The sequence below is a fragment of the Microcoleus sp. B3-A4 genome, from assembly GCF_036705385.1.
In the GTDB taxonomy this organism is placed as follows: Bacteria; Cyanobacteriota; Cyanobacteriia; order Cyanobacteriales; family Microcoleaceae; genus Microcoleus.
Genome location: NZ_JAUBUI010000021.1, coordinates 1 through 84,376 on the forward strand (window position 1 = coordinate 1; position 84,376 = coordinate 84,376).

Annotated in this window: 57 protein-coding genes; 28 read left to right on the top strand and 29 right to left on the bottom strand. The window is 44.5% G+C overall.

All coding sequences use genetic code 11. From position 1 onward, the window contains the following. A partial coding sequence (locus tag QUB33_RS11325) for a hypothetical protein (protein ID WP_445299520.1) occupies window positions 1-276 on the top strand: 276 nt, incomplete at its 5' end. Here QUB33_RS11325 and tsaE read toward each other — a convergent pair. Beyond that, window positions 250-699 carry a tRNA (adenosine(37)-N6)-threonylcarbamoyltransferase complex ATPase subunit type 1 TsaE gene (tsaE, locus tag QUB33_RS11330; RefSeq protein WP_333350395.1) on the bottom strand — a complete coding sequence of 150 codons (450 nt, stop codon included), beginning with the start codon at window positions 697-699 and terminating at the stop codon, window positions 250-252. The two genes, QUB33_RS11325 and tsaE, sit on opposite strands and share 27 nt — an antisense overlap. Window positions 700-840: 141 nt before the next feature. After that, window positions 841-2,241 (bottom strand): gluconeogenesis factor YvcK family protein, encoded by a 1,401-nt coding sequence (locus tag QUB33_RS11335; RefSeq protein WP_333350397.1) that lies wholly within the window; start codon window positions 2,239-2,241, stop codon window positions 841-843. A gap of 164 nt (window positions 2,242-2,405) precedes the next feature. Here QUB33_RS11335 and QUB33_RS11340 point away from each other — a divergent pair, with 164 nt between their 5' ends. The 4 genes from QUB33_RS11340 to QUB33_RS11355 all read left to right on the top strand — a co-directional run bounded on the left by QUB33_RS11340 (window position 2,406) and on the right by QUB33_RS11355 (window position 5,975). Beyond that, the gene (locus QUB33_RS11340) at window positions 2,406-3,188 is read left to right on the top strand and encodes an ATP-binding cassette domain-containing protein (protein ID WP_190736470.1); all 783 of its coding nucleotides are present in this window, start codon (window positions 2,406-2,408) and stop codon (window positions 3,186-3,188) included. 69 nt (window positions 3,189-3,257) lie between these two features. Next, window positions 3,258-4,772, top strand: coding sequence for an MlaD family protein (locus QUB33_RS11345; RefSeq protein ID WP_333350400.1), 1,515 nt, complete (start codon window positions 3,258-3,260; stop codon window positions 4,770-4,772). A 179-nt stretch (window positions 4,773-4,951) separates the two neighbouring features. Then, window positions 4,952-5,707: a Uma2 family endonuclease gene (locus tag QUB33_RS11350; RefSeq protein ID WP_333350402.1), complete on the top strand. Its 756-nt coding sequence runs from the start codon at window positions 4,952-4,954 to the stop codon at window positions 5,705-5,707. 115 nt (window positions 5,708-5,822) lie between these two features. Beyond that, window positions 5,823-5,975, top strand: a complete 153-nt coding sequence (locus QUB33_RS11355) for a hypothetical protein (RefSeq protein WP_333218377.1) — start codon at window positions 5,823-5,825, stop codon at window positions 5,973-5,975. Here the strand turns inward: QUB33_RS11355 and QUB33_RS11360 are convergent. Beyond that, entirely contained in the window at window positions 5,972-6,127 is a 156-nt protein-coding gene (locus QUB33_RS11360; RefSeq protein ID WP_333350404.1) for a hypothetical protein, read from the bottom strand. The genes QUB33_RS11355 and QUB33_RS11360 overlap by 4 nt on opposite strands. Window positions 6,128-6,150: 23 nt before the next feature. Here QUB33_RS11360 and QUB33_RS11365 point away from each other — a divergent pair, with 23 nt between their 5' ends. From QUB33_RS11365 to QUB33_RS11380, 4 genes are all read left to right on the top strand, one after another. Next, window positions 6,151-6,591 carry a tetratricopeptide repeat protein gene (locus QUB33_RS11365; protein ID WP_333350406.1) on the top strand — a complete coding sequence of 147 codons (441 nt, stop codon included), beginning with the start codon at window positions 6,151-6,153 and terminating at the stop codon, window positions 6,589-6,591. Between the two features lie 39 nt (window positions 6,592-6,630). Next, a complete protein-coding gene (locus QUB33_RS11370) occupies window positions 6,631-10,521 on the top strand; it encodes an O-linked N-acetylglucosamine transferase family protein (protein ID WP_333350408.1) in 3,891 nt (1,296 codons plus the stop codon). 644 nt (window positions 10,522-11,165) lie between these two features. Continuing rightward, window positions 11,166-12,158 carry a hypothetical protein gene (locus QUB33_RS11375; protein ID WP_333350410.1) on the top strand — a complete coding sequence of 331 codons (993 nt, stop codon included), beginning with the start codon at window positions 11,166-11,168 and terminating at the stop codon, window positions 12,156-12,158. Between the two features lie 39 nt (window positions 12,159-12,197). Continuing rightward, window positions 12,198-15,896, top strand: a complete 3,699-nt coding sequence (locus QUB33_RS11380; RefSeq protein ID WP_333350412.1) for a tetratricopeptide repeat protein — start codon at window positions 12,198-12,200, stop codon at window positions 15,894-15,896. Here the strand turns inward: QUB33_RS11380 and QUB33_RS11385 are convergent. From QUB33_RS11385 to QUB33_RS11400, 4 genes are all read right to left on the bottom strand, one after another. Further along, a complete protein-coding gene (locus tag QUB33_RS11385) occupies window positions 15,893-18,127 on the bottom strand; it encodes an O-linked N-acetylglucosamine transferase family protein (RefSeq protein ID WP_333350414.1) in 2,235 nt (744 codons plus the stop codon). The two genes, QUB33_RS11380 and QUB33_RS11385, sit on opposite strands and share 4 nt — an antisense overlap. Before the next feature lie 149 nt (window positions 18,128-18,276). After that, window positions 18,277-18,798 (bottom strand): type IV pilin-like G/H family protein, encoded by a 522-nt coding sequence (locus QUB33_RS11390; RefSeq protein WP_333350416.1) that lies wholly within the window; start codon window positions 18,796-18,798, stop codon window positions 18,277-18,279. Window positions 18,799-18,912: 114 nt separating this feature from the next. Further along, complete coding sequence (locus QUB33_RS11395) at window positions 18,913-20,232, bottom strand: class I SAM-dependent methyltransferase (RefSeq protein ID WP_333350418.1); 1,320 nt, start codon at window positions 20,230-20,232, stop codon at window positions 18,913-18,915. A gap of 26 nt (window positions 20,233-20,258) precedes the next feature. Beyond that, the gene (locus QUB33_RS11400; RefSeq protein WP_333350419.1) at window positions 20,259-20,450 is read right to left on the bottom strand and encodes a hypothetical protein; all 192 of its coding nucleotides are present in this window, start codon (window positions 20,448-20,450) and stop codon (window positions 20,259-20,261) included. Window positions 20,451-20,651: 201 nt separating this feature from the next. Here QUB33_RS11400 and QUB33_RS11405 point away from each other — a divergent pair, with 201 nt between their 5' ends. From QUB33_RS11405 to hflX, 3 genes are all read left to right on the top strand, one after another. Further along, window positions 20,652-21,173 (top strand): Uma2 family endonuclease, encoded by a 522-nt coding sequence (locus QUB33_RS11405; RefSeq protein ID WP_333350421.1) that lies wholly within the window; start codon window positions 20,652-20,654, stop codon window positions 21,171-21,173. A gap of 58 nt (window positions 21,174-21,231) precedes the next feature. Then, on the top strand, window positions 21,232-22,344 hold the full coding sequence (locus QUB33_RS11410) for an IS630 family transposase (protein ID WP_333350424.1): 1,113 nt from the start codon (window positions 21,232-21,234) through the stop codon (window positions 22,342-22,344). Between the two features lie 295 nt (window positions 22,345-22,639). Continuing rightward, a complete protein-coding gene (gene hflX, locus QUB33_RS11415) occupies window positions 22,640-24,358 on the top strand; it encodes a GTPase HflX (protein WP_333350426.1) in 1,719 nt (572 codons plus the stop codon). Between the two features lie 1,195 nt (window positions 24,359-25,553). Here the strand turns inward: hflX and QUB33_RS11420 are convergent. Beyond that, entirely contained in the window at window positions 25,554-26,177 is a 624-nt protein-coding gene (locus QUB33_RS11420) for a GNAT family N-acetyltransferase (protein ID WP_190663392.1), read from the bottom strand. 1,713 nt (window positions 26,178-27,890) lie between these two features. Here QUB33_RS11420 and QUB33_RS11425 point away from each other — a divergent pair. Beyond that, window positions 27,891-31,412: a response regulator gene (locus tag QUB33_RS11425; protein WP_333350430.1), complete on the top strand. Its 3,522-nt coding sequence runs from the start codon at window positions 27,891-27,893 to the stop codon at window positions 31,410-31,412. A 587-nt stretch (window positions 31,413-31,999) separates the two neighbouring features. After that, the gene (locus QUB33_RS11430; RefSeq protein WP_333350432.1) at window positions 32,000-32,449 is read left to right on the top strand and encodes a hypothetical protein; all 450 of its coding nucleotides are present in this window, start codon (window positions 32,000-32,002) and stop codon (window positions 32,447-32,449) included. A 219-nt stretch (window positions 32,450-32,668) separates the two neighbouring features. On the opposite strand, the gene pheS is transcribed toward QUB33_RS11430, so the two are convergent. Beyond that, window positions 32,669-33,673, bottom strand: coding sequence for a phenylalanine--tRNA ligase subunit alpha (gene pheS / locus QUB33_RS11435; protein ID WP_333350434.1), 1,005 nt, complete (start codon window positions 33,671-33,673; stop codon window positions 32,669-32,671). Between the two features lie 222 nt (window positions 33,674-33,895). Between pheS and surE the strand changes: the two genes are divergently transcribed. Together surE and QUB33_RS11445 are read left to right on the top strand one after the other, a co-directional pair. After that, entirely contained in the window at window positions 33,896-34,702 is an 807-nt protein-coding gene (gene surE, locus QUB33_RS11440; RefSeq protein WP_333350436.1) for a 5'/3'-nucleotidase SurE, read from the top strand. 125 nt (window positions 34,703-34,827) lie between these two features. After that, complete coding sequence (locus QUB33_RS11445) at window positions 34,828-35,226, top strand: hypothetical protein (protein ID WP_190738972.1); 399 nt, start codon at window positions 34,828-34,830, stop codon at window positions 35,224-35,226. A gap of 243 nt (window positions 35,227-35,469) precedes the next feature. Here QUB33_RS11445 and QUB33_RS11450 read toward each other — a convergent pair whose 3' ends face one another. After that, the gene (locus QUB33_RS11450) at window positions 35,470-36,702 is read right to left on the bottom strand and encodes an LL-diaminopimelate aminotransferase (RefSeq protein ID WP_333350439.1); all 1,233 of its coding nucleotides are present in this window, start codon (window positions 36,700-36,702) and stop codon (window positions 35,470-35,472) included. A gap of 246 nt (window positions 36,703-36,948) precedes the next feature. Continuing rightward, window positions 36,949-37,275 (bottom strand): thioredoxin domain-containing protein, encoded by a 327-nt coding sequence (locus tag QUB33_RS11455; RefSeq protein ID WP_333052940.1) that lies wholly within the window; start codon window positions 37,273-37,275, stop codon window positions 36,949-36,951. 144 nt (window positions 37,276-37,419) lie between these two features. Here QUB33_RS11455 and QUB33_RS11460 point away from each other — a divergent pair, with 144 nt between their 5' ends. Beyond that, window positions 37,420-38,172, top strand: coding sequence for a biotin/lipoate A/B protein ligase family protein (locus tag QUB33_RS11460; RefSeq protein ID WP_333350441.1), 753 nt, complete (start codon window positions 37,420-37,422; stop codon window positions 38,170-38,172). Between the two features lie 275 nt (window positions 38,173-38,447). On the opposite strand, the gene QUB33_RS11465 is transcribed toward QUB33_RS11460, so the two are convergent. The 4 genes from QUB33_RS11465 to psaK all read right to left on the bottom strand — a co-directional run bounded on the left by QUB33_RS11465 (window position 38,448) and on the right by psaK (window position 42,862). After that, complete coding sequence (locus tag QUB33_RS11465) at window positions 38,448-39,242, bottom strand: DUF928 domain-containing protein (protein ID WP_333350443.1); 795 nt, start codon at window positions 39,240-39,242, stop codon at window positions 38,448-38,450. A 27-nt stretch (window positions 39,243-39,269) separates the two neighbouring features. Beyond that, the gene (locus QUB33_RS11470) at window positions 39,270-41,219 is read right to left on the bottom strand and encodes an adenylate/guanylate cyclase domain-containing protein (RefSeq protein ID WP_333350445.1); all 1,950 of its coding nucleotides are present in this window, start codon (window positions 41,217-41,219) and stop codon (window positions 39,270-39,272) included. Between the two features lie 81 nt (window positions 41,220-41,300). After that, complete coding sequence (locus QUB33_RS11475; protein WP_333350447.1) at window positions 41,301-42,497, bottom strand: site-2 protease family protein; 1,197 nt, start codon at window positions 42,495-42,497, stop codon at window positions 41,301-41,303. A gap of 80 nt (window positions 42,498-42,577) precedes the next feature. After that, a complete protein-coding gene (psaK, locus tag QUB33_RS11480; RefSeq protein ID WP_333350449.1) occupies window positions 42,578-42,862 on the bottom strand; it encodes a photosystem I reaction center subunit PsaK in 285 nt (94 codons plus the stop codon). A 133-nt stretch (window positions 42,863-42,995) separates the two neighbouring features. Here psaK and QUB33_RS11485 point away from each other — a divergent pair, with 133 nt between their 5' ends. Then, window positions 42,996-43,643: a phosphoribosylanthranilate isomerase gene (locus QUB33_RS11485; RefSeq protein ID WP_333350451.1), complete on the top strand. Its 648-nt coding sequence runs from the start codon at window positions 42,996-42,998 to the stop codon at window positions 43,641-43,643. A 133-nt stretch (window positions 43,644-43,776) separates the two neighbouring features. Here the strand turns inward: QUB33_RS11485 and QUB33_RS11490 are convergent, their stop codons facing one another. Further along, window positions 43,777-44,067, bottom strand: coding sequence for an acylphosphatase (locus QUB33_RS11490; protein ID WP_333070478.1), 291 nt, complete (start codon window positions 44,065-44,067; stop codon window positions 43,777-43,779). A gap of 59 nt (window positions 44,068-44,126) precedes the next feature. Between QUB33_RS11490 and QUB33_RS11495 the strand changes: the two genes are divergently transcribed. From QUB33_RS11495 to QUB33_RS11505, 3 genes are all read left to right on the top strand, one after another. Continuing rightward, window positions 44,127-44,705 carry a CPBP family glutamic-type intramembrane protease gene (locus tag QUB33_RS11495; RefSeq protein WP_333350453.1) on the top strand — a complete coding sequence of 193 codons (579 nt, stop codon included), beginning with the start codon at window positions 44,127-44,129 and terminating at the stop codon, window positions 44,703-44,705. A gap of 45 nt (window positions 44,706-44,750) precedes the next feature. Further along, a complete protein-coding gene (locus QUB33_RS11500) occupies window positions 44,751-46,052 on the top strand; it encodes a HEAT repeat domain-containing protein (protein ID WP_333350455.1) in 1,302 nt (433 codons plus the stop codon). A 184-nt stretch (window positions 46,053-46,236) separates the two neighbouring features. After that, the gene (locus QUB33_RS11505; protein ID WP_333350492.1) at window positions 46,237-47,085 is read left to right on the top strand and encodes an IS630 family transposase; all 849 of its coding nucleotides are present in this window, start codon (window positions 46,237-46,239) and stop codon (window positions 47,083-47,085) included. 380 nt (window positions 47,086-47,465) lie between these two features. On the opposite strand, the gene QUB33_RS11510 is transcribed toward QUB33_RS11505, so the two are convergent. Together QUB33_RS11510 and QUB33_RS11515 are read right to left on the bottom strand one after the other, a co-directional pair. Next, window positions 47,466-49,391, bottom strand: coding sequence for a BamA/TamA family outer membrane protein (locus QUB33_RS11510; protein ID WP_333350457.1), 1,926 nt, complete (start codon window positions 49,389-49,391; stop codon window positions 47,466-47,468). Between the two features lie 146 nt (window positions 49,392-49,537). Next, window positions 49,538-49,738 carry a hypothetical protein gene (locus QUB33_RS11515; protein ID WP_006634481.1) on the bottom strand — a complete coding sequence of 67 codons (201 nt, stop codon included), beginning with the start codon at window positions 49,736-49,738 and terminating at the stop codon, window positions 49,538-49,540. Window positions 49,739-49,866: 128 nt separating this feature from the next. On the opposite strand from QUB33_RS11515, the gene QUB33_RS11520 reads away from it, so the two are divergent. Together QUB33_RS11520 and QUB33_RS11525 are read left to right on the top strand one after the other, a co-directional pair. Next, the gene (locus tag QUB33_RS11520) at window positions 49,867-50,727 is read left to right on the top strand and encodes an alpha/beta hydrolase (RefSeq protein WP_333350459.1); all 861 of its coding nucleotides are present in this window, start codon (window positions 49,867-49,869) and stop codon (window positions 50,725-50,727) included. Window positions 50,728-50,856: 129 nt separating this feature from the next. Further along, window positions 50,857-52,338: an ATP-binding protein gene (locus QUB33_RS11525; RefSeq protein WP_333350461.1), complete on the top strand. Its 1,482-nt coding sequence runs from the start codon at window positions 50,857-50,859 to the stop codon at window positions 52,336-52,338. 88 nt (window positions 52,339-52,426) lie between these two features. Here QUB33_RS11525 and QUB33_RS11530 read toward each other — a convergent pair whose 3' ends face one another. From QUB33_RS11530 to QUB33_RS11560, 7 genes are all read right to left on the bottom strand, one after another. After that, on the bottom strand, window positions 52,427-52,780 hold the full coding sequence (locus QUB33_RS11530; RefSeq protein ID WP_333350463.1) for a slr1659 superfamily regulator: 354 nt from the start codon (window positions 52,778-52,780) through the stop codon (window positions 52,427-52,429). A 66-nt stretch (window positions 52,781-52,846) separates the two neighbouring features. Continuing rightward, on the bottom strand, window positions 52,847-53,455 hold the full coding sequence (locus QUB33_RS11535; protein ID WP_333350465.1) for a DUF6272 family protein: 609 nt from the start codon (window positions 53,453-53,455) through the stop codon (window positions 52,847-52,849). Window positions 53,456-53,486: 31 nt separating this feature from the next. Further along, window positions 53,487-54,722 (bottom strand): adenylate/guanylate cyclase domain-containing protein, encoded by a 1,236-nt coding sequence (locus QUB33_RS11540; RefSeq protein ID WP_333350467.1) that lies wholly within the window; start codon window positions 54,720-54,722, stop codon window positions 53,487-53,489. A 156-nt stretch (window positions 54,723-54,878) separates the two neighbouring features. Then, on the bottom strand, window positions 54,879-60,329 hold the full coding sequence (locus QUB33_RS11545; protein WP_333350469.1) for an AAA family ATPase: 5,451 nt from the start codon (window positions 60,327-60,329) through the stop codon (window positions 54,879-54,881). Window positions 60,330-60,582: 253 nt separating this feature from the next. Next, window positions 60,583-62,115: a hypothetical protein gene (locus tag QUB33_RS11550; RefSeq protein ID WP_333350471.1), complete on the bottom strand. Its 1,533-nt coding sequence runs from the start codon at window positions 62,113-62,115 to the stop codon at window positions 60,583-60,585. 166 nt (window positions 62,116-62,281) lie between these two features. After that, window positions 62,282-64,408, bottom strand: a complete 2,127-nt coding sequence (locus QUB33_RS11555; RefSeq protein WP_333350473.1) for a SpoIIE family protein phosphatase — start codon at window positions 64,406-64,408, stop codon at window positions 62,282-62,284. 150 nt (window positions 64,409-64,558) lie between these two features. Further along, window positions 64,559-64,759, bottom strand: a complete 201-nt coding sequence (locus QUB33_RS11560) for an SDR family NAD(P)-dependent oxidoreductase (RefSeq protein WP_333350474.1) — start codon at window positions 64,757-64,759, stop codon at window positions 64,559-64,561. 313 nt (window positions 64,760-65,072) lie between these two features. On the opposite strand from QUB33_RS11560, the gene QUB33_RS11565 reads away from it, so the two are divergent. Beyond that, entirely contained in the window at window positions 65,073-65,432 is a 360-nt protein-coding gene (locus QUB33_RS11565; protein ID WP_333350476.1) for a VOC family protein, read from the top strand. Window positions 65,433-65,435: 3 nt separating this feature from the next. Continuing rightward, window positions 65,436-66,716, top strand: coding sequence for a recombinase family protein (locus QUB33_RS11570; protein WP_333350478.1), 1,281 nt, complete (start codon window positions 65,436-65,438; stop codon window positions 66,714-66,716). 49 nt (window positions 66,717-66,765) lie between these two features. Here QUB33_RS11570 and QUB33_RS11575 read toward each other — a convergent pair whose 3' ends face one another. The 3 genes from QUB33_RS11575 to QUB33_RS11585 form a co-directional block, all read right to left on the bottom strand. Continuing rightward, a complete protein-coding gene (locus QUB33_RS11575) occupies window positions 66,766-67,983 on the bottom strand; it encodes an adenylate/guanylate cyclase domain-containing protein (protein WP_333350494.1) in 1,218 nt (405 codons plus the stop codon). 173 nt (window positions 67,984-68,156) lie between these two features. Then, on the bottom strand, window positions 68,157-71,855 hold the full coding sequence (locus QUB33_RS11580; RefSeq protein ID WP_333350480.1) for a GAF domain-containing protein: 3,699 nt from the start codon (window positions 71,853-71,855) through the stop codon (window positions 68,157-68,159). 90 nt (window positions 71,856-71,945) lie between these two features. Beyond that, window positions 71,946-73,508 (bottom strand): ATP-binding protein, encoded by a 1,563-nt coding sequence (locus QUB33_RS11585; RefSeq protein WP_333350482.1) that lies wholly within the window; start codon window positions 73,506-73,508, stop codon window positions 71,946-71,948. Between the two features lie 577 nt (window positions 73,509-74,085). Between QUB33_RS11585 and QUB33_RS11590 the strand changes: the two genes are divergently transcribed. From QUB33_RS11590 to QUB33_RS11600, 3 genes are all read left to right on the top strand, one after another. Beyond that, the gene (locus QUB33_RS11590) at window positions 74,086-75,408 is read left to right on the top strand and encodes an AAA-like domain-containing protein (protein ID WP_333350484.1); all 1,323 of its coding nucleotides are present in this window, start codon (window positions 74,086-74,088) and stop codon (window positions 75,406-75,408) included. Between the two features lie 115 nt (window positions 75,409-75,523). After that, window positions 75,524-79,054: an AAA-like domain-containing protein gene (locus tag QUB33_RS11595; protein WP_333350486.1), complete on the top strand. Its 3,531-nt coding sequence runs from the start codon at window positions 75,524-75,526 to the stop codon at window positions 79,052-79,054. 27 nt (window positions 79,055-79,081) lie between these two features. After that, window positions 79,082-82,663 (top strand): WD40 domain-containing protein, encoded by a 3,582-nt coding sequence (locus tag QUB33_RS11600; protein WP_333350488.1) that lies wholly within the window; start codon window positions 79,082-79,084, stop codon window positions 82,661-82,663. 246 nt (window positions 82,664-82,909) lie between these two features. On the opposite strand, the gene QUB33_RS11605 is transcribed toward QUB33_RS11600, so the two are convergent. Next, window positions 82,910-84,376 (bottom strand): calcium-binding protein (locus QUB33_RS11605; protein ID WP_333350490.1); only part of this gene is annotated, 1,467 nt, incomplete at its 5' end.

Genomic DNA, 84,376 nt, shown 5'->3' on the forward strand with positions numbered 1-84,376 from the left:
TTGACTTGGGGTGATGGTAATTTATTTGCTTTCTATTCTGCCATCAACTTGCCTGCTAAGTCTTTGAGTATTTATACTGGCTGCAAAACTGGGATGCTCCCGTTCGCGCTGAGATTTACACCATTCTCTCTTAACAGGCAAGATGCCTGTTCCACAAAGAGTGAATTTTCTTCTTGTGGAACAGGCATCTTGCCTGTTCAGAAAAGGCTGAGTGAGAAGGGTGCAACATCTAAATTAAATCGCCTTTTCTCAAATTTCCAATTGCCAATCCAATAAGTCCTCATTACCAATTACTTCAAGTTGCCGCCCGTTATCTAGATAACTCAAATAAATTTGCAAATAATTTTCTGGCTTGTACTGCAATCTTTCCGCCCATTCGATCGCCACAATTCCCAAATCCATTTCTAACCCGTCCCAATAACTTTCTAAGTGCAAAGCCTCCACTTCTTCGGGTTCCAGTCGATACAAATCTAGATGATACAGCGGAATTCGCCCTCCAAAATACTCGTTAATCAGTGTAAAAGTAGGACTTTCAATCGAGTCCGAGATTTCTAAACCTTCAGCGATGCCTTGAACCAAGGTAGTTTTGCCTGCACCTAAATCTCCTTGTAATAAGATTACAGTGCCGGCGGGGAGCGATCGACCTAACGCAACACCAAACTTGCGCGTAGCCTCAGAATCGGGAAGCAAAGTTTTCATCTCAATAATTAGTCATTAGTCATTTGTTATTTGTTATTTGTTATTTGTTATTTGTTACTCGCTGGCGGCGGCCAATAACCAATAACCAATAATATTAGTCAACAGTCAACAGTCAACAGTCAACAGTTAACACTCAGCAGCTTAAATGTTCTGCGCGCGGCCGTACCAACGCAGCAACATCCCCGCCAACCTTTGAGAATTGTGGCGAATTAAGCCCGTATTTTCATCTTCATCCATGACATTGGCGATGACAACTCGCCGCCCCAATTGCGTTACGGCTTCTCGATCGAGCACAACCGGATAAGAATTCTCCTGAGAATAGCGGATCAAAGCCTTTGCAGAAGGGACTTTTCCTTGAACTACTACAGCATCGAACAGCGGCCGGCCGCAAGCACGGTCGATCGCCCGAATGTGGTCTGCAACACTGTATCCGTCAGTTTCCCCCGGCTGAGTCATAATATTGCACACATAAATGCGCGGAACTTCGCTGTGGGCGATCGCATCAGCAATTTCCGGCACCAACAAATTCGGAATGACACTCGTATAAAGACTCCCCGGCCCAATAATAATAAAATCCGCTTCCCGAAGACCTTCCACAGCCCTAGGTAATGCCGGAGGTTTAGCAGGATTACAGCCTATTTTGAGGATTTGCCCGTTAGCTTTTGTAATGTTGGACTCCCCCTCAATCCTGCGGCCGTCAGCGAGTTCTGCCCACAAAGAAACATCGCTCAGAGTAGCCGGTAGCACCTCTCCCCTTACTGCTAAAACTTTAGAACTCGCCGCGATCGCCTGTTCCAAATCTCCAGCAATATCGCTCATTGCCGTCAAAAACAAATTCCCAAAACTGTGACCCACCAAACCGTCACCAGCCCGGAAACGATATTGAAATAACTCAGTCAATAACTTTTCCTCATCTGCCAAAGCAGCCAAACAATTGCGAATGTCTCCCGGCGGCAATACCCCAATTTCCCGCCGCAGCCGCCCGGAAGACCCGCCATCATCCGCCACCGTGACAATAGCAGTGATTTTGGCGCTGTAATCCTTCAATCCCCTGAGCAAATTAGAAAGGCCCGTACCGCCCCCAAGTGCCACAATTTTCGGGCCGCGGTGCAAGCGGCGGTGGTTGAGGAGTCGATCGACCAGTTCCTCGTTGCCTTCGGGCATCAGCACTTGGGTAATAGAATTCAAACTGCGAGTTTGTCCCCACAGAATTAACAAAATCCCGCCAGCAATGATGATCGGCCCCGACACGTAATTGGGAATAACTTCCGCAATCCACGCCAAAAAATTTCTCAACAATTGCAATAAGAAGAAAATGGGAGTCATCCCAGTCCAAATCGCTAAACCCAAAGTGGCAAGTACCACGCCGCTAGCACTAATCAGCAGCCACCGTTTCACTAACAGTCCGGGGGCTAACCACTTAAACCACTGGTGAACTCGCCCGTTCCGCAAAGAAGGGGGGTAAGGATTTCTGGATTGGGCAAAAACCTGCTTGGCTTTAGCCAAGACGCGGAGGGCTTTAGGAAGTGAACTAATTGACATGGTTAATTAGTCTTAAGGGTATTGGAACAGCTCGACCTGACAAATTTACAATACAAGAGTGTTTTGATTCTGGCAGTCAATTTAAGTAATTAGTGATTAGTCATGAGTCATGAGTCATTAGGTAGACTGATGACTGAGGACTGACAACTTATTGATAACATCCTATGGCAGAGCCACTAATCGAACTCAAAGGGGTAAGTAAGTCCTTCGGCCAGAACCCGATCCTCGATCGAGTCGATCTGAGGATTTATCGGGGAGAGGCCCTGGCAATTATTGGCCCTTCCGGGACGGGGAAATCTACGATTCTGCGGATAATTGCGGGTTTGTTGGCCCCGGATGCCGGTGAGGTTTTTGTTCAGGGACAGCGCAGGGTCGGATGGGTGGACGACGTGGCAGATCCGATCGGAATTGGGATGGTTTTTCAGCAAGCGGCTTTGTTTGATTCGCTGACGGTGGAGGAGAATGTCGGTTTTTTACTTTACCAGCATTCTAAGCTGCCGCGCCGCCGCATTCGGGAATTGGTGGAGGAAAAGTTGGAGATGGTGGGTTTGCCGCAAATTGGCGAACGCTATCCGGCGCAGTTGTCTGGGGGAATGAGGAAGCGGGTAAGTTTTGCCCGCGCTATCATGGCGAATCCTGATAATGACAGGGATAATCCAGAGGTTTTGCTGTACGACGAACCGACTGCGGGTTTAGATCCGATCGCTTCGACGGTAATTGAAGATTTAATCCGTGAGTTGCAGGCTGCCCAAGGTGTTTGCAGCACTTATGCGATCGTCACTCACCAAGACAGTACCATCCGCCGCACTGCCGATCGCATCGTGTTTCTCTATCGAGGCAAAGTGCAGTGGGAGGGAACTGTCAATGACATTACATCGACAGATAATTTACTGATCAGACAATTTTTTAGCGGCAGTGTTACTGGGCCAATTCAAGCGCTTGGATAGTCAGCCAATTTTAGATTTTAGATTTTAGATTTTAGATTGAAATGACAGATGATGAATGACTAATAACCAATGACCAATGACTTAGGAGAAAATATGCAATCGCGAACTGTAAGAGAAGGTTCTGTCGGGATCTTAATTTTAGTAGGAATCGGTTTATTTGGCGGCTTAGTGCTGTGGCTGCGGGGGGTGCAGCTAGGGAACCGCAGCTACAAATTCGCCGTAGAATTTGGTAGCGCCCAAGGAATGCAAATAGGCACGCCCATCAGGTATCGTGGGGTTGCAGTCGGTAAAATTACCGCCCTCCAACCGGGTTCCAACGGCGTAGACGTGACGCTGGAGATTGCCCCCGGTACTTTAGTGATTCCCCGGGATGTTACGATCGAAGCGAATAAATCCGGTTTAATTGGCGAATCGTCGATCGACATTACCCCCAACTCGATTTTGCCAGAATCGTTACTTACCGCCAATCCCGTTAGTGCCGACTGTCCCCCGGAGATTATCTGCAACAATTCGCGCTTAAAAGGTCAAGCTGGAGTCACTATCGACGAACTTATTCGATCCACAGTCCGCCTAGCTAATTTCTACACTGACCCCGCGCTGTTTAACAATATTAAATCTCTAGCCGAGAATACGGCCACCACCGCTAAAGGTGCAGCTAAACTCACTCAAGATTTATCGACTTTAACTAAAACTGCCCAAGCGGAAATAAAAACTTTAAATCAATCTGTAAGGGGAGACATTGGCAGCTTAAATCAATCAGTAAAAACAGAAATAGCCAGTTTAAATCAATCATTAAAAGGGGAAGCACGAAGTTTAAATCAATCATTGAAGGGAGAAGCAAGCACCTTAAATCAATCGCTAAAGACGGAAATATCAGCAGTCGCCGCTGATGTTTCTAAAGTAGCATCTACGGCGGACACTTCCACAAAAGCCGTATCTGCCGCTGCGATAAATTCTGCTAATTCAGTAACTCAAGCAGCCAATCAAATTACATTAACAGCCAACCAAGTTAATTCTTTAGTAACAACCAACCGCGCCAGTTTAGTCTCAACTCTGAATAACATCAATCAAAGCAGTCAGGAACTTCAGGTAGCTGTCAGCAGTTTGAGTCCGACAATTAATCGAATCAACCAAGGACAATTGCTGAACAATTTAGAAGTTTTATCAGCGAATGCTGCCCAAGCTTCTGGTAGTTTGCGAGATTTATCCAACCAGGTAAACAATCCCGCCACTTTGCTATTATTGCAGCAAACTCTAGATTCTGCACGAGCTACATTTCAGAACGTGCAGAAAATTACTTCCGACGTGGATGATTTGACAGGAGATCCGGCTTTCCGCAACAACATTCGCAGGTTGTTCAACGGATTGGGAGGCTTATTGGGTTCGACAGAACAACTACGACACCAAGTTAAAGTGACTCAAACATTAGCTCCTCTTTCTGAGAAAGTAAATGCGAGTACCCCTGCCAGAAATCAATCACTAGAGCATGGATTTCCCAGCTTGAACAAACAGCAAAAATTGCCTGTTATACATTCTAAAACTGCCAGGTCAGGAGAACCAGTGGCTCCCGAAAATACCCCTTAAAACAGGGTATCATTGAATAACGGCCATTGCAAGATTCGCGACTTCCTCTAGTTAGTAAGGGCGCAATTCACACCCCGATTACAGCTAGTTAGTAAGGTGCGCCCTGCACCCTCCGCCATTAAAATTATTGTGCAAATCCTATTAACAAGAAACTATTTCAATCTCAACAAGGAAAACAAATGACGCAAACATTATCGAAATCGGCTGAAACCAAAAACCAGTATACTGTAACTTGGGAAAAATTGCCAGATGACTTTAAATTACCCGACGCTCCCGTGGAAAACATCGACCAACCACTTTTAGCGGCAGCTCTGCGAGAAGCCTTGGATCTCGCAGGATTTATCCTAGCTCCAATGCTAATAGCTTCCAATTTTGGACTATGTGCCAAAGTTAACGACAAAACAGTAGTAAAAGCACCAGATTGGGTGTTCGTTCCCTCGGTATTGCCAGCAGAACCAGGAGACGTTCGCCCCAGTTATACGCCCAATGGTGAGGGAGAAGTTCCCGCAGTAGTGATGGACTTTTTATCGGATACTGACGGCAGTGAATATTCAAAGAAACACACAGATCCTTACGGAAAATGGCGGTTTTATGAGCGAATTTTGCAAGTACCGATTTATGTAATTTTTGAACCTAAATCGAGAGTATTGGAAGTGTACCGACTCTGGAACTCGGCAGAATACGAATTGCAAAAACCGGATGCTAATCAGCGATTATGGATAGAATCAATGGGTTTATTTCTAGGGGTTTGGGAAGGTGAAAAATCTCAGAGAACGGGTTATTGGTTGCGCTGGTGGGATGAGAAGGGCAATTTGCTGCTGTGGGGTGCCGAACGGGTGGAACAGGAACGCCAGAGGACCGAAGAGGAACGCGAGAGGGCCGATCGACTAATGGCATATTTGAGAAGTCAGGGTATCGATCCTGATGGCATTTGAAGGTGTGAGAGGTCGATCGACCTTTCGGCCCTTAATCCAATCCCATTTTGATTGCACAATCGAGTCAGCAAGGGCGTTTAAGATTAAAAATAACCACAATTAAGGAGCGATCGGCATGACTGCAACAACATTAGAAGAAAAATTAGATCGGCTTTCTGATGAATTAGCCTCAGCACTAGAAGCGGAACGCCAGCGTGATCCTGAACTCACATCTTTGCTAGCGCGTTACCGATCTCGGTTTGGCGAATTGCCTGAGAGTAACGGCTAAAAAGTAAGGGTGCGATCGCCATTCACCGATCTCGCCCGCGTGTTATTGTCACCTAAATGCCCTTGACAAATCTTATATTTTGTGTGAGGGCTAGAATTGGTTTCAAATTTTAAATGGCGAAGGGCGATCGTTTTGCGCTCGAACTTGGGCATTCTAGATATTAGGTGCTTTGCAAGTGCCTGGAAAACAGCGAGGCCAAGAGTTAGCAATGGAAAGTACACAGAAAAAATCTAGTGCTCGTCCGGTTCATCGGAGCGATCGAATTAAGCAGATTTTTGCGTTAGTATCAATGGTTTCGTTTGGTGGTTCGGCAATTTTTGGTATTGTGAGTCTGTTCAGCAGCGGTTTGAGCAGCCAGCACCAACAAAAGCCGACGCCTGCTGCTGTTTCTCAGGAGTCTTTGCTGGCGGCGCAGGAACGGGGATATGAAACGGTTTTGCAGCGAGAACCGCAGAACCATACGGCTCTGGAGGGGTTGGCAAATGTGCGGTTGCAGATGAATAATGGGAAAGGGGCGATCGAGCCTTTGGAGAAGTTGGTGAAGTTGTATCCTGACAGAGCTGATTATAAGGAGCTTTTAGGGCGGGCGCGACATACAAGAGAAGAAAAAAAATAGAGCTAAGAGTTACAATAAGTTATAAATTTACTATATTATATGTCACTTAAATGCAAAGTTTGCCAATCCGATTCCCATCTTTTTGCCCAGGGTAAAGTTATGGGAAAATATGATGTAGATTATTTTCAATGTTCAAACTGCGGATTTGTTCAAACTGAGGAACCATACTGGTTAGAAGAAGCTTATTCTCAGCCAATAGCCAGCAGTGATGTTGGCTTAGCGTTCAGAAATTTGTCATTTTCACAAATAACACAAAAATTATTATTTAACTTCTTCAATCATCAGTCAAAATTTCTCGACTACGGTGGAGGCTACGGTCTATTTGTCAGGCTGATGAGAGATGCGGGATTTGACTTTTACTGGCTAGACAAATTTTGTCAAAATATATTTGCTCAAGGATTTGAGAGTGATGCAACCGCAAATAACCAATTTGAATTAGTGACGGCTTTTGAAGTATTTGAGCATCTGGTTCACCCCATAGATGAGCTGGAAAATTTGTTAAAAAAATCCAGAAATATTTTATTGAGCACAGAATTGCTGCCAGAAAGCAATCCTAAACCTGATGAGTGGTGGTACTACGTGCTTCACGAAGGTCAGCACGTTTCTCTTTACACAGCTAAAGCTCTTTCCATAATTGCTACTAAATTTAATCTCAATTTCTACTCAAATGGTTCGTCTCTGCATTTACTGACCGAAAAAGAATTGCCGGAAGATTTATTTCAAAAATTAGGAAAAAGAGAATTAGGGGCGGTTAATAAGGTGTCGCTTTTACAAAATGACTTTTTAAAAGCTGTTAGCAAAATTACTCATATTCAAGAGGCAGGAAAGATACAAATTGCTCAAATTGAAGAGGACGGCGGCTCGCGAAGCGGCTTGACAATACTGGTTGACAGTGTATTCTTTCAAATGTATCAAACAGGAATTGCCCGTGTTTGGAGGTCGCTACTAGAAGAATGGGCAAAAAATGGTTTTGCCAAGCACATAATTGTATTGGATAGAGTGGGGAAATCGCCCAAGATTCCGGGAATTAGGTATTGCACCGTGCCTGCTTATGATTACAGTAAAACTGAGGCTGACCGGGAAATGTTACAGCAAATCTGCGATGAAGAAGGTGCAGATTTATTTATCTCCACTTACTATACAACGCCACTATCAACCCCTTCCGTATTCATGGCTTATGACATGATACCAGAAGTTTTACAGGCTAATTTGAATCAGCCAATGTGGAGGGAAAAGCATCACGGTATCCGCCATGCCTCCGCCTATATTGCTATCTCGGAAAACACAGCCCAAGATTTAGTAAAATTTTTCCCTAATATAGCTTTAGGATCAGTAAGTGTAGCTCACTGTGGAGTCAAAAGCTCTTTTTCGCCAGCTAGTAAAGAAGAGATTAGTAATTTTAAAAATAAGTATGGTATTTCAAAACCATACTTCATTTCAGTCGGGGGTGGTTCGGACTATAAAAATACTGAATTGTTTTTTCAAGCCTTTGCTCAACTTAGCAGTAAGCAAGGATTTGAGGTTATTTGTACAGGAAGTAGTGTTTTATTAGAATTAGAGTTTAGAGCTTACACGGCAGGGACGGTAGTTCATAAGCTAAACCTTAATGATGAAGAACTTATAGTGGCTTATTCTGGTGCTATTGCACTGGTTTATCCCTCACAGTATGAAGGGTTTGGATTACCAGTGCTGGAGGCGATGGCTTGCGGTTGCCCAGTCATTACCTGTCCTAATGCTTCTATCCCAGAAGTTGCTGGAGAAGCAGCTTTATATGTAAATGATAAGGATGTTGATGGATTTGCCCAGGCACTTTGCGAGGTACAAAAACCCAAGGTTCGGAACTCATTGATTAGGGGGGGTTTAGAACAAGCTAAAAAGTTTTCTTGGTCAAAGATGGCTAAAACAGTTTCTTCTGTTTTAATGAAGACTGCAATTGCTCTAACAGATGAAAATGGGAAGAAGTCTGAAGGACATAACCCGCAAGAATCTATCGAAAAGCTATTGGTTGCAATGCGAGACCAGCCTGCTTATCAGTTACCTTTGCAATTAAGTATCTCCCAAATCGCTGAGCCATTCCTTAATGAATACATCAGCTTACTATTTAAAAGCCCCCCTTTATTTCAGGAGGTTGGGGAAGTAGAGAAATACTACCAACATATACAGACATGGGTAGATGAGCTACATACCAACATCTTTGGTCAACTTGATGTTGAAGTGTGGCGAGAAGTGGCTATAACTTTCACCTATTATGCTAACTTTGTCCTTTACTTTACAAAAGCCAACTTGAAAGAAATATATGTAAAGCGAGCAACAATTATAGAACAGACTTTAAAAAGTAAAGGGCATCAGCTCGATTATAGTTTCCCTGAAAAACAGCAAGACACAAGTAAGATCAGGTTAGGAATTCTTGCTACTAATTTTAACCCCCAAGCAGAAATGTTTGCTACATTACCCGTCTACAAATCATTGAATAGGGATTTGTTTGAAATTATTATCTATTTTGTCAATGCTACGGGTCATCGGTTTGAACGCTATTGTCTAGGTTGTGCTGATACTGCTGTTCGACTTCCGCAAGATTTGGAGAGCCAAGTAGAAACTATCCGTGACGGCGATCTAGATATTCTTTTTATTGCTACTAATGTAACAGCACAAACTAATCGAATTGCTGAGCTAGCTGTTCATAGGCTGGCACGAGTGCAAGTAGTTGGCATGAATTCCCCTGTAAGCACAGGGATGCGTCATGTAGATTACTACATTTCTAGTAAACTGACTGAAGCTGAAAGTAACCCTCAGCAGCATTACAGTGAAACCCTAATTACTTTAGATGTTCCTGCTCAATGTTTTGACTTTGCGACTGAAGAACAGCTCTTAACAACTATAAATGTCAATAGAGAAATCTTAAATATTGCTCAGAGTGCTGTTATCTATATTTCAGGCGCTAATTTTTATAAAATTATCCCAGAAGTTGAAGAGACTTGGGCGAAAATACTAGCTAGGGTACCCAATTCTGTGCTGGTACTATATCCTTTTAATCCCAACTGGGCTCCTATCTATCCAGTAACAGCTTTTCAGGAACGTATATTGGCTACACTGGCAAGGCACGGTGTAGGGAAAGATAGGTTAATCCTTCTTGACGCAGTGCCTAACCGGGCTGATGTAAAGGAACGCTTAAAAATTGCAGATATATATTTAGATTCGTATCCTTATGCCGGAATGACATCGCTAATCGATCCACTAGAGGTTGGTTTGCCGACAGTGGTGATGTCAGGACATTATGCGCGTTCTAATATGGGAGCATCATTGCTGCGAGAACTGGAAATGTTTGATTTAATAGTGGATAGCGAAGAAGCTTATGTCGAGTTGGCAGTTGCTCTAGGAACTAATCCTGAATTGCGGTTCCAGAAAAGTAACCTGCTCAACCAAAAAATGCAGAATACCCCTAGATTTCTGGATAGCCGTTCTTACTCTGCCAGAATAGGGTTAGTGTTTCAAGAGATTTTTGCAAAATATCAGGGAAATATTCTTAAAGAAAACTTAACGTTGAGCGCGATCAACCTGATTATTTTCCCTGATTGGGGTCAGCCTGAAGAATTACTCTTACAAGAATTAATAAGTGTCATTAGAGCGATCGCCACTCACCCAGACAAAAGTAAGATGACTTTACTGGTAGACAGTAGCAATGTTTCTGATGAGGATGCTAATCTTATTTTGTCGAGCGTTGCCATGAACCTTTTAATGGAAGAAGATTTAGATGTTTCCGATGGACCCGAAATTTCACTTGTTGGACAGTTGAGCAAAATTCAGTGGCAAGCTTTGATGTCGCACCTTCAGGGGAAAATCGTATTGAAGCAAGAGAATACAGAGGCGATCACACCGACAGGCTTTGAAAAAATTCCATCCTATCTATTAGACAGTTTTACTAATATATAATAATTATAACAAAAAGGTTGAGTTAAAATTGCATACCTACTATGAACACTGATCTGTTAAAAGCCCAACCCTCTCTCACACCCCTTTTAGATAAACCAATATTTTTCTATTGCTGTGAAGGCGTATATTCACCTGTCAGTATATGTCTAGCGGAAGGCTTTAAAGAGCTGGGGATACCATTTTATTCAAACATCAATCATTGGAAGATTGACCCCGATACAGAAGAATATTTATTTTGTTATGACCCAACTGTGACTCATCACGATTGCTCAATAGTAATTTTGGACTTCCGATGGATGAGAAACGTGAAATCTTTTCCTGAGAATCTATTTCATTCAGAGCAGAAATACATTACTGTCTTGCTAGATGACATGGATGGCTTTACCCTCTGGAATCCACAGTTAGAAAATTTCGATTTCAGATTTAGAACTCACTGCAACAGCAAATCTATATATCCTTCAAACTGTTTAACGTGGGTTTTTGGACTTTCTAACCGCATCCTTAGAGAGACTCTAAAAATTGAGAAATTTGAGAACAGGAAAAGACGTTTACTTGTCAACTTTCGCAACGATCATCGGCAATTGAGATACAACAACGCTCTCCTGAAAATTCGCGAGGGTTATTTATGGATTGACAGTGGAGTCATGACAGTAGACAATCCTCTAAGGCTGATTGCTAGCGAACAAGTTTTGCCGTTAATCCAACATATTTTGCCGCAGGATAATACTACTGAGGATTTTGATAAATCTCCTTCTGACAGTTACCATTACTTACAGTGGAAGCAAACAGGTCAACGCCACTATCCAAGCTACTACCACAATTTGAAGGAATCTACGGCTTGTGCATGCTTTGGGGGTGCTGTTACCTCTAACCATTTTACAGGAGAACCAATCGTAGAATGGTGGGACAGTTGGCGGTTTTGGGAGTCATTGGCGGCTGGGTGTGTAACGTTTCACGTAGATTTCGATAAGTATGGAGTTCAATTGCCAGTAATGCCTGAAAACTGGCGACACTATATAGGAATCGATCTAGACAATATGCAAGATACTGTCGATCGCATTGCTGATGACCCAGGAATTTTAGAGAAAATCTCTGGGGAAGGCCGTCAGTGGGCAATTGAAAATTATGCTCCGCTTCCTACAGCTTTGCGCTTTCTCGAAATGCTCGGTTGTTACACTCCGCAAATGGAGAAATGCCAGGAAAAGGAAGGCGAGTCAGAAGCCTTGTCGCTTTCGATCAAATTGAGAGAGATTAACCTAATTGTTTTCCCTGATTGGTTGCACTCCGAAGAGTCTCTGTGTTTAGAATTGGAACGAGTAATGAGGGCGCTCACCACTCACCCATGCAAAGTTAACATAACTCTCCTTGTACACTACAGTAACGTTTCTGATGAAGATGCCAACTTTGCTTTATATAGTGTTGCCATGAACCTTTTAATGGAAGAAGATTTAGATGTTTCCGATGGGCCAGAAATTTCACTGGTTGGACAGTTGAGCGAAATTCAGTGGCAAGCTTTGATGTCGCGCCTTCAGGGGAGAATCATGTTAGATTATGAGGATACAGAGGCGATCGCATCCTTAGAAGTAGGTAACCTCTCCTCGTATACCATAGATAATCTGAGAAGCATAAAGTATTGAATTGTTGAATCAAGAAGTTTCTGTTGAAAGGTTGAAAATATGGATTATCAAAGATTTTTCGAGCAACTCCCTAGCTTATATGAAAACTGGGAAGAAGGTTTAGCATTTCCCAAATCGGCTGACCGTTTTCATAAAATTTTGGACAAAGTTACAGGTATGACAACGGCAAACGTTATGCAGTTGCTCAATTTTGCTGTAGAATGCCTGGAACCTAATGAGGTTTACTGTGAAGTGGGATGCTTCCAAGGTGCCAGTTTAATTGCAGCCCTTCTGGAGCATCCAGGCCGCATGGCTTATGCAGTGGATAACTTCTCTGAATTTGATACTTTTGGGGATAGTTTTGAAAAATTGACTGAAAATTTATCAAACTTCAATTTGTCAGAGCAAGTTTTTCTCTGCCCCCAAGAGTTTGAAGAGTTTTTCTCCGAACTGGGTGGACTTGAAACTGAAGATAAAATTGGTTTTTATTTTTATGATGGAGCGCACGATTACCGATCGCATTTAATGGGATTACTTTTGGTAAGACCCTTCTTGGCGGAGCGAGCGCTCATTCTTGTCAGCAATAGCAATTGGTCAGCTCCCCAACAAGCTAACTACGATTTCCTAGCTGCTCATCCTCAATGCCAGTTAATTTTAGATAAGGCGGACGGCTCTGATAACTATAAAATTTGGAATGGCGTGCAACTTTTTGTTTGGGATGGGACTAGGAAGCATCAAGAGGAGGGAGAAACTTTCGGAACGAGACGGAATCAAGCAGTCATTGCCTCCTTAAATAAGCTGCAAGAAGAAGAGCGCAAAAAACTTCTAGCTACTCTACATAACGAAGCCGTAGAATTGCACTGCTCTGGTGCAATAACACCGACAAGTAAGGGTAAAATTGTCAATCCACAGGATGAAGAATTATTTTTAGCTTGGTCGATCGAGAATCTAGAAAAAGCTGAAAAAAAATATCAAGAAGTTTTGCGATGGGAACCCGACAATGCAGATGCTTGGCTACATTTAGGTACGCTATATTACATGAGAGAGCAATATCAAGATGCACTATTGTTGCTGCTCAAGTCTATAGAAATTGACCCGTTCAAGGCGATCAGATATTACAATTTGGGCGTGGTGCTAGAAGCTGTTGGCGAACGGTCGCAAGCTATTCGAGCTTATCAAGAGGCGATTAAACTCGATCCTCAGAATATCCAAGCTTATAACAATTTAGGTAATATCATTGCACAAGCGGGTGAAATAGAGCAAGCTGAATCTGTTTATCGTCAGGCGATCGCAGCTAATTCAGGTCACTTCGGTGGTTATCTGAATTTGGGCAATCTTTTAATGTTACGCAAACAAACTGATGATGCTATTACTGCCTACGAAACAGCTCTCAAGCTCAAGCCCCGTGATCCTGATATCCTCAACAATTTAGGCTTAGCATTTCAAGCTAAAAACGATATAGCTCAGTCGTATTCTTACTTGGGGTACGCTTTTTATCGTCAAAGACAATACGACCAAGCCATTAGTTACTTTCAAAAGTGTCTAGAAATTCAAACAGGCGATGTAGCGTTTTATATAGCTTTTGCTGACTGCTATCAATTAATCAATCAAGACCATGAAGCTCTGACAGTCTACGAGGAGAGTACCCGTTTATATCCAAAGGAAGCTAATCTTTATTTCTTTTGGATATTAGCCTTGCAAAAGATTGGACGCACCCCGGAAGCGCTCGCAGTGGCTAGCCAAGCATCAAAACTGCTCCCCCATGCTTTACATTTGAAGCGAGAAGCAGAACTTCTTTTACCTGTTATTTATGAAAATTCAGAAGAAATTGAATTTTATAGGCAAAGATTTTCTCAGGGTTTACAAAATTTAAGTCAGCACATTTTATTAGAAACACCGGAAGCAAAACAAAACGCTTTGAAGGGGATTGGTTGCTACCAAAACTTCCTCCTTCAATATCAAGGTAAGAACGACTTAGAGCTACAAAAAGAGTATGGGCATTTAGTTCACCGAATCATGGCTGCTAACTATCCACAGTGGGTATTGCCGCGTTCAATGTCCCCCCTTAAACCCCAGGAGAAAATTCGCATTGGTTATGTCTCTCATGGGTTGCGCGGAAATGGGGTAGGAAAGCTTATTTTGGGGTGGTTACGTAACTGCGATCGCCAGCTATTTGAAATATATTGCTATCATATTAATTCAGAACAGGATGCCTTAACAGAAAAATTCATAGTCTATAGTGATTTTTTCCATCAGATTGCAGACGATCTAGAAGCTGTTTGCCAGCAAATTATATCCGATCGCTTACACATCGTGGTTTTTGTAGAAGTTGGGATGCACCCGCAGATGATACAAATGGCAGCCTTGCGACTGGCATCAGTGCAGTGTGCAACATGGTTACATCCAGTTACTTCTGGTTTGCCAACCATAGACTACTTTCTATCTAGCGAGGCAATGGAGCCAGAAAATGCAGAAGAGCATTACTTGGAACAATTAATTCGCTTGCCTAAGTTGGGAATTTCCTACACTAAGCAGATCGTTCCCGAACAGAAGAAAAGCAGATGGGATTTTCAACTTGGCGATGACAAAATTGTTTATTTATCCTGTCAATCGCTCTCTAAATATTTACCCCAGCATGACTATATTTTTCCAGAAATTGCTCGAAGATTGCCAGAGTCTCAGTTCGTCTTCATTGCCAACCAAAAACCATTAATAACAGCCAAGTTTCAGCAACGACTTAAACAGGCTTTCGCTCGGTATGGCTTGAATAGCGAAGACTATTGCGTCATTTTACCTCGGCAAACTTTGATGAGTTATTGGCAGCTCAATCTGCTTTCGGATATTTTTCTAGATACCTTTAGTTGGTCTGGAGGTGTTACTACCCTGGAAGCGATAGCTTGTAATTTGCCCATCGTCACCTGTGCGGGCGAATTGATGCGCGGTCGTCAATCCTATGGGATGCTAAAAATACTAGGTCTAACAGATACGATTGCCCAAGATGAGGCAGAGTATATTGACATCGCTGTAAAATTGGGATTAGATGCGGAATGGCGACATACTCTCTCCCAGCAGATGAGCGATCGCCATGCTACTCTCTACGAAGACGTAACTTGTGTCAAAGCGCTGGAACAGTTTTACCAACAGGTGGTGGAAGAGAAGCTAACAATTGATGCAAAAACACCGCCATTATTGTCAACAGCTAAGAAAAAAGTTCTCCATGTTGGCTGCGGGCCTGATTCCATATCAGGGTTGCATAAGACTTTCAAAACTGATGAATGGCAGGAAGTGCGACTTGATATTGACCCCAATGTTAAGCCAGATATCATCAGCTCTATTACTGATATGAGTCCTGTCCCCAGTCACTCGGTTGATGCAATCTGGTCATCCCATAATATTGAGCATATCTATCCACACGAAGTCCCGATCGCCTTAGCTGAATTTTACCGCGTACTGAAGCCAGGTGGATTTGTTTTAATCACCTTGCCAGATATCCAAAAAGTAGCAGAGTATGTAGCTCAAGGGAACTTAGAGGAGCCTATCTATCTTTCTCCGGCTGGCCCAATCGCTGCAATTGATATTCTCTATGGTTTGGGTACAGATCTCGCTAAAGGTAAATACTACATGGCACATCGCACCGGTTTCACACAGGAAAGCCTGGCTCAGAAAATGCAGCAAGTTGGTTTCCACCCAGTTGAAGTCCGTAGCGAAGATCTCAATCTTTGGGCAACAGCTTATAAGCCTAAAGAATTGAACAGTTAATTACAAGAATCTAAGTATTTTTGCCACATCTGTTCATAAGCTTTTTCCATTTCATGGGTAAAATTTTTCCCATTCCATAGAGGCGCAGTTTGCCGTGACTGTCGCAAAGTCCAAGCAATTTGCTGTCGCAAACTCGGATTTTTTCCCAAGCGAATTCCCCATTCCACATATTCTTCATCCGTCCATGCAATTCCCTCAGTTATCCCTGCATTTATCATCATGGTGTAACTATTTCGGCTAGAAAATTGCTCTCCTACACGAGTTACTATCGGAATTCCCATCCATAGGGTTTCCATAGTAGTTGTAGCTCCGTTATAGGGATAAGTATCTAGCACTACATCAGCAATTCCTAAATTAGCTCGATGCTCAGCCTCGGAAGCAACCAACGGTAAAAACCGCAGGCGCTTCTCATCAACTCCCTCGGATGTCGCTATCTGAATGAAAAAGTTTTTGAGTGCTTCTTGATCGGCTAAACCTTTGACAATGAAATAGCTATTTGGGACTGCTTGCAGAATTTGCATTTGCAGCCGTACAGTATTCGGATTGTATTTATATCCTCTCTGAGCGCTCAGATAGATAATTGCATCACTAGGAATATTTAAATTTTCGCGCCGGAGGGTTGGTACGCCTACCTCAAAACCATCTACTGCTATGTAAGTTTGTGGCAAACGCCAAATTTTTTCCGTATAGTATTCCTGAGCTGATTCTGGCAATACATAGGGGTCGGCTATGTAGTAATCAACTGCCGGCACTCCTGAAGCATCCCACCCCAGCCAAGTCGCTTGAATAGGGGCGGGTTTCATTGCCATAATCTCACAAGTATTATTCAGCGTTAGGCTATCGAGTTCGATCAAAATATCAATCTCATCTTCATAAATCCTTTCGGCAGTTCCGGCCCCATCTAGTCCTAATTTATAAGCTCGATCTACTTTGCTAATGTACCAATCTTGTAAAGGATCGCAGGTATGTTCCGCTGCCAGAAAATAAGCATTAATTTCAAAACGATCGTGGTTATGATACTGAAATAACCATCTTGCTAGTGAACCTACAGAATGGGTACGGAGGCAATAGGAAATATATCCTATTTTTAACCGCTTGTCAGAACCCTTTCTTTTTAAAATATAAGAGTGCCGCTGGCGATATTGTTCTACTTTCTCCTTGGCATAATTTTCTACATTTAATTGACAAAGCTGTGCTACTTGAGAACGAATTGTGACATTTTCTTGGGGTTCGTCCTGAAAATATGGGAAGAAAAAACTAGAACTTAATAAGCGAATCGTCGCACTTGAATCGAGGTAAGTTGGTAGCTCTTTACTTAAAGATTCAAGAAGCAACTTATGCCTTTCAATCACATAAATAAACTCATTCCAATACCCACCAGCGCTCATTAAACCCCGCATAATCAAGTGATTTGCATAAATTTTATCGGCTAACTTATCCATTAAAGAATAGCAAAGCTTAGCAGTTTCTATTCCCTTATCATACTCATGGATATCTTGATAGAGGCAAGATAAAGTTCGCAGTAATTCTGGATGTTCAGGAGCTAAACGCAGACCTAATTCAGTGAAACGGACTCCGAGAGTAAATCTTTTAGCTGAATAGGAAATCTTATAGATAAACTCTATTAAATTATCTAGAAAAAGTAGAGGTTCCTTGACATAGGGTAGACAGGCTTCCGTTAAGTCAAAAAATGAGGGATGGAAAGGAGCTCTATCTAAACTCTGCTTCCATACTTGTACCAATAAATCGGAATCTACCCCAAGCTGAGGTTCAGATTGGAAAAGCTCAATTACCCCTAAATCCCTCAGTTCGTCTCCTGTATAGCTTCCCAATAGGATAGACAACTTTATCAAATGCAGAACGTTGTTAATCTCTGTAGGGCTAATTTCTCGCAGGTGCTGTCGAATTGCCCAAGCTACTGAATAGTTAATTAGTTCTAACTCTTGTCGTTCTGCTTCAGCTTGCAGTACCTCCATCAGTTCAGCCGTCCACAGCTCGATCTCTTCTGACTCCCCTTCGGTCATTGCCAACAACCACGTTGTCTGAGCCTCTATTTCTTGCCCTTCCAACAGCAATATCAGCCCTAAATGCCAGTAGTAAGACTTTATTTGGGGTGCTGCGGCAATGGCTTGCTCGTAAAGCTGTGCTGCCTGAGTATAATTTCCGCTGAGCAAAAATTGAGCGGCTTGCTGCTGCCAATCAGGTGTTAGGGTCAAATCTTGAGAAATCATAGAACAAGCCTCTAAAAGCTGTTTTAACTAAGCTGTTTTAACTGCCAACAATTGGAAAATTCATACCGAAGCCCATAATGCAAAGCGGATAGTACGCACGGCACTACCCGCTTTTTGATTCTACAAACAAAGATGTTTCTACTCAGAAATTACTTGGTCACTTCTGTCATGCCACCTCCACAAGCAACTGTCGTTCCATCAGCAGTACCGGCTGTGGCTACTACACCACTACTTGTACTCTCACAAAGTACGGATTGCGTACCTTTCGCGTCTCCCGAAGGAACCAACCCAACAGTTCCGTTATAAGCTTTGAGCGCCCCACCTACAGTTGGATTTGCTGCGGCTTGAGCTCCAGTTGCGCCTGTGAGACTGAGGGTGTATGTATAGTTTTGGGTAGAAGTTTTCAGACCAATACCCAACGGAGTCATTTGATCGGTAAATTTGCTATTTTCTGCGTAGTAAGCTTGTTGGGCCTTAATAATTGAGCTGGCGTACTGCTTACCTTCTGTCTGCTTGGCTTTGTTAGCTTGGCTGAGGAAGGAAGGCAAAGCAATAGCAGACAAAATACCGATGATGATGATAACAACCAGCAGTTCAATCAGGGTGAAACCTTGATCCTGTCTTCTTTTGTTGATGTGTTGCAGGAACTTGGCTTTAAATTCAGTCTTCATAAGTCTTTTCTCCGTGAGGGGTGGGATGCTTGATTTCTAACTCTTATATGTAACTTACCCAGTTATCGGCGCTTTAATATCACCCCAAACTATTTTTTTTTTCAACTCCTGGCTCTAAGACTCCAAAAGCACATACAGAAAGACTTCCAGCCTAATCAACAGTTCCTTGACTTCCTCAAAGGCAGTCTCATCACTAAAAGACTCTAGGTTAACACCGATCTGCGAGCCGATTTGGAGCCACTGTTCTACTAGGGACACCACAGACTGCGGCCCATCCCAAAGAGGTAGCAAACAAGCCGCGATCGTACTCTCGATCGCCACTGGCGCTAGAGTTGGCACAATAATATAACGGCTAATCTCAAACGGCGTCTGGCTGTCAATGCAATTACTCAAGTCTTCCCTAATCTGGGAAGTCCTCAGTTGAGGGTGCAGGTGTACCCGTGCTTCCCGCCATTCGGCTTCCGTCCATTCCGCAACTGGCACAAAAGCCTGAGTTCGATCGGGATTGCCGCACCAGAAATCAAACAAACGGTGCACGGGATGTAACAAGTCAAATAAATGCAGTCGCTCTTCCACAGAAGTTTCTGGGAGACTCATCGCCAAAAACAAAGGCAAATCATCAGGATCTTTGAACAAATCCATCAACTCCCACCGACGCCAAGCCACCATACTGATAAACTCTAAATCAGCATCTCTCAACATAGCAAACACTTCAGGAATGGTACAACCTTTATCACCCACGAATAAATAGTTAACCATAATCCATCCCTCATCCTTCACGCGATCGGTATTCCAGGTAAATGCCTTAAGCGCTACTCCATCTTGTAATGCTTCCATTGTTTCCCGGACTATTTGCACCTCCAATTCTCCTGGACATCCATTCATTAATCCCATTGTTTTGAAAGCAGCTTGAGCCCGAAATACTCCGGCTCTACCATTTGAACTGTGAAGGTTTGTGCGGATGATGCCATTGGTAGCCAGAACCGATTTCATCGCTTGCAATCCAGCAATAGCATCTGGCAAGAGATACAGAACTTCGTCAGCATTAATATAGTCAAACTCTAATCCTAAACTTGGTAACTCTTCTATCTTCAAAGCATAAAACTCTGCATTACCAACCCCATGATACTGTAAACGTTGCTCAGCTAGTTTCACAGATTCTTCTGATAAATCGATGCCTACTATTTTCGCTCCCGGATTGGCGAGAGCTAAAACCAAGGATTTATAACCAGTGCCGCATCCCGCATCAAGGATAACTTTACCTTCGGTATTGATAACTTTTCTATTTCTTAAGTAGTAAGCAGTTACACAATTATGAAGGTAGAGCAATTCACTGTTGTCTTTTGGAGATTGTTCCAGCGGGATTCTGGGATAAGGAGTATTGTCAAATTGCTGGCGAATGTTTTCTATTAACTCTAAATTTTGGTGATCCATTTTTAATTACACTCAACGCTGGCAAATTATCTTAGTATCTCAGAAAATAGCCGATCGCCCGCCCACTCGCAACACATACTTGCAATAATAGTCTGAAAACCCATTGCCCAACCCACTACCACGTCCATGAACACCAACATCAGCCCCATCCTCAAAGTATTCACCCTTTCCGCCGCACTTTCCCTGGCCATCAAGTACGCAGGGCCTAGCTTATCCATACCCTCTACCGACCTCAACGCCCTCATCGCTGTCTTTACCCCCAGTATCATCTTAGCTGCCATCCTCGGCTGGCGATCGGGCCAACAGCAGCAGTAGAGACGCAATCAAAAAGTGCGATCGCTACTTGGTCTAAAGACTATGTTTTTGCCTAAATCTTAATTCCCCGTACAGCTATCAAAACTACACTTGAGGGAGTGACCATGATTCAAATCATACCTGAATTAGTAACATTTGATGAATTCATTGACTGGTATCCTGAAAATTCAGAACACCACTACGAACTACACAATGGAGAAATTGTTGAGATGCCAAAAGCAACAGGCAAACATTCTCAACTGACAGGTTTTCTCCTAGCCGATCTCAACTTTGAGATCCGAAGGCTACAACTGCCCTACTTCATCCCCAAAGAATGCGTCATCAAACCCATGCGCGAGGAATCGGGATATGAACCAGATATTATTGTACTTAACGAACAAACCATTGGCAACGAGCCGCGATGGGAGAAATCATCTATTATCACAATGGGTTCATCAGTCCCTCTAATCGTCGAGGTAACTAGCACTAATTGGGGGGATGATTATCCCCTAAAGCTTGAGGCATATGAGTCAATGGGTATTCAGGAATATTGGATTATAGACTATCTAGGATTGGGCGGCAGACGGTTCATCGGCAACCCCAAACAACCCACTTTTTCGGTTTACCAACTAATTGACGGCGAGTAAGCTGTTGTGCCTTTAAATAGGGTATAATTAAAAATTAGTTTAGTTAATCTCTAGAAAAATGCCAGCTAAAAACCATCTCAATCCCCAACAAAGAGAGAAACTACAAAAAGCCTTAAGAGAGGAAGAAAAAGCAAATATTAGAGAAAAAATTTTAATTTTATTATTGCTCAATGACGGCAAGACACAATCTAAAATTGCTGATTTTTTGGGTTGCTCAGTCAACAAAGTATCTTATTGGTGTGTCAAGGGAGACCCAGACAATCTAGAGAGTCTAATAGATGAGAGGATGAAAGGAAATCACAAAAAACCCACAGATAAATATATAGAAATATTATTAAAAACTCTCGAAAAAGAGCCTCAAGAATTAGGATATAATTTTGGACGATGGACAGCGCAGAGATTAGCAACATACTTAGAGGAATCCACAGGAATAAAATTAAGTGGAGGACAAGTTCGGAGGATATTAAAGCAAAAAAAGTATGTTTACATCTGGGCAAAGTATAGCCTGGAGTCCAAGAGAAATCCGGAAAAAAGAACAGCGTTTAAAATAAAAATAGCAGAATATTTAAAAATAGAAAAATTAACTCCAGAACGATTACAGGTATGGTTTTGGGATGAGAGTGGATTTAGTTTAAGAGTCACCAGGAGAAAGAACTGGTGTAAAAAAGGCAGCCGAAAAAAGGTCAGAGGAGACCGAAGAAAAGGCAGAGTTAATGTAATGGGAGGAGTGAGAAATTCCGCTAAAAAAAGGTGGGTAGAGTTTCTAAAAAAAGGCGATTCATATAATTTTTATCAAGTGCTAAAGCTGTTTTATGAAGAGCTAATTAATGAATGGGTATCAGCAGGTAATCAAGCCTCCGAATTTGCGGAAAAAGGAGCCCAAATAGTGATGATCCTTGATAATGCTAGTTTTCACAAGAAAGAAGAGTACCTGAAAATAATTGAAACAGAAATGCCTAACCTTCATTTAGAATTCCTCCCCGAATACAGCCCCGACTATAACTTAATTGAATTAGTATGGCATTCGGCAAAAGAATATATTGCCAATCGACTTTTTACATCTATTGAAGAGCTGGAGTATTTATTGCACCGCCTCTTAAATGAAGGGCAATTAATAATTAAATGGGGTCGCAAAATCAAAAATAAGGGTAATGCTTGTATCACAGTTTAAATGTGCAACAGATTAAAATGGCTATGTTTCTCTCCCGAGAGGGGGCTGATTGAGCCGGAAAATTTATACGTGTAAGGCGAGTGCTTTTTTAAGTGACAATTAACATTTATTAGACCTCTATTAGAAATTTCCAATTATTATTATTATTATTATTATAATCGTCGGTTCTCATCAAGAGCAAGTTGTCGCTTCATACCCTAGTTATTCCCCAGGAAAGATTGGTTCAAAAAGGAAGACGAATAACATATAGAAACATAGAGACTCAACGGATTCAGACGCAAGTTTTCTGAGGGATATGAGCGAGAATATTTACGGCAATCTTAAAGGATTACAACCGAGTCACATCAAACAATTACAGCAGCTTTCCGAGCAGCGGCAGCCAAGCGATCGCCCGATTGCCCCCGAATTTGCTCAGAAGCTAGCAGCCATTAGTACAGAAATTCATCAGCCAGTATGCAGCTACATCAATCGACGCGGGCAGGTAGTCCGAGTCGGGATAGGTACGCCGCAACAGACTCAAATTCCGCCGCAAGAGCTGCCTCAACAGGGCGCTGGGCACTTGAGTGGAATTCGTTGCGTTGCCACTCAACTCAAGGGAGAGGCACCTGATGCTGCAGCACTAATGGCAATGGCACGCCAACGCTTAGATGCTTTGGTGGTGTTAATCCCCAACAGCAATGGAACCCAAAGACGAGATGACAGCGCTACTGGCTACGTCAAAGAAACTTATCTAGCTCACCTGGTACCCGATTTAGAGACGCCTTGCCTCGTTTCTCCTCCCCTCAGTCTGGATGACCTGACTGAGCAAGACTTCGACGACTTAGTTGATGGATGGGAAAGGGAGTTTCAAGAAGCAGGCTTTGAAACATCTCAATTGCCAGCAATTGAGACTCAGGGCGATCGCGTTCTGCTGGTTGGGTTAATGACCGAGGATCTTACTGCCCAACGGTTTCAAGATGGACTAGACGAACTCGTGCGGTTAGTTGAGAGTGCGGGAGGAGAGGTACTGGAGACGGTACACCAAAAGCGATCGCATCCCCATCCTCAAACTGTCGTCGGTCAGGGAAAAGTAGAAGAAATTGCGCTGTTGGCTCATCAGCTTGGAGCCAATCTCATTGTCTTTGACCGAGATATCTCTCCCTCTCAAGCGCGAAACTTGGAAAACCAGATTGGAATCGAAGTAGTAGACCGGACTCAAGTGATTCTCGATATCTTCGCTCAACGTGCTCAATCCCAGGCCGGTAAATTGCAAGTGGAACTGGCGCAATTGGAGTATATGCTACCTCGGCTTCGGGGTCGAGGTCAGGCGATGTCAAGATTAGGGGCTGGAATTGGGACGCGAGGCCCTGGTGAAACCAAACTAGAGACTGAGCGACGAGTCATTCAGCGGCGAATCGCGCAACTCCAGGAATCCGTGAACCAACTACAGGCACATCGCGCCCGCTTGCGACAACAGCGACAGCAGCAAGAAGTCCCCTCTATTGCATTGGTAGGTTATACCAATGCGGGTAAATCCACCCTGTTAAATGTGTTGACTCATGCCGAAGTTTACACAGCCGATCGCCTGTTTGCCACCCTCGACCCGACGACGCGAAAGGTTGTCATTACAGATCCGCAAACCCAGGAACGGCGATCGGTTCTTCTGACAGACACGGTTGGATTTATTCACGAACTCCCGCCACCGCTAATCGATGCGTTCCGAGCCACACTAGAGGAAGTTACTGAGGCAGATGCGCTGCTTCATGTCGTAGATCTTTCCCATCCAGCTTGGCAAAGCCATATCCGTTCAGTGATGGACGTGTTAGAAGAAATGCCTGCCCTTCCAGGGAAAGCTATGATTGCCTTTAATAAGATCGATCGGGTCGATAGCGAAACTCTAGCTTTAGCCCAGCAAGAATATCCCGAAGCTGTATTTATTTCAGCCACTCAAAGCTTGGGTTTAGATACTTTAAGGCAGCGAGTGCTGCAATTTATGGACGACGGCGTTTTATCTCCAGCACTTGTAGAACAGTAGAAGGGAGCGATCGTGTTAACTATAAATTTGAATTTGCTAATTCGACTATTAAGCTGTTGTGCATCTAAATCGCATACTTAATCCCTTTGTTTTCAATACTGGGAGAACATACGACGCTCGCAGCGCAACCAAATCCCTAACTACTCCTTCATTAAGAAGAGTCCGAAACTCCTTCAAACAATGGATTAATTTGCACAATTTTAGTCCCAAACTTGTCAACTTAAACCCTTATAACCAGCGACGAAATTAACAATAAAAAATGTACGGTTGAATAATTAATTTAAAATTATTCATCGTACTTTTTTAGGTTTTACTATTCTACCACCAGCGATATTGCTGAAATTGGAGAATTAACTGAAATGAAGGAGTCAATCTATTGGTTGAATTTCTAGCTAACTAATCCTCGTCATTGAAATAGTTGGTGTGAATACTTACGTTGTGGCAATACTCATAGATGAATTTGAACGAGGGTGAGGCTATACGTGGTAGTGGGATCATGAGATATATCTTCAAAAAACTGAAGAGAACTCTCGCTATTTTACAACGCAAGAATTTGACGAACAATTAACACCCACTCGTCAACTGATGAAATTAAGCATAGTCGTTCCAGAAGCGATCGGCGATCGGGATAACTAGCGCTCGACCCCGGGATAACTAGCGCTCGAATCCAGGAGAATTGGCGATAGAACCAGGGATAACTGGCGAGCGTTTGTCAAAGGTCGATCGGCATCGTCAAAAATGTAGAACGCACCCAAAAATAATTATATGCCATACAAAACTTATCCCGATTTGCCCTACTTTATATTTTTAAAATAAGCGACTAAACAACCGTCACGTCTTAGATAATCTGATAACTATTCTAACATTTTAAAAATGGCTAATAAATTTTTTATAAATTATTTTATGACTGTTTTTTAGTAGCGAGCAGTTACATCTTTGGTTGCTGTCGGCGTCTTATACTGTCCCCAAAGTGATAAAAGAGCGATCGTGATAGCAAACGCGATCTCCTTTTTTCGGCCGATTATATGTAGGGTGCCTGCGTAAGTTCTGAACTAAATACTTCTTCTTTCTACGTCGCAATTCCCTATTACCAATTCCCTTGATTCACGCTCCGGAAGTCACAGATACACGGATAGCTGTTTTTTCCTTCTTTCTGCTTCGCCCCAATTCCCCACCATCAATTCAAATACTTAGCTTAGGATAGCGAAATCTGCTTGCGTAAAAACAGGCGGCGCGGCTGGCCGAACAGCCTACCAGTCAAATTCCAATCCACCTGTTGCAAGCGATAGCCCGCCTGATAGTACAACTGTCGCGCCGGGTGATTATTTTCCAGAACGTGGAGGTAAATCTCAGAAAATCCCCATTCTCTGGCTGTCTCCTCGCAGTTGCTGAGCAATTGTTGAGCAACGCCCTGTCGCCGATAGTCCGGGTGAACGGCTAAATTCGACAAATAAGGATAGTCAGAGCTCGGTATTTGCCAAGGAAAGCGAGAACGCAGAGCCATTTCTACTGTTCCTGCCATGCGCTGAGCTCGGTGCGATCTATAATTCTGCGTTCCCTCCTCGCGCGAGACTAGCTCAGCAACCAGACAAATGTAATGTTCTGCCTTAGAACGCAGTCGATTTTTTAAATCTTCGTAAATGCCCAAACGCAACACTGGATACACCCATTCTACAAACCCCTCGCGGGAGTGAAAGCTCATGGCTAAAATATCAGCTAGCTGCGTTAAGTCGTTGGGCGCAGCGACCCGGATCGAAAAACCAGAAAGTCCGGGAGTTTGTTGTTGGTGAGATGGTGAGGAAAAAAATGAAGGATTCACAATGCCAGGCCACTATATTAATTTTTTTACGCGGGTTTCTAAGCTACCATCTTAGAAAAATTACTGATGTTATACTGTTATTCTAACGTAACTTATAGGCATAGTTTATTAGCCAGGTTAAATTACATTTATTGTGCTTGACTTTAAGGAGTATGTGAGGTAAATGGAAATTGTTTAGCATTTAATACTCGAGTTATGAAAAAATAAAACTCATCCCCTAATACTAGATTTGTGGATAAGCTATTTCGCCTTTAAATTGAAGCTCGATCCCTGGCTTTCGACCGGCATCACAAGAGTTTAAGTAAACAGTAGCTTACAAATTAAATGCGCGATAGCTTAGCGGGCAAGGTATTAAAAACAATCACAAAGGTTTTAACGTCAGGTTCCCGGAATCTTACCGCTGTCTGCTTACGGAAATACCCGATCGAATATAATTTATCCGTCAAGCGGTAGTTGAAAAACTCAACGACTAGATCGGACTAACACCGGGCGCGCTGGGGCGTCGGATGTTCCCCGCCGCCCCCCGGCCTGGTACCCCAGCTTTCAGCAGTTGTGGGCAATCCATCGCCCGTCCCCGAGCGAACAGGCCTTACCTGTTGAGCTAGTGGGTACTTTTCCAACCTCCAATTTAAATTTGGATGCCTGGAAACAGTATGCAGGGGTTTTCCCCGTCGGTTCGATACTCTGCTGCGCGCGAGCGAGACCTTCAAAACCTCGATCGAGCTGATTGACCCCGCCCAACAACCGATATCCGCCACCGACACTGGTCGTGGAGAGATCAAAATTTTAGACTCTAGTTCAAGCTCCGCGATTCATCTGTGGAGTAAATCTAAAATCTAAAATCTAAAATCTAAAATCGACCGATCGGTTTCCACAGAGTACATCCCTAGCTAAGATTAACAGATGGATGATCGAGCTTGCGGTGTTTCGCCGCAGTAATTGGCTTGTCGAAGGTCTGCTGGAGGCACAAAAAATGCCGAGATCGGGGAAAAAAGTGCAAGTCTAACTAAAATGGTACAGCAATTGCGTCACTCCCACAGACACCTCTGTGGTCTGTCAGCCACCCCCGAATATGAGTCAGGGGCTCGGGGCCGGATTGTGGTCGGTATCCTTGGCTGACTGTTAAAGTTGCTGTTACTTGTGGGAAAAAACACAGGCGAAGATGTTGGTTGTCTATTGTATCTTGCTGCGGGCAGCTTTCACATACCAAATAAAACAGTCCCAGGAGCCAGGACCAAACATAAATTTGGCAAGTCACCTCACAATCAGGACGGTTATTCCTATGTATTCTGAGATATGCAGACGGCAGTTAAAATGATCAGATTAGTGTTTGCTCTCCTGCTGCATAAAGGTAAGGGGTGAAATAAAATTATCGGGAGACGAGTTTATGTGAATATCATTAAATAATAAAATTGGGGTGCACGACAGATAACTGTGGCTCAGAAGAATTCCGCATTGAAAACCCAGACATCAAAAATCAAGGTTGATGCTTGCCTCGCACACTCACAACAACTTCATATCCACGAATTATTGTGATACCATTTTCCCAAAATAATGGCACTATAGGCAAAATCCCAACCCTTATGTCATCAGTCATTCGCAATCGAAAATCCCAAATCGAAAATGGTATGACTTCAGCAATTTAAATCGGCGAATTCTTCCTTTGATCAGACTTATTAAATCGAACAGCCCCGGGGCACAGGAGAACGGTGCATGAATTCCCAAGAAAATCCTAAACTAAAAATTCTGATCGTCGATGACGAACCGGATAACCTCGACTTGCTTTACCGCACCTTCCATCGAGACTACAAAGTGCTCAGAGCCGAATCTGGCCCCGCTGCTCTCGAAATTTTGGCAAAAGAGGGAGAAGTTGCGGTGATTATCTCGGATCAGCGAATGCCAAAAATGAGCGGTACGGAGTTTCTCAGCCTGACGGCGGCTCAGTACCCCGACGTGATCCGAATTATTTTAACTGGCTATACGGATGTTGAAGATTTAGTTGAAGCTATTAACGCTGGCAAAGTATTCAAATACGTTACCAAGCCTTGGGATGCTCAAGAGCTGATAAATCTTGTCAGTCAAGCAGTTGAGACTCACAATCTTCTGAAAACGCGCACCAATGAACTGCGCCGTGCTTTGAGCCAAGAATCGCTGCTTTATGCCGTTACCAATACTATCCGATCGGCTCTCAATTACCAGCAAATGCTGCAAAGAATTGTGGAAAGTGTCGGGCAGATGTTTGAGGTGAGTTGCTGTTTGCTGCGGCCGTTCCAAGACGGCCGAGTGGCCGATGAGTGGTTCGTTTACCAGAAGGCAGAAACTAAAGAGTTGCGGGGCGATGAGGAAGCGATGCCCGGAGATGCTTCTGCTGCCGAACTCTCCCCAGATTTGCTGCCGGATTTGGTTTGGGAAACTCTGGATGTGGAGGTGATTCAAGATGCCCAAACTGACGATCGAGTTTTAAACTGGGATAATCAGCAGCGACAGCAGGCTTACGAAGCTGCGAATATTCGATCGAGCTTGATCGTACCGCTGTTTTACAAAATGGAACTGATGGCAGTCTTGGCGCTGCACCAGTTCGAGCGACCGCGCCAGTGGCAAGACCACGAGGTACAGTTGGTAATTACGGTGGCAGACCAAGCGGCTTTGGCGCTTTCTCAAGCCCGGGCTTACGAACAGGTGCGAGCGCTGGCCAAGCGCGAGGCCTTAGTCAATACTATTACTACGGCAATTCGATCGAGTCTCGATCCCCAAAATATTTTTGCAGCCATTACTCAACAACTCGGCCAAGCTTTGCAAGTTGACGGCTGCGCCCTATCTCTGTGGACAGAAGATGATGAATACGTCCAATGCGTGGGGCTGTACGACACAAATATGGATACGGTGGCTGTAGAAGAGAGTTTTAACCCTCCAGAGGTAGTTGCGAACCCTCTTGGCCCTGAGACGATTTCTGCCGATGCTGTTGGCAACGCTCCCGCCTGGGTTTTTGCCCATCCTTCCCTGCCACAGTCTTTGGTGCCGATTCGGGGCAATCCGGTGTTGCTGCAAGTTATGGTATCAAAAGAGCCGGTGGCGATCGAAGATCTCGACGAACACCCCGAGTTAAATGTTACAGAACTGCAAGTTCGATCGCCAGCCCGCGCCCTGTTAGTCGTTCCCTTACTATCAGAAGGCAAAATCATCGGCAGCATTTCCCTGCGCCAAAATCGCAGCATCCGCCGCTGGAACATCTCAGATATTGACCTGGCTCAAATAGTCGCCACTCAAGCGGCTCTTGCCGTGCAGCAGTCGCGCCTCTACCAGACTACCAGACAGCAGGCAGAACGGCTTCTGGAAGCCGATCGGCTCAAAACCGAGTTTTTCCAAAATATCTCCCACGAGTTCCGCACGCCTCTAACTCTCACAATCGGCCCTCTCGAATCAGCTTGCGGCCGCAAAGAAGACTTGCCCTATGAACAAGCCGTAATCGCTTTGCGTAATTCCCGCCGCCTCCTGCGCTTGGTAAATCAACTGCTGGACTTGCAGCGGCTCGATGCCGGACGGATGCAGCCGAGTTTTCGCCCCTGCGATTTAGTCGGTTTCTGTTACTCTACCGCAGAGTCATTCCGGGCCTACTGCGAGAAAAAAGGACTGCAGTTAATTACCCAACTGCAAGAATGTCCTTTACTTTATTTGGATCTTGAAAGATTTGACAAAGTTATTTACAACCTGCTATCAAATGCTGTCAAATTCACCCCAGAAGGCGGAACTATCACCCTGAAAGTTGAATCGGCCGGCGCTCACTGCTTGTTGCAAGTAAAAGACACTGGTATCGGCATTCGCACGGAACAAATTCCCTATTTATTCGAGCGGTTTCACCAAGCCGAAGGTTCAGCTAGCCGTTCCTATGAAGGCAGCGGCTTAGGTTTGGCACTTGTCAAAGAATTAGTCGAACTCCACGGCGGTCAAATTTCAGTTGAGTCAGTTTACGGCGAAGGTACTACTTTTACCGTTTGGCTGCACTTCGGTTCGACTCACTTACCCCCGGAACAGGTACTAGAAATACCAGCAGAGTTTCACTCCTCCAAAGCTGCGGTGGAACTGGCAGATGTGGAGGCGGATTTGTCGGAAAATGAGGCAGAAGATCATAACTTTGAGGCGCTCGAACCGGTCAGATCGGAAACGGCAGTGGGAACGGTTTTGGTGGTTGACGACAATCCCGATTTGCGCTTTTATGTGTCGGCAATTCTGCGAGAGTCCGGCTTTGCAGTTTTGCTCGCCCGCAATGGACAAGAAGGATTTGCCGTGGCAAAAAAACGTCGCCCTAATCTAATTATAACGGATTTGATGATGCCTTTGATTTCCGGTTTGGATTTGATTCGGATGATTCGAGAGGATGAGGAATTGCAGGGAACTCCAGCAATTTTGCTGACTGCTAAAGCCGACGAAGATACTCGAATTGAAGGAGTAGAACGGGGTGCAGATGCTTATTTGTCGAAGCCTTTTAACGATCGAGAATTGTTGGCGGAAGTGCGGAATTTGATCGCCCTCAAACAAAACGAGCGCCGAGTGCAGCAGTTGAACAGTTATTTAACTGAGTCGGTGCTGCGCCGATTTTTACCGCCGGCGATGGTCAAGGCCGCAGCGGCTGGAGATTTGGCCCTGGATTTGCGCCCGGAACCGCGATTGATTACTATTTTGTTTAGCGATATTGTCGGTTTTACTCAAATGGCAAATACGCTGCGATCGCGCCGGGTAGCTGAGCTGTTGAATGAATATTTGGCTGCAATGACTAAGGCTATTTTTGACAGTGGCGGTACGGTGGACAAGTTTGTTGGAGATGCGGTAATGGCTTTCTTTGGCGCGCCGGAGGAACTAACGCCTAACGAGCAAGTACGTCGCGCTGTGGCTGCTGCGGGGCAAATGCTGCGAGCTCTCAAGGAGCTTAACAAGGGCTGGTTGGAGCAGGGAATTGTTGGGGAAAATGGCGTGCCTCCGGTGCGGTTTCGCTGCGGAATTCACCAGGGTACTGCGGTGGTGGGGATGTTTGGCGGCCCCGATCGAGCGGATTATACTGCGATCGGGCCGAGCGTGAATATTGCCGCCCGCTTGCAAGAGGTGACGGAACCAAACACGGTGCTAATTTCGGCGGCGGTGGCAGATTATGTTGAGGAAAATCGCATTGTGAAATATAAGCCTTTGAAACTTAAGGGAATTGATGAAACTGTATTGACTTTTTTACTAAATTGTGATTAGTCATTAGAAGTATTATGTGTTGATATCCCACGCACAATTTCGGGAACAACCTATTCCTAAATAAGTAGATGAGCGGCAAAATATCTATGTAGTCCAAAGCGATCGTCACTCCGTGAAACGCTCTTTAGAAGCGATATTTTATGCAAACAATCGCCCGATTGATGATAGCTTGATAGTCGGTGACATACTAAAGTTTATGTGTACCTACTTACTGGCCGTAAACAATGTGTTAAATTTAACTTGAATCACGCTAGTTAATGTTTCTTTACATAAACATAATTTTTTCCGCCTACCTACTTAAGCGCCCGGATTTGCGCTCCGGCTGTGGAGTCAATTGTTTAATCTTTAATCTTTAATCGACTCACCAAAGTTCAAGCTTCCAAATGGTGGCTGGGGAGTCAACTCTAAAATCTAAAATCTAAAATCTAAAATCTAAAATCTAAAAGTGACTGACATTCCTTGCTTGAATCTATCAAAAGAGGGAACTTTTTTAACCGCTCGTCGGGGGATAACCTCTATCTAGAGAACGGTTACGCCGATCGCTCCGATCGAGTAAAAATAGAGTGTCATATCTTCTTCTGTATTCTATGAAACTGAATTATTTTACGAAACGGCTTTCGACTTTAGGGCGCTCGATCGCTGCAACTGTGCTTTGCGTCTGTGCGATGGCCTTCGTCTGGTCTGGTGCGTTCTTCTCGAACACCGCAGCAATGGCTTCTCCTGCTGTAAACTCGATGGCAGCAGACGCAGATGCGGGCGATAAGGTTCAAGAAAAAGCCAGCAAAGATGCTGGACGAGCCAAGAACTTCATCCGAGATACAGAAGAGAAGGTTAAGGAAACTGCCAAGACAAATGCTTCTAAAGTCGATCGCTCATCGGAGGATGGTAGTGTAGTAGAGCGCAAAGCTAAGAAAGATGCGGCCACAATTGAGAAAAGAGCATCGGAAGATTCAGCTCGGACTCAGAAAGCAGTAGATAATACCAAGAATGCTGTCGAGAGCGCTGTTGACAGCATCAAGGGTGTTTTTGGCAAGTAGACAATAAATAAGTAGGTAAGCGCAAAAAAACAATAATATCTTGCAGGGGCTTGTAGGGGCGGCTTTAGGGCTTATCTACAGTAAGGGCGAGTCGATCGTTGCAGAACCCGCCCTCTCCCCAAGTAATGTTTATTTGTACTTACTTACTTGAAACTGAAAGATTGATGTAGATTGACCAAGATATCTAGACGGCTCCTGTAAGCGACCCCAAGCCCTTATTTAAAATTGTCGCAAAAAGCGCAAATCGCTAGAATAAACCCGGCGAATGTCGTCGATTTCATAAAGTACCATTGCGAACCGCTCGACACCAAAACCGGCCGCAAACCCAGTATATTTTTCTGGATCTAAACCGACTCCTTTAAGAACGTTAGGATCGACCGTTCCGCAGCCCAAAACTTCCAGCCATTTGCCGTTCCACTGCAAATCAACTTCGGCAGAAGGTTCCGTAAACGGAAAGTAACTGGTGCGGAATCGAATCGGCAAATCTTGCCCGAACATTTGCCGCAAAAACTCTTTAATTGTGCCTTTCAAGTCAGTAAATGTCAGACCTTCATCAATTGCTAATAGTTCAATTTGGTGGAAGACTGCTGCGTGAGTAGCATCGACAGTATCGCGGCGGTAAACGCGGCCGGGAGAGACAATCCGAATCGGTGGTTTGTGCTGTTCCATGTAGCGAATTTGCACCGATGATGTCTGAGTCCGCAGCAAGTCGCCGCCTGGTAGGTAAAATGTATCTTGCATATCCCGCGCTGGGTGGTCTGGCGGTGTGTTCAGCGCCTCGAAGTTGTAATAATCTGTTTCCATTTCCGGGCCGTTGGCGACAGTGTAGCCGAGGCCGACAAAGATATCGAGAGCGCGGTCTATGACTGCGTTTAAGGGGTGAATCCGGCCTTGGGGGCGAAAAATCCCCGGCATGGTGACATCGATGGTTTCTGAGGCTAGTTTGGCTTGGATTTGGGCGGTTTGGAGGGCGGCCCGCTTGTCTTCTAAATCGGCTTGCAGGGCTTCTTTGACTGTATTGGCGATCGCACCTACTTTGGGTCGCTGGTCTGGCGACAGTTTGCCCATCATGCCTAAAATTTGAGAGAGTTGGCCTTTTTTGCCGAGGTAGCCGACGCGCAACTGTTCGAGTTGTTCGAGGGTATTGGCAGTGGCGATCGCACTTTTGGACTCTTGACCGAGGGTTTCTAGTTGAGTTTCAATGTCGCTTAGCTGGACAGTCATTTTGATTTTAGATTTTAGATTTTAGATTTTAGATTGATGGCAGTTTTGGGCCAAGTTGAGTTTAGCGCAATTTTGGCTCTACAGCTTGTTGATTTTAGATTTTAGATTTTAGATTTTAGATTTTAGGCAGTTACGGATAATTTGTAATAGGTAATTCGATGTTAGAGCGATCGCCCTAGTTGAATCTAGTTTAGTATTGTTATAAGGCCTATAAAAATTTCAATGAAACTTTTAATTAGCAACGACGACGGCATCTTTGCACAAGGCATCCGCAGCCTCGCCAACGCTCTCGCCGCCGCTGGCCACGACGTGAGCGTAGTTTGTCCCGACAGAGAGCGCTCCGCTACCGGCCACGGCCTTACCTTGCACCAACCCATCCGCGCCGAAATTGTCGAATCTATTTTTGATCCCGCAGTCCAAGCTTGGGCCTGTTCCGGCACTCCCGCCGACTGCGTAAAACTTGCTTTGTGGGCTTTACTTGACAAACCCCCGGATTTTGTCCTTTCCGGTATCAACCACGGGCCTAATTTAGGCACGGATATCATCTGTTCGGGTACGGTTTCGGCAGCAATGGAAGGAATTATGGAAGGGATTCCCAGCATTGCTTTTAGCCTCGCCAGCTTTACTTCGCAGGAATTTGGGCCGGCGGTGGATTTCGCTGTCACCTTGCTGGCACAGTTGGAAAAACAGCCAATGGCGAAACCGATGCTGTTGAATGTCAACATACCAGCAGTCTCACAAGCAGAAATTACCGGAGTTGCGATCGCCCGTCAAGGCATTCGCCGCTATTTCGACATATTTCAAAAGCGCACCGATCCGCGCGGCAAAACTTATTATTGGCTGGCTGGGGAATTGTTAGAAGATGTAGAAGAAAGCGCCGATTCGGCGGTGCCGCATGATATTCCTACGGACGTACAAGCTATTCGCGACAACAGAATAACCGTAACTCCTTTGCAATATAATCTCACCTGTGCTCCAGACTTGCACTCGTTGCGGGATTGGCAAGTTGAAGGTTTTCCCAAGCAGTGAGCTCCGATCGACCCGATCGGAGCGGTAAACTAGGAATTAAGGAAAAGTGCCTCTAAAGGTCTATGCCTTAGGCGTTAACACAGGCTCCCCATTAGTTATTGGTTTTTTACTCAAGAAAAACAGTTATGAACGCTCCCACCTATAACACTCATTCTGTCACTTGCCCGATCTGCAACCGTTCCAGCGTCGTAGGCCCAGTCGGGATGGTCAGTGGACTATTCACCTGTCCCCACTGCCATTCTCATATGGTAATTAGTTGGAGCGGTCATTTTGTGCGCGATCCTTTTAGTCTCAAACAACTGACGGTGGGAAAGATGCTCAGGCGCGAGAGCAGACCGTTAGCTCGCCTTCAGCGGGACTTTGGGCTGGGTAAGCCTTTTCCGCTGATTGCAATTTTGGGCAGTGTGGTCTTTTTCGGGTGTGCGCTAGCCGCTACGGAACAATCGCTACCCCGAGAGAATTCACTTCAAGGACTTTTAGAGTGGGTGAGCGGAACTGGTAATTCCCAAGATGTCTCACGTTAACATTTCTTAAAAGAAATTGTGACAGATACTGCGTGCAAATATCTATTCCTTTAGGTATAAATCACACTATTTTAGCAATTGCATCCATCTTGACCTACGGGTAAGCACTTAAACGCCGTGTCCTTCATCCTGTACCCAAAAACTTCAAAACCCCAGTCCGGCAGGGGTTTTAACCCCTGCCTCAAAGCTCAAGTCTGGTTGGCTTAAGTCTCACGAGGGTGTTTCGAGTTAAGTTGACACATATCACTTTGCTAAATTTAGAAACTCAGCAATTTTTCTAACTGCTGTTTCCAAAATTGCTGGCGACTCGACTAAGGCAAATCGCACGTAACCTTCTCCCGATTTCCCGAAACCGGCACCGGGGGAAGCCGCGACTCCTGTACTCTGTACTAGCTGAGTGCAAAATTTCACGGAATCTTGGGCCCAAGGTTCCGGCAGTTTCGCCCAGACGTACATGGTGGCGGGGGGTACGGGTACTTGCCAGCCGATGCCCTGCAGCGCGTTTACAAAGGCATCCCGCCGTTTTCTGAAGGTCTCTACGCTGGTTCTGACGGTATCTTGAGGGCCTGTTAATGCGGAGATCGCTCCGTTCAAAATCCCTCGGTATTGGTTGAAGTCCACTGCGGCTTTTACCTGTCGCAGCGCTGCAATTAGTTCGGAATTGCCGATCGCATATCCGACTCGAAAACCTCCCATACTGTAGGATTTGGATAGTGTAAAAAACTCGATCGCCACACTTTTATCTCGATCCGCCTGAAAGATTGACGGCGCCATCAATTTTCGATATTCTTCCTCGTTACCAGAGGGCGGGCACGGGGGCACCGCCCCTACGGAATCGTCAAACACCAAATCCACATAAGGGAAATCGTGAACTAAAACCAGCCGATGTTCTCGACAAAAAGCCACAGCTTTCTCAAAAAAAGCAACCGGGGCGATCGCAGTTGTAGGATTGTGAGGATAGCTCAAAACCATCATCTTCGACTGAGCAAGCACTGCTGTCGGAATATCTTCAAATATCGGCAAAAAGGCATTTTCTGCTAATATAGGCATCGGATAAATTTGACCACCAGCCAAATGCACACCGCCCGCGTGGGAAGGATAGCCCGGATCGAGCAGCAAAGCAAAATCTCCAGGGTTGAGTACAGCTAAAGGCATATGCGCCGTGCCTTCTTGGGAACCAATTAACGGCAGCACTTCTGTTTCTGGATTGACTGCAATCCCAAATTTTTGCTCGTACCAAATAGCTGCTGCTTCCCGAAAATCTCTTGTGCCATTAAACAGCAAATAGCCGTGGGTGCTGGTGTCGGACAGAGAATGTGCGATCGCATCTGTAATGTGAGCAGCCGCCGGCAAATCCGAAGAACCCAGAGACAAGTCAATCACATTTTGCCCCGCTGCTCTAGCTTGAGCTTTTGCCCGATCCATATCGGCAAATACATTAAATTGCAGTGGATCTAAACGTTTAGCAAATTGCATATTTTCTGTATTTTTGGGGAATTTTAAGGAATATTTTTATACTAGCTAAATTATTATTTTTTATATAGCATTTTTCTTGAGTTTGTAAATTATTTTTTTGACTAACCGCTTTGACTAACCGCCGATAGCGCAGAGGGCGTAGAGTCAAAAAGAAATATCGAGGATAAAAGAGAGATATTAAAAAAATATTTGCGATTGCTATAATTGTAAGTTGGGAGTTGAAAACTCCCGAATCATTTCCAAAGTTTATAAGTGAGCGTCGAGCAAACCGATCAAAGTTTGTTTAGTAATAGCTCCCTCGTGAGAAAGCACTACTTCGGCATTTTTAAAGAGCCTGAGAGCTGGGACTCCTTCTACTTTATACTGCTTGACAGTATTAGGATTGGGGTCAATTTCCATTTTAACCACTTTCAGCCGATCGCTGTAGTTGGCCGCCACCCAGTCTATCGAAGGCGCGATCAGTTTGCAAGGCCCGCACCAAGTAGCCCAAAAATAGGCAAGCACTGGTTGCTCAGCTTTCAGGACTTCTGTTTCAAATTTTTCGTCGTTAATGACAATTACACTGTTGCTCATGGTTCTGCGATTATTTTTTCTATTTATTTCTAAAGCACCGGCGGGCGTGAAACTTGCACCAACTTAGAAGACAGGCCCAAAAAACTGTTACTAATTTTAAAACATTCTGCGAATTATTGAGTAGAAACTCAGGACTCGGGACGGATGGCTAATTCTGTTTGGCGTTTAATTCCACTGCTGTCGGCGTCTGGTAGCGTGCAGATGGCGATCGACCAATGGCTGCTGGAACAGCATCTAGCGGGCAAACATCCGCCAACTCTGCGATTTTACACTTGGCAACCGGCGGCGATTTCCTTGGGCTACCACCAGCGCAGGTGGCCGGAGTTTTGGCAGCATTTGTCTTGGCAGGGAATGCCTGTGGAGTTGGTGAGGAGGCCCAGCGGCGGGCGCGCCGTGCTGCACCAAGGGGATTTAACTTATGCAGTTGTGGCGTCGGGATTTGGAAGCAGCCGTATGAAAGCTTATCAGACTATTTGCGAGTTTTTGATTGAGGGTTGGAGGGCGATGGGTTTGGATTTGCAATACGGGGAAGCAGGAAGGGGTTATATTCACAATCCGAATTGTTTTGGTACTGCGACGGGTGCAGATTTAGTTACACTTGATGGCTGCAAGTTAATTGGTAGCGCGCAATTGCGACGGGGTGATGCTATTTTGCAGCACGGTTCGATGCGTTTGCAGCCAGATTTTCCTTTGTTTTCTCAAGTGTTTGAGGAACAATTAATTCCTGTGCAATTACCTCTATCTGAAGGGGGAGATGATTTGATTGCAACTGTAATTGATGTTTTGAGTGCGGCTGCTGGTCGCTGTTTTGAAATTGATTTGAAAGTGCAGCCACTTTCAGAAGAGGAATGGCAGGATATTTGGGAATTAACAAGTAATAAGCTGTTTCACATTTAATCTGCATATTTGGCGGCGGGCTTTCCGGCAGCATTTTCGGAACAGCCAAGATGGCCGTTTCACAAGAGATTTATGGAATAATTATTGTGGGTCAAAAAGTCGGCAGCATTTTCGGAACAGCCAAGATGGCCGTTCCACAATAAAATTTCTTTGTTGTGGAACGTTCATCTTGGCTGTTAGTGATACCAGTTAAAAATTTGTACACTTATTTTTATTAAAACTCTTGTGGGCCGTTGCTCCGACGCCAAAAAAGTTAAATTTAAATGCAGTACAGCTTATGGCTTTGGCTCAGTTTGAACGATCGGCTCTTTGGCAATTTGGCCCAATTTCACAGAATCCAGCAAGCTTTCCCAATCAGCAGTTAATTCTGCATCATTAGGATTAGCGCGACGAGCGGCAGCTAGGGTGCTGAGGGCATCTTGCCAAATCCCATTTTCAGCATAAATAACGGTTTGCTGGCGCGGATCAGCCTTCTCTAATTGACGGCGGATATCTGCACTGAGTTCAACCCGCCGTACACTACCGATTTCGATCTGATCTGCCGATCGGTCTTGAGAGTCGCAAATCACTGTTAAATTCCAACGGTAAGTTTTGCCTACTTCCAAGGGTGGCAGATTTTGGTTAGCGGGGATATTAACGCCGATCACCCCTGATAAATTGCTAATTGTGACATCCTGTTTATAAATCTGCTTGCCGCTTTGATCTTGTAGGATAAATTCGGCTAATTCTGCCTCTGTTTGAGGCAAGTAGAAAAAGAAAGTTGGATACTCGGAAACAGTCCGTCCGATCTTATTTTTAGGCACTAAGGCTGTGAGACCTAGCTGACTAATGCTCGCGCAGCCACCGCGCACAGGGCGTCCCGGTTGAGTGGGGGGCCGCTCATCTATATCTTCACGGGGCTGAACGAAGCGCGGCCCTCCCGGTCTAGTGCGTGGCCCGGGCCCTGGGTTTATATCTATATCCTGTCCCACAACTGGAAAAAGGGAAGCGTTAAGTGTGGCGATCAATACTATTGATCCAACTGATGTCAGATTCAGGATAAACTTAGTAATTTTTTTCATGGGCTTCATGGTTTTTTAGGGAGAAATTGTGTCTTTTTATTTCTGTTTTATTCCCAAAATGCGGTAGACATTAACTTTTTGTTCCCTGCCTCTTAACGGTAAAGCTCCCCAAGATTCTACTTCAAATTGGTCTGCCAGATGCAGTAAGGTTTCTTCTGCAATCAATATCCGGCAAGTGTCCTCGTGCCGATCTTTTTCGCAGCTTTCGAGTCGAGAGGCAATATTTACGCTGTCGCCGATCACTCCATATTCTAAACGGGTTGTGCCTCCGAGACTACCCACCATAACAGGCCCTGTAAAGATGCCTACTCGCATTTTTACGGCCGGTAAACCGCGTGTGAGCCAATTTTGATTCATTTCTGGCAAGCGGGAACTGATGGCTAAAGCGCAAGATACTGCGAGGCGAGCATCTTCTGCAATTTCTTCTGGAGTGGTGCGGGGAATGGGTACGCCAAATACTGCCAGCATTCCATCTCCGGTAAATTTATTAATCACCCCTTGATGTGCTTGGACTTCTTGCGCCATTGCTGATAAATACTCATTTAACCAACTCATTACCACTTCGGGCGGTAGTTTTTCGGAGATTGTACTAAAACCCTGCAAGTCGGTGAGGATGATCGTAGCAGTAACTTTTTGCCCTGGCAATAACCCTGATTCGAGCAGATGGACGCGCTCTTTCCACAGGGCATTTGCGATCGCGGGTGAAGTTTGTTGTCCTAATAATTTCATCACAATCCCTTGCTGTTGCCTCGACTGCTCGTATTTATAGGTGACTGCGACTCCTGCGGTGATTAAAAGGGCCAGGGCTGGAGCTATTAGAGGTATCCACCCCTGTTGCATGAATAGGAAAAAGGTGAATCCGAATAATGAGCCGCAAGCTGCGATCGCGATCGCGATCAAATTCAGCGATTTTTCGACGCGCCAAGCTAAACAGCCGCCCACTGCACTCCAAACAGCGATCCAGAGGATTTCTTGCCATTCATCCCAATACCAAAATAGCCCTTTGCCATCTAAAACTGCGCTGAGAATTTGGCTGGTGGCCGTTGCGTGAATTAATACCCCAGGCATCGGCTGGTTTTCGCTTTCAGTAGCGCTGTAAGGGGTAAAAAATAAATCGTTAACACTTAGGGCTGTAACGCCTATTAGCACTATTTTACCCTTCACCAATTTAGGATCGACTTTTCCCTGCAACACTTGAGTTAGTGTCACGCTCTTTGCTATATTTTCAGCAGAGCGGTAATTGAGCAGGACTTGATAGCCTCCGGCATCTATGTTCTGATAACCTCCTGAGTCCGAACGCAACTTTGAAAATACTGTTTTATCTACCTGAAGTTCGTTTTTTTCTGTTTTTTGATGAGCTATTTTTTGACTTTTAAAATAGGCAAAAGCTAGCCGCATCGAAAATGAATACACTATTTTTTTGCCATCGCCCTTCAACATCAAATTTCGACGCACTATACGGTCTGGATCGACTACTAAATCGTTAAACCCTACTCGCTTGTCTGGTATATTGGGAGGTGGTGGCACTCGCTCGGACTCAGATCTGCCGATGAAGGTAATGGGGATTACTTTGGGGTTTTTCCATTGAGTGACTAATTCTGCATTCCCAGGTTCGTAGGGAGTCGTGCGAAGGATATCTATGCCAATAGCTGTAGGTTGAAGACGCGCTATTTCTGCGATCGCTTTTGCTAAAGTGCGATCTGAAATTGGCCATTTTTCAATAGTATTAATATCCTGCTCTGTGACTTCAACAATCAGCAACCTGGGGTCAGGGCCCTGATCGGGTCGCAACTGCACCATGAGGTCGTAAGCATTTAATTCTAGTGGCTGCAACCCGCCTAAATGCCGCACTCCCAATAGAGTTCCCGTCACGACAATCCAGATAATAGCAAGAGGCTGCAAGTCAGGGAAGGGGAAGAAATAAGTTAAGTTTTTTCCACGTCCCTCCGCAAATTTATGATAAATTCTCTTAAAGAATGGGGGCATAAAATTTAGTGTTTCAACCCTGAGTGACAAAGTTTGCTACATCTTAACTGATCACTGATGCCCCTTACTGATGCCACAATTTTAGTTTTCTTGTGCGGTTTTGGCGATCGCACTTAACTGCAATCCCTGCGGATAGCTGTTTTCTTCTTTGCTGCGCTTGATGTCGGCGATTGAAACCTGGGGTTTGAGGTATTTTGCCAAAACTTTAACCACGTCACCCCGATCGATCGTCCCCGCTACTGAACCAATCGGCGAGAGGACGATGATTCGGGGGAGTTGACGGGCTTCCATGCTGTTAATTACTTCGGCGAGGGATACTTTTTCGGAGACTGTGGGGGTTTTTCCCAGGGGTTTCAAAATGTTGTGCAAAGTCTGAACTTGCCATTGACTGCGTTCTGTGAAGCGGATATCGTCGATCGACACTAAGCCCAAATCCCGGCCGTTGGTCGCAGCAATGTAAAATGGAAACGGATTGACTTCTAACAAATAGCGATCGGCAAATTCTCGCAGAGTCAAATCTGCATCTACAACTCGAAACTCGCGGCTCATCGCATCGCTGGCTTTAATTTTGAGCAGGGCTTCTTGCAGTGAAGTCAATCTGCTATAAGCAGTGGCATTGCGAATGCCAAACCAGCCGATGAGCGCAATCCACAAGCCGCCGTACTCGCGCGCTAAAAAGCAAAAACTCAGACCCAAAGCAACAGCTAGCCAACCTAAAACTTGTCCTGTTTTTGCCGCCCAGCGAACGCCGGTAAATCGAGAGCCGGTGATTTTCCAAATTGCTGCTTTTAAAACTTGTCCTCCATCCAAAGGCAGACCGGGAATTAAGTTAAATAATCCCAAAACGAGGTTCATTAGTGCTACCCTTTCGGTGACAATTGCTAGCAAACTTTTCGGCGGAAGAACTTGAGAACCCAAACCGAGGATTAAAAACACCGCAAAGCTGACGAGAGGGCCAGCAATAGCTACTTGAAAAGCTTGACCGGGAGTTTTTGATTCCGAGTCGATCGAAGCTACCCCGCCAAATAAGAATAAGGTAATAGAATTAACTTTAATGCCTTGCGATATCGCCGCCAAGCTGTGTCCTAGTTCGTGCAAGAGCACGGAAGCAAACAGTAGCAGAGCTATTGCTAACCCCGCACTCCAGGAGAGCGTAGGCCCCCACACGCGGTAACTGCTGGCGTATTCGCGGGTTGCTAAGGCTAAAATTATAAACCACGAATAATCTATAAGTAGGGGGATGCCAAATAAAGAGCCGATTCGCCAACCTGTCTGCATGAAGTTTCCTGGGAAAGGAGAGCAAGAAAGAGTTTCTATTATATCTTTTCTACCCCTTGCCTTTCCCCTTCCCCTGATTTTTACAAAACCCCGGCGTTACCCAAGCCCAAGATTACTCCGGCTCCAAGCAAGTGGCCGAAGCTGGCTGTGGCCAGCAATTCTGGTACGCCGAAGCCTTTGAACATTCCAGGGACTGGAACGGGTAAAGCTGGGCCCTTGCCTCGGTTTCGCTTGTCTATGCCGTAGTAGCCGATCGCGATCGCCAGCAAATTACATAAAATCATTGTGAGTCCTACCAGTGGCGACCACTCGGGTGTTGAGGGAGCGGTAGATTGTACGGCTAACAGCAAAGATGAGGTGATCATGTTCTTATCTCCTGATTTCACAGATAAATTGATTTCCAAGATTATAAAAAGCGGTTTGCATTAAACTAAGATTTGTTTTAATAGTTAACAATTCGTTGATATTTTGATACAACTGCGGAACCGAGGAGGAAGAGTGCGGGTTAAAATTTGCGGGATCACTAAATTAGACCAAGGAATTGCGATCGCCCGCTTGGGAGCCCAAGCTTTGGGGTTTATCTGCGTGCCTGCTTCCCCGCGCTATGTCAGCGCAGAAACAATTCGCCTGATTGTCGAGCAGTTGCCGGAAAATGTCGATCGCATCGGCGTTTTTGCAAACACCACAATAGAAAATATCTGTCAAGTAGCGGCAGAGTCAAATTTAAGCGGGGTGCAGTTGCATGGAGATGAAACAGCCGAATATTGCGATCGACTGCGGGAGTTTTTGCCGGGAATTGAAATTATCAAAGCCCTGAGAGTTAAGACTCCTGAAACTTTAGCCACCGCTGCTGTTTATGCTGTTCGGGTCGATACTTTACTGCTGGATGCTTACCATCCAGAGCAATTGGGCGGTACTGGTAAAACGATCGACTGGAGGATGTTATCAGAGTTTACACCGCAGTGTCCTTGGCTGCTGGCGGGCGGTTTAACACCCGATAATATTTTAAATGCAATTGATAGCGCGATCGGCAATAACTTCAACGGTGTTGACCTTTCTAGCGGCGTAGAAATAGCGCCGGGAGATAAAGATTTGACCAAAGTTGCTCAGTTGTTTGCTAATTTAAGTCAACTTGCTAATCATTGATAAATTGGCAATACCAAGTTCGCGCTTTTTATGGGATTTATTCTTTAGTCTGCTTGGGCGAAGCCTGCCTTAGACTAGGCAGACTTCGTTTGTATAGTAGCGGTTTCAACCGCAGTTTATGCCGTTTATTGTTTTATCGGCGGATCTCAAAAGTGCGCTCGCCCTCCGGGTCTTCGTATTCCAAAACCAACTCACTAACCGTAGCACCGGTGGGGCCTCGGCGGCACCAACTAATCATTTCTTCCACAGCTTTTTTAGATCCTTCAAAGACAGCCTCGACGCGCCCATCGGGGAGATTTCTTACCCAGCCGCCCAGGCCGAAATACTTTGCTTGATTCCTCGTTGAATATCGGTATCCTACTCCTTGAACTAATCCGGAAACAAAAACGCGGACTCTGACGGGCGGCAATGATTGGTTTTGCATAATAAACGGCTCAACTTACTGCTAACATCTGTTTGAAAATTTTAAGGATCAGTTTGATTATGTTAAATTTTAGTGCGATTCCCTTCGGAATAGCTCCGCTTCACGCACTGCCGGGATTCCTGATACGCCGCGTTACCCAAGCTTTTTCAACTATTCCCGATTTCACTGATTGGCTGGTTGCAGCTATGCTCGCGCTGGTTTACACTTCGATCGCTCTTTCCGTGGGTTTTTGGTCGGGATTTCTAAAAGTAGACGTGCAAACCTCTCGGCGTACAATTGTGGGAGTGCTCATTGGCTGTTTGTTAAGTCCGGGCATCACCGAGGAATTATTGTTCCGGGTGTTAATGCTGCCACATCCGTTCGTCGAGGATGCTTCTGGCTTAATGCTGTGGTTTTGGGGATGCGCGAGTTTGGCGGTTTTTGTAGTTTACCACCCGCTGAACGCGCTGACTTTTTACCCGGTTGGTCGATCGACCTTTATGAATCCAGTGTTTTTGCTACTGGCGGCAATTTTGGGAGTTGCGTGCTCCCTCGCATACCTGCAAAGCGGTTCTATCTGGCCTGCGGTGGCGGTTCACTGGCTAGCAGTGACAGGCTGGCTGTTGCTACTGGGCGGTTACAGGAGGCTGTATGGTTAAATGTAAAAAGTCCAGCATCACTATTTTGTCGGGAGGATCTCAGTTGTGGGTATCATAGGAGCGATCGTAGGTTTTTTGGCAGGGGTAGCAGTTGCTTACTGGTTAGTGGAAAAGCGCTTAAACAAGCAAAAACAACAATACTTGCAGCAAACTAGCAGAATTAGTGAAGAAATAGAATTAGCTCAGATGTCTCGGGTGCGACAAGCTGTAGAATCTCAGCAACAAGAACGCGAAAATCAGCTTAGAAAAGCTACTATCGAACACGAAAATTTACTCAGACAAGTTACTACCCAATACGAAAACCAGCTCAAACAAGTTGCGGCTCAATATGAAAATCAGCTCCAACAAGTTTTGGCCGAACGCGACGGTCAGGTCCAACCAGTTGCCAGCGTAGACGAGTACGAGCTGCGGCGACAAATCAGCGAGGAATTAGAAGCCGCTAACAATGCTAGGATGCAGCAAAATATCCAATCTTTGCAAGCAGAACACGAACATCATTTACTCAGAGTTGCTGACGAATTGCATATAAATTATCAAGCTCAGATGGAGCAACATTTGCAAAACCTGCAAAATGAACACGAAATTCGCTTGAGGCAAATTGCCGAGGAATATGAGAACCGAGAGGTTGAGATGCAGTTAAATATGGAGGCTTTGCAAGAGCAATACGAGAGTCAGTTGCAAGCGGCTCACGAGCAGTTGAGAGAGCACGAAGCTCAGATGCAAGCTACTATCAGATCTTTGCAAGAGCATTACGAGAGTAATGTACAACAACAAGAAGTCCCCGATCAGCAGTTCAGTCAGTTAAATTCCACAGAATTTGGAGAATATTTACCACAACAAGAAGTTGAGCAGGAACAGTCAAGTGAGTTAAATCAAACAGAAGTTCAAGAAGAGTTAAATTACACAGATTTTTCGGAACCACAACCAATTGATTTACATCAACCAGCAGTCGAACAACAGCTTTCAATTACCAGACAAGCACCAAGCTATTCCCTACCGCAGTTGATGGGATGTGTTCAAAGTCAGGACAAAGAAACCCGCAAGTTTGCAGCGTCTGCTTTAGGTAAAATGGCTGCTGCTAATGCTGTGAGAGCCGAAGGTCAGCGAGCAATAGAAACCTTGGGAAAATTAGCTCAAGATATTCAGCCGGAGGTGCGCCAAGCTGCTGTGGAAGCACTAGCAATGATTAAGTCTGAAAAAGTGATTCCGCTGCTACAAAAAGCTTTGCGAGATATAGATAGCGGTGTGGCTAAATCGGCAAGTGCTGCGCTCAATAAGTTTAAGTTTTATCCGCGCACTCCGGCGGCTAAGCCGAAAACTGTTGATGTAAAGAAACCAAAGCGTTAAGCATTTACGAGCCTAAATAAATATAGCAATTGTCAATTGTCTACCACACAGTAGGGATACAACATTGTTGTGTCCTTACCGAGGTGCTGTATTCCACTCAATTTCGATTATAGTCATTTCAAATAAGTATGAGACTATTTAAAAATGAGGTAAAATGAATAAAAATAGTGAAGCCGCTAGGAAAATGTCTTACAGTATTGATTTGAGAAAAAGAGTAGTGGACTATGTAGAAAATGGCGGTCGTATCGCCCAAGCTGCTGTCCTATTTAAGGTAGGAAGAGCAACGATATATCGGTGGTTGGGTCGGTCAGACCTTCAAGCTACAAAGGTAAAAAGACGTAAGAGAAAACTAGATTGGAAGGCATTGGAAAAGGATGTTAAAGAGAATCCAGATGCCAGATTAATCGACAGAGCCAAGAAGTTTGGGACCAGACCCAGTGCCATATCTTATGCTCTTAAAGAAATGAAAATCACCATAAAAAAAAAAGAACTTCGTTACCAGGAGAGAAACCGAGAAGAAAGAATGAAATACTACTCTAATCTCAGAAAATTGATTAAAATATCGGGAAGTCAAAGTCTGGTTTTTGTTGATGAATCAGGATTTGAGTCGTTTCAAGATTGTGCTTATGGCTGGTCAAAAAAAGGTAAAAAAATTTGGGGTGAAAAGTCCGGAAAACGGGGGAAAAGAGAAAATCTAGTAGCCGGAAGACGAAAAGGAAAAAAGGACTTAATTGCCCCAATGGTTTTTACGGGAAGCCTCAATGCAGAAGGCTTTGAAGGGTGGTTGTCTTTATATTTATTACCCTCTCTAACAAAGCCATCTATATTAATCATGGATAATGCACCGATTCATCGAAAAACAGCCATTCGAGAACTGGTAGAGGAAACGGGTCATCAAGTTCTTTTTCTCCCGAAATATTCTCCCGACCTGAACGATATTGAACACGATTTTAGTGCCTTAAAGCGAGCCAGAATGTATGCTCCTCCTGGCACATCTTTAGATGAACTCATCTGTGCCTACTGCGCTCAATAGTGTCTCTTTTTTATTTGAAATGACTATAGTACCACTTTGGAGGTTGGGTTGAGCAAAGAAATCCAACTCAATTATTCGATCGACAACTCGCCCAATCCTTAGCAGCAATCACCGACACCCCGCCAGCCGAGGCCGGTAGGTTTGATGATGCCCTGCCAACGGCTTTGGCGACAATTGAGCCGCACAAAATCTGTTTCAGACTGTGGGTTAACTGATATCGTTTCCGGTTGCATCGGAATAATAAAATCGAGTCAACAGTTAACACTCAACCATTCAGTTTTTCGACCCGCCCGTCAACAGTCAACAGTCAACAGTCAACAGTCAACAGTCAACAATCACGGACGGTGCAACCGGAATTGATATGATCTGTTGCACTATTCTTAAAATCGCTGCTTTGTACCGAGTATAAATTTGAGGTCGCCAGAGTCGCTAACACCCACATCTAAGCGAATTAATCCAAAGCGCGATCGCACCCTCACACCGACCCCAACACCCGCCCCAGTCCCCGGTTTGTCCCTGACTACCGCCGGTTTTCCCAGTACGCTATCTCCCGTTCCCAAATCCGACGCAAAATCAACAAATATCACGCCGCCGACATCCCTGCCAACAGGAAACCGATATTCGCCGGAAGCCAAAAAATAACTCCGGCCGCTGCCAATATCCCCGCTATCGTAACCCCGCACGGAATTGCGGCCGCCGAGGCGAAAAGCTTCCGTGGGTGGCAAATCTCCGATTACCGTACCCGCTTGCAAGTTAAAAGCCAGCATTTCGGGCAAGGCTTCGGACTCGCTGATGCCCAACAAAGTTACTGGCACATACTGTATATAATTCGCCAACAGCCTGTTACTCACAATGTTACCTCGCCCCAGAGGTATCGACTGCTCGGTGCTGAGGCTGAGAATCGAGCCTCTGGTTGGGTCGAAGGGATTGTCCCGCCGATCGAGCATCGCACCAAAAGAAACAGTGTATAACTCGTCAACGCCGCTGCCGCTAAATGTGAGAGGATTGCCGAGTTCGTCGCGGCGGGCGATATTTAAGTTGCGATCGCGCGTGCTGATATTTGTATAATTCAGTCCCAAAGTCCCTCGCCAATCGCCCAAAGGTCTGGTAAACCTGAGATTTCCCCCCATCCGAATTTCCCGTACCCGGTACCCGTTGGGCAAATCAATATCTTTGTTGAAAATTTCCGATATTCTGCGATCGCCAAAAGCTCTCACACTGTATCCCAAACGGTCTTCGGCGGCAACGTAAGGGCTGACAAACTGGACATCGTACTGGATACCTCGGAGGCTGGGCTCAAGTTCCACCGCCAGCCGCTGCGGGGTCCGGCCGAAAGTTCGATCGGTATAGGAAAGAGGAACAGCAACGCCAACATCATCACTAAGAGTGGCACTCACGCTAAAAGAGCGAGCCGATCGCTCTTGAACGTTGTAGATTACATTAACATCCGTGCCAACTTCTTCAATCGAAACCGTCACTTTGTCAAACAATCCCAATTGCTGCAACTGCTGTAAATCCGATCGTACAACTTCCCGGCTGTAGTTATCCCCCGCCTTGAGTTTGAGCTCGCCTCGGATAAAATCTTCCGAAATTCTGCCCTCAACCGGATTCCCTTTTTTATCAACAGCTTCGCCTCGGGAATTGACAAAGCGAATTTTCACCTCTGCAACGTAAACGCCTTCAGCATTGCCCGCTTGACTGATTTGTAGAGCACCGCCTAGCTGTCGGGCGTTGCTGTTTAATGCTTCGGGGATTTCGGCCTTGGCCGCGATCGTCGCCGGAGTTTTTAACAGAGATGTAAAATCTTTATTGTGGCTGGACTTGAGAGAGAGAGATTCCCTAGGGGATAGCTGCGCCGCGCGTAGTTCTCCAGAAGCTGCGATCTCATCCGATGCCGGCAAATCCTGCACAGTTGGGTTCACCTCATCCGATTGGTGACTATTTAAGACTGGAACCGATAACAAATGTCGCTTGTCATCGAGTCTAGATCCCCCTACATCCCCCTTAATAAGGGAGACTTTGAGCATATTTCTTGTCCCCCCCTTATTAAGGGGGGTTAGGCGGGATCTAGACTTCGCTACAAACAACAGAGACGGTGGGTTTGACGTTAAGTTGTCACCAATGACCTCATCCTCCTCCCTCTGTGCCCTTGTGGGACAGGCGTCTCGCCTGTCAATTTCTGCGGTTCCCTCTCTAAACTCCGCCTCAGTCGGTGCGGCACTCGGATCGATCGCCCGCGCTGCCAATTCGCCGCCAGCCAGCGCAGCCAAAGTCAAAAATGCAATAATCGGAATTCGCATAGACATTAAATTTAAAGCACACCCAACGCATATTACCCAAAACCGGGCCCCCTGCATAATTAGCCGAAAAGAAACCCGGTATTTTGAGGCTACCGGGTTTCTGGGATGCTGAAATGTGGGAAAGTTCGATCGGGGGCGATCGTTAAATTTGTTTAAATAGCTTGTCGAGAAACTCGTTTCTCAAAATGAGCCTGAGTCTGCTGCAACAGTTGTTCGCGACTATCCTTAGCGGTGGTAATGGTAGGGAGCAAGTTGCGAGCTTGTAACGTCATGTGAAGCTGTAGGTGTGCTACGTACTCACTGACATCTTCGCGAAGAGAGCAAGCCGGGTACTGTTTTAAAGTAGAGTTCAAAGTGTTCTCCTGCTTTGGGTTTGTAGTATTTTCTAATAATCATAGACAATATCATGGTCTATTTCTAACTGTGTACTCCGTAATGAAGTTTAACGTTTGGACTGCTTTTTTGTTACAACTATTTACAAATGTATCTTACCTATCAGGAGTCGATCGCCATGCAGTCTCAAGCAGTTGTAGGGCACAAGCATACCTTAAGTACATTTGTCAATAGCACCAACCAAACAGCCGCCTACCTCGACATCGGGTGCGGCCGACCCTTATTGATGCTGCACGGTTTCTTCGGAGAAAAGACTTGCTGGCTGCCATTAATTGAGTTATTGCAATCTCAGTTTCGGTGCATCAGTTTAGATATGTTAGGTTTTGGAGAATCCAGCAAACCAGAAATCCGCTACGACGTAGCTGTAGAAGTGGCTTTTGTGCGGCAAGTTGTAGAACAACTAAATATCGAACCCTGCTGCATCATCGGGCATTCTTTTGGCGGTTGGGTCGCCTCTGCATATTCCCTAAAATATCCTAATTCTGTAAGCAGGTTAGTGTTAGCAGCACCGGCGGGAATTCGGGACGACAGTTTTTGCGGTCAATACGATGCTTTGCGGCCGCTGCTCTGGGAAACCCCAGCCGTGGATTGGGCCTTGCATTTGGCAAAACCTTTTGCTAGTTTAGCGGGAAAAAGTGAGCAATTGCAGCAAATTTCTGGGTGGCGCAGGGAGTTAATGTCTCAACCAGTAGCAAGGTCATTTTTAAGGAGGCGGATGCGGCCGGAAGATGCAGTTGATACAGTAGAAAAAGAAATTCACAAATTGCAAATTCCTACCTTAGTCATCGCAGCCGATAGTGACGAAACAATTCCTTTATGGCACTGTCAAACCTACGCTAACGAGATACCGGGGGCAGAGTTAGCAATTATTCCCAATGCTGCTCACGGGTTGCCGCAAACTCAAGCTCAAATTATGGCGAAGTTGACTTGTAAATTTTTGAATAATTAAGAAAAACTGTGCAACAAGCCGAATCATAAAAATTGTGATAAGCCACCAATTACAAATAATTGTGTTTTAGTATACTACTTTATTAGGAAATACAGAGTATATTGATTAGTGTATTGTACACTTATTTTTATGGCTCTTAAATCTTGTGTCAGCAGGAGCTACAGACATTTAGTTGAGTCGGGAGTATTACCAATGGCAGCACTGAGCAACTACTTTAATCTGGAACAAATTACGACAGCCAGAAAAATTAGTGCTGCGGTAATTAATATCAGCGGCCGCCAGCGAATGCTTTCCCAGCGAACGGCTTTTTTTTGCATGAGGTTAGTTTGCTCTCAGAATGGGGTAGAAAGAGCCAAACTGCGGGTGAATTTGTTAGAGGCGATCGAGCTTATGGAAAAATCGCACCGCGACTTAATTAATATTGGCAGCAGCATCAACTTAGTGAGTCCCCCTTCAGCCACCCTCAAGGCAATGTATTTTGAGCCGCCACTGTATTTAGACAAACAAGTGCGCGCATATATCGATCGAATAAAAGCATTGGTGCAAGTTCCTGATGCCGAACTCATGCTGGAAAATCCCCATTTGCTGTACATTATCGAAGCAGCCGGCGGCGACTTGCTAGAAGCTTTCGATGCCGTGGTGAGTCAATACCAGCAAGAAAGCGAAATAGAACAATTTGAAATCGACCTCAAACAGGTTGAACTTTATCAAGAAAGTTGTGCTGCTACCGCGAAAGCAGAAGCTCAAGCTGCCGAGCTCGATCGCGCACTTTGCGAACTAAAACAAACTCAAGCTCAACTCCTCCACAGCGAAAAAATGTCTTCGCTGGGGGCGCTAATGGCTAGTATCGTCCACGAAATTAATAACCCAGTTAGTTTTATTTACGGCAACTTGAGCCATGCCGCAATTTATACTCAAGATTTGTTGCACCTGCTGTGTCTCTATCAAGAATGCTATCCCAATCCCTGTCCCGAAATCACAGCTAAAATCGAAGAGATAGATCTTGGTTTTCTAGTTGAAGACTTACCTAAAGTTATCTCTTCCATGCAAATGGGCTCCAATCGCATTCGCGAAATTGTCAAATCTATGGGCAACTTTTCGCGAACCGATAACAGTAACATGACCATGTGCGATTTGCACGACAGCATTGACAGCACCGTGTTAATTTTGCGAAACCGTCTCAATTCTCAAATAGACCGTCGCGACATTCAAGTAGTTAAAAATTATGGAAAATTGCCTCCTGTAGAGTGTTATTCTGGACAGCTCAATCAAGTATTTATGAATCTAATTACCAACGCGATCGATGCTTTGGACGAGGTATCACAAAATCAGCCCTATGCTGCGCTAAAAATTTTGATCACCACAGAATTAGCAGGGCCCGATCGCGTGAGAGTGCGGATTGCTGACACAGGACCCGGAATGACACCACAGATAAAAGAGCGAATGTTCGAGCAGTTTTTCACCACCAAGGAAATTGGTAAAGGTACGGGTTTAGGATTGTCTATTGTTTACAAAATCTTAGTAGAAAATCACCGAGGCTCGCTCCGGTGTGAATCTGAACCCTGCAAGGGAACCGAGTTTATCATTGAACTGCCGATCCAGCAAACTTAAGCAATTTACTAATCATCCAAATTTATCTATGGTAACTGTGGTACGGGCGTCCGGCCTGTGTTAACTGTAGTTAAAATTTACACATATCCTACGCTAATTCGAGCTTCAAAGTTGGTAACAGCTTTTCTAAATTTCTGAGAGATTTCTGTTGCCAAGGAATATCATTTGAACCCAATACCACAAGTTGAATTGTTTTCTTTTTCCGGACGCTAATGACAAATTTAGACAGCATACTGATACCAGAACTGTTAACAAATTCCAATTGTTTTAGATTCAAGGTAATAGTAGGAGGTTCGCCATTGGCGACCTCATCTAACAATTCGGCTATTGGTGCATACTCTGCTGGACCGCTCAGGCTGAGTTCGCCTTGGAAAGCGAGTGTGACTGATTCTGGATCGTACTGAATGCTGTAATCTTCACCTTTAATTTCTTGAATGCCCATTGTGATTTGGTTTCCTGACTAAAATATTGCGATCGCACAAGAGAGTAAATATTGAAATGCTAGAAACTAGACCCTAATTTGAACCACAGTCGTAACAATGATGGTATCACTATCTGGCCTGCGATCGAATTTCCAACCTATCTTAGCTGAATAGTCATTAATCATCGTCAGCAATCCCAATCCCGAGGTGTCACTTTCCGATTCCGCATTCTTTTCAAGCTGCTGCAAATAAAGTTCATTGGGATCGGAAGCCATAATTTCTTCAATAAACTCCTTCAACTTATTCGCCCCTACTGGATTGACACTATTACTGGCAAAAATTACCGCCGTTACCTCTGTTTCACCAATAAAGTGTATGCCAAATTTGACTTTGTAATTAATATCATCCTTATTAAATTTTATCGCATTTTCTAACAGTTCGTTGGCTACGTAGCTCACAGCTCCCTTGCTTTCTTTTATCCGTTTCTCGCTGCTAGCATCCTCCTCATCCACCGGTAGAAAGCTAGACAAATAATCGGCTACAAAATGAGCTGAAAGCCTGTTATTGCGCCAGCGCTGTTTGATGGGACGAGAACTGGGGGTAAATGTAAGTTCTAGGGAGTCGTGTTCAGGAGGAAATTCTTCAATGAATTCTCCAAAGATTTGTGTCATTATTTTTAAGCTTCCAGATGTCATGATTTTTCTGCCTCCAATTGATGTATTAATGTCACTTCTGGGTGAATTTCCACACGCCATTCCAGTTAGCAGGAATACTATTTGCTAACAGCGATTGGATGCGTTTTAGGTAAAGTTGACTGGGCTTGTCATCTGGATTTAGGGCGACTATCTGTTCAAAGCAAACTATAGCCTTAGCAAAATTTCCCTGACAATATTCTTGGAGTCCTTCCTCAAATATAGGCAAAGTGTGAATTTTGAGCGATCGCACTGGTTCTACTTCAACATCTAACACCTCACAAACTGTAATGGCTTCTTGTCTACCTTTGACAATAGCCCGATCCAAAAAACGGATATGATACTTGTCGGGTTGACTCAAACGTTGTACCACATCTCCAGAAATTAATAAAGATACGCCATAATACTTAGTCAAACCTTCCAGACGAGCGGTGAGATTGACATGATCTGAGAGCGCATCTGCTTGCATCCGATTCGCATCTCCAATAATCCCAACCATCGTATCACCCACATGGATACCAATGCCAATCTTCAGCGGTATATCCCCATTTATTTTACGGCTTTGATTGTATTTCTGCAACTGATCCAATTTCACAATTCCTGCCTGAATAGCATCATCAACGCCATCAGGGAAAACTGCCATCACTCCATCTCCTATATACTTGACAATAAAACCGTTGTGCTTACGAATTTCGGGACTAACTTGCTGTAAATAGTTATTAATGAAATCAAAATTTTCTTGAGGAGTCATTTGCTCCGCCATCGTAGTGAACGAACGCATATCGGAAAACATAATTGCCATCTCTTTGCTGACGTGATCTCCAAGCTGGAAATCAACCATGCTCTGCTTGCCGAGAAATTGGAGAAATTCATCGGGAACGAAACGTCCGTAAGCCTGCAAAAGTTTCTCTAATTCTTGTTCCCGCGCTTTCACCGTTTGCACCATATGGGAAAATACCTGGGCCAGTTCTCCCAGTGCATCACTGCGCGCTGCCACATCTGACAATATCTGGGGTTGAAAGCTATTGTTTTTTACAGCAATAGCTGCATCTATAACCTTTTTTACTTGCTCAATGTAAGTCTGCATCTCTCGGTTTTTATGACGGATCTGGTTTTCCAGATCCGTGGAGTGTTGCGTGATAATTTCTACTAAGGTTTCATAGCTATTTTTTTCATCCTCTAGTTCCTCAAGTTTTTGGCTCAAATCCTGTAGCTGGGTATGGAGTTCTTCTGGAGATTTAGATGGTGATAAATTTATTTGTGGTTTCATAATTTAAACTCCCGAATCTGGAAGCGCAAAATTGTTTGACTTCCTCGCTGTAAATTATTATAACTTACAGGCGCGGAACTCGAAATCCTGTTTCTGCTTCGATGCTTGAGCGCTAAATCCAAGACCTCTCGTAGAAACCGGGTTGACGACCGTCAATCATAAATTATGCACAATATTTCCCTGTTGCTTCAATACTAGCAAAGTAATGTCATCAAAAACCTTTTGTTTTCCAATAAATTTTCGCAAATCATCGATGGTGGCTTCCTTGATTTGTTCGGCGCTCAAATGCCAGTTTTGAGAAACCACTTCACAGAGTCTTTCGATACCGTAGAATTTTTTATGCATATTCCTAGCTTCGGGGATGCCGTCAGTATAAAGCACCACCCCGTCCCCCGGCTCTAAGTCTACTAATACATGGCTAATCCAATCGGAAATATCCTCATCTAAGCCGATAGGAAATCCTAAATCCATCATGTTAATACGCTCAATTTTACCGCCTCTTCTGACTACGAGAGTTTCCTCGTGTTGACCGCTAATACTAACTTTACTGTCCGCGTAATTGAGGAGAGCTAGGCTCAGGTTTTTGTCCGAGTTCATCCGCTGGATATTTTTATAAATAGTGCGGTTCAGGGTATCTAAAAAGCGAACCGGGTCTATTTCTTGAACTTCTTTCAAAGCGCGAACAGCAGCTTGAGTCATTACCATCAAAATCCCACTTTCTAGTCCGTGTCCGGTGACATCACCAATGCAGAGCGTCACCACCCCGTCAGTACAAAGTACGTCGTAGTAATCGCCACCAACTTCATCCGCTGCTTCCATAAAGCCAGCGATATCTAACTCTGCAATTGCTGCTAATTCCGCAGGTTTGGGCAGAATTAACTGCTGCATTTGTTTGAGGATATCGAGTTCGGCACTCATCCGCAGATTTTCTGTTTTGAGGCGTTGGTTGAGGGCAGAAATTGCCTGATTCGCTTGGGCTAGTTGGGCTGTACGTTCTTCAACTTTATCTTCTAGAGTTTGATATAGCAGAGCATTCTCCAGCGAAATAGCTGCTTGGGAAGATAGAATTTTTAAGACTTCCAATCTGTCAGAAGTAAATGCACCTGGGGCGAGACTATTTTCTAAGTACAAAATGCCGATCGCTTTACCTCGGTTAACGATGGGAGTACACAATACAGATTTAGGTTGGTGCTGAATAATGTAGGGGTCTGCCGCAAAGATATTTTCAGTAGCAATATCATTAATTACCAAGGTTTCTCTGGTACGCCAGACGTAGTTAATGGCAGTGATGGGAAGATTTTGACTTTGAGAAAGGGGAATATTGGGCAAATAGCAGCGCTCGTCTAAGCATTTAGCAACAATCGATAATTTGCCTGCTCTTTGTAAGATGATAGAGCCTTTTGAAGCTCCCGCATTTTGAGTCAAAATTTGGATCAAAGTTGAGAGCAATTCCTCGACGTTTATTTCTCCAGATATGGCTTGAGAAGCTTTAATAACTGTTGCCAAATCCAGCATATTGCCAATATTATTGCCAGCCGACGTGAGTGGTCCGACTATAGTTTGAGCGATTGTCTCTCCCGCATACAAACTTGTTTTTTGTTCGAGAATCTGGCTGAGTAATTGGGGATATTTTTGTTCTAAATCATGAGTTTTTGCTTGAGATCCCCAGCGAGCATAAGCGTAGTAAGCGTCCGTTAGATAGACGCGGGCAATTTTATCTTTGCCTAATTCAAGGTAGAATTTAGCTGCCAATTCGCAGAAGAGTGCTTCTTCTTGGAGGTATTGGTTTTCTTTGGCCGTAGCAATGGCGCGATCGTACAAATCCATTGCTTCCAGCCTGTGTCCCAATACTCGTGCTATTTCTGCGGCTACTAAGTCATACTTGTGCTGATAATTCATCGGTGCATGGAATGCCCAATCTTGCATTTTTTCCTGATTGGCTGCAACTTGGTTCAAGTATTGTTCTTGAGCGATCGAATCAGCATGGGGATAGAGTCCCACCAGGGCGAGGGAATGGTAAAAATTGTACTGGGGAACCATCATCAACGAGCCGACACCCGCGACATATTGCTCTGCTAGCTGGGCATTTTCCACAGCCCGATCGCGATCGCCAAACAAATAATTCACAACTAATTTAGCAAAATAAACCCCAAAGATGGAAGACACATTATTTGCTGCCAGCAAAACCGGTAACATTTCATCTTCATTAAAACTCTCCCCAACTAACCGACAATTGTCCTCAGCTAATCCTTGTAAGTTTAATGTAAGTTGTCGCCAAATTTTAGTATAATAAGTCTGATATTCTTGTTTAGAATTCAGCATTAGTTCGAGATACTGCTCATATTTTTTATCTACAGATCTTAAGTCTTCGCCGCTAAAAAAGCTGTAGATGCAAAGATACATAGCCGAATAGCAAGCATACTCTATATCGCCAGTTTCTAAACCGCTTTGGACTGCTGATACTAAAGACGGTATGCTCGATCGACTGGGTTCTTTCCAATGTCTCACGCAAGCATTGTACACCATCAAAACTTTCGAGTGAAATTCTTGGGATGGGAATTTATCTAATACCTGCAAAGATAGTTGACCGTATTGATAGCCTAATTCAATTTCTCCAATTACTTCACAGATTAAACTGCAACAAGCATAGGCATAACTAGCCGGTGCAGAGTTCCCATATTTGCTACAAATATGTGCCATTGTAAACACAACGGCTGGGTAAGTTTCTGGACTAGCTAGATAAGCGGCAGAAGCGATCGCACATAAAATCCTCAAAGCAGCAATTTTATAAGGATCATTAATTTCCGGCAAATTAGCTAAGGCAGATATCTCTACTGTGGCGGGAAGTTCTGTTTCCAAAGAAACACCCAGCATTCCCAAAGCTTGCAATCCAGTATCTACTGCAGATTTCATCTGATTTTGAGCAATATAAGACTGAATTTGCGCTTCGTAAACTCTGAATTGATCGAGTAGATTTTTCGCTCGACACAGAACTATTTCCGCCAGTTGGTGCGACAAATCGAAATTGGTATTCAAATATTCGGCTTCAACCGCTTCTACATAAAGATCGATCGTCAAGTCGTATAAATTTGTCCAGCTATCCTCTGCTAGCAGGTTTCTGCCGATAGTTAAATAATCCACAGCAGCAGCATAAGCTGTAGAAGTTTTAGCTTTATGTCCCGCAATTAAATTCAAGGAAGCTAGTTGATTTTTTTCGGTGCGATCGACAATTAATTCCACTCCCATATTCAAGTGGTTGACAATATCAAATATCCGATCTTCTTTTTCATCTTTTGGGGTATTACTCAACAACAATCTGCCAATCTTTAGGTGAGTTGACTGTTTTGCCTCATCGGGAATCAAAGAATAAGAAGCTTGTTGAACGCGATCGTGTAAAAATTTGTAACTGGGCAATTGACAATCGGCAACAGCTAATGGTGCAGACTCCCCATCATCTGCAAAAAATTTATAAACTTCACTTTGGGGTAAAATTAGACCTTCTTGCAATGCTTTCCATAAATCAGCCGCAGTGTCTATTTGAGATTTTTCACAAACAACTGCTAAGGTTTCTAAATCAAATTGGCTGCCAATACAAGCAGCTAGTTTTAAAATATTTTGAGTAGTTAGCGGCAATTTTTGCAATTGATTCGCCATAAATTCGACGACATCATCGCTGACTGCCAATTCTCTAATTTTAGTAATGTCGCACTGCCAACCCCCCCTTTGTCCCCCATCGAACTGGGTAAAATCGAAATATATTAACTTATCTTCATGCAGCTTTTTTAGGAATTGATTGCTAAAAAAAGGATTGCCTTTAGTTTTTTGAAAAATCAATTCTGTTAAAGAAATCGAGCGATACGGCGGACAACTTAAAGCATCAGCAACTAGACGATTTAAGTCAATTTTTGAAAGTGGCGCGAGAGTAATTTGATTAATGATAGGGGCTGGTCGATCAATACTGCGATTTGGTAGATTGCGAATCTCTGATAAAGTCAGCATTAATGGATGAACGCTGGAAACTTCATTATCTCGATAAGCGCCAATTAGCAGCAAATGTTGACCCTCTGGTTCCCCGAGCAACAATTGCATTAGTTTCAGAGAGGCTGAATCTGCCCATTGCAAATCATCTAAGAAGATCACTAAGGGGTGATTTTTTGTAGCAAAGACACGAATGAACTTTTGAAATAACAGATTGAAGCGATTTTGTGCAGGACTGGGTTCTAGTTCCTGGACAGCAGGTTGCTTGCCAATCAGCAGTTCTAATTCTGGGATAACATCAATAATTACCTGAGCATTATCGCCTAAAGCGGACAAAATTTGTGCTTGCCACTGCTGAACTTGAGTAACACTTTCTGTCAGTAATTGCTGCAGGAAACTTTGCAAAGCTTGCACCCATGCTGAGAAGGGAATATCGCGCCTGAATTGGTCGAATTTCCCTTTGATAAAGTATCCCCGCTGCTGGACTATTGGCTTGTGAACTTCGTTAACCACAGCGGTTTTGCCAATCCCGGAAAAGCCTGCTACCAAAATGATTTCGGTAGTAGCTGTACGGGGGAGTTTCTGAAGCTCTCGGCTGCTACTAGGGCAAACCTCCAAATCGGCGGCTGCGGAATTTTCCTGGGGACAGGCGACGCGGTGGAAGGCTGCTAATAGGACCGAAACTTCGGTTTCTCTGCCGTAAAGTTTTTCGGGAATGACAAAGCGTTCGGAAATGTCTCTGCTGCCTAATTCAAACAATTGAATAGTGCCATGTTCTGAGTATTCTTTTAAGCATTTTTCTAAATCGTGTTTGATGCCACCAACTGTTTGATAGCGTGCTTCCGCTGTTTTCGCCATCAGTTTGAGCACTATGTCATTCAATACTTGGGGAATGGCAGAATTGAGGGCGATCGGGTGAATTGGCTGGCGAGCAATGTGAGAGTGAACCAATTCCATCGGCTCGTTAGATTGGAATGGCAATTGTCCTGTCAACAGTTCGTAAAAAGTTACTCCTAGCGAGTAAAAATCGGTGCGGTAGTCAATCCCACGATTCATTCTTCCAGTTTGTTCGGGAGACATATAAGCTAATGTCCCTTCTAAAATGTTGGGATTTTTAATTTCTGGATTTTCGCGAGGCAAAAGCGAGGAAATACTAAAGTCTATTATTTTAAGTTCTTGAGTTTTAGGATTAATTATAATGTTCTGGGGTTTGATATCTTTGTGAATAACTTTGCTGTTATATATTGCTTCTAAACAAGAGCAAATTTTAAGCGCAATATGTAAAAACTTTTCTAGGCTATTGCTAATTTTGTCCTTGAGGTTCCCAGCATCATTGGTGATGTATTCTGCTAGAGAAATTCCGCCAAAATCCTCCATCACTAAGGCAAAACCGTTACGGTATACTTCCAAACTTAAGTGTTTGACAATACCGGAATTTTCAATATTTTTGGCAATGGTGTACTGATTGCGAAACTGCACCAGTTCGCTGAAAGTCGGATACTCAGATTTGAGCAGTTTGATGACGACGGGTTGATTGTCTGATTCAGAAAAACCTCGAAAAACCGAGGTTCTGGGGCCAGAGTAGAGTTCTTCGATCGCCCGGTAGCCCGGAATTGATATCAGGGTCATAGTTGCTATACTAGGTGTTGAAGGAAGAGGGCACAAATCGATGGAGCGATGCAATGGGGGGCAATGGTTTCAGCGATGCAGAACATACTTACCACCGCTCAGGTTGCTAAATCCTAGTCAGCTTTTAGTCCAAGCTATATAAAAAAGTTTGCGGTGATTAGTGATTAGTTTACTACAGCCCGCAAGCTTTAGGGAAGATTTGACCAAAAAACAATGATCGATCGCTAACCGATCGCGAATCACATCAATTTTGTTAAAAACCTTTGAAACGCTTGCTTCGTAGGATCGATCGCCTGGTAAAGTCACATTTGGGATATTCAGGTTCCTGTTGGTTGAATTTCGTACAAATTTCTTGGTACATCGCTATTTTTTTATTGTCGGAAATAGAGTTAGGAAAATTTGCGTTTTGGTTCTTGACTACTGGTGCGAATTGCGGATATAGTTCGTCTTGCTCGACTCGCGGCTGGTCGTAGAAAGCTTTGATGGCTGGTAGCGATCGCCGGGGTGGCGTACCGTTATCTAAATCTTCGCTAAAAGCAATCCAGAGTTTGGTATCAACGCTGCTCATGTAGTCAATAAACTTGACAGCATTAGCCTGACAATCTTGATTGTTACATCTAGAAGAATTCACAGCTAAAGTATCAGCAAAAACCAATGGTTTAAGTTCCTGACCATAGGGAGCTGGTGTTGCAAAAAGAGGTAGCTTTTGGGTATCGGACAAGCGGATATAAAAAGAATTTTCCGAAAACCCAATAAAGCTGCTGGCCCCTGCTACAAAGTCCTGGTATCCCGCGTTGGGATCTTGATTATAGTAGTCGTTGACACAGCCATTTGTACCATTTACTACACATTCCGAAGACATTTCTACTAAATTGTTCATTACCTGCGGATCGATCGGTTTCTCCAAAGCTTCTGTGACGTGATCAAACCCAAACAAGTCTGTATAGCCATCCAAATAAAAGCCGATCGCATTCCAGTCACTGTTAAAATTGGCAATTAATCGCGGTTTTACGGGTGGTTGGTGAGATAAATAATTAATTAACCCCGGCACTGATTTAACTTGCAAAATATCCCGGTTTCGCCCGAATAAAAAATATGAGCACAGCCAAGTCGGAAAACCGTAGAGTTGATTGTTGTAAGTAGATGCTTCTAGACCTACTTGCCAAAAATTAGAAGTTGATATTGCTTGGGAAGCTGGAAGAATCAAATGGTTATCGACTGCATCACCTAACATTAAGGTATCAAGTTCAACTAAATCAAATCCATTTTTACCCAAAAGATGCGGCAAATTGCTGTAGGTATAGGTGTCATATTCTAAATCTTGAGTCATTACTGCATTGAGCAAAATCTGGGGATTTTTTTGTTGAAACTCATTGACAATCCGCTGTACCATCGACTGAAAATTTGCTTCTGGTGTTGTCGGTAAATAGGGGTACAGCAATACCGATAAAGTCTGCTGGGCTTGACCGGTGAAAGATAAATAGCGATCGGGACTATTGGGGGTAACGTTCAGATTGTCAACATTGTATCCCGTACACTCCACGCGAGCGATCGTTTGCGTCGAGAAATCCTGTGGGTTGAGTGCAAGAGTTTGGCCTGGTGAGAGCAATAGCCTCTGCATATTTTGCTTAACAGTGTTGCGAATACCACCAGAAGCATCACAAGTAATTGGCTGGTTAGTAGAATTGTGAACGGAAATCTGGCCTGCATTAGCAACTCCAGGAAACAGAGTTATTACTGCGATAGTTAAGAAGATTGACAGTAGTCGAAAGATTGTGTTTGTCATTGATTTATAGAGCCGAATAGATCTTTAATTATTAATGCGGTAGAGCCAGCGTTTTATAAAGTTTTATTCCTACATATTTTATCTAAAACACAGCCGATGATACTAAATATCTTTTTTGAGAATAGCAGTGATGGGTGAAGAAAGCAAGAATGAAAACAGACAGGACTTAATCCTTTTTCTTGATAACAAGCAAGGTAATGTCATCAAATACCTTGTGTTCTCCAATAAAGTCTCGCAAATCATCAATGGTGGCTTCCTTAATTTGTTCGGCGCTCAAATGCCAGTTTTGAGAAACCACTTCACAGAGTCTTTCGACACCGTAGAATTTTTTGTGAATATTTCTAGCTTCGGGGATGCCGTCAGTATAAAGCACCACCCCGTCCCCAGGTTGTAAGTCTACTAAAACATGGCTAATCCAATCGGAAATATCCTCATCTAAGCCGAGCGGAAATCCTAAATTCATGGTGTCTATCCGCTCAATTTGACCACCTTTCCTGACCACAAGAGTTTCCTCATGTTGACCGCTGATACTAATTGTGCGATCCGCATAGTTGAGCAAAGCTAGTGTCATATTTTTGTCGGAGTTCATGCGCTGGACATTTTTATAAAGAGTGCGGTTGAGGGTATCTAAAAAACGCACCGGGTTGGATTCTTCCATTTCCTGAAGAGTGCGGACAGCAGCTTGAGTCATCACCATCAAAATACCGCTTTCTAATCCGTGTCCGGTGACATCACCAATGCAAATCGTGACAACCCCGTTCGTACAAAGTACGTCGTAGTAATCACCGCCTACTTCCGAGGCTGGCTCCATAAATCCGGCAATATCTAAATCTTCAATGGCTGCAAGTTCAGCAGGTTTTGGCAGAATCAACTGCTGCATTTGTTTGAGCATATCGAGCTCGGAGCTCATGCGGAGGTTTTCCGCTTTCAGGCGCTGGTTGAGAGCAGCAATTTGTTTAGTGGCTGTAGCGAGTTCAGAGGTACGTTCTTTGACTTTATCTTCTAGCGTTTCAAAGGATTCTTGCTGTTGTCTCGCCATGCTGTTAAAAGAATTTGTTAATGTTTCAATTTCCCAAATCCGACTGGAATCAACGTTCTGGTTGAGAGCACCACCTGCTAGATATTGTGAAGCTTGAGCAATTTGATTCAGGGGGCGAGTAATCCAGCTAGCGGTGAAAATACCCACTCCAACAGAGACAACGAGAGCCACAATACACAGCAAAATGGTGTGGCGAGTGTTAGCATAAATTTGCGCCATAAAGTCGGCTTCAGGAACTACTACTACACTCAGCCAATTGAGGCCGTACTTGTCAGTTAGCGGAGAAACTTGGATAAATTGCCGCTCACCGTTCAGCTTAAAGTCAAGTTGAACAGTTTGATGGATGTCTTCCAAACGCTTGAAGCGATCGAGCAGATAAACCACACTTTGACGCATCAGCGGGTTGCTGCTTTCCTGTGCTTTGAGCCGCTTTGTATCTTTGCCTGTTCCCACCGAAAGAGGCTGTTCTTTAAGCGAGGTGGCTATTAATTCACCCTGGGGTTCAATGATAAATACTTGACCGGAATTACCCACCCTTAAGGTTTGCAGGAAGTGGCGAATTTGATCTAGTCCCATCTGGCAAGTCAGCAGGCCAATTAGTTGGCCTTGGGCATCGTAATAGGGTAGACTCGCATTAATTTGCAGCGTCCCGTAACCAAAATTAATATAAACTTCACTCCAAGCTGCCTGTTTCTTCTCGACAACAACTCTGTAAAAAGGGCGCGTGCGAACGTCGTAATTGGGCGTGGTTTTGTCAATCTTTGTAGGGTTTCCATCAGCGTCAAGGTTGTAATATATCAAGTCGCCACCCCCGGGAATTAGTTGCTGGGCAAGCTGAGGTTGTTCAAGCCCAACCTGCCGATTTACCCAACCCACACGCAGGTACTGACCTTTTGCGTTGGCAATTCCCGCGTGACCGATCGAATTAAATTGCAGAACTTGTTTCCAAAAATAGGGTCGAGTTTGCTCTAAATCGTCAAAGTTCAAGACCCCCAGACGTAAAGCATCGTAATTAATCTGATTCACGAGTGGCGGATCTTCCAGATAGGTCTGGACACGTTCGTAAACTCTCGCACTCACTTCCTGCCGCAACTGATTAACAATATCGTTGACTATCTGCTCTCCGTTTCTGTAAGAGAGATAGCCAACGCAGCCAACTGCCGCCAAAATTTGGAGTACAAAGGGAACTACCAATACATTGCGGAGAGGGAATTTGCCCGATCTGGAGACGATCGCACTTTTTTCTGAAACCATTGTTAAAAACACTCCCAGCGGGCAGTTTACAGTAGGTTGATTAACTTTTCAAATGCTGCCTTAAACCGGAATAACGACGCCGCGAACATCTTTGGCAGCTTCCGAACCAAAAAAGTAAATTACTTGAGCTAGAGATTCAGGTTTCACCCATTAGTGAGCATTCTCCGAACCCATTAACGATGGATTTGTCAGAGTATCAATCACACGGGGGAGAACAGTATTAACAGTGATATTAGTACCTTTTGTTTCATCTGCGATCGCCTTTGTGATCCCCACCATTCCAGCTTTAGCAGCACAGTAAGCCACCCATTGTCCAATCGGCTGTTCGCCCCCACGCGAAGCGACAGTCACAATCCCCTCATTCCACCAGTCAAAAATACTTGTTTGCTATTCATGATTTATAAGTAAGTAGGCACAAATAAATATAACATGGGGAGACTGCGGGTTTTGCAGTAGTAAACTCGCTGCTGCCATAGATTCTAACTAAACGCGCCCCTACAATTTCCGATTTTCTATTCAGGTTTTTTCCGATGACCTATTTACCTTTTTGGATAGGTTAAGAGCAAGTGACAATGTTATCATATCCAAAACTGAAAAAACATCAACCAATCTGCGTTCATCAGCCTGCATCAGCGGTTAAAATAAAAAAAAATACCAAACAAAAATGCAAATTACTCAATCCCTGCACAGCGCCCTACTCATCTCCAACCTGGAAAAATCCCAGCTCTTTTACAGCACCGTACTAAGACTGCAAAAAATCAATCGAGACTTAAAATTTCCCGGAATCTGGTATCAAATCGGCGACTTCCAGCTCCACTTAATTTTAGGTGCAACAATTATCCCAGATGCCGTAGACCATGCCAAATGGGGACGCAACCGACATCTAGCGTTTTCTGTTGCTAACTTAGAGGCAGCCAAACAGCAGTTAATCGCTCACAATTGCCCGTTCCAAATGAGCGCGTCAGGTCGAGCGGCATTATTTACCCAAGATCCCGACGGCAACATCATCGAACTCAGCGAGTAACAGATGAAAATCATCGCTTATTCTTACACCGAACCGCTACTGGAAGCAGCACCCGCACCGGAAATTTGGGGTCAAGAAGTCGATCGCACCTATCAAGACTTAGGAGGGCGGCAACAACTTCAGCAACTCCTCAAAGACTGCCAAACAGAACCAGTCAAATACTTATTAATTCAGCGCTTTGAAGAACTCGGCGACACCGTACAGCAAGTGTGTTCGCACCTCTGGCAACTCGAAAACCTCGGCGTCGAAATCATCGTACAAGCAGAAACAGAACCGCGAAACCGCAAAAACTTGCTGCAAATACTCGCAGAAATCCAGCGCAGCCAACACAGCCGGAGTATTCGCAAAGGACACGCGCGCAACCGCATCAAATCCCGCATTCCACCGGGTAAGGCTCCCTACGGCTACCGACGCGGCAAAGATTGTTATACGATCGATAAAACCACCGCCCCCACCGTCAAAGACTTTTTTGAACACTTTTTAATTTACGGTTCCTTGCGAGGTTCCGTGCGGTATTTAGCCAAGAAATACAACAAAAAAATTTCTGTAAGTACCGGCCGCCGCTGGCTGACAAATCCCGCCTACCGAGGCGATTTGGAATATCAAAACGGCCAAGTAATTTCTAACACCCACGTTCCGATTATTTCCAGAGACGAAGCCGCCCAAATAGACAGGTTACTGCGCCGCAACCGCTGCCTTTCTCCTCGCAGCGCTAGCGCCCCACGTTCCCTCGCAGGTTTAGCAATTTGTGCAGAATGCAAATCGCCCATGACAGTTGCCAAAGTCACCTCCTACCGCCAAGAAAAAGAATACCTTTATTTGCGACCAATTAAATGTCCAAAACAGCCTAAATGTAGCGGCATTTCCTATCATGAAATATTGCAATTAACCATCGCCGGTATTTGTCGGGATTTACCCGATGCTGTTGCTGGGTTGCAAATGCCAAATATGAATGGAATTAAAGCAGGAATTGTCGGGGCGATCGCATCAAAACAAGAAATCCTAGAGCAACTTCCCGCCCTGATGGACAGCGGCATTTTAGACACGGAAACGGCAGAGTTGAGAGCCTACAAAATCCGCACGGAAATTGCCGAACTGCAAAGCAAATTAGCACAACTACCCCCAGTAAATTTGCGAGAAACTGCCCAAACAGTTTCCTTTCCCCAATTTTGGCTCGATTTATCAGAATCAGAACGCAGGTTTTACTTTCGAGAATTTATCGACCGCATTGAAATAGTCCGGGAAAATACAAATTGGAAACTGCAAATTATTTTTATTTTTTAAGGATTAGCTCGCCGTTCATCCGTAGCTCCTAGGTTAGATGCCCGACTTGTTAAAGAAGTGGAATATTTGGGTAATCTATTAGTTCGCTAGGAGTGGAATTCGTTTGACAAGCATCGGTTTCTACCGCTGAATTATCTTTTTTACCTTTTAGCCAATAGACGGTCATCTCTCCTTTACCTTTAACCGCGATCGCACCTCTTTCCTCAAATAAATAGCGCTCTTTTAACGCCTCGTAAATAGCCGTAGTAACTTGAATATATCCCGGTAATCCTTGACATTCCATCCGAGAAGCAACATTAACAGTATCTCCCCACAAGTCATAGATAAATTTTTTAGTGCCAATTACGCCAGCAACTACTGGCCCTGTATGAATGCCAATCCGAATTTGAAATGGTTCGCCTTTGTCAGTTTGAAAATCAGCGATCGCTTCCTGCATATCCAAGGCCATATTCGCGATCGCTTCTACATGATCTGCCCTCGGCACAGGCAACCCCCCTGCTACCATATAAGCATCTCCAATTGTTTTAATTTTTTCCAAACCGTGTTTTTCAGTTAGTTGGTCAAACCTTGAAAAAATCAGGTTCAGTACATTTACCAATTCTAAAGGTAAAATTCTAGCAGCAATCGACGTAAAATCGACAATATCGGCAAAAAGAACTGTTGCTGAATCAAACCTCTGGGCAGGAGCACCCTGGCCCTTTTTCAAACTTTCAACAATCGCTGCTGGTAAAATATTCAGCAATAAATGATCCGACTTTGTTTGAGCAAGCCGTAAAGCTACCTCCACTCCCTGCCGCTCTTTAATTTCGTTTTGCAAACGTTCGACAAGTTCTTGGTATTGCTTCGTTTGCTCTTGAAGTAACTGTTGTTGAGTTTGAATTGTTAACTGATTTGCCACTCGTGCCAATACTTCTTTACCTTGAAAAGGTTTAGTAATATAGTCAACTGCTCCCACCTCAAAAGCTTTCACCTTATCTAAAACGTCATCTAAGGCGCTTAAGAAAATCACGGGAATGGAACTGGTTTTTGGTGAAGCTTTCAACTTTGCACATACCTCATATCCATTCATGTCTGGCATCATCACGTCCAGCAAAATTAGAGTTGGCGGAAACTCTTGCACTGTAGCGATCGCCCTTTGCCCGTTGAGCGCTTTACGAACCTGATACCCTTGTTCGGTCAAGATTGTAGATAAAAGCCTCACATTATCGGGCTTATCATCAACTACTAAAATGTTGGCTTGAATGGTAGGATATTGATTGCTGTCCATGCGAGGGCTCACGGTTGTTTTTTAAACTCAAAGATATTAACACTTAATAATTCGCTCTCCATCCAAACGAAACAGTATAAATTTTGATTTCCTCTCCTAGAGAGAGAGGGCAGTGAGTGGTTGGGGGGCTAAGGTTAAGTCTTTTTTAAATAGGAGATGCTCCTAAGTAGAGATTAGTTGGAAACTGGTACTCTAATCATCGTAAGTGCTGATTGTGCTATCTCTATAATATCGTCAAATAGGAAATCCTGCACCAAAGTAGTTAAATATTCGGCGGCAAAAGCCAAGTCGCTCGGCATTTCCTCAATCAACTTGACAATTTTATCGTCGCAACATTCATGAGCAGCATGAGCTATCTTTTCTACCCACTCAAGAGGCATTTGACCGAGTTGTGACTCGACAGATTGATTGCTAGTCACTCCGCTAATTTCGCTTTCATTTTCTAGTGGTGCATCAACAGATTCCTCGTAAATGTAACGCACTCCTAAAAGTTCTTCCATTTTCGCAAATAATATCTTTGCCTCGAAGGGTTTACGCATGAAATCATCGCAGCCTGCTCCTAAAATAGTTGGTCGTTCCTCTTCAAAAGCGCTAGCAGTAAGAGCAACTATTACAGTTTGTTTTCCGAGAGGATGAGATTTAATTTTTCTGGTGGCTTCATAGCCATCCATGACAGGCATCTGCATATCCATCCAGATCAGGTGCGGTTGCCAGTCCTCCCATACAGCAATAGCTTCTTCACCATCTCTAGCTTCTCGCACGAGGATGCCTAGTGGTGACAATAATCTCTCTATGACTAGGCAGTTATCGGCGCGATCGTCAACAACCAAAATCCGGTATTCTGGTTGATTGGGCGCTAAACCAATTACTTTTTTCTGCGGTGTAAGGATTTTAATCTCGTTGGGAGTGGCAAGGTTGATTTGAATATCAAATGCAAACTTACTTCCCAACTCAGGTGTACTGCTGACAGTAATATCTCCTCCCATCATGTGTACAAATTTGCGGCTAATTGGTAAACCTAATCCAGTCCCCTGTTGAGATTTTTGACCTGTTTTTGTTTGCTCAAAGGGTTCAAATAACTTATTCATTTCTTCTGGGGCAATGCCAAGACCAGTATCTTCAATTTCAAACTGAAGACGTAACAATTCCGGGTGAAGGTCATGCGCGTCTGCACAATCACAGTCCGCCAAGCTTTCGGACTGATTAAAACCACTGCACCATCCGGGTTTTCTTTGTATAGCTGCGGTTTCAACCGCTAAGCTTTCGGAATGTTCACAACCTGCGCCGATAAGTTGTGTTTGTGTGTCCGAAAAATCTGCGGTTTCAGCCCCCAAACTTTTTTCTACCTTCTTTTTCACTCGCAAAGTAACGCTACCCATCTCTGTAAACTTGATCGCATTTCCTACAAGATTAATCAAAATTTGCCGCAATTTACCTTCGTCTCCACTAACAAAGTGCGGTACACCGTCACCCAATTCCAAATTTAGCTGCAATTTCTTAGACTTAGCTTTTAAGCGAAACATTTCTTCTAAGGTTTTTAGCAGACGCATTAAATTAAAACTGCTTTCATTAAGCTGACTTCTGCCCGCTTCAATTTTGGACATTTCCAAAATGTCATTAATTAGCGAAAGCAAGTGTTCACCCGCGCGATTAATAATTTCTAGGTGCTGTTGGTGTTGATTGTTGAGAGATGAATCGCGCACCATCACTTGACTAAATCCGAGAATGGCATTCAGGGGAGTCCGCAGTTCGTGGCTCATAGAAGAAAGGAATTCGCTCTTGGCGCGGTTAGCTGTATCAGCAGCTACGACAGCTTTTTGTAATGCTATTTCTGCTAATTTACGTTCCGCAATTTCTGTTTTGGCTTGTTCAAAAAGGGTGCATTGCTGGATAGCAATTGTTAGCTGCACGGAAATTTGCTTGAGAGATTCTATCTCAGAAGAATTCCAATGCCTATAACTGCGACAGTGATGAGCAATGAGTAGCCCCCATAGTTTTTCACCTTGCAAAAGGGGAACCACGAGGTTAGCTTTAACTTCCAACTCGCTCAGTAAATTAATGTGGCACTCTGAAATACCTGCCGTATAAATATTGTCGATCGCGCGAATGTGTCCCTGCTCGTAAAAAGAGACGTAGCGTTCTCGAAAACAAGGGTCATTAATGTCAATTCCCAAAATTGGCATCGTACCGACGGCTACCGACTCGACGGCTACCAATCCACTCCAATCAGGGTTAAATCGGTAAATAATAGTCCTGTCTGTGGACAAAAACTGGCGGACTTCTTCCACAGCCATTGCCAGCACTTCTTCTAAGTTAAGAGAGGAACGAATTCGCTCTTGAATGGAATTCACGAGCCGCTCCCTTTTTACTTGTTGCTGCAACGCTAATTCCGCCCGTTTGCGAGCAGTAATATCTACTCCATAACCAACGCACTCCACAGGTAAGCCAGCAGCATCTTTGACTAACTTAACCTCATCGTATATCCAGCGATAACTACCGTCTTTGTGCCGTTCGCGGTATTCGTAGGCAATCGATTCTTTTTCCAATATCTGAGCGAATGAAGTAGCAACAATCTCTCTATCTTCTGGATGAACCAGGCTATGCCAATCAAGGGAACCATCAAGAAATTCTCTCGCTTCGTAACCAATCATTGAAACCACATTATCGCTGACAAATGTTACGTCATAATCTCCCCCTAATTTGCAGCTAAAAATCACCGCCGGGGTAGTCGCCAGTAAATATTGCAAGCGTTCGGTGACAGAACGCAAGTTGAACTCGGCTTGCTTGCGATCGCGAGCTTCCATTGCTAAAGCTGCGATCTGCGCCACATAGCTAGCGAAGCTTTGTTCGTCGAGCGTCCAATTCCTGGTCGTTCCCTGATGTTCTAAACAAATTACACCCGCAATTTGCCCTTTATGGGTAATAGGAACATCGAGCATCGACGAGATGTTTAAAGGCGTCAAATAAGATTCGCTAAATTCTCGGGTGCGCGGATCGGTTTTGGCATCAACCGCTGCGATCGCCTGTTCTGTCTTCAAAGCTTGGAAATAGCTAGGATAGTCAGCAACTTTCAGTTCTGCACCGGCGCTGTGTAGATTGGGAGTCAGTTCGTAAATATCCGCACAGGACATTGCGGATTTATCTTCATGATAAAACCAAATACTTGCCCGATCGACATCCAGGGTACGGGTTGCCATTTGCGTAATCTCTCTCAAAGCCTCGCCGATATTTCCCTCGTAGATACTAGAATTTTTGGCTAATTCGAGCAAACCATTTTGTTGTTCTGTTAATCGAGTTTCTCGTTCGCGCAAAGCGGATTCAGCGGCTATTCTTTCTCTTATTTCTGCTTCTAAATAGCCGTTTATTTCTCTCAACTCTGCCGTGCGTTCTTGGACTTTAATTTCTAAGTCATCATAAGCACAGCGCAACGCTAATTCTGCATCTTCACGCACGGCGATTTCGCACTGCAACTTGCTATTAATTGCCTCTAATTCTTGGGGGGTTTTCAAAGATAAAAACTGTGGCAATAGTGTTACCATTTGTCCAGCAGTGTAGCAGGAAACCAGTGCAGTAATTCCTTTTTCAATCCCCGACAGCCAATAAGCGGAATGCCACAGCGTCCAAATGTCTAGCAAGTGGCCGGTGCCGCAGAGAATAATAAATGCACCAAATAAAGCAAATATTCCTAAAAAAGGAACGTCGCGCCGCTTAAAAACAAAATAAATTAGCATCGCCGGAATTGAATAGTAGGCGATCGCGATTAAGAAGTCCCCAGTTACGTGCAGCCACACTAAAGGCGTTTGCCAAAGATAGCAATGACCGTGAGGCATATACTGAGTTGGGGAAAAGATATTTTTGAGTGCTTCCCACATAATACTTGTTATTGGCAGATAATAGGGATTAGATGATGCCTAAGTTAGGCCAAAAATAAAATAAACCGAAAATTGTAGCTGGATTCAGCATTATTTATTAACGCCTAAACCCAGCTTGTTCATAACAGCTTGCTTTGGCAGTAGGTGGCGCTCGCCCAATTGCGATCGCAAAGGAATTTCAATGATAAACTCAGTACCTCTCCCAACCTCGGAAGTGCAGCGCAAATAACCTTGATGGGCTTGAATAATCTGATAAGAAATTGCCAAACCCAGCCCGGTACCAGCACCGATTGGTTTCGTCGTATAAAACGGATCGTAAATTTTAGCGATCGCATCATAATCTATGCCCGTCCCATTATCAGCAATGTGAATCTGCACCCACTTGCCATCAACTAAAAGCGTGCGGATGCGAATTTTTAGCAGTGGGCAATAGGCATTTTGTAAGTAGTCAGAGAAATTATTTTCCCAATAGCCGTTGGTCGAATATCCCTGCTGTACAATCTGTTCTAAAGCATCAATAGCATTAGAACAAATATTCATAAATACCTGGTTAAGCTGTCCAGCGTAGCATTCCAATTCTGGCAAATCTCCATACTCTTTAATCACTTGGATAGGCGGACGGTTTGGTTGTTCTTTCAAGCGGTGCTGCAAAATCATTAAAGTGCTATCGAGTCCTTCATGAATATTTACTTTTTTCATGTCGGCTTCGTCTAATCGGGAAAAAGTTCGTAAAGACTTAACAATTTCCCTAATTCGCTCTGCTCCAATTTTCATCGAACCAAAAAGTTTTTGCAGGTCTTTTAAAATAAAATCGAGTTCGATAGTGTGAATCTTGTCTGCAATTTCCGGTGCAGGAGTGGGGTAATAAACTTGATAAGCCTTAATCAATTCCACAAGTTCTTTAATGTATTCCTCCGCAGGAATCAGATTGCCATAAATGAAGTTAACAGGGTTATTGATTTCGTGAGCAACCCCAGCTACCATTTGCCCCAAAGAAGACATTTTTTCAGTTTGCACCAGTTGAGTTTGAGCGCCTTTAAGTTGTTGCAGAGCGTTCTCTAAATGCTGAGTTTGTTCTCGCAGTTTAGCTTCCGAGTGCCGCAATGAATTTTCAGCCAAAGAGCGATCGCGATTTTCCTGTAGCAAAAGTTCATTAGTGGATTCTAAAGCGAGCGTCCTCTCTATCACCCGTTTTTCCAATTCTAGCATTAATTCCGAGAGTGCTTCTTGAGCTTGTTTGCGATCGCCAATCTCATTTTGTAAAGCTACATTTGCCACCGCCAATTGAGCGGGACTGGGAATAGCCAAGATTTTTGGAATTAGTTCCACTAGCACTGCTGCTGTAGATAGCGAAATCAGCGCCGTAATCCCTTTAAGAAAACCAGAGAACCAATAATTAGGATGCCACAGCGTCCATATTTCCATAATATGGGTAATGCCGCAGCAGATAATAAAAGAGCCAAACAGCATGAAAACCCAGTCAAAAGGCACGTCTTGCCGCTTTTTGACAATATAAATCAGCGTGATCGGTATCAAAAAATAAGCCACGGCAATCAAACCATCGGACAAAATGTGTAGCCCCACTAATCCCGGCTTCCACAAGTAGCAATGACCGTGAGGAATAAAATAATTTGAAAACATTGTATGAGCCATTTGCGGTATCAATCCTCTGATTTTATAAGATTTTTTGAGGAATTACAGTAGAGTTAAAAAACCTGCTTCCACAAAAAGAAGAATTAGGGTTTTGTGCTTAACACTTGCGATCGGGAGATGCAGATACCTGAAAATAACTTTAATTAAATTAGCATAAATTAACTAAACCTTAGCCATGTCAACGCACTTGTGATGAGGAGATGCAGATACCTGAAAATAGCTTTAATTAAATTAGCATAAATTAACTAAACTTTAGCAATCTCAACTGTCACATCTTTAAATTGTGCCTTCACGACCAAATGTGACACCTGCATGACATTTGGGCATACGAGCGAGAAAAACTGAACACTGCTACCTGAAAAACCCCGCTAGCAGCTCTTGAAATTGGGTTAGAGCGCTCAGTGACTCATGAATCCTTTATTGATATTGGTGCGCTGCGGTGAGATTTAACAGATTGGACCAGCTAGTCCCTGAGAAATTTCGCGACAGAATCGTGTCGCAATCAAATAGGGGATCGGCTTTAGAGTCAATCATAAGTGATAATATCAACGATACACTTATATGGTAATTGCCGGTTATGACGATAGATGAGGTACTACAGCTAACTCGTGTGCGATCGCAAAAAGATTTATGTCCCGTACAAGAAATCATACTCCGCCAAGTTTGGGAAGGAAAGACTTATACCAGCATCGCCTCTACCTCTCATTACGGAGAGCATTACCTGAGAAACATCGCCTCGTCTTTGTGGCAATCTCTCTCTCAAATCTTGCAGACATCTATTACCAAATCAAATTTTCGCTCTTGTGTAGAATCACGTTCCCTGACCGCAGAGGAACGAGAATTAATTGAAGCATTCACCCGCAGCCAGTGCCTAGCCACACCTTTAGAATTTCCCGGCTCTCCCGTGCCCCTCGGTTCGCCATTTTATATCCCTCATCCGCTAATTGAAGAACTCGCTTATCGAGAGATTACTAAACCCGGAAGTGTGCTGCGGATTAAAGCTCCCAGGAAGATGGGAAAAAGTTCCCTTCTGCTACGGATTTTAGAGCGCGCGACTTCTCTTGACTATCGAACTGTAAGTTTAGATTTTCAGCAAGCCGAGGATGCTGTCTTAGCCAATATAGATAAATTTTTACGCTGGTTTTGTGCCAACATCAGCCGTCACCTAGAATTACCACCTTTATTGGATGATTATTGGGATGAAGACATGGGTAGTAAAGTAAGCTGTACCATCTATTTGCAACAATATGTATTAGCAGAAATAAGTACCCCTCTTGTGTTAGCTTTAAATGAAGTAAATATAATTTTTGAATATCCAAAAATTGCCCGAGAATTTTTGCCGCTGCTACGAAGCTGGCATGAAGAAGCAAAGCGGATTGCAACTTTAGGGAAACTGCGGTTAATCGTTCTTCACTCCACAGAAATTTATATTCCTTTAAAGCTCACTGAATCGCCTTTTAATGTCGGTTTACCACTGCAATTGCCCTATTTTACAGAAGAGCAGATACTTGCTTTAGCCCAGCGTCACGGACTGGATTGGACAGAGGGTTCCGATGCCGATCGACTCATGGCAATGGTGGGGGGACATCCTTATCTGGTTCGGCTAGCTCTTTACCACCTCTGTCAAAACAGTTTAACGCTAGATCGGCTACTACAAGAAGCTCCCACCATAGCCGGAATTTATAAAGATTACTTGCGGAGTTTTTGGGTGACATTCCAAGAGTATCCCGAACTTGCGGTTGCACTTAAACAAGTGGTAAAATCGGAACGCGGAGTGGAATTAGATCCGATAGTAGCTTCTAAATTAGTTAGTATGGGGCTGATTCATATCGATAATAACCGCTGTACGCTGAGCTGTGAGTTGTATCGCCTATATTTTGCTTCGCACAACTTTATTTAGAGCGAGGTTTGAGAGTTTATTTGCGTAAATTATTTGAGAATTAAGCGATCGCACCACATCCTCACCTCTCAATAAACTCACTAAATACTTACATTTAAATTAATCCATAAACGGCATGACCAAGGTTACATACCAAATTGGTGGCAGTCTCACAACTGATGCGCCTACCTATGTCGAACGACAAGCAGATATCCAACTTTATGAAGCCTTAAAACGAGGCGAGTTTTGCTACGTCCTCAACTCCCGACAGATGGGCAAATCTTCCCTTCTCGTTCGCACCCTGCACCGACTGCAAGCCGAAGGATTTCTATGCAGCGCGATCGACATGACTCGCATCGGTAGCGAAAACATTACTCCTTTACAGTGGTATAAAGGAATGGTCGCGGAGTTGTGGCGCGGCTTCAATCTTTTAGGGCAAGTTAATCTTAAAACCTGGTGGCGCGACTCAGAAGATGTCTCGTTACTGCAAAGATTGAGTCATTTTATAGAAGATATTCTACTGGTTCAATTTCCCCAAGAGCGCATTTTTATATTCATCGATGAAATCGATAGCATTCTCAGTTTGGATTTCCCTGTGGATGATTTTTTCGCCCTGATTCGGTTTTGCTACAATCAGCGAGCGATTAATCCCGAGTATAACCGCATTACTTTTGCTATCTTTGGAGTAGCTACCCCGAGCGATTTAATTGCTGACAAAAATCGAACTCCTTTTAATATCGGTCAGGCTATAGATTTGCACGGTTTTGAACAGCAGGAAGCCCAACTATTAGTTAAAGGATTAGAGACGGTCGTCAGTAATCCTCATGCCGTTCTCAAACAAATATTAGCTTGGAGTTCAGGACAGCCATTTCTCACCCAGAAAATTTGCTATTTTGCCTATAGAGCCAGCCGGGAAACGGCGGACGGATTAGTAAATATTCCCCCGGGAACAGAGGGATTTTGGGTGGATAGTTTGGTGCGATCGCGCATCGTCACTAACTGGGAATCGCAAGACGAACCAGAGCATCTGAAAACGATACGCGATCGCATTCTCCGTGACGAACAGCGCGCCGGAAGATTGCTAGGCATTTACCAGCAAATATTGCAAAGTGTGGAAGTACCAACCGATGACAGCCGAGAACAAACCGAATTATTGCTATCGGGTTTAGTGGTAAAAAAGCAAGGCTGTTTGCAGGGAAAAAACAGAATTTATCAAGAAGTATTTAATAGAGAATGGGTAGAGAAACACTTAGGGCAACTGCGTCCTTATTCCCAATCTTTCGATGCTTGGATTGCTGCCAAACAAACAGATGATTCGCGCTGTTTGAGGGGACAAGCCTTAAAAGATGCTCAAATCTGGATGCAGGGAAAAAGTTTGAGCGATTTAGACTATCAGTTTTTAGCAGCTAGCGCCGAACTCGACAAGCAAGAAATGCAACTGACCTTAGAAGCAGAAAGGTTAAAAGAAGTCGAAAAAAATGCCAGACGGCAAAAGTGGTTTATTGCTGCACTCTCTTTGGCATTAGCGATCGCCCTCTTTCTCGGAACGACAGCTTATGGGCAATATCGCCATGCTACCTTGAGCGAAATCGAAGCGATCGCCACCTCATCCGAAGCCCTCTTCACCTTAGAGCAAAAATTAGACAGCCTCATTGCTGCCATCAAAGCCAAGGGCAAACTGCAACAACTCGGCAGCGCAAATCCCGAACTAGAAAATCGCGTGCAATTATTACTAGAGCAGGCAGTTTATGGTGCTTCGGAGTTCAACCGCTTGTCAGGACATCAGGCGACAGCGTATAGATTAGCAATCAGTCCCGACGCTCGGACCATTGCCTCAGTAAGTTTAGACAGCGATGTCAAACTCTGGCAGCCAGATGGCACCCTTGTTGCGACTCTTCCCCACAAGCATATGGTATGGAGGATGGCTTTTAGCCCCGACAGTAAACTCCTCGCTGGTGCCATTGGAGATGGCACAGTTAAAGTTTGGCAGCAACAGGGAACTTCTTGGCAGAGCCCCAAACTCCTACACACCCTTGAGGGAAACAGTACCGAGTTTCCGAGTCTGGCCTTCAGCCCAGATGGCGAGATTTTAGCCGCATCCGGTGAGAATAACACCGTTAAACTCTGGGACAAAAATGGGGTTTTATTAACCATTCTCGATCGCACCGATGCGGTGAGGAGTCTTAGCTTTAGTCCCGACGGGGAAATGCTCGTTAGCGGAAGCGGGGACGGCACGATCCGATTGTGGAAAAAAGACGGCGCATTCTGGACCTCGGTAAAGTTACGGAGAACGTTTCAAGGCCATAGCGCTGCCATTTGGGATATCGAGTTCAGTCCTGACGGCGAGATATTTGCCTCCGCCAGCATGGATAAAACTGTTAAACTTTGGCCTTCCAATGCTCCGTCAGCCGAAGAGTTACAGCCCCTACGAACCCTTAAGGGTCACGCATCTATGGTTATGAGTCTAGATTTCAGTTTCGACGGTCAGATTATCGCCTCAGCCAGCGCCGATCTAACCATCAAATTTTGGAGCTTTGACGGCAAAGAGCTCAGAACTTTTGCAGGGCATCGCGGTGCCGTGTGGGATCTCGATTTCAGTCCTGACGGCACTTTCATTGCTTCGCTGGGTGTAGGAAATGCTGTCAAACTTTGGCAGCCGAAAAACATTTTTCTGTTGGGCCTGCAAGGTCACGACGCTGTTGTTTATGTGGCTGATTTCGCTCCTGACGGAAAAATCGTCGCCACTGTAAGTCTGGACGGCATCATGAAACTTTGGCGGCCAGATGGCACATTGCTCAAGACGCTTCAGGAGGGCACAGGAGAGCTTTGGGATGTGGCATTCAGTCCTGATGGTAAAGTCATTGCTGTGGGGGGCGAAAAAACAGTTAAACTCTGGCAGCCCGATGGCAGATTCCTGGGAGAAATCAACGCCCACAAAGGTGTAGTTTACGGAATTACTTGGAGTCCGGACGGTAAAATTATTGCCACCGCAAGCTCAGACGGCACGGTGAAACTCTGGCAGCCAGACGGTGTGTTACTACGAACTCTCAAGCTAGATGGCAGCGCCCTCTGGGATGTAGCCTTTAGCCCTGATGGAAAAGCTTTAGCCGCCGTCGGTAGCAGTGGTACTGTAGCTATCTGGAAGCCCGATGGCACTTTGTTGCAGGCGATTGATGCCCATCAGGCTCTGACTACGGGGGTCAGTTTCAGTCCCGACGGCAAGACTCTAGCTTCAGCCAGTACAGATGGCACCGTCAAACTCTGGAAATTAGATCCCTCAGACACCTCAGTTCCTCAGAAAGCACTGCTGCGGAGAACGCTCAAAGGTCACACACAGGGAGTGATGGGAGTTTCCTTTAGCCCGGATGGTGAAATCATTGCTACGGCAAGTCATGATAATACGGTGAAACTTTGGAACTCTAACGGCATCTTGCTAACGACGCTCACGGGGCATAGAGGTGCGGTGACAGGAGTTTCCTTCAGTCCCGACGGCACTTTCCTTGTCTCCGCCAGCCACGACCAAACGGCGATTTTGTGGAACATAAAGCAAATTCTCAATACAGACCCGCTGGTGTTTGGTTGCAATTGGGTGCGGGATTATCTGCGGACAAATGCCGATGTGAAGGAGGAGGATAGACATTTGTGCGATCGAGTGGGCGATCGCTAAATTATCCGAAACAATTAACTATCAATTATGAAAGATTACTCTTACCAAATTGGTGGCAGTCTCACAACTGATGCGCCTACCTATGTCGAACGACAAGCAGATATCGAACTTTATCAAGCCTTAAAACGAGGCGAGTTTTGCTACGTCCTCAATTCGCGACAAATGGGCAAATCTTCCCTTCTCGTTCGCACCCTGCACCGACTGCAAGCCGAAGGATTTCTATGCAGTGCGATCGACATGACCCGCATCGGCAGTGAAAATATCACTCCTTTACAGTGGTATAAAGGAATCGTTGGGGATTTGTGGCGCAGTTTCCATCTTGTAGGAAAAGTCAATTTAAAAACCTGGTGGCAAGAACAAGAAGAAGTTTCTCTCCTGCAAAGATTGAGTCAATTTATTGAAGAGATTTTATTAGCCCGATTTCCCGAGAATCGAATTATTATATTTGTCGATGAGATTGATAGTATTTTAAGCTTAGATTTTCCCGTCGATGACTTTTTCGCCTTGATTCGTTATTGTTACAACCAACGAGCCCTCAATCCCGCATACAATCGGATTACCTTCGCGATTTTCGGAGTAGCTACACCCAGCGATTTAATCGCCGATAAAAATCGGACACCTTTTAATATCGGACAATCAGTAGATTTGCACGGGTTTTCCTGGGAAGAAGCCTCTCCTTTAACTAAAGGGTTAGATAGTGTAGTCAGTAATGCCGAGGCAATTATCAAAGCAATATTAGCTTGGACTTATGGGCAACCATTTCTGAGCCAAAAGCTGTGTCAATTGATAGTAATAGCCGCGCGAGAATCTCACAGTGACGTGCTGACAATTCCACCGGGAACAGAGGGATTTTTTGTGGAATCGCTGGTACGATCGCAGATCGTCCAGAATTGGGAATCTCAAGATGAGCCAGAGCATTTAAAGACGATCCGCGATCGCATTTTGAGAAATGAGCAACGTGCTGGAAGACTACTAGGCATCTATCAAAAAATCTTACAAGGAGTGGAAGTACCCACCGATGACTCGCGAGAACAGGTAGAACTATTGCTGTCTGGTTTGGTAGTAAAATACCAGGGTTTTTTACAGGTAAGAAACCCCATTTATCAAGAAGTATTTAACAAAAAATGGGTAGAAAAAAATCTCGCTTCCTTGCGTCCATACTCTCAAGCCTTTGATGCTTGGATAACTTCCAAGCAGACCGATAAATCCAGACTCTTGCGCGGAGAGGCATTGAAAAATGCTCAAGCTTGGGCCCAGGGTAAAAGTTTGAGTGACTTAGATTATCAATTTTTAGGGGCTTCTGAAGAATTAGACCGAAGAGAAATGCAGGTAGGATTGGAAGCAGAGCGGGCTAAAGAAATTGAAGCCAGACTAACAGAACAACAAAAAAGACTAGCTGTAGAGAAAAAAAGTTCTAGGCGGCAAAGGTTTTTGCTTTTTGTAGTAAGTATAGCATTAATTATCGCCTGTGCATTGGGGCTAGCGGTGTATTTTCAGTATCGGCAAAGTGCTGTCAGCGAAATCAAGGCGATCGCCAAATCTTCCGAAGCCTTATTCGCCTCAAATCAAAAATTAGACGCATTCATAGAGGCAATCAGAGGAAAGCGACAACTGCAAAAGTTAGGTGGTGTAGACCCAGAGATAGAACGCTCAGTTAAAGAAGCTCTCCATCAAGCTGTTTATGGAGCAGTTGACTATAATCATTTATCGGGGCATGACAATGTGGTTAATGATGTAACATTCAGTCCTGATGGGGAACTCATAGCCTCAGCTTCTGCCGATAAAACCATCGATCTTTGGAAGAAAGACGGTACAAAACTAGGAATGCTTCAAGGACACAACAATGCAGTTTGGGGAGTGGTATTTAACCCCAGAGGCGATCTAATTGCTTCTGCTTCTGGGGATAAAACAGTCAAACTTTGGCGCAAAAATAGTACAAATTTACCAAAGGTCAAGCCGAGTTATACCTTGTGGCAGACCTTAAAAGGACATACCGATAACGTTACACAAGTCGCGATCGCTCCTAACAATCAGATTATTGCTTCCGCTTCTAAAGATAAAACAGTTAAACTCTGGAGTACAGACGGCAAACTGCACAGAACTCTCACCGGACATACAGATGAAGTTAACAGCGTTGCCTTTAGCCCGGACAGTCAAACTATTGCATCAGCTTCTAAAGATCGAACCATCAAACTCTGGAATGCAGAGGGTAAACTGATTGGAACCCTCACCGGACATACGGATAGAGTTATGAATGTTGCCTATGCGCCAAGCGCAGGCTACGCCAACAGCCCTTCAGAATATCTTATTGCCTCGGCGAGTGCGGATAAAACGGTCAAACTTTGGCACGTTGATGGAACTTTAGTCAAAACCCTAACTGGACACAGCGATGCCGTGACCAAAATCGCTTTTAACCCTCAAGCTGCTTTGCTTGCCTCGGGAAGTCTAGACAGAACAGTCAAACTGTGGCAGCTTGACGGGACTCTGGTAAAAACCCTGCTAGTCGCCAAGGATGTCGTCTCTGGATTGGCTTGGAGTCCTGACGGGCAAATCTTTGCCTCATCCAGTTGGGATGGCCCGATCGCACTTTGGAAGCTTGATGACAGTTTGCTCAAGACTCTTAACGGACATCAAGCATCGATTTACACCATAAAATTTAGTCCTGATGGTAAGACAATTGCCACCGCCAGTCGTGACAATACCGTTAAACTTTGGCGGCTTGATGGTAGTTTAATTCGCACTTTCCCCAAACAAGCTGATAAAGTTTTCGGAGTAGATTTCAGCCCAAAAGGAGACACGATTGCTACAGGCGGTTATGACAGCACTGTACGGTTGTGGCAACTGGATGGCACGTTACTCCAGACTTTCACCGGACATCAAGGCAGAGTCTTCGCGGTTGATTTCCATCCAAATGGGCAGTCACTCGCCTCGGCGGGTGAGGACAAAACGGTCAAAGTCTGGAGGATTGACGGCACCCAATTGGCAACTCTCAAAGGACATACCGATTACATTAACGCAGTGGCATTTAGCCCCGATGGAAAGCTCATTGCCTCTGGTAGTGTGGACGGCACTATCAAACTTTGGCAGTGGGATAATGCGATCGCCTCTGAAAAGCCCAGCTACAAGCTTCTACACACTTTAACAAGCCATCGCCGTCAGGTGGCGGGAGTGGCATTTAGCCCTGACGGCAAGACTCTCGCTTCAGCAGGTATGGATAGCACGGTGAGACTTTGGCGGTTGGATGGTACAGAAATTAGAGCCTTAAAGGGACACAAAAATGGGGTATTCTCAGTGGCATTTAGCCCCGATGGAAAGGCGATCGCCTCAGCAAGCTTTGACGGCACTGTCAAACTTTGGAGGGAGGATGGTCAAGAGCTTGAAACTTTAAAAGGACATAGCGATGGGGTGTTCGGAGTGACATTTAGCCCTGATGGGAAGTTAGTCGCTTCAGCCAGTCAGGATACCACAGCAATTGTGTGGAATTTAGAGCGAATTTTCCAGCTCGATTTTCTCCAGTATGGATGCGACTGGGTGCGGGATTATCTGGGGACAAATGCCGATGTGAAGGAGGAGGATAGACATTTGTGCGATCGTCTTAAAACGGAATAATATCAAGTCCGCTTTATTAGGAATAATAGATTAATAGGTCTGGGCTAGAGCATCCTAAGATTAGAGGATATTTATCATGCTTGGCTACTTTTTAGTCAAATATACTATAATACTAAATCCGGCTTAACTACTCCCTTTATCTCTCAGTCTGCAGAGGCGGACTTCGTTTGTTTAGTAGCGGTTGAAACCGCCGAAGGATACGCAGAATGATTGAGGGTATAGCCACACCGGATTTAATTATAATAACTACAGAGTAATGAAATCGCTAGCGGTGAGAATACCGGGGGTAATACCGTTAAGCTTCGCCAACAATTGATTGGTGTCCGTCACAGTAATCAAAGTCTGATTGTTGCTGGAAGTAATACTGAGTTGATTGAAACTCAAACCAGGATTTAACCCAAATAAATCCTCTCCCCTGCGGAAATCATTAATGATGTCGCTACCCAAACTTTGATTTAGGACAAATACATCATTTCCCGAACCTCCCGTCAATGTATCGTCCCCAACATCCCCGGAAAGGAAATCGGAACCGCTGCCACCGCTGAGAATATCATTACCTTTGCCTCCGTAGAGGCTATCGCTACCGATGTCGCCACAGAGCACATCGTTTTCATTGCCACCGAAGAGCAAGTCGTTGCCCTCACCGCCATCGAGACTGTCGTTTTCTTTGCCGCCGTTGAGCGTGTCATTTCCCAAGTCTCCAAAAATCAGGTCTGCACCTTCATTGCCAAAGGCAATATCGTTGCCGTTTCCGGCATTAATTGTGTCATTTCCTAAGTTGCCTAAAATGTAGTCATCGCCATCTTCACCCAGCAAGATATCGTCATCTTTACCGCCAAAAATACTGTCGTTGCCCAGCCCGCCGGCAACTGTATCATTGCCGAGATCTCCCCTCAACAAGTCCTCGCCATCGGCGCCGACAACAGTGTCAGGATCTTTACCAGCGTAGATGGTATCGTTGCCAGCACCGCCAGAGATGTAATCGGTGCCTTCATTGCCAAAGATTGAATCGTTATCTGCGCCACCGTCAATGTTGTCATTGCCGCCCATACCGTAGAGAGTATCGTTGCCGGCAAGTCCATTAATCGAGTCGTTGATGCCGCCTCCCATGATGAAATCGGTACTGTCGCCGCCGTTAATAGTTTGTTGGACGGGGTTGGGTGTGATACTGGCAGGGTCGAGTTGGGGGGCGTTGAGGCTATCGAGTAGGCAATCATCTGCGACCGGAGTTGGTGTGGGCGTCGGAGTGGGAGTCGGCGGAGTCGGTTCCGGTGTGGGAGTCGGAGTCGGTTCCGGTGTGGGTGTCGGTGTGGGTTCGGGTGTGGGAGTTGGTGTGGGTTCGGGTGTGGGAGTTGGCGTGGGAGTTGGCGTGGGAGTTGGTGTGGGAGTTGGTGTGGGAGTCTCAGTTGGAGTCGGCGTCGGAGTCGGAGTTGGCGTGACTGTAGCGTTAAATTCGTAAGCGCCAATATCAACGATCGCACTTCCGTTATTATCACCATCTTGAGGGCGGCTCACACCGCGCTGATCCGCAGCCGGCGCGCCCGCACCAGTACCGGTATCAATTGCCGGACTTCCTGTTAGCAGCGGCAAAACGAAAGCCCCGTTAATATTTTCCAAAGGGCCGAGTTTCGGGTCTGCGATCGTCACATTTGCCGTAACATTATTGTCGTTAGGATCGCCCGTCGTGAGTTTATTAGGAAATTGCAGATTATT

Excerpts from the sequence above, each read along its gene's own strand:
- tsaE (WP_333350395.1), bottom strand. The coding sequence starts at position 699 with ATGAAAACTTTGCTTCCCGATTCTGAGGCTACGCGCAAGTTTGGTGTT.
- QUB33_RS11335 (WP_333350397.1), bottom strand. The coding sequence starts at position 2,241 with ATGTCAATTAGTTCACTTCCTAAAGCCCTCCGCGTCTTGGCTAAAGCC.
- QUB33_RS11340 (WP_190736470.1), top strand. The coding sequence starts at position 2,406 with ATGGCAGAGCCACTAATCGAACTCAAAGGGGTAAGTAAGTCCTTCGGC.
- QUB33_RS11345 (WP_333350400.1), top strand. The coding sequence starts at position 3,258 with ATGACCAATGACTTAGGAGAAAATATGCAATCGCGAACTGTAAGAGAA.
- QUB33_RS11350 (WP_333350402.1), top strand. The coding sequence starts at position 4,952 with ATGACGCAAACATTATCGAAATCGGCTGAAACCAAAAACCAGTATACT.
- QUB33_RS11355 (WP_333218377.1), top strand. The coding sequence starts at position 5,823 with ATGACTGCAACAACATTAGAAGAAAAATTAGATCGGCTTTCTGATGAA.
- QUB33_RS11360 (WP_333350404.1), bottom strand. The coding sequence starts at position 6,127 with ATGCCCAAGTTCGAGCGCAAAACGATCGCCCTTCGCCATTTAAAATTT.
- QUB33_RS11370 (WP_333350408.1), top strand. The coding sequence starts at position 6,631 with ATGTCACTTAAATGCAAAGTTTGCCAATCCGATTCCCATCTTTTTGCC.
- QUB33_RS11375 (WP_333350410.1), top strand. The coding sequence starts at position 11,166 with ATGACAGTAGACAATCCTCTAAGGCTGATTGCTAGCGAACAAGTTTTG.
- QUB33_RS11380 (WP_333350412.1), top strand. The coding sequence starts at position 12,198 with ATGGATTATCAAAGATTTTTCGAGCAACTCCCTAGCTTATATGAAAAC.
- QUB33_RS11385 (WP_333350414.1), bottom strand. The coding sequence starts at position 18,127 with ATGATTTCTCAAGATTTGACCCTAACACCTGATTGGCAGCAGCAAGCC.
- QUB33_RS11390 (WP_333350416.1), bottom strand. The coding sequence starts at position 18,798 with ATGAAGACTGAATTTAAAGCCAAGTTCCTGCAACACATCAACAAAAGA.
- QUB33_RS11395 (WP_333350418.1), bottom strand. The coding sequence starts at position 20,232 with ATGGATCACCAAAATTTAGAGTTAATAGAAAACATTCGCCAGCAATTT.
- QUB33_RS11400 (WP_333350419.1), bottom strand. The coding sequence starts at position 20,450 with ATGGATAAGCTAGGCCCTGCGTACTTGATGGCCAGGGAAAGTGCGGCG.
- QUB33_RS11405 (WP_333350421.1), top strand. The coding sequence starts at position 20,652 with ATGATTCAAATCATACCTGAATTAGTAACATTTGATGAATTCATTGAC.
- QUB33_RS11410 (WP_333350424.1), top strand. The coding sequence starts at position 21,232 with ATGCCAGCTAAAAACCATCTCAATCCCCAACAAAGAGAGAAACTACAA.
- hflX (WP_333350426.1), top strand. The coding sequence starts at position 22,640 with ATGAGCGAGAATATTTACGGCAATCTTAAAGGATTACAACCGAGTCAC.
- QUB33_RS11425 (WP_333350430.1), top strand. The coding sequence starts at position 27,891 with ATGAATTCCCAAGAAAATCCTAAACTAAAAATTCTGATCGTCGATGAC.
- QUB33_RS11430 (WP_333350432.1), top strand. The coding sequence starts at position 32,000 with ATGAAACTGAATTATTTTACGAAACGGCTTTCGACTTTAGGGCGCTCG.
- pheS (WP_333350434.1), bottom strand. The coding sequence starts at position 33,673 with ATGACTGTCCAGCTAAGCGACATTGAAACTCAACTAGAAACCCTCGGT.
- surE (WP_333350436.1), top strand. The coding sequence starts at position 33,896 with ATGAAACTTTTAATTAGCAACGACGACGGCATCTTTGCACAAGGCATC.
- QUB33_RS11445 (WP_190738972.1), top strand. The coding sequence starts at position 34,828 with ATGAACGCTCCCACCTATAACACTCATTCTGTCACTTGCCCGATCTGC.
- QUB33_RS11450 (WP_333350439.1), bottom strand. The coding sequence starts at position 36,702 with ATGCAATTTGCTAAACGTTTAGATCCACTGCAATTTAATGTATTTGCC.
- QUB33_RS11455 (WP_333052940.1), bottom strand. The coding sequence starts at position 37,275 with ATGAGCAACAGTGTAATTGTCATTAACGACGAAAAATTTGAAACAGAA.
- QUB33_RS11460 (WP_333350441.1), top strand. The coding sequence starts at position 37,420 with ATGGCTAATTCTGTTTGGCGTTTAATTCCACTGCTGTCGGCGTCTGGT.
- QUB33_RS11465 (WP_333350443.1), bottom strand. The coding sequence starts at position 39,242 with ATGAAGCCCATGAAAAAAATTACTAAGTTTATCCTGAATCTGACATCA.
- QUB33_RS11470 (WP_333350445.1), bottom strand. The coding sequence starts at position 41,219 with ATGCCCCCATTCTTTAAGAGAATTTATCATAAATTTGCGGAGGGACGT.
- QUB33_RS11475 (WP_333350447.1), bottom strand. The coding sequence starts at position 42,497 with ATGCAGACAGGTTGGCGAATCGGCTCTTTATTTGGCATCCCCCTACTT.
- psaK (WP_333350449.1), bottom strand. The coding sequence starts at position 42,862 with ATGATCACCTCATCTTTGCTGTTAGCCGTACAATCTACCGCTCCCTCA.
- QUB33_RS11490 (WP_333070478.1), bottom strand. The coding sequence starts at position 44,067 with ATGCAAAACCAATCATTGCCGCCCGTCAGAGTCCGCGTTTTTGTTTCC.
- QUB33_RS11495 (WP_333350453.1), top strand. The coding sequence starts at position 44,127 with ATGTTAAATTTTAGTGCGATTCCCTTCGGAATAGCTCCGCTTCACGCA.
- QUB33_RS11505 (WP_333350492.1), top strand. The coding sequence starts at position 46,237 with ATGTCTTACAGTATTGATTTGAGAAAAAGAGTAGTGGACTATGTAGAA.
- QUB33_RS11510 (WP_333350457.1), bottom strand. The coding sequence starts at position 49,391 with ATGTCTATGCGAATTCCGATTATTGCATTTTTGACTTTGGCTGCGCTG.
- QUB33_RS11520 (WP_333350459.1), top strand. The coding sequence starts at position 49,867 with ATGTATCTTACCTATCAGGAGTCGATCGCCATGCAGTCTCAAGCAGTT.
- QUB33_RS11525 (WP_333350461.1), top strand. The coding sequence starts at position 50,857 with ATGGCTCTTAAATCTTGTGTCAGCAGGAGCTACAGACATTTAGTTGAG.
- QUB33_RS11530 (WP_333350463.1), bottom strand. The coding sequence starts at position 52,780 with ATGGGCATTCAAGAAATTAAAGGTGAAGATTACAGCATTCAGTACGAT.
- QUB33_RS11535 (WP_333350465.1), bottom strand. The coding sequence starts at position 53,455 with ATGACATCTGGAAGCTTAAAAATAATGACACAAATCTTTGGAGAATTC.
- QUB33_RS11540 (WP_333350467.1), bottom strand. The coding sequence starts at position 54,722 with ATGAAACCACAAATAAATTTATCACCATCTAAATCTCCAGAAGAACTC.
- QUB33_RS11545 (WP_333350469.1), bottom strand. The coding sequence starts at position 60,329 with ATGACCCTGATATCAATTCCGGGCTACCGGGCGATCGAAGAACTCTAC.
- QUB33_RS11550 (WP_333350471.1), bottom strand. The coding sequence starts at position 62,115 with ATGACAAACACAATCTTTCGACTACTGTCAATCTTCTTAACTATCGCA.
- QUB33_RS11555 (WP_333350473.1), bottom strand. The coding sequence starts at position 64,408 with ATGGTTTCAGAAAAAAGTGCGATCGTCTCCAGATCGGGCAAATTCCCT.
- QUB33_RS11565 (WP_333350476.1), top strand. The coding sequence starts at position 65,073 with ATGCAAATTACTCAATCCCTGCACAGCGCCCTACTCATCTCCAACCTG.
- QUB33_RS11570 (WP_333350478.1), top strand. The coding sequence starts at position 65,436 with ATGAAAATCATCGCTTATTCTTACACCGAACCGCTACTGGAAGCAGCA.
- QUB33_RS11575 (WP_333350494.1), bottom strand. The coding sequence starts at position 67,983 with ATGGACAGCAATCAATATCCTACCATTCAAGCCAACATTTTAGTAGTT.
- QUB33_RS11580 (WP_333350480.1), bottom strand. The coding sequence starts at position 71,855 with ATGTGGGAAGCACTCAAAAATATCTTTTCCCCAACTCAGTATATGCCT.
- QUB33_RS11585 (WP_333350482.1), bottom strand. The coding sequence starts at position 73,508 with ATGGCTCATACAATGTTTTCAAATTATTTTATTCCTCACGGTCATTGC.
- QUB33_RS11590 (WP_333350484.1), top strand. The coding sequence starts at position 74,086 with ATGACGATAGATGAGGTACTACAGCTAACTCGTGTGCGATCGCAAAAA.
- QUB33_RS11595 (WP_333350486.1), top strand. The coding sequence starts at position 75,524 with ATGACCAAGGTTACATACCAAATTGGTGGCAGTCTCACAACTGATGCG.
- QUB33_RS11600 (WP_333350488.1), top strand. The coding sequence starts at position 79,082 with ATGAAAGATTACTCTTACCAAATTGGTGGCAGTCTCACAACTGATGCG.